We start from the raw sequence: 114749 nt of genomic DNA on the forward strand, positions 1-114749 counted from the left end.
AGAACCCGAAGGTTCTACTGGCTAAACAAACGGTGAAGAGGGTAAAGAAACGAATCAGGGAAATGACCTCGAGAAAATTACCGATACCCATGAAACTCCGAATAAATAAGTTAAAGCAATACCTTAGAGGTTGGATAGGGTATTTCGCCCTCATTGATACTCCGAACGGATTGAAGAATTTAGATTCATGGATTCGAAGAAGACTCAGGATGTGCCTATGGAAGCAATGGAAATTGCCAAGAACGAGGGTGAAGAAACTCAAAGGATTAGGCGTCCCATTTGGAAAAGCATATGAATGGGGAAATAGCGGCGCATAGCGCATAGTCCTATTCTAGACAAAACCCTTAATAATGTTTATTGGCTCCATCATGGGTTAGTCAATCTATATGAACGATATACAAAACTACGTCAGACTTAAACTGAACCGCCGTATACCGAACGGTATGTACGGTGGTGTGAGAGGTCGGAGGCTAGGCGCCTCCTCCTACTCGATTTAAACAAAAAGCCAATAAAAGAAGGAACTAGCATTCGATAAACTTTAAAACTCAAAAAAAACCCTTGTAAACAGTAATCATTGCGTTTTATAATGAAAGGCAGTCAAGACAAGAGGATTTTTTTAAACTATAAATCGTAATCATTTTGATTTGTTTGGCGAAAGGGGCTTTATATGTTGGAAATATGGGGAATTGCTTGAACAAAGGCGGATAGTGCAATAAATCGAGAGTTTCGTAGCATTTACTTAAGGTTTTGGTGCTATTGATGAGATTTAGAGCTGTTTCTCATGAGTTTGGAGGATTTACTCGTGAATTTGGCGCAAATACTCGTGAGTTTGGCACATTTACTCGTGAGTTTGGGGCATATACTCGTGAGTTCGGCGCAAATACTCGTGAATGGGTGTTTACTCGCGAGTTTGAAGCAAATACTCGTGAGTTCGGCGCAAATACTCGTGAATTTGGCACATTTACTCGTGAATGGGTGTTTTCTATCGAGGAGCATTACATAGTTTGATTTCGGATAAGCATTCGGCAATGCGTTACGTGGTTTGTCATGATAGTAAAGCAAAGCTGCAATCTAAATCGTAATCAATACGATTCTACAGCGGCCAATAAAAATAGTTGAGGTAATGGGGGAAATATATCGTGTTCAGAAAATGCAAATCGATTTTTATTGTATGTTTATCATTCTTTCTTTTGGCTGCTTGTTCCACCGAGTCTGCGAAAGATCAAGTGGGAGGGGAGAAGGAAGTGAACTTGCTTTTTAATTTTGCGACTAGCTCGCTTGATCCGAATGTTGATACTAGTTATGTGTCACTAAGGGCTGGGATCACTGAGACCTTGGTGCATCTCAATGATAAGGATTTGACCATCGAACCTTGGCTGGCGAAAAGCTGGGATAGTAAGGATGGTCAATTATGGAATTTTGAGTTAAGGGAGGGTGTGACTTTTCAGAATGGAAAGCCGATGGATGGCAAAGCGGTGAAGGCTTCCTTGGAGAGGGCGATGAAAGATAGTCTGGCGATCAAGAATGCTTTGCGCATTGAATCGATTGAAGCGGACGGGAATGCGCTGACCATTAAGACGGAGGTTCCCTTTCCGGAATTTCCTTCTGAATTGGTCCATCCAAATACATCGATTATTGACGTGAAGGAAAGTGACTATATAAACAAGCCAATAGGAACAGGGCCATTTGCCGTTTCGAAATTCATACCAGGTACGGCTGTTGATTTAATACGGTATGAGTCTTACTGGGATGGAGCCGCAAAGCTTGATAGAGCCAGGTTTTCGTTTAATGAAGATGCCAATGCACGGTCCCTTGCCCTTGAATCGGGAGACGCCGATATTGTTTTCCGTCCGGAAGTGGAAAGCCTGGAGAATTTAGAGGCGATAGATGGTGTGAAGGTTGAATCGACATCCACTTTCCGCGTACATCAAATGACGATGAATTTGGAACGTAAAGCATTGCAGGACATACACGTCCGAAAGGCGATAGATGCCTTGATCGACCGTTCATCCATTGCGGATACGATTTTACATGGTCATGCGGAAGTGGCAACAGGGCCATTTCCATCCACTTTCTCTTTTGCTCCGGACTATCCAAAAAAAGAGAATGGAATGGAAGCGGCTAAGGGGTTTCTTGATCAGGCGGGATATAAAAAAGTGGATGGTGTCATGCAAAAAGACGGTAAACCGTTAACGTTTACCCTTCTTACATACAGTTCACGTGCCGACCTGCCGTTAATTGCCCAAGTTTTTCAATCGGATGCCGGCCAGTTGGGGATTGATGTGAAAATCAAGCAAATAGAAATCCCTGAGGAGTATATGGCTGCCAATCGTGATTGGGATTTAACGACCTACAGCAATCTAACGGCTCCGCGCGGGGATGCCGGTTACTATTTAAATGCTACTTATCATCCAAAGGGAGCCTTGAACTTCAGTGGGGCCGATGATGATCACCTGACGTCCCTGATTGATAAGCTGAACGTAACGGTCGGACAGGAGAAGCGATCGGATTTAGCTGAGGAGATTGCGATGCATGTAGATGAACAAGTGTATAATTCTTTCATTTTACATCCGAATACACTTGTTGCTTATGATGCCGATAAAGTTGAAAACTGGATTACTTCGAGAAGCGAATATTACATGCTGACGAATGAACTGGATGTGAAGTAATGTTCCGCATCTTAGTCCGGCGATTCATTGAAGTCGTGATTTTTGTCCTTGTGATTACATTTATCTCTTTCCTTTTTGTTCGGCTTGCTCCAGGAGACCCGGTTCTCTCGATACTTCAAGTGGATGATGTATCGATCACAAACGAGCAGGTCAATGAGCTTCGTGAAGAATTGGGGTTCAATGATCCGCTGTTCGTGCAGTATGGCGATTGGTTTATGGACTTTATCCAATTGGATTTCGGGCATTCTTATCTGACGAATCAGCCTGTGATGGAGATGATCATGAGCGGGCTGCCTGCAACACTTGAGCTGGCGGTTGGCGCATTGCTTGTGATGCTTGGTATAGCCATTCCATTAGGTTCGCTTGCTGCCTTGTACAGGGGAAGCTGGATTGATCAGATAAGCCGTGCCGTTTCTTTGTTAGGCGCAGCCATTCCTAGCTTTTGGCTGGGGCTGCTCTTGATAGATTTATTTGCGGTACGATGGGGAGTCCTTCCAACAATGGGCAGGGACGGATTTCGTTCTTTGATTCTGCCGTCAGTCACGTTGGGGCTGGCCATCACAAGTGTGTACGTCCGTTTGCTGCGTTCGAGTTTGATAGAGTCCCTCAGTCATGATTTCATCAGGGCTGCCCGATCAAGGGGGATTTCAGAAATGCGGATATTCTTTGCCCATGCATTTCGTTATAGCTTGCCCCCGGTCATTACCGTATTCGGTGTCAGCCTTGGCAGCCTGATCGGCGGTGTAGTCGTGATCGAAGTGATTTTTGCCTATCCAGGCATAGGTAAGATGGTCGTGGACTCGATTCGGTCACGGGATTATCCAGTCATCCAAGGGTACCTGTTGGTCATGGCCATCATTGTATTCATGGTTAATAGTGCCGTGGATTTATCCTATCGTTATTTAAATCCGGAGCTAAGACTGAAGGAAAGGAAGCATGGAAAATGGAGTTAGTTATCAAAAGAAAATCCAAAAGGCGCTGGAGAATGACCGTCCTTTTTACGGTGATGACAACAGTCCTTGCCGTTGCGGCTTACACCTTTCTTATTCTGAAACATGATCCGGCACTGGTCAATTTAGGAGAAAGGCTATGGCCGGCGAGCATGGAACATCCGTTAGGGACGGATCATCTAGGGCGTGATGTATTGACACGTCTTCTGCTTGGCGCACAGCTGACGGTTGGCTACGGTTTTTTATCTCTGTTTGCCGCTGTTATCATCGGCGTCCCGTTCGGGGTGATTGCCGGTTTTAAAGGAGGTCTGATCGATCGGATCTTCATGCGCATTGCAGACGCGTTTCTCGCATTCCCTGATACGATCGTTGCCATTGTGCTTAGTGGCTTATTAGGACCAGGAATCGAAAATCTCCTGTTGGCGATCGTTCTGGTGAAATGGGTGAATTATGCCCGGCTTGTGCGAAGTACGGTGATCACCGAACGTCAGAAGGATTATGTCACAGCTGCTAAAATCAATGGATTAAGTTCATTTGGGATTATGCGGAAGCATCTATTTCCGCACCTTATCGGGAACGTGCTTGTCCTTTCTAGCCTCGATTTAGGGAAAATCATTTTGCTCATATCTTCCTTATCATATATCGGGCTCGGGGCGCAGCCGCCTGCACCAGAGTGGGGAGCCATGCTGAATGATGCCCGTCCATACTTTCAATCCAATATGCTGCTGATGATTTACCCGGGGCTCGCCATCGTATTTGTCGTCCTCCTATCCAATATACTCGGTGATTATTTGCGCGATGCATTCGATGTGAAAAAGGAGGTGGAATCATGAGCATTTTATCCGTGAGGCAGCTGCATATCATGGGAAAGCAAAGTCATATCGTCAAGGACCTTTCATTGGATGTGCATGAAGGTGAATGGTTCGCACTTGTCGGACAAAGTGGGAGCGGCAAAAGCATGACGGCCATGGCAATCGGTCAGCTGCTTGCACCCAATCTCCAAGCGAAGGGGGAAATATGGTACGGGGAAAAGAATTTATTAACGCTATCTTCCTCTGAAATCAGGAAGATTCGCGGAAAGCGCCTGGCTTATATTTTTCAAGATTACCAGGGTTCATTCACACCGTTCCTTACCATCGGTCAACATTTCGACGAATATCAGCGAACACATTTAAACCTTTCCAAAAAGGCAAGAAGGCAGCAAGCGGTCAAGGCGCTCATATCGGTGGGCCTGAATGAAGATATCTACGGCAGATACCCTTTCCAATTAAGCGGTGGGCAGCTTCAACGCGTATCCATTTCGATAGCCCTGCTGCTTGAACCGGATATATTGATAGCGGATGAACCGACCACAGCCTTGGATAGTGTATCATCCTTTAAGGTCTTACAGCTGTTATCAAGGCTCCAAAGAGAAACCGGATGTGCGGTCTTGTTCATTACCCACGATTTACGTCATGTCAAGAAGTATGCGGATCGCATTGCGGTCATGAAAGACGGGGCCATCATTGAGACCGGTGATAAAAATCAGGTATTGAATCATCCGCAGCATGCTTATACGAATAAACTGATTCAATCATCACCATCATTGAGCAGAATTCCATTTAAGCTGGAAGGGGTGTCAGGATGAGTTTATTAGACGTGCGAAATGTCCATAAAAGCTATGATAACGGGGTGGAAATACTAAGGAACGTGAATTTCAGCATCGAAAGGAAGGAATGCCTCGGGTTAGTGGGAGAGAGCGGCTGCGGAAAAAGCACACTGGCAAGACTCATCCTTCAGATTGAATCTTTTGACCAGGGCAGCATCCTATTTGAAGGAACCGTGCTGCAAAACAAAAGCGAACGCAGTTTAAAACCGTATCGCAAGAACATCCAGGCCGTTTTGCAAAATCCTGCATCGGCTTTGAATCCAAAACTAAGGATCAAAGATTCACTAATGGATCCATATCTTCAATTTGGCAGCCAGGTCAATATGAAACATTTTACGTATACAAGTGAAGCGAACTTTATCGGACAGCTGCTGGAAACCGTGGAGCTTCCAAAGAGTTTTGCTGAACGTTACCCGCATGAGCTAAGCGGCGGACAAAAGCAGCGGGTGACCATTGCACGCGCAATCAGCATTGAACCTGCCCTCATTATATTGGATGAACCGGCTTCAAGCCTGGACGTTCTGTCACAAGCGGCAGTGCTGAAATTGTTAGGCGGGCTGCGGGAGACTTTGGATATTTCTTACCTTTTTATTTCTCATGATCTATCGGCTGTACAGGAGATAAGCCAACGGATCATGGTGATGAAAGGGGGGGGGATTGTCGATTCTTTCGAAAACGAACAGCTTTTTTGCACCGATCGCCATTCATACACAAAAGAACTGATTTCGATGTTTGAATAATGAGGTTGTGTTTATTTGAGTTTTAAATGGCAATGATTTCGATTGAATTGGAGTTTGATACTTAAGGAGGAAGTAAGGTGAACCATCAATCATATTTGGCCTTGGCCGAATGATGGTGTCATTCATGACTACACAGAGTTCGATCTTGTATGGATTGCCAGCCTGGTTCCTAATAAAGAAGAAATACTGGATCGGATATTTCAGACGACCCCTTGCGCAACCGTCGCAATACGGTCGGCGGACGGCATTCATCAATTATTAGATGAGCCAGTTGATGCGACAAAATTCAGTAAAGTGGCATGTGAGGAAGTCGGGAGAACCATTGCGGATTCTTTTATCATCAATTCAACCATTTATTACACATTTAAATAGTGACACCATGGAACGAGTTGCTTTGGCAATTCGTTTTTATTTAGGGAAAAAAAGAAATTCCAATAAACTTACTTGACATTATGAACTTATGAAAATATAATTACTTACATAAAGTAACCAACAAAAAGGAGAATTCATACATGAATAAAAATGATGCAGGTCAAGTTTTTTTAAGGGTGATTTTAGGTCTTACTTTTTTCATTCACGGCGTTTCAAAGTTTCAAGGGGGAATAGGAAATACGGCGGGATTTTTCGATAGCCTTGGGATTCCTGGGTTCATGGCGTACATCGTTGCAGGAATCGAATTGATCGGAGGACTTGCGGTTATACTGGGTTTGGGAACACGAATCGTTTCCGTCCTATTTGCGGTCATTATGGCGGGGGCGATTTTCACGGCTAAATTACCTGCCGGTTTTCTAGGAAACGGGCAAGCGGCGGGCTACGAACTGGACTTGGCACTGCTGGCCATGTCTGTCTATCTAGCGTGTGCAAACCGCACGGTTCTTTCTTTGGATCATGTGATTTTCAATAAAAAAGGGAAGTGACAATATGGATAAGAATTTTCATCAAAAACCAATTACCTTTGTTGGCGAAGTCAGTGTAAATGTTTTGGATTTGAATAAGGCCATTCAGTTTTATCAAGAAATCATCGGTCTTCAAGTATTGAAGAAAGCCGACCGGCAAGCTGTTTTGACGACAGACGGAAAAACTCCGTTGCTGACACTTGAGCAGCCTGCTGATGTGATTCCGAAAGAAGGGCGGACGACGGGCTTATATCACTTTGCCCTTTTGCTGCCAAGCCGTGCCGACTTATCGATTTTTTTACGCCATTTACTTCAAACGAAATATCCATTTGGAGCGGCGGATCATGAAGTGAGTGAAGCGCTGTACATTACCGATCCGGATGGCAATGGCATTGAAGTATACTCTGACCGGCCATCCGCTGATTGGAGATGGGCCGATGGGGAAGTCGCAATGGGCACGGATCCGTTGGATGGGAATGACCTTTTGAAAGAAAGCGATGGTGAGTGGAGCAAACTGCCTGCAGGTACCTTAATGGGGCATATACATCTGCATGTAGCGGATTTACGTAAAACGGAGGAGTTTTACATGCAAGGTCTTGGGTTTAGTGTTGTGAATCGATATGGAGGAGCGCTCTTTACTTCAACCGGTGGATATCATCATCACATCGGGTTGAACACTTGGAATGGCCTTGGCGCCCCTGCTCCAAAGGAAAATAGTGTGGGGCTAAACTGGTATACTCTCGTTTTTGCAGATGAAGAAGCGAGAAACAAAGTAACGGAACAACTAAAAGGAATCGGGGCTGTCGTCACGGAAAAAGAAGGGTTTTTCGCTGTAACAGATCCATCAGGCAATGAGATTCATTTAGTCGTCTGAAATATAGAATTAATGTAGAAAGTAATGGTGGGGATAATGGGATTCTTAAGTAGATTATTTGGAAATAAAGAAACCGCGGCAGAGGAGAATGGAAAAATGACAAAAGTATTATTCGTTAAAGTGAACGATCGTCCTGCAGAACAGGCAATCAGCTCGAAAATGTATGACACCTTCTTGAAAACATATAAAGAGACACACCATGCAGATGAAGTGACCGAGCTGGATTTATTTAAAGAAGAACTTCCTTACTATGGAAATACGGCGATTACCGGGTTGTATAAACGCAACCAAGGTCTTGAACTGACAGCCGAAGAGGAAAATGCGGCCAAACTGGTTGACCAATATTTAAATCAATTCCTGGCGATGGATAAAGTGGTATTCGCTTTCCCTCTATGGAACTCAACGGTTCCTGCACCGCTTATCACATATCTTTCCTATTTGGCACAAGCAGGTAAAATGTTCAACTATACGGCGGAAGGTCCTGTCGGGTATGCTGGTGATAAAAAAGTCATGCTATTGAACGCCCGCGGTTCTGATTATGCATTAGAAGGAATGGCTTCTGCTGAAATGGCCGTGAATTTAGTGAAAAATATCATTGGCCTTTGGGGGATCAACAATCCGGAGGTCGTGGTCATTGAAGGCCATAATCAGTATCCGGATCGGACACAAAAAATCATCGCAGATGGTTTGGAAAACGTTGCAAAAGCGGCTGAAACATTCTGATTGCGAAGTGAAATGAATAGCAGGCAAAGAAGGCCCTCCATATCAATGGGGGGGCTTCTTTGTGCAGGAATGATGTTATTTGACCTGATACTTTTTCAAGCGGTATTGAAGACTTTGGCGGCTAATATTCAGGGCCTTGGCTGCTTGGGAGATATTCATGCCATGTTCTTTTAATATCTTTTCCAAATATTGCTTTTCCGTAGTGGCGATATAATCATCAAGAGATAAGGTCGACTCCTCTAAATCCCCATTTGCATGATTCTCTTTTCTTTCGGGATGGATGTCTTCCAAATGGGCTTTTTTCCTAAAAAGGGTCGGCAGGTGGGTGATGGCAATCTTTGTATCGCCAGGTTCCATTAAATTCATGGCCCCCTCAATGATATGTTCAAGTTCCCTTACGTTCCCGGGCCAGTCGTAATCATAAAAAAGCGAGTAGACCTCTTCGCTGATCCCTTCTATATTCAATTCGAACAGCGCATTGAATTTCTCGATGAAAGATTGCGCCAGCAAAGGAATATCCTCTTTCCGTTCACGAAGAGGCGGGATGAATAACGAAACGACACTTAATCGGTAGTATAAATCCTTTCGTAAATGATCATTTGAAATCGCATCTATCGGATCTTCATTTATCGTTGCAATGACCCGAACGTCAATTTTTTTATCTTTTGTATCCCCAACACGGCGAATCGTCCTTTCTTGAAGGGCCCGTAATAATTTTGCTTGCAGGTTCGGATTTAATGAGTTGATTTCATCTAGCAGGATGGTACCGCCCTGTGCCTGTTCGAATAATCCAGGCCTTTCAATCGATCCGGTGAAGGCGCCTTTCTTTGTGCCGAAGAGTATTCCTTCAATTAGACTATCTGGCAGGGCAGCACAGTTTTGGCTGATGAAAGGATGTGTCGAACGGCTGCTGCCATTATGGATGCTTTGGGCGAAGAGCTCTTTACCGGTTCCGGTTTCCCCGACGATAAGGATGGAGGATGTCGTTCTGGTCGAGCGCTTACTCTTTTCTATGACTTCCAAGAAATTTTCACTGGTTCCGATGATGCTGTCAAACGTATATTTGGTATCGCCCTTATTTAAGATATTATCTTTAATGATTCTCTCCAGATTTGTTATATCCTTTGCCACTTCAATGGCTCCGATGATATTTTGCTTCTGATCCAAAATCGGAAACGTATTATTGATTGTTGTAATTTCCTGCCCAAGATTATTGAAGTAGGTCTGCTTTGAGTTCTCGGTTGTCTTACCCGAATGAAGTGCCCTTATTAATGTACTCTCCGTTTCTTCCTTGAATTTAAAGATTTCGTGAATCTTCTTCCCTAATACCTCGTCTGAATCCATTCCTTCTATTTCTGCCATTTTCTTGTTATATACAATGGTCCGCCCTTTTATATCGATTATATGTATCCCAATATCGATAACATCCACTAGCGAATAGAGGATGGTTTGGAAACCATCTATTTTAATGATTTGATCTAAATTCATGAATGCCTCCCGTTTATATTCTTTTCTTAGAGTTATTGTAGAGGAATTAAAGAAAGGGCGCAAATAAAATTTGCACAGCAAGATTATTTTGCATCGAAGTGCAAAAATATTTTGCGGAAAAAGTGAAAAAACGCTGTTTATTATGTTTTTTTAGTTGGCATGAATCTTGCATTAATAAAAAGTGTAAGGTTTAAGCGACAAAAATAGGGATTAGAGCAAAAAATAATGGCATACTATGTCAATTTTGCCCCGAAAGTGCTGAATTTCATTGCATATTTAAAGAAAATACATTATTTTTCTAAAAAAATGAAAAGTTGGCACGGAACTTGCTTGTTAAGTAAGGGAGAAGAAAAAAACATTAATTTTTTAGGGAGATGAGACATAATGGTCCAACCATATAAACACGAACCATTTACTAATTTTAAAATCGAAGAAAACAAAAAAGCTTTTCAAGCGGCATTGAATGATGTAGCTAATGATTTAGGGAAGAAATATCCGCTGATCATTAATGGTGAAAAAGTGTTTACTGATGAAGTCATTACCTCTGTAAACCCAGCAAATAAAGAAGAAGTTATTGGAACCGTATCCAAAGCGAATAAGGATCTTGCTGAGCAAGCGATGCAAGCGGCAGATAAGACATTCCAAACTTGGAGAAAAACGAAAGCGGAAGTGCGTGCAAATATTTTATTCAGGGCTGCAGCCATCGTTCGCAGAAGAAAACACTATTTCTCGGCACTATTGGTTAAAGAAGCAGGAAAGCCTTGGAATGAGGCTGATGCAGATACAGCGGAAGCAATCGACTTCATGGAATACTACGCACGTCAAATGCTGAAGCTTAAAGACGGCATGCCAGTGGAAAGCCGTCCGATTGAACACAATGCTTTCAATTATATTCCGCTTGGTGTCGGTGTCATCATCTCACCTTGGAACTTCCCGTTTGCGATCATGGCAGGCATGACGACGGCGGCTCTTGTTTCAGGTAATACAGTCTTATTGAAACCGGCCAGTACAACACCGGTCATTGCAGCTAAATTCATCGAAGTGTTGGAAGAAGCGGGCATGCCTGCAGGAGTTGTGAACTTCATTCCAGGAAGCGGTGCCGAAGTTGGCGATTATTTGGTAGATCACCCTCGTACACGTTTCATCAGCTTTACCGGATCTCGTGATGTTGGAATCCGTATTTATGAGCGTGCGTCAAAAGTTCATGAAGGCCAAATCTGGTTAAAACGTGTCATCGCTGAAATGGGCGGTAAAGATACGATCGTTGTTGATAAAGAGGCTGATCTGGAATTGGCGGCACAATCAATCGTCGCTTCCGCATTCGGATTCTCCGGTCAAAAATGTTCTGCTTGCTCACGTACAGTCGTGGTGGAAGATGTATATGACCAAGTCTTGAATCGTGTCATTGAATTAACGAAAGAAAAAACTGTCGGGGAACCAACAGATGTAAACAACTTCATGGGTCCGGTTATCGATCAAGCAGCTTACGATAAAGTCATGAGCTACGTTGAAATCGGTAAAAATGAAGGGAAACTTGTTGCAGGGGGAGAAGGAGACAATTCAAAAGGTTTCTTCATCCAGCCAACTATCATTGCCGATGTGGATGAAAACGCACGTGTCATGAAAGAAGAGATTTTCGGACCAGTGGTTGCATTCTGTAAGGCAAAAGATTTCAATCATGCAATCGAGATTGCCAATAACACGGATTATGGATTAACGGGTGCGGTCATCTCGAACAATATTGAACATATCGAGCAAGCGCGTGAGGATTTCCACGTAGGTAACTTGTACTTCAATCGCGGCTGTACAGGTGCCATTGTAGGATACCAGCCATTTGGCGGATTCAATATGTCAGGTACAGATTCAAAAGCGGGCGGTCCTGATTATTTAGTTCTTCATCTTCAAGGAAAAACAACATCTGAAACGCTATAAATTTTAGGGGGAATCAACATGACAACATTAACGGAAAAATTAATCGAGCAAACAGAACAATATGGTGCAAACAATTATAATCCACTTCCAATCGTCATTTCGAAGGCAGAAGGGGTTTGGGTGGAAGATCCTGAAGGAAACAAATATATGGATATGCTTAGTGCCTATTCAGCAGTGAACCAAGGCCACAGGCATCCGAAAATCATCGACGAATTAAAAAAACAAGCTGATCGCGTAACATTAACGTCCCGTGCATTCCATAGTGATAAATTAGGCCCATGGTATGAAATGGTTTCACGCATTACGCAAAAAGACATGGCGCTGCCTATGAATACGGGTGCTGAAGCCGTTGAAACAGCAATCAAAGCTGTTAGGCGCTGGGGTTATGATGTTAAAGGAATCGCAGAAAACCAAGCTGAAATCATTGCTTGTATTGGGAATTTCCATGGTCGTACGATGGCAGCCGTGTCCTTGTCTTCCGATGATGAATATAGAAGGGGCTTTGGACCGATGCTGCCAGGGATCAAGCTTATCCCTTACGGCGATCTTGATGCATTGAAAGAAGCGATTACACCGCAAACCGCTGGATTTTTAATCGAACCGATTCAAGGTGAAGCGGGAATCATCATACCGCCACAAGGATTCTTAAAAGAAGCTTACGACTTATGTAAAGAAAATAATGTCCTATTCGTTTCTGATGAAATTCAGTCAGGACTTGGACGTTCAGGAAAAATGTTCGCCTCTGACTGGGATGGAGTAGTTCCGGATATGTACATTTTAGGTAAGGCGCTGGGCGGCGGGGTTTTCCCAATCTCTTGTGTAGCTGCAAACCGTGAAATCCTTGGCGTATTCAATCCTGGTTCCCATGGTTCTACATTCGGCGGCAATCCATTGGCATGTGCGGTTTCCATCGCTTCATTGGAAGTCCTTGAAGAAGAGAAGCTTGCGGAACGTTCATTGGAGCTTGGACAATACTTTATGGATAGTTTAAAAGAAATCAAGAATCCAATGATTAAAGATATCCGTGGCAGGGGCTTATTCATCGGAGTTGAATTAACAGAAGCAGCAAGACCTTATTGTGAGCAGCTTAAAGAAGAAAAACTGCTATGTAAAGAAACACATGATACAGTCATCCGTTTTGCTCCGCCATTAGTGATTACAAAAGAAGACTTGGATTGGGCAATCGAACGCATTAAAAGAGTTTTATCCTAATATACCTATGAGGTGAATTCCATTGAGTACAACGATCAAAGAAGAAAAAGAAACTGCCAGCTTGCTTGATTCAACACAGGTCGTAATCAAGGAGGCGCTGGATAAGCTTGGCTACTCTGAAGAAGTGTTCGAGCTTTTGAAGGAACCTCTTCGGATGCTGACCGTCCGGATTCCAATTAAGATGGATGACAATACGACGAAGATTTTCACTGGATACCGTGCCCAGCACAACGATGCTGTCGGTCCGACGAAAGGCGGAATCCGTTTTCATCCCGAAGTCGATGAGGAAGAAGTCAAAGCACTTTCAATGTGGATGAGTTTGAAATGCGGAATCGTGAATCTGCCATATGGCGGAGGAAAAGGCGGCATCATCTGTGATCCGCGCCAAATGTCCATTGGTGAATTGGAAAGGCTTAGCCGTGGATACGTTCGGGCAATCAGCCAAATAGTGGGACCGACTAAAGATATTCCGGCCCCGGATGTTTATACGAATTCACAAATCATGGCATGGATGATGGACGAGTACAGTAGAATAAGAGAACACGATTCTCCTGGGTTCATTACAGGTAAGCCACTGGTACTGGGCGGTTCACACGGTAGGGAAAAGGCGACTGCACAAGGTGTCACCATCTGTATCGAGGAAGCGGCAAAGCGTAAGGGCATAGAATTGAAAGGTGCACGCATCATTGTCCAAGGGTTTGGGAACGCAGGAAGCTTTTTGGCCAAATTCATGCATGATGCAGGTGCGAAAGTGATTGGTATATCGGACGCATATGGTGCCATATATAACCAGGATGGTCTGGATATCGATTACTTACTTGATAAAAGGGATAGCTTTGGAACGGTAACGACACTATTCGATCATACAATCACCAATCAGGAACTTCTGGAACAAGATTGTGATATTTTAGTGCCTGCTGCCATTTCCAATCAAATCACCAAAGAAAATGCACATCTTATCAAAGCCCAAATTGTCGTCGAGGCCGCGAATGGACCTACCACATTGGAGGCAACCAAGATCTTGACGGAACGCAATGTGCTTCTCGTACCCGATGTATTGGCAAGTTCAGGCGGTGTGACTGTTTCTTACTTTGAGTGGGTTCAAAATAATCAAGGTTATTATTGGGAAGATGAAGAGGTCCAAACCAAATTAAAAGCGTTATTGGTCAACTCATTTAATCAAATATATGAAATGTCCGAGACAAGAAAAGTGGATATGAGGCTGGCAGCTTATATGGTGGGTGTCAGAAAAATGGCAGAAGCCTCGATATTCCGCGGCTGGGTATAAGCTTTAGTCTATTAATGGGGAGTGGAGGAGTGATTCCGTGTTAAAACCGATTCATACCATCGAGTGTGCTCAGGATGGGACCGTCGAACAAGTTTACGTTCAAAAGAATTCCTATGTTTATGAATGGGAGAGGCTCTTTTTAGTGAAGACGGGAGATGGGAAATTGATTGATGTTTCAATAGGTGCCAGTGGACACATTACTGAAATTAATGTTTCGGCAGGGGATCCTATAAATAGAAAGCTTCCATTAGCTTTGCTCCAAGACGATTTTGTTATAACTGGCTCTGATTGATTATAGGAAAGAGGGTGTTCCAAAGGCGGAGGTGATTCGGCTTTGGGATGCTCTTTTTTTTGTTGGCTCATTTAATTGGTGATGACAAAGCCTGGAAAAAGTTTGAAAAGTAAAAACTCCCTGTTTCATGGTAAAATATCAGAATGATTGGACAATGAGGAAAGCAGTTCCAAACCAGGAAGCTACAAATTGAATGACCCGATTGGCGGGGATTGTCAAGTTTTGAATATGTAAAGTTGAGAGGAGGCTGGAGGGGTGAATATGAATGGGGATCTATTCAGGCGATTATCCGATTTTGATAATGTTTTGGTCGTTGATGATAAAGGGATGATCATTTTTTATGATATGGCAGATTTAAATGTCCTTAAAGAGCTTGGGATAAGGCCGGAAGAATTCATGGGGAAGAGTGTCACTTCCTTTTATAAAAACATCACGAACGAAAATAGTACGCTGATGAATGTGTTAAGGACGGGAAAACCGTTATGTAATATAAAACAAGAGATGATCACCAAAACGGGAGAGGTCATCGAAACGATCAATTCCACATTTCCGATAGCCGAAAACGGTAAAATCATTGGGGCCGTAGAATTCTCTAAGCGTTTCTTTTCCAAGGATGCCATCCAACATTTGGACAAATATTCGAGCCATAAAATCTTCAGGAGAAATAATACCGTTTATACGGTCGATGATATTATTACGGTTAATCCTAAAATGGAAAGCATCAAAGATAAACTTGGAAGAATTGCTCTAACGACCTCAAATGTTTTGATCGTTGGGGAAACGGGCACAGGGAAAGAACTTATCGCCCAGGCGATCCATAATTTAAGCGATCGATTTGGAAAGCCCTTCATTTCACTTAACTGCAGTGCGGTTCCCGCTAGTTTATGGGAAAGTACTTTGTTTGGTACGAATAAAGGGAGCTTCACCGGTTCGGAAGACATGCCGGGTCTATTCGAACAGGCGGAAGGCGGAACTTTATTTCTGGATGAAATCAATTCCCTGGATATTAACCTTCAGGTGAAGCTTCTGAAGGCGATTGAAGAGAAAACGATCAGGAGACTGGGCGGGAAGAAAAATATCCGCTTGGACATTAGGGTGATTTCAGCAACGAATGAGGTACCGGATATTTTACTGGCGGAGAAACGGTTGCGGGAAGATTTATTCTATAGAATTGGTGTCGTGCAGATTGACTTGCCAAGCTTGATGGAAAGAAAAGAGGATATAGAAGTCCTTGTCAATCATTATCTGAATTTTTACAACAATACGATGAATATATATATAGACGGTGTTCAGGATGAAGTGCTCCAATGCTTCAAAAGATATCCATGGCCAGGGAATATCAGGGAGTTGAAAAATGCGGTCGAGACGGCTTACAATCATGTCCATTCCAGTAGAATCACCCTTGATGATATTCCTGGAAGAATCAGAGATTATACGGAAGCTCCATTGGCTGATGGGAATAGTCTGAATGTGGACTCTTTAAAAGATGCGGTTCAGCAATATGAAAAAGAAATCATTGTGCGTCAATTGAAAAATACGAATGGGAAAATTGCGGAATCTGCCAGACAGCTGGGTATCTCCAAACAATTATTGAAATATAAAATGGAAAAACATAAATTGCGGTAAAAATTTTTTTACGCTAGAGGGAAAAATTTCACCACTTCTTAATGGATTTGGATAATCAAAGGGTCACATTCTATACGCTAAATAGAATCGTGGCCCTTTTTTTGTCTTGTGTGCAGCGTCATATGCCAGTAATGTTAAAAATAATTAAAATATTGTTAAGATTGGCACGGAATTTGCTTACATAAGTGATAGGCGTATTAAAAGATGGTTTCTTTGAGTGATAAAAAAAAATAGAGGTGAATGGATGAATACAAACAAGATAGTACGTGACAGCCTTATTTTTGGTTTTGCTTTATTTGCCGTATTTTTTGGGGCTGGCAACCTGATTTTCCCTCCGTCGATCGGACTTGCATCAGGGTCCGATTGGCTTCCGGCGCTAGTGGGCTTCATTCTTACGGGAATCGTACTCCCTATAATGGGAGTTGTGGCGGTCCTGAATTCAAAAGGGAAATTTGAAGAACTGACAAGGCCGATCAGCCCCTGGTTTTATAAGGTATTCAATCTGGTCGTCATGATAGGGATTGCGATGCTCGTCACTGTACCCAGGACGGCCGCTACGACCCATGAGATGGGAGTTCATACATTATTCCCGAATGTACCATCTTTCGTGACGATGCTCGTTTTCTTTGGAATGAATTTTTATTTTGCAAGCGATCGATCCAATCTCATTGATAAAGTCGGACAAGTGCTAACGCCTGCTCTGTTCGCCATTCTTCTTTTTATCGTCATCAAAGGCACATTCGATCCATTGGGGGCGCCTGTAAATACGGACATTCAAAATCCATTTGGCCACTCCTTTTTTAGTGCTTATCAGACGGGTGATGTGTTCACGGGCCTTCTTTGTGCCTCGGTTTTCATTGGCTCGATTGCAGCAAAAGGATATGCGGATCCTTCCAAAATGAAGAAAGTGGTCATGAATGGAATCATAGTGGCTGGTTTGGGATTGCTCATCATATACGGAGGGCTTCTATATATCGGTGCTACAGGAACCGGGTTATTCCCTTATGACATGGAGAGTGCGCAGCTGGTGACGGGCTTGGTTTATAATCTGCTTGGGGATTACGGCACCATTGCATTGGCTATAGCGGTTTCATTAGCTTGCCTTACCACCTCAATTGGAATAACTGCTTCGATAGCAGACTTCCTTAGCGGATTGACGAAACAAAAGGTGAGTTACCGCAATTGGGTAATCGTCGTTTGTGCCACTGGAGTGTTGATGGGGCTAATGGGTGTCGAAAAGATCATCGACTACTCCGTACCGTTATTCATGGGAATTTACCCTGTTTCGATTGTGATTGTCTTACTTGGCGTTTTCCGCAGATACATCCCAAACGCGGGAGCCTATAAGGGGTCGGTCCTGGCCACTTTCATCATCAGTTTATGCGAAACACTGGAAAGCATCGGTATCCATTTGGGTTTCATGAATGATTTCATTACCATCATTCCATTCAGTTCGTATGGGTTTGCGTGGCTTATTCCAGCAGTACTGGGATTCGTGGCGGGAACGTTCATTCACGGAAAACAGGCTCAGGAAATTCCTTCAAGCCCATGAATGGCGAAAACCATTCATCTTAAATGTTGTGAAACGGCATAAGGTTTAAATATGGAAGGATGAAGTGAAGTTTGCACTTTCATTATGTTTGATTTTACTTATTAAGGAGAGGGAAAGTATGAATGCGAATAAACGAAATATGAATTTTATTTATATAAATGGGAAAATATTTACAGCGAACCCGGAACAACCTTATGCGAGTGCCATGGTTGTTCGTAATGGGCGCATAGAGTGGGTTGGAGAACAGTCGGAGACAGATGGAATGAATGGAGAACGGATTGATCTTCTGGGGCGGCGGGTGCTTCCCGGACTAATTGATGCACATCTGCATCCGCTATTTTTAGCAAAGGCAACCAAGCAAATTCCATGTATGCCCCCTGTCGTTGATTCGATTGAGGATTTGATCAAGGCCGTTCGTGAACAGTGTAATTCCCGAAATTCACGGGATTGGATTGAAAGCTGGGGATATGATGAAGGGAAATTGACGGAAGGACGGTCCCCTTCACGCTACGATTTGGATAGGGCGACGACGGAAGTCCCAGTTGTCATAACCCGGACCTGCGGCCATATTATCGTCGTGAACAGCAAGGCATTGGAATTGGCGGGGATCACGAAGGACACGCCAAATCCAGCAGGGGGGGAGATTGACAGGGATTCAGAAGGGGAGCCGACTGGGATATTACGGGAAAATGCAAAAGAACTGGTCAATAAAGTGATGCCGCATCAAACATTCGAAGAAGAAACAGATACTCTTGCCGAACTGAGTCCCAAATTATTATCACATGGGATTACTGCAATCACTGAACTCCTGGCAAGGACCCAGCCGATCGATTACTTGGATATGTATAGGGCAGCAAGTGAAAAGGGCCTAAAGCAACGTACAGTTTTATACTATATTTGGGAAGATATGAAGAATGATATGATCCTCGATAAGGGTAAAACAAACAGAGAAAGCCAGAATCATATAGGCGGGGTTAAGTTATTCTCGGATGGCAGCGTGTCGGGTCAAACGGCTTGGGTCGATCCGCCATTTTTAGGAGAAGAAAAGAATCATGGCATACAGATGACATCAGAGGCAGAATTGTTAAGTGCAGCAGAGGCAGCCAGGAAAAACAATATTCAATTGGTGATACATGCAATGGGGGAGCAAGCGATCGATATGATCGTGAATACCTTTTATGGAAAAGCGGGATGGATCGAGGATGGGCCATCGATAAGGATCGAACATGCAGCCATGCCTACAATGCAAGCTCTTCAGCGTGCAGCTGAAACGGGTATCGCTTTTGTTCCCCAGCCAATCTTCTTATATGCCGAAATCGAAAGCTACCTTAATAATTTGGGTGCAGAACGTTTGACGCGAACCTACCCCATCCAATCCATGTTGGAAGCAGGCATTAAACTGGCATTCTCTTCCGATGCACCTGCAACGGCATGGGTCGATCCGGTCAATCCGTTCGTTGGAATCAAGGCAGCCGTCACACGAATAGCCTATGACGGTACGGACACCGGTCAGGATCAGCGTGTAGATGTGCCTACCGCGATTACACTCTACACGCGGGCCGCTCAGGAGATAACGAGAATCCCGGATGTCGGGCAGCTCACTCCGGGCTATCATGCAGACTTTATTGTGCTTGACCAAGATATTTTGGCGATCAGACCGGAGGAAATCGATAGGGTTACAGTGGAAGAAACCTATATGGGCGGTTCTTTGGTTTATCAAAAGAAACGACGATAACTAAATAGAAGAAAGAGGGACGAAAAGGGGGAAGATTTACTTTTCGTCCCTTTCACTTTCTTGGCGGATGAAAGGAACCTTCCTTCAATAGTAAAAAAAGTTTTACGCTAGATGGTAAAAGTTTTTACACTTCCATGCGAGGAAGCCTTGGAATCGATGTTACCGTTTAAATGTATAAGTCGCAAAGGGTTTGCTGAAATTTTATTTTTCAAGGAGCGGGAAGTTAGATTTGCGGAAAATTAATAATTGGCACACAACTTGCTGATTTACTGGATAGATAGATCTTATAGTTCATATTTGAGGAGGAAATGGTCATGGAAAGTCCCCCCAGAGGACTCCCTCTTCAAGCGTGGGAAGGGCGAGAGCTCAACGGTAAGGGGGAAATCGAGATATTAACGCAGGACTCAATCTAATGAATGAAGCCATAAGGCTTCTAACCGTAGGAACTACGGGGTTAGCCTAATTAAAAATTGGCCGATAGGCTAATGTTCTTAGGAATCCCACACTTCAATCAGATCGTAAGGTCGATAAGTGGTGGGTAGTTCAACCATGCTGTTCGTAAGATTTTGGGATAGAATTAAATGAGTGGCCAGGTCTATCTGGGAGAAGGAAAATGGAACTAGATTAACGAAATGACTGTTAACCAAGATAAATACAAGCGCCTTCGCTGACCGTACGCCTTAACAGGGGATGGTCTCGCGAAGTATTTTTGATTTGGGAAGGAATATTGTCATATTCCCTTTCATAAACTGTTATGAACAAACAAGCCAATAGACCAAGGCCCAGAAAGGGGTTGATCATGGCTGCTCGAAACCGGTTAAACGCCTGACTCTATCCGTGTGTGCTTTCTAGGAATTTAAGCCCACGACTAGAAATCGTATGTTAAAATACAACGGAAGATTTAGACATCAAATAAATAGTGGTTTTTCTGATGTATCTATATTTACAATAAAAAAGAAACACTCAGAATTCCGCCATTTAAAAAAGGGGAGTTAAATCAGAGTATGAGAATCTCAGAATTAAAAAGGAAAGCCCTTCAGTCGCTGGGAGGTAAATGGGGAGTTACTGTTTCGCTTATGTTGCTGTTGTTCTTGATCAACCTCATTTTCCCTTTAATTGTCGAAGTGATCGGGAGCGGCGGGTTTTCACAATGGCTCATGCAGGAAGAAACACCGTTATGGTCTGATATCTTCAGCCTGGTCTTTACCCTTGCCTTAATCCCGCTTACCATTTCAACCACTTGGTTCTACTTGAATTTGGTTAGGGAAGGAAACCCTGATATTCCAGAAGTATTCGCTATCTATAAAGATGGAAAAACCTCTTTCAAGCTTATTGGCGCATCCATCTTACAAGCAATTTTCATTTTTTTATGGTCATTATTATTAATCATTCCGGGTATCATAAAAGGCATCGCCTATTCGCAGCTGTTTTTCTTATTGAAGGATCATCCTGAATATACGGTGCTTGAAGCCATTACAGAAAGCAGAAAAAGAATGATGGGCTTGAAATGGAAGTATTTCCTTATGCACCTAAGCTTCATCGGGTGGGGCATCCTTTGCATGTTCACGCTGGGAATTGGTTTATTATGGTTGATTCCTTATTGTGGAACAACAATGGCTGCATTTTATAACGAATTAATTGTGCCTCAAGAAGATATTGACGATCAACAAATATAGGGATAAAAGATCAACCGATAGCAAATGGCTATCGGTTTTTTATTCCCGTTTCCCCTTAAAAAGGTTAAATTGTTCATTTTGCCTGGTGTATAATAGAATACTGAGAATGCCATTTAGGGGGATTACATAGTGAGTGGTTTTAATATTGCGGATCTGATATACCAATTGTTTTGCCTTGTATTTCTAATCCTGATCATCGTTGGGGCCATATCCCTTTTCCGTTCCATCAAGCACCGTAAAACCAGATTGGATATCATGGAAAAGAAAATGGATGATTTGCATGAACTGATTAAAAGGGGCAAAAATTGACGGCTACAGTGCAGCCGTTCAGACTGCAGGCAAACTCGAGTTTGCCTGCAGTTTTTTTTTTGGACAACGTTCCAGCTTGATTTCAGAAATGATGGAGAATGTGAACATCCGATCCTTTTGTTAGGTAACTTTTGAGAAGTGGGAGGAGTCGGTATCATGAAAGAAGTTATTGCAGTAAAAGAAATTACTAGGTTTAAAACTCGGACGGAGGAATTTAGTCCGTACGCTTGGTGTAAACGGATGTTAGAAAATGACCCCGTGAGTTATCATGAAGGAACAGATACGTGGAATGTTTTTAAATATGAAGATGTGAAGCGGGTTCTCAGTGATTATAAACATTTTTCGAGTGTTCGGAAACGGACTACCATATCGGTTGGAACGGATAGTGATGAAGGTTCTGTGCCTGATAAGATCAAAATCACTGAAGCCGATCCACCTGAGCATAGAAAACGCCGTTCACTGCTGGCCGCAGCATTCACACCCAGAAGTCTTCAAAACTGGGAACCTCGCATTCAGGAAATTGCAGATGAATTGATTGGACAAATGGATGAGGAAACGGAAATCGATATTGTGCAATCATTGGCGAGCCCGCTTCCGATCATTGTCATGTCGGATTTGATGGGCGTTCCCTCGAAAGATCGTTTATTGTTTAAGAAATGGGTGGATATCTTATTCCTTCCTTTTGATAAAGAAAAACAAGAAGAAGTAAATGAATTGAAGCAAGTGGCAGCAAAAGAATACTATCAGTATTTGTATCCGATTGTTGTGCAAAAACGGTTAAACCCGGCAGATGATATCATATCAGATCTATTGAAGTCAGAAGTGGATGGGGAAATGTTTACGGATGATGAGCTTGTCAGGACTACCATGCTTTTTTAGGAGCGGGGGTCGAGACAACAAGTCATTTACTGGCCAACAGCTTTTATTCCCTGCTATATGATGACAATGAAGTTTATAAAGAGTTACATGAAAACCTGGATTTGGTTCCGCAGGCTGTCGAAGAAATGCTCCGTTTCCGATTCAATCTTATTAAATTGGATCGCACCGTAAAGGAAGATAACAATCTATTGGGAGTGGAATTGAAAGAAGGGGATAACGTGGTTGTTTGGATGAGTGCAGCCAATTTGGATGAAGAGATGTTTGAAGACGCCTTCACCCTTAATATCCACCGCCCTAATAATAAGAAACATCTAACATTCGGTAATGGCCCCCATTTCTGCCTGGGAGCGCCGCTAGCCAGACTGGAAGCAAAGATTGCTCTTACTGCCTTCCTGAAGAAATTTAAGCATATTGAAGCGGTGCCATCGTTCCAGTTAGAAGAGAATCTTACCGATGCTGCGACCGGGCAAACTTTGACATCACTGCCGCTTAAGGCATTCCGTACAGTTTGAAAAATGAAAAAACCTTGTGCATTAACCTGCATAAGGTTTTTTTCGTTTTAGCAGGGACGCATGGATACATGTTGAATGGTATACGTTAAATATGTTCCTGCCACTCTCTGAACCCGTTCGACAGGAAATCTATAGTAACCCGAAGTTGAGGTGACAATGACGAATAGAGTAGTATGATAAAGTAGCAAATTTTGTGCCCAGGCATGTTCCCCGAATTAGGTTGGCGGGCGATGAAGCAATTACATTAACCATGCAATGAAGAAGATATGATAAAATAGAAATTTCCATATGAAACGGTTTTAAAAAGTGAAAGGATGTTATTATGAAATTAAAGCAGCAATTAACCATTGCCTTTATAGTAAGTGTACTTTCTTTAATCGGGTTCAGTTTCATGGCATTTACCATAAGTGCAAATGAATACCTGAAATTTGATGAAGATGTGATTTCCTTGGTGCAGGGGTGGGAGTCGCCTCTTCTGACTGACATCATGAAGTTCTTTACCTACATAGGTTCAACCGCTTCCCTGATCATCCTTTCCTTGGTCATTTTGTTTTTCTTATATAGGGTTTTGAAGCATCGTTTGGAATTAGTCCTATTCACTGCAGTCATGGTTGGTTCACCTCTTCTCAATTTGATGGTTAAGCTATTGTTTCAACGCGCCCGGCCCGATTTACATCGACTCATCGAAATAGGTGGGTACAGTTTCCCTAGTGGACATGCCATGAATGCATTTTCTTTATACGGTATCCTCACGTTTCTGCTATGGCGTCACATTAGTGCTAGGTGGGCAAGGATTCTATTGATTCTGTTCAGCATGATGATGATTCTCTCGATAGGAATAAGCCGAATATATTTAGGGGTCCATTATCCTAGTGATATCATTGCCGGATATTTGGCGAGTGGTTGTTGGATTGCGATTTCCATTTGGTTTTTCCAAAGGTATCAGGACCGGCGGAAGAACAAAGATCTTTAATAAAGGGAGCAAGATTATTGCAAGATAAGCAGCCGGCGGGTAACAAGTCAGCTGTTGATTCAAGAAAGTTAGGAGCGTATTAAATGGAAAACTGGATTACGGAATTCATGAATGATTTTGGGTATATAGGAATCTTTCTATTAATAGCATTGGAAAATATTTTCCCGCCAATCCCGTCAGAGGTCATTCTTACTTTTGGCGGCTACATGACAACAAAAGCGGATATGACAATTATCGGCGTCGTGATTGCTGCGACTATAGGGTCAGTGGCAGGGGCAGTCGTCCTTTATGGAATTGGTTTACTTCTTGATGTGAAGGTCATTGAAAAGTTCGTGGAAAGATGGGGCCATATTCTTCGGTTAACGGTATCGGACGTCCATAAGGCGAATTCATGGTTTGACAAGTACGGGGCATGGACCGTGTTTTTCTGCAGGTTGGTTCCGCTGATCAGAAGCTTGATCTCAATTCCTGCAGGCATGTCCCATATGAGCTTTTGGCTCTTTCTGCTTTACACAACATCCGGAACTTTAATTTGGAATATCATCTTAGTGAATATCGGGGCAGCTGTTGGATCTTCGTGGGAAGATATTGTAGGGTATATGGACATTTATTCAAACATCGTTTATGCGATATTGGCTTTGTTATTGATTATTTTCGTGGTTTTGATTTTTAGAAGGAATAAAGGCAAAGTATAATTTAGAGTTTAGTTGATTGGGCCGTTATAATCGGCACTTCATTACATAACGGAAAATAACCGCCAAAGGCTGTCATTGTGACAGCCTTTTTTGTATGGAAGGAAGTAGGCTGAACTCAGAATAAAGGGGGAATGCTTTGGACAAAATGAGTGAAACGAAAAAGGAATGAGGTTCGGTGCTATGGCTTCTTTTTTCAAACAAAAGAAACAAGTGAAGCAACGTGAAAAGAAAAAGGAAGATGAGAGTCAATCCAAAAGCAAAACTCCTGATTATATTGAAAGTTCCCTTTCGGCCAATCTGGAAATCGTGAAGAAAAAGACGGGAAAAAGTCCCGACATCATTATCCGAACGTTGAAAATCGGTCAAAATCCGGAGATAAAAACAACTATTTTGTATGTGCAGGGTTTGATTGATAATCCAAGCGTTACGGACTTTTTAATTGAATCAATCATGAAAAATCCTCATCTATCGGAAAAAATACTTCCACAAGAAGCGTTGGATGTAATCTCTGAGGACGTGGTTTCCCTCGGTGGTGTAGAAACAGTCAAGGACTGGGAAAAACTATTTTTGTCATTATTATCAGGAGACAGCATCATTTTTGTTGATGGTATAAACACAGCCCTTGTTGCCAGTACAAAAGGGGGGGAACGGCGCTCGATTCAGGAACCAAGCACGCATTTGACTGTCCGTGGATCAAGGGAAGGGTTTACGGAATCGAATGGAACGAACATCGCCATGTTACGCCGGATCATCAATACCCCGGATTTATGGATAGAGTCGATGAAAATAGGCACGGTGACAAAAACGGACGTATCCATCATGTATATAAATGGAATTGTCAAAGAGGGGATCGTCGAAGAGGTCAAGAAGCGCTTAAAACGAATAAACATCGATAGCATTCTTGAATCAGGATATATCGAACAATTGATAGAAGACCAGGTCATGACCCCTTTCCCAACCCTTAATCATACAGAAAGACCGGATATGGTCGCGGGGAACCTATTGGAAGGAAGAGTGGCGATATTCGTTAATGGAACGCCTTTTGTCTTGGTGGCCCCGGCCTTATTCGTACAGTTTTTCCAATCTGTCGAAGACTACTATAATCGCTTTGACATTGCTTCTGCCACACGTTTTTTACGGATCATCGTTTTCATCATCTCGATAGTCGGGCCGGCTGTCTATGTTGCAGCCACGACTTTTCATCAGGAAATGATTCCAACGAAGTTGCTGGTCATTGTAGCGGCCCAAAGGGAAACGGTTCCTTTGCCTGCCGTCGTTGAAGCGCTTCTAATGGAAATGACCTTTGAAATATTAAGGGAAGCAAGTCTTCGGATGCCAAAGGCTGTTGGTTCGACCATGTCCATTGTCGGGGCTTTGGTCATTGGGCAGGCGGCTGTCCAGGCTGGTATCGTTTCGCCGGCTATGGTCATCATCGTCTCGATTACGGCGATTGCCAGTTTTGCAACCCCTTCTTATTCCATAGCGATTTCTGCCCGCATTGTGCGATTTGGATTCATCATTTGTGCCGGAATTTTAGGTTTTTATGGAATGATTTTAGCCTTTATCGTCCTTATTGTCCATTTATGCAGCCTGCGTTCACTTGGAGTTCCTTATATGACACCGCTCGCCCCTCTGAATCCGGAAGGGTTAGGCGACACATTCTTCAGAAGACCAATGTGGGCCTTTAAGGAAAGGCCAAAATTAGTAACCAACGAAAGTAATCTGATAAGGGAAGGCGAAAATCAAAGACCATTGCCTCCTGAATCGCGCGGAATGAAAACTTCTGACGAGAAAAAAGGTGAAGGCAATGAATCGTAAAAGATTAATTCCGCTCTTGATGATGTTGATCGCCACCACATTCACCTCAGGCTGTTGGGATAAAACAGAGTTAAACGAAATGGCCATCGTTTCGGCGGTTGGACTCGATAGAAATAAAGAAGGAAAGTTAGTGGGAACGTTCCAAATCATTAATCCAAGCAATGTAGCGGGAGCTCTTCAGGGCGGCGGCGGAACAAATCCACCGATATCCATTTATAGGGCCACCGGAAATAATGTGCTTGAACTGGATAGCATCGCTTCAACTAAAATCTCGAGAGATATGTATTTTGCCCATGCCAATCTGATTGTCATAGGTGAGGAACTAGCAAAAGAAGAGGGACTCAACGATATTTTCGATGCATTTGAGCGCTCACCGGAATTCAGGGCAACTACGAGAATCGTGATTGCCCGGGGTGTGAAAGCACGGGATATAGTTGAAGCGTTAACGGCAATCGATAAGGTATCTGCTGAGAAAGTCATTAGGACGATTGAAACCACTGAAAAAACCCAGGGGAAAAGTATTAGCATCAATCTCCAAGAAGTGATCAAGAATCTGCTTAGTACCGGAAAAGAACCGATCATAAGCGGTTTTACCGTGAAAGGAAAAACAGGTAAAGAGGATAAAATGGAGAATACCCAGTCTTCGGACATTGAGGCAATCCCTAGTGCAGCAGGGATAGGCGTTTTTAAAGATGGCAAATTGATTGACTGGCTGGATGGTGATAAGGTAATAGGATCAATGTGGGTATTGGATAGGATCGAAAATACCCATTTAAACCTTGATTGGGAGGGGAAAAAAGACGCAATCACCTATTCAGTTATTCGTCAAAAAACCAACGTCGGGGCAAAATTGGTAAACGGCAAACCGAAAATATCGATAAAGGTCCGTGCAGAGGGAGATATCCGGGAGGTGAATGTTCCTTTGAATCTAACCGATATGCATGTTCTGATAGAAATTGAAAAGAAGTTAGCGAAAGACTTGAAGAAGGAGATGGAAGATGCGATCGTTCGGGCACAAAAAAATAAATCCGATATTTTTGGCTTTGGTGAAATCATACATGAATCCCATCCTAAAGAATGGAAGAAGTTGGAGGAAAATTGGGACGATGATTCTTTTCCTAAATTGGAAGTAGATGTGCAGGTAGAAACTTTCATTCGCCGTACCGGATTACGTAATAAGCCATTTCTTTCAAATTTAAAAAAGAAAGATCAATAATGGAAAGGAAGTGGCATCCTCATGGAAAAGGCAAAAATCAGCGGTTACCAGCTGTTCGTCCTTATTTTCCTGTTTGAAATGGGCAGTGCACTTTTGGTTCCGCTTGCAGGTGAAGCCAAGCAGGCTGCTTGGCTAGTCATCCTTATTGCAATGATAGGCGGGTTTTTATTATTTTTCATTTATTATGGCCTTTTTCAATACTATCCTGAGCAGCTGTTAACGGAGTTTGTAAAACTTATATTGGGGAATTTTCTAGGCAGGATCGTAGCTTTTCTATACATCCTTTATTTCATCTATCTTTCTGCAAGGGTGCTGAGGGATTTCGGAGATACGCTGCTTACTTTTGCCTATCCTCATATTCCGTTATTTGTTGCGAACGCTGCATTCATTTTAGTCGTGGTGTATACGGTCCGTAAAGGGATAGAAGTATTGACGAGGACGGGGGAACTATTCTTTGTCTTGGAGAATTTACTTTTAATGACCTTCTTTCTTCTAATTATTGCTTCAGGCATGATCCATTTAAACAACTTAAAACCCGTTATTGAAATGAGCGGGACAGAGATGGTGAAAATGGCTTTCACTAAAACCGTATTCTTTCCATTTGGCGAGATCATAGTGTTTTTAATGATTTTTCCTTATTTAAATGAACCTCAGCGACTAAAAAAAATTGGGATATGGAGCTTGGCGACAAGCGGTATTTTTCTCGCGATAATAATGGCTGTGAATGTTGCTGTACTTGGTGTGGACCTTACGACACGTTCGCAATACCCTCTTCTTACCCTCATTCAGTCAATAGAGGTCGCTGGTTTTCTTGAACGTCTCGATGTGTACTTCTTGCTTTTGTTGATGATTGGCGGGTTCATCAAGATAAGTGTATTTACTTATGTAGCGGTAACGGGTACGGCGAATGTTTTCAATGTTAAACAGCCCTCCAGACTTGCATACCCTGTTGGCATGATCATTTTATTGATTTCGATTATTATATCAAGCAGCTATACGGAACATATCCATGAAGGGCTAGATGCCGTACCAAATTACATCCATCTGCCATTTCAGGTGATCATTCCATTGCTTCTCTTGATCATTGCCTTTTTTAAGAATCGAAAAAAAAGGAAGACAAGCACCCAAAAAAGTTCCTAAAAGGTGGAATTGATGAGAAATGAAAATCTTTGGTATTACAGTTTTGATCCTAGCCCCTTTAGTGGTCATATCTTTAGGTATGGATATTCTAATGGGATTTGATTTGGATAATTCAATCAAGCATGCCTTTAACCCATTTTTGGTGAAGGACCCCGCTGAACTTATCCTTTTTCTCATTCTTCTTGCATTCCTTGTGTTCAGCTCCTTTTATCGAAAAAAAAAGAAAGGCAACACCAAAGGACAACAATGATGGTGCAAATTCCCCTTGCTGAAATAGAGATGAACTCCGAATATGGGAGTTTGTCTTTTTGCTTTTTCCCACCCTGTAAACGCATTTCATAGTATGATGATAAAATGAGATATTTTCAGCGGAATGTAAAATCACTCAACAAAAAACCCCCCGGGAGGAGGACGGCAATTTGGATATCAAATTGAATCAAAAAATGATAAAAGACAAGTGCGGGGCCGTCTCCTTCAAAAGAGGGGAAGCTTTTCATCGTGCCAATAAAGTGACATTTGAAAGTTACCGTCCTGATGGTTGTGAGGCAACGGTTAAAGGCAAGGAAGACTTCCATGTCACGATCGAAGTGGATGCTGTCGGCGGATTTCAGACGAAATGCAGCTGTCCTACGCTAGCTTCCTTCCAAAGGGATTGCCAGCATATTGCAGCCGTTCTGCTGTCGGTTTACGACCATCAGCGGGATGGAAAGATAAATGTACCTCGTTCTGATACTTCAGCCAATAATAAGTTGTCAGAGGGCTTGCTGACCCTTTTCGATAATCAGCCTGTCCGCAAAAGCGGTCATCAGCGCCATTTTGAAAAAAGAAAGATGCTTGAAGCAGAGTTTACGTGCAAACCAGTATGGATGGGCACGGAACAATATATGTTAGGACTGGAAATGAAAATCGGTTCTTACAATGTGTCGAATATTCGGGATTTCCTGAAGCGCGTTAAAGACGGAAAGCCTGCCCAAGTGTCCCTTTCATTTATATATGACCCGGTATTGCATTGTTTTCAGAATGAAAATGATTCCGTGCTTCAGGAGCTCATTACAGTGATATCGGATGAAAAAGTCTATGTTGAAGCCCTGACGGATAAATCTGAATATACATTGGACAATCAATTATTACTTTTGCCGCCATCTTCTTTTCGAAGGCTTGTCCCCATCCTTGAAGTAGCGCCAGTGGTAAAGCTTGCCTATGGTGACCATACATTCAATGGTTTTCGTTTATCAAACGGACCGCTTCCTTTACAGTTTGACTTTACCGAAAGCGAGGGCAAAGGGTATCAACTGAATATTAAAAGGCTGCATGAGATGATCGTCATGAATGCATACACATTGGTTCTATTTGAAGGGAAATTGGTTCAGCTCGAAAATGAGGATTTCCAACGCCTTTCAGAGTTAAAGCAAATGATGGAGGATTCGGGGATGAACCAAATTCCAATCCACCATGACCAGCTGGAATTATTCCTGGACAAAGTGGTACCAGGTTTGAAAAGACTCGGTGAAGTCCATATAGCAAGGTCCATCACCGAATTGTTTTTGAAGACACCGCTGGTTGCAAAACTATACTTGGATCGAGTGAAAAACAGGCTGCTTGCGGGGCTGGAATTCCATTATGAAAATATCGTGATCAACCCTTTGGAAAAGCAGGAATCCAAGGTTATAAGGGATGTTGAGAAGGAGGCGGAGATACTAAAGCTGATGGAGGATAGCCAGTTTGCCAAGACGGACGGCGGCTATTTCTTGCATAATGAAGAGTTGGAGTATGAGTTTTTGTACCACATCGTTCCGAAACTTCAGAAGCTGGTACAAATCTATGCCACGACGGCAGTAAGAAACCGGATTTCCCGTGGAAATGCTGCACCGAGGATTAGGGTGAATATCAAAAAAGAACGTACTAATTGGCTCGAATTCAAATTTGAAATGGATGATATCCCAGATAAACAAATTCGTGAGGTCTTAGCAGCGCTTGAAGAAAAGAGGAAGTACTATCGTTTAAGGAATGGGTCGCTGCTTTCCCTTGAAACAAGGGAGTACGAGGAAATCAATCGTTTTCTGAATGCACTGCCTGTACAGGATGAAGACCTGGAGAGCACGCTGAACATGCCAATCGTAAAAGGGCTTCAGCTCCTTGATTCCGTGAATGACAGCCAGACATTCACAATGGAGGAGTCATTCCGTCAGTTTTTGGATAACATCGGGAATCCGGGCTCCTTGGAGTTCGTGGTGCCAAATAGTCTGGAACCGATTTTGCGGGAGTATCAAAAAAACGGCTACAAATGGATGAAAATACTTGCCCAATACGGTTTTGGCGGAATTCTTGCTGATGATATGGGACTGGGAAAAACACTGCAAAGCATCGCGTTCATTTTATCCGAGCTGCCTGACATCCGTGAGAAAAGGGTTCCGGCGCTTATTGTCTGCCCATCATCATTGACCTACAATTGGCTGAGCGAATTCACTAAATTCGCTCCTGATATACAAGCCGTCGTCGTTGATGGCGACAAGACGGAAAGGACGAAGCTGCTTAAGGAAGCGAAGAATGTGGATGTAGTGATCACCTCTTATCCATTGCTCCGGAAAGACATCGCGTCGTTTGAAAAGCAGGACTTCCATACGGTATTTTTCGATGAGGCACAGGCCTTTAAGAACCCAGTGACACAAACGGCACGAGCGGCCAAGAAGATAAAAGCGGCACATCGCTTCGCGTTGACTGGTACGCCCATCGAGAATTCACTAGAAGAGCTCTGGTCCCTTTTCCATGTCGTATTCCCTGAACTATTCATGGGGTTAAAGGAGTATAGCCACCTCTCAAGGAAGCAGATTTCCCGCAGGATCCGCCCATTTTTGCTGCGGAGAATGAAAGAGGACGTGCTTGGTGAACTTCCGGAAAAAATCGAGTCGCTGGAATCGATGGAACTGCTTCCTGATCAGAAAAAACTGTACGGAGCCTATCTGGCGAAGCTGCGGCATGATACGCTGAAACACCTGGACAAGGACACCCTCCGGAAAAATCGGATCAGGATCCTCGCTGGCTTGACCCGGCTTCGGCAAATATGCTGTCATCCCGCCTTGTTTGTGGACGGATATAAAGGCAGTTCAGCAAAATATGAGCAACTGATGCAAATTGTCGAGGAATCGAAGCATTCTGGAAGACGGGTGCTGATTTTCTCGCAATTTACAAAAATGCTTCAAATTATCGGCAGGGATTTGGCCATGAAAGGACAACCCTTTTTCTACCTGGATGGACATACCCCATCAAAGGAACGTGTGGAAATCTGCAATCGGTTTAATGCAGGTGAACGGGATATTTTCCTCATTTCATTGAAAGCGGGCGGTACGGGTCTCAACCTGACGGGTGCCGATACAGTCATTCTATATGACCTTTGGTGGAATCCGGCTGTTGAAGAACAAGCTGCGGACCGTGCCCATCGAATGGGACAGAAGAATGCCGTCCAGGTCATCAAACTTATTGCCCGTGGCACAATCGAAGAAAAAATGAATGAACTTCAAGAGAAAAAGAGACACCTTATTGAAGAAATCATCGACCCTGGGGACAAGTCGTCGTCTGCACTTACAGAAGAGGATATCAGGGAAATCCTGATGATATAAGGGTTCAGCTGAAGGTAATCTTAGTAATGAATTGAATAGTTCAGTTATGGAGCATTCCTGTGTAATGAGGAATGCTTCTTTTATTTTTAAAAAAGAAAAGGATATTTCGGTAACAATAATAATATAATAAAAAACAACAATGTTTTATTGTAAAACGATAAAAAATGTGTTAAATTCAAATTGATAAAAAATAAATGAGGTGCTTTTTATGAAACAAGTGTCAACGATCTTTTTGAAGATAGCCGTTATTCTTATTGGAATGCCGGTTCTTGCTTTGTGCATCTTTGTGGTGCCTGAGATTGCGAATTTTGCAGCAGAATTATATCCGGATATGACTTATTTGAAATATCTCGTTTTAATCGATTTGTATGCATCGGCGATACCTTTTTACTTTGCTCTATATCAAGCCTTTAAACTTTTAAGCTATATTGACAAGAACAAAGCTTTCTCGGAATTATCTGTAAGAGCCTTAAGGACTATAAAAAATTGTGCAATCACAATCAGCAGCTTGTATGTGGTAGGCATGCCGCTCTTTTATCTCATGGCGGAGATGGACGACGCCCCAGGCATCATAGTAATCGGATTGGTCGTCATTTTTGCTTCAATGGTGATTGCAGTCTTTGCTGCTGTCCTTCAAAGGCTTTTACAAGAAGCCATCGATATAAAATCAGAAAATGACTTAATAGTCTGAGGTGAATAACATGGCAATTATAATCAATATTGATGTAATGCTGGCTAAAAGGAAAATGAGTGTTACTGAACTTTCTGAGAGGGTTGGAATAACGATGGCTAACCTTTCCATATTGAAAAACGGCAAGGCAAAAGCGATTCGATTATCAACTTTAGAGGCGATTTGCAAGGCGTTAGAATGTCAGCCCGGAGATATTTTAGAATACCGGAATGAAGGAACCCAAGATTAAAAAAGTGGAAGAAAAAGAAAGATTTCATAAAAGGGGAGTTACTCATGAATTTAACCATTAAAAAAATGGAGGCACCAATCATGAGAGCACTAAAACAACTCGTTCGGTTTGGTTGGGAGCAGGCCCTATCATGTTTGTTTCCTGCCGTTATTTTTGCCTCTTTGGCTATTACAAAATTCATTCCGCTTCCCTTCCTGCCGCGGTATGACTGGCTGCTCATCATCTGCCTTCTGATGCAGTGGTGGATGGTGCGTTCCGGGCTTGAAACACGGGATGAACTAAAGGTAATCACATTGTTCCACCTTATTGGACTTGCTCTTGAACTTTTCAAGGTGCATATGGGCTCCTGGACTTATCCAGAGGAAGGAATTTTTAAAATCTTTGGAGTGCCTCTGTATAGCGGATTCATGTACGCAAGTGTAGCGAGTTATCTTTGCCAGGCGTGGAGGAGGTTAAAGGTTGAACTGGTCAAGTGGCCGCCGTTTTTGGTCGTTGTATCTCTTGCAGCTGCGATTTATCTGAATTTTTTCACTCACCATTATTGGATTGATGTTCGTTGGTGGTTATCTGGACTTGTCATCATCGTCTTTTGGCGGTCATGGGTCACATACGAGGTTGGTGGAACTCGATATCGTATGCAAATCGCGCTTTCTTTTGTGCTCATCGGATTTTTTATTTGGATAGCCGAAAATATCGCAACGTTCTTTGGAGCATGGGAATATCCAAACCAAACCGATGCATGGAGTCTCGTTCATCTAGGAAAGGTAAGCTCATGGCTCTTATTAGTGATTGTTAGCTTTCTTATAGTAGCGACACTAAAACAGGTTAAGGGGAAAGATTCCACTAAGATGGATGCCAGTCAATTTTTATAAAATGACTTCACGCGCGAAAAATCCTGCCTGGGCAGAAAAAATCTACTTCATTCAAGTTAGGTGAAAAGACGGCACATAATGGACATAAATATGTGTCGTCTTTGATTTTCTATGCTTTTATATACTTGATAACGTAATATCAGGATGGTGTTTGGTAATAGGGTGTCATATTCCGAGTTTCTACAGTCAAAGGTAAAATCACCTTCACTCATTCCTATGAAACAAGTTTTAATCCTACTGCTGCGCCCAGGACCATGGCTATAAAAACGACCCTTCGCCAATCTTTGGATTCCCCGTATAAGAGCATCCCGATAATCGTTCCTCCTGATGCGCCGATCCCTGTCCAGATAGCATAAGCCGTCCCCATCGGCAAGGTTTGCATGGCATAAGCAAGAAATAGGAAACTTGCTCCAAATCCGATCAATAACAGCAGCAAGGATTGCCAATTACGGTCTTTGTGCAATTTATTTATCATCGCAACCCCAAACATTTCAAATAGCCCCGCTAGGATTAAAGAGACCCAAGCCATTAAGATACATCCCCTTTCTCAGCCTTATCATCAGTCACTAGCTTCAAGCCGATCACCCCTGATAATAAGAGGAGGATCAATAGCGTTTTGCTCAACTTGAAGGATTCCCCAAAGAAAATGATTTCGGAAAAAACGGTCCCGGCCGTACCCATACCGACAAACACGGCATATACCGTTCCGACAGGGAGCTTCCTGCCAGCCATTATCATCATATAAAAACTGATGATGATCGAAATGACGGTTCCAGACCAAGTCCAAAAGTCATCTGCATGTTTTAAGCCAATCACCCAAAATACTTCAAAAAAAGCTGCAATGAATACTTTAATCCAGTTTGTGCTCATGAAATAGCGCACCTCCGATTTTATTCTTATAAAAAACAAAAAAAGCCCAAGAGATAACCGTCGTTAAACAGTTTCTCCCAGGCTTTTATCCTTCCGTGACACAGCATGCTGTGAGTTTTCTCTCGGACCAGACCAGCATCAGACGCACTGCGGAACCCTAGAAAACCTTTGACATATGCAATTACCTTTCATTATACATACTTTTTGAACTTACTCAAGGTAAAAGTTTTGTCAAAGGCATGCCCATATTAGCCTAATATCCGCATATGTCCCGTAACGTTTGCAGCTGGTTGACCCAAGGGTTATCTATTGCGCAAAGTTTAATGAAAAAAATGAATGGTGAGCTTTTTGCCACACTAAAAAATCATCAATTTACCATGACCTGTCAATGGAAAAAACGAACGTAGTCAGTTTCTGTTTTCAGGTCAAAAAAGCCCCGAAATCTTATCCGAGGCTTTTTTGACTTGCTATTTAGGCACTCACTGTCCGCTTCCGGGATGGGCCTTCTTTTTTATGTGATACATAGCTATGCAGGATCATTCCTATGATGACGATAAAGATGCCGAACCAAGATAACGGAGAAGGAATCGGTAAAGATAGGAATAGTAATTCGCCAGCCAGGGCAAAAAGGACCTCCATCGATTGGGTAGCTTCAACTGAAGCTAATTTCTGCATATTTCCGCGTACCAAATCGGTCGCTTTGAAAAAAAGGACCGTGGCAATGACACCTGAAAATAGTGCGACCAAAAGGGATTGGAAACTCTGCATCTTCGTCGGCGCCCCTACTGTAAAGAAACCGTACAATGAAAGCAGGAACCAGAATGGCAAACTAGCCAAAGTCATTCCCAATACACGCTGGTAAGCATCCAAACGTCCTTCGGATACTTCCATCATTTTGCGATTTCCCAAAGGATATGCAAACGAGGCGATGACGATTGGAATCACTCCCAACCAAAGATTGGCCATAGAAATATGCTTGGTGTGTTCCAGTTGCATCAGGATGATTCCAAGCAGGATGATCATGGACATGAGGAGACCTTTCACAGAAACCTTTCCTCTTTGCCTTTCGAGCCCATCTTTCGTTTGGACATTTTCAAAAAACAGCGGCGCAAGTAATGCACCCGAAATGATCGTGATTTGCCAAGTGCCGGCGATCAGCCAGCCAGGTGAGTAGGCGGATGCAAAACATAAAGGAGCATAAAATAACCCAAAACCGACAAAACTCCAAAGCAGCCAAGGACCCGGCTTTTCTCTCATCACTCGTAAAAGGGGACGCAGATTTTTTCTGCTTAATACGATACAAAACAGAAAAGGCACCATAAAGAAATAACGCAGCGAAGCACTCCATATCCAACTGCCGCCAGACAACTCCATGGCCTGATTCAAAACAAACGTAAATGCAAAAAAGAAAGCAGAACAAATACCTAATATAATCGGACGCAATTGACTCACCTCAATCTGTTTTATGAGTCAGTAAGACTCTGGAAGGATGGCAATCATTTCGGCTTTCTGGAAGATTTATCAGAAATATCCACTATGTCAAAAGCGGAATGAATTTTCGGAATATTATAAGCGATCAATTTAAATTGTCCTTCAAAAGCAAAAGAAAATCAACAAGATTCTTTTAGGCTAGTGAAATTCATTCTTCATGATTCGACATGGAATGCGAAAGAATGGCTGTTTAAATTATATGAAGGCGTTTCCATTTCGATATTTTAATTAACAAAATATACCAACAAAACGAGCGAGAAACGTTGGTACGACGCAGGTTATGAAGGAATTACTAATATTTTATATAAAAATCATATAGAGGCAGATAATATACGAAGATACGAGAATTGACGAATATGGTAGGTAGTGGTATCTTTATAGAAGTGCAAATAATGTCGAATGGTGACGAAATGTATAGATGCAACATTCGCAAGAAAGTTAGTGGGGTAAATTAAATGAAATCTACAGGTATTGTACGTAAAGTTGACGAATTAGGGCGGGTAGTCATTCCAATTGAACTGCGCCGAACATTAGGAATTAATGAGAAAGACGCTCTGGAGATTTATGTAGAACAAGAGCGCATCATCCTTCAAAAATATAAACCAAACATGACTTGTCAGGTTACAGGTGAAGTTTCCGATGACAATATGAAACTTGCTGACGGTAAATTAATACTTAGCCCTGAAGGTGCCGAACTTCTAATTAAAGAAATTCAAGCCAGCATGGAAACTGCTAAATAATTAATATACTAGATAAATAGCATTCAAGTGTAGGGAAGGTTTTCCCTACACTTTTTTTTATTAAATAGTGAAATAATAAAAGTGATTCGATTCACGTACGAAACCAATTTTTTCATAAAGATTCTGTGCTTTTACATTATCCTTGCCTGTCTCCAGTGAAACCCCTTTGGTCCCTGTTTCGCGTGCAAAAGTGATGGCCGCGTTCAATAACTCCTCGCCAAATCCCTTTTTGCGGGCGGACTCCTTCACGAATAAATCATTCAATACCCATGACCGCATCATACTCACAGATGAAAAAGAAGGATATAATTGTACAAAACCAATTGGATTTCCTTCATCAAAGGCCATAAAAACCACAGACTCCCCATTTGTCAGCCTTTCTCTTAAAAACTCCCTTGCACGACCAGGATCAGATGCTTGCTCATAAAACACTCTGTATAAATCAAAAAGTTCCGCCAGTGATTCTAGCTCATGTAATGTAGCCTTCTGTATGCTCATGAATGGTCCCCCCAAATGTTAGAATACTCCCAATTTACCATTAATTATGCTATTCGACAAATTCCGGACAGTATTTTCCAGCACCAAAAATAGGATGGAGCTCAAAAAGCCACCATCCTGATTTTTTCATCATGTAGAGGGCTATTAAAACCAAGTTGAACAGTAAACTCATGGATTATAAGCGTTTATTCGTCGAATGTAGCAGCAAACTCATGAGATATCAGCGTTTACTCGTGAATTTGAAGCAAATACTCGTGAATTTAGTCGATTTACTCGTGAATTTGGAGCAAATACTCGTGAGATTGGCCGATTTACTCGTGAAAGGAGCAATACATATTGGATGTAGCAGCAACCTCATGATATATAGGCGTTTACTCGTGAGTTTGGAGCAAATACTCGTGAGATTGGCCGATTTACTCGTGAAAGGAGCAAATACTCATAAGAATGCAGCAGCGAACTCATGAGATATCAGCGTTTACTCGTGAATTTGGAGCAAATACTCGTGAGATTGGCCGATTTACTCGTGAAAGGAGCAAATACTCATAAGAATGCAGCAGCGAACTCATGAGATATCAGCGTTTACTCGTGAATTTGAAGCAAATACTCGTGAGTTTAATCGATTTACTCGTGAAAATGAAGCAAATACTCGTGAGTTTGGTCGATTTACTCGTGAATGGTGCAATACTAATAGAATGTAGCACCAAACTCATGAGATATCAGCGTTTACTCGTGAATTTAAAGCAAATACTCGTGAATTTAGTCGATTTACTCGTGAAAGGTGCATACTCATAGAATGTAGCAGCAACCTCATGATATATCAACGTTTACTCGTGAATTTGAAGCAAATACTCGTGATTTTGACCGATTTACTCGTGAGTTTGAAGCAAATACTCGTGAGTTTAGCCGATTTACTCGTGAATGGTGCAATACTCATAAGAATGTAGCAGCAACCTCACGAGATATAAGCGTTTACTCGTGAGTTTGAAGCAAATACTCGTGAGTTTGGCCGATTTACCCGTGAAAGGAGCATTATCAAATATAATTGGGCACTAAAATCACAAACCAAAACTTCTTTACTCCAGTGGTTTAGCTTCTAATCCGCCTGTGTTAAGGATGTGTACCTTTACGTTTATATCATGTATTGAATCCTTATCTAAGTAATCATTCGGATCTTTTATATGATTCTTTTGCCAGTATTTTGTCTCTTTAATATAAAGGATTTTACCTAAGCTTAAAGGGTCTGCGTTCTTTTGAATCCCACTCTTGAAGGTTGTTTGGATTTCTTTTTTTATTTCATTTTCGAATTTTCGTTTAATCTTATCGATATTCATTTGTGTATCAAGTCCAAGTATATTACCTGATACGTCAATTTCAATATCGAATTTGTACTTTCCATCCTTGAGAACAGGTTTTACTTTATGGTGTGGATGGGAGAAAGATGCATAGATGTCTTGCTTATTCATGTTAATGTTAACTGGAGTTTTGTTGGTCCTTTTAGTGAGCCAGCGTATACCGCTCAGTTCCTTTTCAGAGAACCAAGGCTGGGACACTTTATAGTAAATGACAAATGCACCATCCATATAGAGGCTTTTTCGATTTTTATCTTTTTCTTTCCAAACTTTATCGTTCCAAGAAATCGAGGGTAAGATGGTTGTAGATGCTTTTTCCCGCTGATTGGAATAATACCTTTGGACTGTAATGGGTTCAATGTATGATCTGTTCCGATAGACATCTTCTGGTAAATATAATGTCGTGTATAAAGGCGATAAATTAAAATAACCATTGATGGAGAAAAGCTCATCCATGGAACTTTTTGTGGCAAAGATATTGGCTGAATACCTAAGTAATTGGTTTCTGTAAATATAATCCACTATTTCTGTACTTTGCTGCTTCAAAACATTTTCACTGATTACGAATGTGGAAATATGCCCTATATAGAGAGACTGTTGAGTATTGCGCATTAGTTTATTAATGGCGATCGAGATGGAACGGCCTTTTTGTTTCCCTACATATACGGGAGGTGTTTGAGTGGGCTTTGCCTCCGTTTTTGCTACCGCAGAGAAGTCTACAAGTTGCGTATAAACAATGTATTCCCCATCTTTGAAGTCTATCCCGATGGCGGTAATATAATGAAAGTCCTGGATCGTTTTTTCATCCCAGCAGCCTGAAAGTAAAAGGAATAGAGGGATGGTTAATAAAATTTTGCAGATGCGGAACATGGCCTTACTGCCCCTTTCTGGTCTTATCATCAGCCGCCAAGGATCGTTTGCTAATGGAATTCCAGGGTCTCTTTATGAATGAATCCAAGATTTTTGTGATTCTTGGCGGGTTTATTCCGCCAATATATGAAACCCCGAATGAATCTAGCCTGGATAGTAAAGTGACGATGGAAAGGAAACCGATTATCAAGCCGTAGATTCCATAAATGCAGCTAAGTAACAACACAAACATGCGCAAAATCGTTACGGCACCTGTTAAAGACTGGTTTACAAGTGTATAAGATGCGACAGAGGTTACGGCAGTAACCACAAGCATGGTTTGTGAAGTCAGCCCTGCCCTTATTGCGGCATCACCGACAATGAGACCGCCTACAACTGCAACTGTCTGTCCAACCGCTTTAGGTAACCTGACTCCGGATTCACGGAATAATTCAAATAAAAGGAGCATGAGAATGAATTCCATGGTGGCGGATAAGGGAAGTCCCAACCTCGAAAGGGTTATGGTAGCCAGCAAAGGAAACGGCACCTGTTCAATGTTGAAAGCGGAAATGGATATCCAAAACCCCGGCAATAAAACGGTAATGCCAAGCCCCATAAAGCGAAGAAGTCGCTCAAGGCTTACAAATAGATAAGGGAGATTCGAATCCTCTGCAGTTTTTATTTGCAATAGTAATGTAGAAGGAGCCACGATTACCGTTGGCATACCATCAACAATTAGAATGAATCTTCCTTGATTGAGTGCTTCCACTACAAAATCAGGGCGACTCGTATAATGAGTGAGTGGAAATATACTATATTTACTGTTGGTGATCAATTCCTCCAATTGTTGGCTGCTCACCAATATATCAATATCAATGGAGTTGATTTTTGACCTTGCATTTTTAACAAGTTCTTTATTGATGATGTCATCCATGTACATCAGTGCGACTTTCGTTTGACTGCGCCTGCCAACGATAAAGTCTTCATGGGAAAGCGATTTGGTTTTTAGCCGCTTTCTGATTAAAGCTGTATTGATGGATATGTCTTCGACAAATCCATCTCTTGGCCCCCTTACAGAGACCTCGAAGGAAGACTCCTCAGGCTGCCTGTTCGGAACATTGGACAAATTTATGGAAAATAACTCTTGGGTTGATGGTATGAATAATAAGGCATTCCCGGAGAAAATCAGCTGTTGGACGCTATTGAATTCACTATCAATGGTTACTTTCGTCAAATCTATCAATGGTTTTAGCTTGTTGATTGCTTCTTCTTCATCGATTCTCTCATCCAATTCCATCATCTTGTTTAACCTTTCCAAAATTCCCTCGTTCAATAAACTGATATCGGCCATACCCGAGCAATAAAAAATAAGGACAGGAATGGGTCTTTCGGTCTCTCCGATATAAATCGTATCAAACTTGATATCTGAGCTTGAACTGAATAACTCCCGAAATGTCTCCTCCCTTAATTCAGGCAGGGTTGGTTCATTTTTTGATCGTTTCATTCTCACTTCGTTTACCCTCCTTAGAACTAATGAAAGTGCCGATAAACAAAAAGGCGGACAAAAGTAACAGGAAATAAAAAGCGCCAGGATAGTAGAATGTCTGACTTACATGCAAGAACTTGAAATTACTGTAGGGTACGATGGAGATGACTACCATGAGAAAGCCTACAGCGAAAAGTATTCCGACCTTCATTTGGTTCGTTTTTCTATTAAAGACTTCCGTTATTAAGAATAATGCCAGTGAAACACGGATATAGGCACCAGCAAGCCATTGATAAATGGAAAAGAAATCTGTATGTTCGATATATTTTCCAATTGTCAGCAACCGCCATTGTTCATAGGCGGGGTACCTCATGGCTTCTGCTAAGGTCGGCCCGAACTCAGCGAGTGCAGCTGTTAATGGGCCCAAAAGTAGAAACACTAAACCGAGACATAAGAAAACCAATGTTTTCCGACTAATCGTATCCGAAAGTTTTTCCTGAAAAAAGGCGATTAAAATCAGTTCGGTAAGGCCATAACCAGAATATTGAAAGGTTTTAACGCCATGAAAATAGCCATTCTCGAAAAGGGGAAGGAGGTGGCTGTAGTCTTTTGTCGGTATATTTCCGGTAGCAACGAAAATGCCAAGAATGACGACAATTGGCAATAATACAGAAGAGCAAATGGCGATGGAGCGCATACCAGAATGGGCAAGGAAGATGCATAGCAGTGTAAACGGAATGATAATCGCTAAACTTGGGGTTTCGAAAAGAAAGCTTGTAGTGATCCAATCAACTGTTTCCTTTGTGGTGGCCAATACAAGGCTGATCAGATAAATCACTATAAAGAATAAAACGATATTTTTAATATGTTTCCCAAATCTATTTTCAAGCCAATCCGTCAGGGATTGATTATTCATATTCTTGATTATTCTCGATAATATATAGACCCAAATCGGTATCAATCCAATAGTGAGGATAGAAAAAAACCAAGAATCCCTTCCGCCGGTTGATAAAAGGAAAGGGATCAAAATAACGTGATTAAGAAGGCCGATTGATAAAAAGAAGATACTAAGGGTTTGTATCGAACTAATTTTTTTCAAGATGATCCTATCCCCCATTTCCATTGTTTAAAATTGGATTGATGCATATGCCATTCTTTTGTTATGGTTGCTAAATGTGGAAATAGTATACGTGCTAATGATATGGATTAATATAATTCATTCTTACGGAGGGATTTTCATTAGTGAAATATTAAAATAAATTAACCGGGCTATAAGCGGTAGGTGAATGAATAGGAAAAGCATCATGATCCCAGTTAAATTGCAAAACAAAGAATTGCCGGTAAAAAGGATTTGTCTCAATCGATAAAGAATATAGAATATTTATGGTGCTATTTTTATAGAACATCAAGGGGGAATGAAGATGGATTTAAGATACCCGGTTGGAAAGTTTCAGTTTGACGCGGAAATTACTAGTGGTGTAGCCGAAGGGTGGATCAACGAGATTGAAGCTTTGCCTCGGATGCTGCGGGAAGCGGTAGGTAACATGGATGATGAACAGCTTGATACAGCTTATCGTCCTGGAGGATGGACGGTCCGCCAAGTGGTGCATCATGTTGCCGATAGTCATATGAATGCGTATATTCGTTTTAAATTGGCCCTTACGGAAGAAAGTCCGGTCATTAAACCGTACGAGGAGGCGCAATGGGCGGAGCTGCCTGATTATGATTTGCCGATTGAAGTTTCTCTATCACTAATCGAAAGTGTACATATCCGAATGTGCAAACTTTTATCGGACCTTCATGCAGACGACATGAGCCGAACATTCATCCATCCTGAATCAGGAGAGGTGACTGTCGGTGAAAATATAGGCATTTATGCATGGCACGGACGCCATCATCTGGCTCATATTACTTCTTTATCAAAGCGCCAGGGATGGTGAATATAAATAAATAGCTCCTGAAAGGTTGTGATTACTGTGAATGCTGAGGTGAAAATCGAACAATTAACATCAATCGAATACCATCTTAATGAACTTTCGGAACTTTTGCTGCAAGTGGTGGATGATGGCGCGTCCATTGGTTTTTTACCTCCCATGAAACAGTCTGAGGCGATTGATTATTGGGATAGTGCCATAAATCCTGATGTGATTCTATTTGTCGCTAAATTAAAGGGTGAGATAGTCGGGAGTGTACAGTTACATTTATCTTCAAAGCGAAACGGCGGCCATCGTGCGGAAATCGCAAAATTAATGACGCATACTGGTTATAGACGAAATGGAATAGGACGTTCACTCATGCTAGAGGCTGAGAAGAGGGCCAAGCAGGAGGGACGGACATTATTGGTCCTGGATACAAGGGAAGGGGATCCTTCTAACTCCCTGTATACTTCATTGGGATATATTCAGGCAGGCAGGATTCCTGATTATGCTAAATCTGCAAATGGTGAATTCCATCCGACCATTTTTTATTATAAAAATAAGATCGGGTAACGAATTGAAATGGGGGAATCTAAGTGCAAGCTGTAATCGAAAAGGAAGGTAATGGGATTATCGCAAGATTCGATCGCCTGCTCAATCATTCTGCGGAAAAGGTATGGGGTGCTTTAACGGAGAATGATAAGGTGGAAAAGTGGATGTCCAACCTGGAAATGAAGGACCTTCGAAAAGGCGGGACCATAAAATTCAATTTCAATGATGGGTCAGGGGAATCTTTTGATATGAAGATAAGGGATTTCCGGAAATCTGCCGTTTTAGATTTTGAATGGGGGGACGGCTGGGTTCGTTTCGAGGTATCCCCTGAAAAGGATGGATGCTCATTAGTATTGAAAGAATCCATCACGCCAGTTAATGAGCATACATCAAAAGATTTGGCAGGCTGGCATGTTTGCCTCGATATGTTGAGTGATTTACTTGATGGTCATCATCAGGACTTCCCAATGGATGAATGGGAAAAATGGCATAAGGAATATATAGCCGCCGTCAAACGAATTGATGGATGAATGGAATGCAGGTGTATACATAAGACGGCCTTAAACCGAAGTGATGCTTCTGCTATGAAGGAAGTACTTTATTGATATTCCAGTTGGTGCCATGTAAGATGGCTTTAACTTTTAAGAAATGGAGGTTTTCCTTGTGACATTTATCAGACTTCGTTTCCAATCTTTGAACCGTTAATTGAATACGTTCAAGGGCTCTGCATGTCCGCAGGGTAAATGGGAATGGTCTGTCTATTTTTAAGGAAACCTTCATTTTACGCTTTTGAGAAAAAAGAGGAGACGATTTCTACCTCTTTTTTTGCTGTCCAGCTGAATCCGCGGCAACCTTTGTGGATCAAAGGTTTTCGCTAAGCCAGTTAATCTTATAAATACGCATCCAAGGAGGTCATTTTGGATACGTGTAAATGGGTGGATTCTCCGTATTGACCAAACTGAAGTCTAGGGGGAGATTACTTTTTATCGTGAAAATAATCATGCTCTCAGGTTTCTTTAGATAGGTTCTGAGCCATTTACTCTAAACACAGGCAGATAGCCTGTGTTTTTTTTAGGGCATTAAGAAAAAAATATTGAAAATAGAAGGAGGTGTTTGAGAAATGAAATCATTAAATGAACAAATAAAGGACAATTGGAAAAGAATATCACTCTTTTTCTAGGCAGTCAGACCATATCCCTCTTTGGTTCGTCCTTGGTTCAGTATGCCATCATGTGGTATATCACGTTGAATACACAGTCGGGTGTCATGATGACGATATCCATCGTGCCTACCTTTATACTCTCCCCAATCGCGGGGGTATGGGCAGACCGCTATAATCGGAAGATGCTGATCATTCTTTCGGATCATTGATTGCCATTTCAACGCTGATATTGGCCATCTTGTTTTTAATCGGTTACGATGAGCTTTGGCTGCTTTTCGTCATGTCCGCTGTCCGGGCGATCGGAACTGGAATCCAGACTCCTGCAGTCGGGGCCATTCTTCCGCAACTTGTGCCAGAGGATAAGCTTACGAAGGTGAACGGGACAAATGGAAAAGCCGCTCGTGCTGGTGAACATGGAAGGGCTTTGCCGTCGTCGCCGATGAAGTGCGGAAACTCGCTGAAGAAGTCACACGTTCCGTTGGGGATATCACCAATATTGTCTCCGCGATTCGAACAGGTTCAAAAACAGTCGTCCACACCTTGGAAGATGGTTATACACAAGTGGATGAAGGTACGAAACAGATCACGTTCACAGACCGAACCTTTGAAACATTCATTCACTCTGTCGGGAATATAGAAATGAAAATACAGCATATTACAGATGAATTGAACTATATCTCCACAAATAGCAAAAAAATCAATCAGGCTATCGAAGATATTGCAGCCGTTTCTGAAGAGTCCGCGGCAGGAATCGAACAAGTCTCCGCCTCCGCTCAGCAATCCAGCTCTTCAATGGATGAAATCACGAATCATGCCAGTGAACTTGCATCTTCGGCAGAACTGCTGACTGAACAAGTTAAGAAATTCCAATTATGACTCTAGCGATTTCCCGTCACATGAATGCGGGAAATTGTTTTTTTCCCTCCCATCATAAGGGAAGTTTCATTTTCGTATATTTGGGGAATAAATAATTATATACAATAATAAACCATTAAAAAGCAAATCTATCAAAAGCGGCTGGAATTGAATATTTTCCTTTATTTTCAGAATATTTAGTGTATAATGAATATAAGGAATATTTTAACTTAAATAATCATTGCTTCCAATACCCGCTTTCTGCTAATCCCGACATTCCCTTTCAACACCATGCACGGTCACTTATACTCAGCAAGGATCCATTACATGCTATCTCTCGAATCAAACCGTTCACAACTTTATTCACACAAAAACACAATTCTCACTCCAAATTTATAAAAAAAGGGTAAACTTCACAAATGATATGTTACTATTAAACTAAGACCTTTTAACCCCATAAGGAGGAATTCATATGAAACGTTTTTTCAAATTCATCGCAGATTTTAACGAAAGAAAAGCATTGGAACGGGAAACCAAAGAATTCTTTCGCAAAGAATACGATAATTATATGAAGATGAATCCTGACAATCAACGAAAAAAAAGGAGATTAGCTCCTAGATTTTATGTGATTGATGGCGGTAAAAAGGACTCCACCCTTGAGATTTCTGACAGAAAGAAATCCAGTTAACCTGATTCCTTCATAATCAGCTACCAATGCTGTAGCTCAAGAAAACGATAAATCCCCAAGATAAATGGAAATTCTTGACCATTCCATTCATTTACAATATATAAGCCGAAAGCTCAGATATACTTCTGAGCTTTTTTTATTTTCATTCTTCCATTAACACTATATCTATAGAAGAAACTAGGTATTTTTTAAAAAAATGGATTAACTTTAGTTTATTTCATGTTTCAGGTAAAAGATCAATTATAGACCCATGGGTATTCCCGAGGGAAAAACCGGAAAATATAAAAAAAAAAGGGATGTGTTCTTTTACTCATCTTTGTCCATATTCCAAAGAGTTCAACTAATTGAGTCGATAGATGCAATATCTCACATTAAATGACAAATGCATAAAAATTGTTGCGTTTATGTCAAATAATAGGTATAAACAATCAATAAACTGTAATAAACCTCACTTTTAAAAACAATTATTATTCAAACATAGACAGTATGAATTAGGTTCAAATACTCATAAAACCACTTTGATTCTGACTAAAAGGGTGCTTTATTAAACTTTCCATAATTTAGTGTAAATAAACCGGGGATTCCCTCGATTCCCATCCATATCTTTGTACTCATAAAACAATTTACCCCATTAGATACTATTACACTCAAATATACATTTATTTGAAAAAGCTGATAATAACTATATTACGATAGAATAATTGGCTCTTGCCTATTAAGTTTAAAATCATGTAGTGTGTATTCAGTAATTCAAATATTTGAAAAAAAGAGAGGTTAAAAAAATGGCACCAATATTTATTTGTGCGATCTTTTTGCTTGGCTATGGCATTTTTGAACAAAAACGCCATCAGAAGCGTCTCGACTCCATCCCGGTACGTGTGAATGTGAATGGGATTCGAGGGAAATCGACTGTAACGCGTCTAATTACAGGTGTGATCCAGGAAGCAAAATACAAAACAGTAGGTAAAACAACCGGAACGTCAGCAAGAATGATCTATTGGTTTACCGACAAGGAAAAACCGATTGTACGCCGCCCGGAAGGACCCAACATAGGAGAACAACGGCGTGTAGTTAAAGAAGTTGCCGATTTAGGCACGGAAGCACTCGTTTGTGAATGCATGGCCGTTCAGCCTGACTATCAACTAATCTTCCAAAACAAAATGATCCAAGCAAACATTGGGGTCATCGTGAATGTATTGGAAGACCATATGGATGTCATGGGACCGACTATGGATGAGGTTGCTGAAGCTTTCACTGCTACCATTCCCTATAATGGTCACTTAATAACCATCGAAAGTGAATATTTGGACTTTTTCAAACAAATCGCCAAAGAACGCAACACAAAAGTGATCGTTTCAGATAATTCAAGAATTTCCGAAGATTTCTTACGCGAATTCGACTATATGGTATTTCCGGATAACGCATCACTGGCCTTGGCTGTTGCGGAAGCTTTGGGAATTGATGAAAAAACAGCTTTCCGCGGCATGTTGAATGCACATCCCGATCCAGGGGCCATGCGGATCACCAAATTCGGAGATCGCATCCAGCCAACTTTCTTTGTCAATGGCTTTGCTGCAAACGACGCGGCATCGACGCTGAACATCTGGGATCGTGTCAAAACGTTCGGATACAGTACAGAACCTCCTATCGTCATCATGAACTGCCGTGCAGACCGTGTGGACCGTACCGAGCAGTTTGCTAGAGATGTATTACCGTACATAAAATCCGAAATCGTCATTGCCATTGGTGAAACTACATCACCAATCACGAAGGTATTCGAGCAAGGTAAATTGGATACTAAAGAATATTGGGATTTAGAAAACTGGTCAACTGAAGAAATCGTGGCCCGTCTCCGCCCATTGATGAAAAATCGCATCGTCTACGGTGTCGGGAATATTCACGGTGCAGCGGAACCATTAATTGAAGCATTCATGAAATCTAAAACAAAGCAAAAAGCAAGTTAAGTAGGAGGAACCTTAATGTTTGGATCGGATTTATATGTAGCCCTAGTACTGGGAGTAACGCTTAGCCTTATATTTTCAGAAAAGACGGGTGTCGTACCCGCAGGACTTATCGTGCCAGGTTATTTGGCATTAGTATTTGACCAATGGGAAATCATGCTTACCATCTTGATCATTAGTGTCGTAACTTATTTAATCGTCACTCACGGCCTTTCAAGATGGGTGATTTTATATGGAAGAAGAAAATTCGCAGCCATGATGGTGACCGGGATTTGCTTGAAACTCCTATTGGACTTAGTCTACCCCGTCATGCCATTTGAAATATTCGAGTTTCGGGGAATCGGTATAATCGTACCTGGATTGATAGCGAATACCATACAAAGACAAGGAATGCCATTGACACTTGGCAGCACGCTTTTATTATCCGGCATAACATTCGGTTTAATGAACGTGTACTACCTATTCTGAGGTGCAAAAAATGAAACGGACTTTAAATGCAAAAGAAAAAACACTTATCTTTATTAAACGCACGAAGAAAAAGAATCTTAAATACACTGGAATCATACTACCTATATTACTAATCGCTTTAGTCATTACCACTTGGATGGGACGGGCTGAGGAAGTGAAAACAGTCGCATCAAAATCCGATCAACCATTGACGATGACAATGGTCGGTGATGTGATGATGGGACGTTATGTTGAAGAAGTGACGGAAAAGCACGGGTATGAATACCTCTTCCGTTATATGAAGCCCTATTTTGACAATTCGGATTATGTCAGTGGGAATTATGAACATACTGCTTTAAAAGCAGAGGTATCTAACTACAAGGAAGCAGATACGCCCATCCGGTTAAACTCCAATACTAGTGGTGTTCAAGCCGTTAAAGATGCTGGCTTCTCTGTGATGTCTTTGGCCAATAACCATATGATGGACTATGAAGAACAAGGACTTCTTGACACGATTGATGAATTCAAAAGTACGGATATGCACTATGTCGGTGTCGGATCGAACAATACGGAAGCTAAAAATAGCATCGACTATGCGGATGTTAATGGCGTACGTGTCGCAACACTTGGCTTCACAGATGTTTACGGGAAGGATGCCGTGTCAAAAAGTGATAAAGCCGGCTTATTGAACTCCAACCCTGATTTATTATTTGAAATGATCGGCAAAGCAAGGAATGCCAAGCAAGGCAACGCAGACTTGGTTGTGGTGAATATGCACTGGGGACAAGAGTATTCAACATCTACAACCGCACGTCAAAAAGACTTGGCAAAAGCTATCATCGATGCGGGGGCTGACATCATCATCGGCCATCACCCCCATGTGCTTCAATCGTTTGATGTTTATAAAGATGGAATCATATTCTATAGCTTAGGAAACTTCATTTTTGATCAAGGCTGGACACGCACAAAAGATTCAGCTATGGTACAATACCATTTAGCGGAAGACGGAAAAGCTAAAATCGATGTCGTTCCACTGCAAATTGAAGAAGCAACACCAAGGCCAGCTACCTCTTCAATCGACAAATCACGTGTTTACCGTCAGTTGACGAAGGAAACGAGTGAAAAAGCTCAATGGTTGAAAAAAGAGGATCGCATTGAGATTACCTTGGATCACAAGAAGGTAATCGACCATAAGGCTCAACGTGAGCTAGAAGAAAAAGCAGCACAAGCTGCGAAAGCTGCGAAGGCTGCGAAGGCTGCGAAAGCTGCGAAAGCTGCACAAGAGAAAAAAGAAGTACAAGCTACACAACAGAACATACAGCCCATTCAGTAAGGAACGATTGGATACTACTATGTGAAAAGAGAAACAACTTAGGAGCACAACGAAAAGGGGGATCAACCGATGATTAACCGTATGACGAGAAAAGTGATTATATCCCTTAGCATGTTCATATATATTGCTGGATGTTCGAAGACACCCCCTATTTCTGACACGAATGAACCGATAGATAGTAAAAACGCTCAATCATATGGGGTTAGTTCTTCAAACCCAATCGCAATAGATGTCGGGATGGATATATTGGAAAACGGCGGAACGGCGGCGGATGCCGCCATTGCCGTATCTTATGTATTAGGTGTAGTTGAACCTTATGGATCTGGAGTGGGTGGCGGCGGCGGTATGCTGATTGCCCCGGAATCCGGCGATCCCAATTTTATCGATTATCGTGAATCCTCTCCGGAAGACCCGAGTTCAAGACACGATACAGGGATTCCAGGCTTAGTGGCTGGCATGCAGGTTATAAGTGATAAGTATGGGAGCGTACCAATGGCAGATCTTCTTCAGCCGGCGATAGAGTTGGCTGAAGGCGGATTTGAAGTCAACAAATCGTTATCATCACGCTTAGAAGCAGCTCAGCCAAGGATATCTTCCGATGCGACTTCACTTTTTTATCCTGATGGTGATGCCATTGTACCTGGCAAAACCCTCGTCCAAGAAAGACTTGCTGAAACTTTGAAGCAGATTCAAAAAGAAGGTCCTGATGGTTTTTATAAAGGGGAAATTGCGCGAGATATTAAAAGAGAATCAGATATCGACTTGAAGGATTTAAAGCGCTATGAGGTGAAAGAACATAAGCCGGTCCAAGGAACATTTGCCGGTTATGATGTTTTTACCGCCCCTCCACCCTTTTCAGGAATTACAGTTCTTGAAATGTTAAAGCTAGCCGAGGAAATGAACCTAGGCGATTCTTCAAGCAAATCAGCTTATATGAAAGTCTTGGGGGGCATCACAGATACTGCTTATCAAGATCGGTCCGACCACATTGGAGATGGAATAAGTCACTCTAAGGCGGAAAAATTGCTCTCCCCCATTCACTTGGACAATCTTAAAAGTAAGATCAAAAGTGAAAAATGGGAAGATAAAGAATCGAATGGCTCCGAAGAACATGAAAGTACGACACACTTTGTGATAATGGACAAGTATGGCACTGTCGTTTCCGCAACAAATACGCTCAGTAACTTTTTCGGATCTGGTGATTATACGAATGGATTTTTCCTTAACGATCAATTGAAAAATTTCCGGTCCGGCTTGAACTCTCAAGAGGCATATAAACGGTCAAGAACTTTCACCGCTCCTACCATTCTCAAGAAACCAGGGCAGGAATCGATCGGGATCGGTTCACCAGGCGGTGATAGGATTCCGCAAGTATTGATGCAGGTCCTTTATTCTTATACAGAGAATGAAGGCTCATTTCAGGATATCGTCGACCGTAATCGGTTCGTCTTTGATGGAAAGAAGATTTATACGGAATCCAGGCTTTCGGATGAAGTGATATCCAACTTGGAAGATTCAGGATATGAAGTCATCCAGAAGGTTTCCCCCATGTATTATGGCGGTGTTCAAGTTCTCGTTAAAAACGAGAAAAATGGACGATTATCCGGAGCTGGGGATAAAAGGAGAAATGGAAGCTGGAAAGCTCAGCAATAAAAGTGCAATCCAGCCCCTCCTTTTCTAAATATCATATGAATTTTATCGATGTATAAGGGGATTTGGAATATGAATATCATAAAAAAAATAACAAGCTGGGTTATACCTGTTCTTCTTGTAGCAGGCCTGCTTGTGACCATGAATACGTTTAAACGGACAGAAACTTTAACACCCGACGAGCAAAAGAAAATTGAACAATATACGACTGTCGAAAAGTAAAAAAAGCTGGGGCATCCCCGCTTTTTTTATTTTTGCCTTCAACGGTATGGAAGATTAAAATACACCACAGATACGGAGGATAACCATGATTAAAAATAACTATACTGATTTTTTTGAACTGCAGCAAAATGAACAAGAATACCTTGATTACCGCATCATCGTACATCACAGGGATCCTGATATTGCAGTTCTAGCCATACATGGCGGGAATATCGAACCGGGTACTAGCGAGATTGCAGCCGCACTTGGAGAGAGACTTTGTGCAAGCACCTATCTATTCGAAGGACTTAAACCAAGGGGCAACAAGGTCCTCCATATAACATCCCGCTTGTTCAATGAACCGATCGGCGTTTCAATGGCAGCAAACGCACAGACCACCCTTTCCATCCATGGCCACTACGACGTACATAATGCGCTGGTTTACATTGGCGGAAGGAACGAACCCTATAAGAACCTGATTCAGCAATACCTCAACAAAGCTGGATTTCAAACTGATCATGCACCGCAGCACCTTTCAGGCATGAAAGGAAACAACATCACTAACACATCCAAAGCGGGTGCAGGCGTGCAATTGGAACTTTCCACAAAACTTAGAAAAAGCTTTTTCAAAGGTGATGACTTTACTAGTAAGAATAGGGTCAATCCATGTGATCTTTTTAAACGGTTCGTTACTGCCATTGAAAAAGCGACTCTAGCATATAAAAAGATTGAATGATCTTCTTAGTCGATGAGGCTTTCAACTTGACCAAAGCTTTCGAATTTCTCGGCAAAATAACCTGACGAAAGATTGGAGATATGAACGCCTGTGTTTTCCGTTGTATGGAGAAAACGGCCATCACCTAGATAAATACCTACATGGGTCACACCTAGCCTTGTTCCTGTGTCGCTAAAAAACACTAAATCCCCTGCCTTTGGATTTTCGATTTTGGGCACCAATGAGAAGTAATCCGCTGAGGAACCTCGTTTTACTGAAAGGCCCTGCTCCTTCATGACCCAATAAATGAAGCCGCTGCAATCCATTCCGATCATCGGGTCTTCTCCCCCGAAAACATAGGTGAATCCGCGTAAAGTATATCCATACTTGATGACATCATATGCTTTATCATATGCAGCCTCCTGGTTTACATAAAACGGATATAACGGGTTGCTGTATAGTTGAAGATACTGCCCTTGCATCAACTCATCCGTACTTAAGGCGTTACGACTTTTGATCGTACTCATGGAAATGCTGTATTTCTCCGATATACTATTAAGCGTTTCTCCCCTTTGGACGATATGCTCTCCTTTAGGCGTGTATGTTTTGTACGCCACTTGGTATTTTGCAAAGTAATCTTCTGTAGTGGATCTCACCTGAACCGTTTCTGCACCATATCCAGAATTGACAAATTGGTTTTCGCCGACATAAATACCCGCAGTCACGACTTTTAAGCTGTCTTTTTCCAGAAAGAATATAATATCCCCCGTTTTCGGAGTGGATGTATCCATCCCTTGCTTATAAAAACCATCCACTGTCAAACGGTCGACCGGCACCTTTTGCTGGGAAAGCACCCAATGAATCAATCCACTCGAATCAAACCCTTTTTCAGGGGTCTCCTCTCCAGCTGTCTTTTTAAACCCTATAAAAGATTTCGCATAGTTTGCAATTTTTTTCCCTCTCTCCGACCATTGGTAGATGGAAGGAGTATACGGCGTTTGAATGATTGTCAACTTTTGGCCCGCAAATAACTTATTATCCGGTAAACCATTCGTTTCCATTAATTGCTCAGCCGATATATCATATGTCTTGGCAATCGATTCTACCGTTTCGCCAGTGATTACAGTATGCACAGGATCTGCAGCCTCGGCCTTTAAGCTAGGTAAAAAGGTGGAACTAACCATGAATACCAATATAAGTATCATGTATCTTATTTTTCCATTAAACATTCTAACCCTTCCTTTATATGCTTAAATATTTTTAATTTACTAAATTCCATCATATGAATCTTCTATCCTATTACCCACCCAAACGAATGCGCCTTAGTGCTCACCAAAACAATATTATCGACGAACCAAACGAAACCTTTAGCCTGCTTTTACAAAAAAACCATCAGTCTGAGTCAATAAAACACCTTGAAAATAAACCATTATTCCCACATTATTAAATTTTACCTAATCGAGATAAGTTGAAATCGAAGAGTTCTAAAGGATTTTATTTTTTTGTGCAGAATGGGTAAAGGTAGATTAGAGGAATCCCAGTCATGATGAAGTCGTGCATATACGGCTTGCCCTATTTATGAAGAGGATAACGATATAGGAGTGAACATTTTGATAAAAATGACAGAGAAAGCCCAGCAGGCAATTAAAGATATGCAGCATAGTTTGGGAGGGGAAACGTATTTGAGGTTTGGCATAAACAGACCTTGCTGTAACCAGATGAACTATACATTAACCTTGGCAATCTCTAAAAAGGAGCACGAGGAAATACTGATTTTACATGATATAAAAATATTGATCGACCCATCGGACTCCCATTTTACAGATCAAACGGAAATTGATTTCGAAGGCGATGGATTTTTGATCAGGAACCCGAATCCATTGGTATCAACCATCATCTAGCTGAAGAAAATAAAGGAAAAGCTAAATGGCATTCCCCTCGATTCTATGAATCTATGGCAAGCTTCAAAAAAACATTATCCATTGGCTGTCGTAACTCAACCAAGTTGTTTTCCGCTTTTTAAGGACGCCATGTTTACATCAACTTGAGAGATTTTTAATCTAGTAATCTATCTCTGTACTCAGATTGAATCTATGGACATGCAGCAATGGAAAATACAAAAACTGCTGTCCATTGAACAACATTAGAATATCCGTGCTACTTGTCCGATTCCTATATATTATTCCCCTTTGTAAAAAAAGCATGGATACTTGACCCGTTCCTCTAAATTGTACTTTTGTACTTCTAGTGATTTTGTCCACTAAAGAGAGCTGCCCCGTTCAACGAGTCAGGGTTTGGTGCCTTCAGAATGATATGGCAATAGAAAGAGAAACCACTCACTTAGTGGCTTCCCCTTTTGCAACGCTTATGTTTTCCGTCCCTCTAATTCTTTATCTGGAATTCCCCCAGCGTATGCTCCAAATCATTTATTAACTGTGTGTAAGCTGCTGTGTATATTTAGCAAGTTCATTGGATGAAGCGTCTTATTCCTCCATCGATGATGTAACTTCTTCTGATGAAGCTGCCGTTTGCTGAGATCCGAAAGTGATTTCTTCTATCACTTTAATAACCATTTCTTTTTGTTGATTGATGCTTTCAATGGATCGTGTTTCTTCCTGAATCGAATTGGATATCCTCCCGACGGAATCCTCCACAATTGCCAACATAGGATAAAATTATAGACCTAAAGACATCATTTCATTAAAATAATCCCATCGTTTCAAATGATGCTAAAAATGCTCTATAATCAAGCCATTTTCGCTTAATTTGCATCCTTCATTCTGTTCCAAAAAAACCACTATTTCCGTCACTGGATATGTACGAAAAATCAAAAAACCCTTGGATTGTATGGAATCCAAGGGTTTCATGTGGGGAATAATAGGGTTAGCAGAAAACGAGATTTAGCGTAATGCTGCGGCTAAGCTTTCTCCGAATTCTTTTGCACCATCCGGACCATCAGCTGTGATGATATCATCATGAGCAACGACATGCTGTTTTGCATATTCAACGGAATTGGCTTTCAATTCGTCAATTTGAACATCAACTGGGTAACAAGCAGCTTTGCGGCCAGAAAGTAAGCCCGTTTTCGCTACAGTAACAGAACCTGCACAAATTCCCGTTACAAGAACTTTTTGCTCATGCGCTTGTTTCAAAAAGCTTTGCAATTCTTGGTTGCCCCATAGATGATCATTCGTACCAGATCCCCCAATAACAGCAACTGCATCATAATCACTTGCCGAAACATCAGAATAGATTGCCTCAGCCAGCGCCTTGCCTTGATAGTCCCCAGTTATTTCACCTGTTTTCGTACTGGCTATCGTTACTGCCACTCCTGCATTTTCCAAAACTTCTTTCGGCTGAAATAATTCATCTTCATTAAAACGTTCTGGTGGTATAATTAGTAATGCTTTTTTACTCATATATATTGCCTCCTGATAAATGAATTGTATTGTCTGATGACTACTTAAATTGTAACGCTGGTAATCGGCGCTGTGAAGAATGCACTTTTATGTGCGGAGGTTACCTTAAGGTTACTGGTAAAATAAAAAAGGAGCTAATGTCCATGTCAGAAACATTAAGAGATGAAATCAAAGAAAAGATCATAAACGGCTATTATAATTGCGAAAAAGAACTTACTTTATCCATATTCAGCGGCAAATGGAAAATCGTCATTCTATGGCATTTAGGTGTAGAAGGCCCACACCGATTCAGTGATCTCCAAAGGCTTTTACCAAAAATCTCCCATAAAATCTTAACGAATCAATTACGTGAACTTATGGAAGACGGCGTCGTCCACCGGGAGGTATATCCCGAGATCCCTCCAAAAGTCGAATATTCCATGACTGACCTTGGAATGACCTTACTGCCGATCGTTGAAATGATGTATGAGTGGGGAAAAAACAGAATGAATGAAATTAAACAAGAAATGCATGTCAGTGAAAATGATGCGAAAAACTAATGCATTCGTGGTCCCGAAAAACAAAGTCAGTTTAAAACGTTGATTGGAACCTAGGGCACTCGCTTTCCGGGGGCGGAGGGCGCCCTCGGCGCCTTTGCGCCTGCGGGGTCTCCCTTGGACACGCTTTTCCCGCAGGAGTCTCGCACCCCGTTCCAATCAACTTTGTTTTAAAATTCAGATAGAACACGAAAAACTGTAGACCGACAATAGAATATGTCGGTCACAGTTTGTTACAACATGGGGCGGAATGGTCTCATCCCAAATCCCTTTCTCGGTTTCCCCACGGGAATGATCACCAATTACTTGTAACAAGACTTGGTTATATTCCATGATTTTTTTATTCTTTATATGGGATAAAACCCTCATTGGATTAAAGAAATTGGCGAAACTCCTGCCGAATAACTGGCTAGCCAAGACCCCACAGACGAGGCTTGGCAGACAGTCGGCGGAAAGGGAGCGGATTTCTGAAATCAACTGGAACGTTTTTTAAATAAAAAACTGCAGGCAAACTCGCTTTTCTTCAAGTTTGTCTACAGTCTGGGTCCGACAATAGAATATGTCGGTCTTTTGGTTTCGAAACTGATCATTTCCATGAAAAGGAAAGATGTTAACTCATTTTACTTTTTATCCGGCTTGGTGAATTGCTGACCAATTGCACCTATTATTAAAATGATGATCGAAATGAGATTGTAGTCCTTAAAAAAGGTCGTAAATGGAATATCCAGAAATAAAAATGCCATCGTAAGCAGTCGTCCTAACAGTAGAATCATTCCGATAACTACCATCCAATTAAATACTTTCCCCAAAAATCCCATCTTTTCCTCTTTATCAATCTATGATGACCTTCATGGTATTACCATTCTACAAAAATAAATAACTGGAGGGCTGCCAAATATCCAATTCCCTTTGATATTCATAATATCCATATCAGCCGGAACACCGCCCAGGCCCCAGTCCTTCATCTTGACATGGGCGTTCTGTGTACCCGCGGGCATCTTTCGAGATCGGTTTTCCGGCTTCGATCAACACTTTGCTGCCCAGTAGGAAAAAACCTTGAATGAACAGCAATAACCCAGTTCCTATAAGCAGCCATTCTATTTTAATGATGTCGGATATCGGTCCGAATACAAGCATTCCCAGCGGCATCATCGAAGTCGAGATCATTCCTAAAACACCAAAAACCCTCCCAAGAAGATCACCCTCGACCTTTTCCTGTAACAAGACCGTGGACGGCGTATTAAAGATCGGCATCGCCAATCCGACTACCCCCATGATGATCAAGTAAATCCAGAAAACGGAGATGATTCCAAGAGCGAAAGTACAGGCACCAATTATAAGGCTCGCAAGTGTCATCGTATGGATCTTGTTATTAAAGCCTCCCCAGGAAGCCATGAAAATCCCGCCTAGCATCATACCGATGGCAAAAGTGATTTCTATCGCAGTCAACCGCCAAACATCATTCCCGAAAGAGCGTGTGACCTGAAGCGGTGTAAGAAATGCAACAGGTGCGGCAAGCACGAAGAAAAATGCGAAAAATATAAAGAACTTTTTTAGAAAGTCGTGATTCCTGATATAGCTGAATCCTTCTTTCAAATCGGTGAAATAGCTGGTTGTTTGCTCTTTTAATGCCTTCGCATGTGCTGGTATTTTCAAAAATGTCAGCAATGTGAAGATGGCAATTGCAGCTGTAATCACATCAATGAAGAAAATGGTTTCGATTGAAGCCATCGTAAGCAGCGCGCCGCTCACCATGGGGGAAACGAGCATCACTAGCGCTTGAATGCTTCATATGGCTGCATTCAGCGCCAATAGATTGGTTTGATTGGATATATCCTTGATGACCTGCACAAGCTGCGAAATTTGCTGTGATTGAGAATCGAGACCTTTCACTTGCTCTACGTCATTTTTGACAATCCCATCAATACTTTGCATCTGTTGGACCGAATTGCGCATTAAAGTGGTGCCCTCCTTGGTCAAGGAAAGGATTTCGGATGAACTTTTAGCTACATCCACTCCTTCTATGTGGGCCAGCTCGATCCTGCCGGTGAAATCATCCATCATACGAACCATTTCAGCTGCTCGGTTGGCTTGTGACTCCGAACCTTCCGAAAGTTCATACATCGTAGTCGCTATTTGTTTGCTGCCCTGCTGCACTTCATTTGCTGATTGAGTCAGATCCTCGCTTTGACTGGAAACGGATTGCGATACAACGAGCATTTTTTCGATCGTATCACGAAGATTTTTCTGCATTTGGTTGGCGGATACCGTTAATTCGCCCCATTCATCATTTGACTTTTGCTCCAGGGGCTCATGATTCAGCTCTCCGTCAGCCACCATTCTCATCCTGTCCCTAATTTTAAGGAGGGGGGGTGGTAATGAGGTTGGCAGTAACAAACGCCAGCACAAGGCCGATAAGGACTGCCACAATGGATATGATGATACTTGTCGTCTTAACCGATTTCCCGCTTGCGATGACGGTTTCACCTGAAGCGACAATCAATTCCTCACGTTCCGAAGCAAGCTCCTTGAAACCCTCCATTACTTCATTGCTGATTGGTGCCACTTCATTTTTGAGTATCTCTTTAGCGCGTTCTTCATTTCCATTTTCATATTGTGTAAATACCCGGTCTACAATCATCATCCTCCAATCCACGCTTTTCTCGATCAATTCCTTTGCTTTATCAGAATCGCTTATGGCCAGGAGATTACCTGGATGACCTGGCTTTCTTCGGTATATTGTAAGAACCTTTCTTTATAGCTCTCGTCACCATATAGAATATAGGTTCTGGCGAATGCGGTCCTTTGTGCTAGGTTATATAGCAGCTTTTCATCTTGGATAAGAAGCGGAAGTTCCCTTTCGATGATATCTTGGGAATGTACAAGTGATTTGTTGCTGCTATAAATATTGAATGCTCCTAAGTTGACACATAAAGATATAATGAGTGAAAATGCCACCATTACCTTTCCTTTAATGCTTTTCAAATTAATGGACCCCTTTATCGATATTTTATTCACTCTTTTTTATCGGATAGATTTTCCATCAGGTCTAATATTCACTAAATATAAACATCTTGATTTCTTATCGTTTTCAAGTTACTATTGACTTGGAAAAATATAATATTCCGCGTTATGGCGGAAGAGGTTCTAGCTACCCTCTCAAAAAAACTAAGGAGAAACAGTGCTCTATTCTTAGGGTGCTGTTTTTTTCCGTAAAAAGGAGTTTTATAGAAATGAAGAAGAAAGAAAAGGCAGTGGTTGTGTTTAGCGGAGGTCAGGACAGTACGACGTGCCTGTTCTGGGCATTGGAGAGATTTGAGGAAGTGGAAGCGGTGACGTTCGATTATAATCAGCGGCATAGCTTGGAAATCGAATGCGCTCAAAACATTGCCAAGGAATTGGGCGTGAACCATCATATCCTTGACATGTCGCTGCTGAACCAACTGGCACCGAATGCATTGACGAGAAGTGATATTGCGGTGGCGGACGGAGAAGACGGGGAATTGCCGTCGACGTTCGTCCCAGGGAGGAATTTGCTGTTCCTTTCGTTTGCCGGAGTGCTGGCGAGTCAGATTGGCGCTAAACATATTGTCACCGGTGTCTGTGAAACGGATTTCAGCGGATATCCTGACTGCCGCGATGTTTTCATTAAATCGTTGAATGTGACCTTGAACTTGTCGATGGACCAGTCATTCTTGATTGATACGCCGCTAATGTGGCTTAATAAAGAGGAAACATGGGAGCTTGCGGATCAGCTTGGCGCATTCGACTTTGTCCGCGAAAAGACCCTGACTTGCTATAACGGAATCATCTCCGACGGCTGTGGAGATTGTCCGGCATGTAATCTGCGGAAAAAAGGACTGGATGACTATGTAAGCAGACGGAAGGTGCTTTCATGATGTACGGTTTTACTATAGTGGATAAACTCCAAAAAATAGATGAAGATATTCAGCGCAGCCAATTGAAGTATACAAACAAGAGGGTTCTCGTCAGTAAGGAATTCACCTTTGATGCGGCGCACCATCTGCATGACTATGAAGGAAAATGCAAGAACCTGCATGGCCATACGTATAAGGTCATTTTCGGATTGAGCGGGTATACAGATTCACGCGGGTTGATGATAGATTTTGGGGACATCAAGGATATATGGAAAAATGAAATTGAAATCCACCTGGATCACCGTTATTTGAATGAAACCCTGCCGCTCATGAATACAACAGCTGAAAATATGGTTGTCTGGATTTATGAAAAAATGGCCGAAGCCCTTTCTTTAAAAGAATATGAGGGTGCTAGAGTCGAATTTGTTCGACTATACGAAACGCCGACAAGCTATGCCGAAGCCAGACGGGAGTGGATGGAAAGTGAGTAAACTCCCGGTTATGGAAATCTTCGGACCGACCATTCAAGGAGAGGGAATGGTCATTGGTCAAAAAACCATGTTCGTTCGGACGGCCGGCTGCGATTATTCCTGTGCCTGGTGTGATTCCGCTTTTACTTGGGATGGCACCGGTAAGGAAGATACCGTCCAGATGACTGCCGAAGAAATATGGGATGAGCTGAAGCGAATTGGGGGTTCCGGTTTTTCCTTCGTGACGATATCAGGCGGAAACCCGGCACTGCTGAAAAACCTAAACGGCTTGATAGAAATCTTACATGAAAATAAAATGAAAATAGGTGTCGAAACCCAAGGGAGCCGATGGCAGGATTGGTTTCTCGATATTGATGAACTGACTATTTCACCTAAACCGCCGAGCTCTAGAATGAACACGGACTTTACGGTGCTCGACCAAATCATCTCGAACCTTGCCAATCGAAATCCTGAAAACCATGTCTCATTGAAGATCGTCGTCTTTAACGAGGAAGATTATCAATATGCCAAACATGTACATGGACGCTACCCGGATATTCCTTTTTATCTGCAGGTCGGCAATGACGACAGCAGGACGGCGGATGATCGTCAATTGATCAGCGGTCTTTTGAAGAAGTACGAAGAGTTAATTGATAAAGTGATAGAAGATGATGAATTGAATGATGTGAAAGTGCTGCCCCAGCTGCATACCTATATATGGGGCAACAAGCGGGGCGTGTAAAGAAAAGAGAGCAGGAGGCAGTGTGTACGTAATCACACTGCCTTTTAAGCTTATTACAACCTTTGAATGTGTGTAGCTTTGAAGGAGGTTGTGTATTTAAGTCCATACCCAAATAAGCGATCCATTCCAATATGCGCTGTCCAAATTAAACCAATCATCATCAATGCATCCGACTTTAGAAAAATGGCAAGCAAAATCATGAAGATGGACAGGGTATAAGTATGAAATAAGTTATAAACCTTTGCTCCAATCTTATCATTGATCAGATAGGCCATCATGGAGAAATCAGGAGACATGATCAATAAAAGGAAAATCCACCAGCTGAATTCATATAACGAATAGATGTAAATCATCGCTAAAAGGACCATGAGTCCTTCAATATGAAGGAATTTCTTTACCATGTTAAAACCTCCTGAAGTTTAATTGACCACTGGTCAATAATGTTCAAAAAAATTATATGATGTTTCTGATGATATTTTTTACATGAAAATAAGCTAAACCTTCTACATCTTGATAAGATAGTTCAGAATTAATATAAAAAGTTATGAATCCGTGAAGAGAAAGAAAAATCGACCACATGGATGCAGGGTTCAGTTTGTTGTCCGTTAGATCCGTAAGGGACTGGATTAGCTTTTCGTATGTTTTATTAGAATCGAATTGAAGTAACTGCTGAATTTCTTTTTCCTTCGATAAAAACATGATGGAATAGTGATTCTGTCGGGTTAAACCAAACTCTAAGAAGCACAATAAAATCTTTTCCATTTTTAGAGAAGGGTCATTTTCCGACATGATGATATCATCGATTAAAGTATTTAAAACGGAAAAATCCGTTTTTACCAAACTATAAAATATTTCTGCCTTATTTTTAAAATGATAATAAATGGCTCCATGGCTGCAATCCAATGATTTAGCCAATTGCCTCATTGAGACATTCGAATACCCTACCGTTGCAAAAAGGTTTCTGGCTTCATTCAAGACCATGTCCCTGGACAATTCTTTACCTGCCGATTTCCTTGGCGACATCTTGTTGCCTCCTTATTTATTGACCACTGGTTAATTAGGATGATAACTCACTGATTTTCAAATGTCAATTATTAGATCAACTTATAAAGTTCTGTTTTTTAAGTGGAAATTTGCCATTTGTTGAAGCGTAATTTCACCTATGTTGAAAAGGGGGGATTCAGGACATGGCAGCGTTTGATTTATTTTGTACCGTTAATACCCTTATATGGTATTATAAGGGTGTTATTAGAGCGTTGAGGGGATGAATAAATGAAGAAGATATTCGGTATTTTGGCTTCAATCACCATAGTCCTGACCGGCTATTTTTTATTCACTAAACCGGATAAAGATAAAACAAAACCTGTAGAAGACTTTATTAAAGTGTATCCACGAGATCAGGTAATAATAAATGAAATGATGATCATAGAGGGAGTTGATGAGGACAATCCAGATGATATCGATTTGAATGATGAAGAGGAATTGGAAAAATTGGTAAAAAAGCAATATGAGCAAAATCAAAAGGGGGAAATAATTTTTACAGAAAAAAATCAGTGAAACCACCTACCTGTAATGAGTAAACTAATGGGGGAGGCGGCAGTTATTGATAGTTTTGGATAGTATCTATGGGGAACACATTGTAGAGGGAGTTCTGAAAGAGCTGATAGTAAGCAAACCGGTCCAAAGATTGAAGGGGATACATCAAGGCGGGGCAAGTTATTTAGTTAATGAGAAGTGGGATGTCACACGATTTGACCATTCAATTGGTGTGATGCTTTTAATAAAAGCGCTTGGAGGCTCATTAGAGGAACAAATCGCGGGCTTACTGCATGACGTATCCCACACTGCATTTTCACATGTTATTGATTTTGTTCTGGTTTTAAGGAAGAAGATTATCATGAAAAGATATATGATCAAGTCATTATGGAATCCGAAATCCCATTTATACGGAAGGAATATGGATATGATTGTAAAGTCATTTTTCAATCAAAATGGGAATTGCTTGAACAGCCAGCACCTGAGTTATGTGCCGATCGGGTAGATTATACTCTCCGGGATATGTATCAATATGGACATATCACAATCGAAGCCATTAAAGATTTTCTAGAACATGTAATCATAATAAATGGAAGGATGTATCTGGATAATATTGAATCGGCGGAATGGTTTGTGAAAGCGTATTACAGCGAAGTTATTGATTTTTTCATGAAACCACTTAATATATATGGCTATGATACCTTGGCAAAGACCTTAAAATTGGCTTTAGCTAAAAAACTGATCAGCCTTGATGACTTACTCGGTACAGATGAAGAAGTCATGTCCTTGTTAAGCTTGACTGAAGACCATGAAGTGCAAAGCCTGTTAAAACGGATCCATGGTAACGTAAAGGTGAAAGAAGATCAAGTGGAATACGATATACATCGAAAAAATAAAATGCGCCTGATAGATCCTTCCGTAATTCAAGGAACCCAATTAGTAAGAGCATCCAGTTTAAGAAAAAGTCAAGAAAATGGGAATTGAAGCCTATAAAAAAGCTTCAAAGGGCATGTATCTAAAAGTGATTTCCAATTGAATTTCGTGTTAAACCATACGAAAGTCAAAAACTCAAGGGTGTTATTCATCCTTGAGTTTTTTCTCTAAGTCTCCTCCTGTATAAAAATTAGTTGAATTAAACAATCGAGGAAGGAGCTTGATTAACGGATGCCTTATACATTTGAACCAGCACCCTTTAATAATTAAAAAACTAATGATGCTCTCAAAGTATTAATGCCATTTTCTAAATAACCTTTTAAACAGGTTAATGTATATACCCAACCTTCCTTTTGTCCGATCATTTTGTTTATTATTTCAGGGTCGTCCTCACTCAAACCTGATTCGTTTACTTCAATAATTGTACTCGTATTATCCAACTCTTTTAGTGTAATGGTAACAACTGTTTCTTGATCATTTCCGCCCCACGCAAACACGATTTTCCTATTTTCCTCGACTTCCAATACATTAATAACCACTTCAGCATCGTATTCGTTGTATCTCAATGTAGGCGTCCGGCCTTGTTCCCATCTTTCCGAACTCGATGAGAACCAGAAATTCCCGATTTTTTCAGGATTCACTATGGCTTCAAACACTTCATTAGCTGGCTTGATTATCTTAAATTTCGTAGTTATTTGAGTATCCATTACTAAATCAACTCTCTTTCGATTTGTTTTTATTGTTTTCCATTATCCCAATCTACTGATATTGGCGGCAGGGTCCTTCCAGTTTCAAGCAAGCTCTTCAGGTTACACAGAATGGCTGGCCAACCATTATTCAAGCCTTCAAAGGTATTGTCATCATATACGAAATCTGTCTCCAAAAGCTCCTCATGCCTAAGCGTTAGCTTCACTGCGTAATCATCCATTTTCTGTAATTTAAAAGTGACCCGTGTAGGCTGCTCGCGAGGTGTTTCGACTCCTGCCATGTTCCAAGTGAATGAGAGCAGGTGCAACGGCTCACACTTAAGTACATTCCCATGATCAGTAATCTGCCCATCTTCCAGCAAATATTTAACGCTTGAACCTTCTTGCCAGTCAGACTGTACTTGGCATCCGAAGTGATATTTCTTCGTGACTTCACCACTCGTCAGGGCTTCCCAAAGCTTCTCTGGTGTGGTTGCGATATAAATAGGATAGACAAACGTAGCTTTTTTCATCATTCTTTTTCCTCCTCGCCAAATAAGATATCAAGATCGTAACCTAACTCTATCATTGATTGTCGGCTTTCATATACAGCCGGTCAAGCAGTTTTTTGCGACAGAAATCGGCAAAGTCATTGCATTGGAGAAGATTTGAAGTGCATGGCTAAGACCGGATTCTCCATGACATAAAAGGGCCGTATGGAAACTTCTTGATTTCCAATCGCTTTCAAGCTACGATAATAAGGAAAATGATAATCCGCTCGGGCGGAAGAGGTTCTAGCTACCCTCTCAAAAAAACTAAGGAGAACAGTGCTCTTTCTTAGGGTGCTGTTTTTTCTGTACAAGGAGAATTAAGAAATGTTAAGAATTTTATTGTATTTAGTATCCATCATCACGGCGAATGTGGTTACAGCAGCTTTTGCGCCATTACATTTTGGCATGTTCATCATTCCGATGGGTACATTGCTCATCGGGGGAACCTTCATCTTTCGAGATCTGGTCCAGAATAAATTCGGCCGCGCGAAGACCTATATATGTATCGTCACTGCACTTATTTTATCTGCGTGTGTATCATTCTTATTAGGGGATACGTTATTGATCGTTTTTGCTTCCGCATTATCGTTCGTGGTTGCAGAAACGGCGGATACGGAAATTTATACCCGTTTAAAGCTTCCGATGAGTTGGAGGGTGTTTTACAGCGGGATCGTTGGAGGATTTTTCGATTCGGTGATATTTGTCGTGATTGGCCTAAGTCCATTAGGTGCCAATATATTGCCATGGGAAGCAGTACCCGCTGCGATTATCGGCCAAATCATCGTTAAAACTATCATTCAGTCAATCGGTGCCGTACTGTTGGGACGAATCAACGTAGAACTGGAGAAGCGTGTAGTCTCCAGTTAAATGCTAGGAGGGATGCTTCCGATGGATGGAACCAAAAAAGAAGAAGATAAATGCTATTGCCTCGAGGCCTTTCGTGAAAAATATGGCCCGCATGTTCAAGGGGAATGTATGAAGCTCTCCTGCGCCAATTATCGCAAGCATAAAGGAATAGACAAAAAAGGACCATATTAGGTCCTTTTTTTGCGTGATTGTGGTAAGGCACCAGTAACCGTGCTGAATCATGAGTGCAGCATGAATTCACGAGTAAATAGCGCCAAATCATGAGTGCGGAGCAAATTCACGAGTAAGTATGCTTATTTCACGAGTAAACAGTTCAAACTCACGAGTAAACGGTTCAAACTCACGAGTAAACCAGCAAAACTCACGAGTAAACGGTGCGATATTCTGAGTGCAGCATGAATTCACGAGTAAACAGCGCCAAATCATGAGTGCGGAGCAAATTCACGAGTAAGTATGCTTATTTCACGAGTAAACGGTTCAAACTCACGAGTAAACAGCGCCAAATCATGAGTGCGGAGCAAATTCACGAGTAAGTATGCTTATTTCACGAGTAAACGGTTCAAACTCACGAGTAAACAGCCCAAACTCACGAGTAAACCAGCAAAACTCACGAGTAAACGGTGCGATATTCTGAGTGCAGCATGAATTCACGAGTAAACAGCGCCAAATCATGAGTGTTGAGCAAATTCACGAGTAAGTATGCTTATTTCACGAGTAAACAGTTCAAACTCACGAGTAAAGAGCCCAAACTCACGAGTAAACAGCAAAAAAGCTTCCTGCGCCGTTCCATTAATGGGTGCAGGAAGCTTTTTATTTTGTTTAGAATTGCTCTGCGCTTTTCCGAACTAATTTTTCCAGGACGAAAAAGCATTCTCGTTTCCGTTCAAGTTCGGTTTGTCCATTTTCAGTGACATGATAATATTTCCTGCGGCCTGACTCTGATTCTTTCCAATGGCCTTTTATGAATTCTTTTTTTTCTAACCGTTTAAGGGCGGAGTAGAGGGTGCCTTCACTTATTTGATATTTGCCCATGCTCATTTCCTTCAAGATCTTCGTGATTTCATATCCGTATAGCTTTTTTTGAGAAAGAAGTGAAAGCAAAAGGAGGTCAATGCTTCCCTTCATTAATTCTTTATCCAAATAAAATCTCCTCCTTTTCATTTCTAAAGTGTAATACGTTGTACATCGTATCACAAGGTGCATTTTACTTTTCTTAAAAAAAATGGTTAAATGACGATTGCTAAATAAATTTAATCATAGTAAAATGTGCTTCGGAACGGATGAGTTGTGAAGAGCGTGGTAAGGATACTATATACATGATTTAATTGTTTTAATGAAAATTCGGAATAGGATAGAAGAATCCCTACTCAAGGGGTATTAATTGATTTTTTTTCGAAAATCATTTAGATTCTATTTATCAACAAGAGCAAAGAAAGAAGGTCCTAGATAGATGAAAGTGAAAGCACCTGAGCCATTCACATATATTGGTGGAAAGAGAGCTGTTCTTTTACTTCACGGGTTTACCGGAAGTACAGGAGATATGAAGAAATTAGGGAAATACTTGAATGATCTCGACTATACTTGCCACGGACCTCTTTATAGAGGGCATGGAGTGTCTGGTGAGGAACTCGTTCAGACTGGTCCAAAGGAATGGTGGGAAGATGTAGTTAATGGCTATAAATTCCTTAAAGAAGAAGGCTATGAAGAAATTGCTGTTGTAGGAATTTCTTTAGGAGGAGTTTTCTCATTAAAAGTGGGAATTGAATTGCCTGTTAAAGGGGTAGTTTCAATGTGCGCTCCGACTCAAGGAAAAAGTATCGATCGACAAAAGAACCGCTTGCTCAATTATGCACAGGCTTATAAGAAGTTTGAGGGCAAAGATGCCGACCAAATTGCTGCAGAAGTGAAGCTGCTGGAAGAAGAGCCTATGCCTCAACTAAAAGATGTGTTGAATATGATAAATGAAACTGGTGAAAATTTAGATTTAATCACATCACCAACTCTTGTTTTACAAGGGCGTTTGGATGATCCCGACTATACGGAGAGTGCTACAGCGATTTTCAATGAAGTCGATACGCAGCATAAACACTTGATATGGTATGAAAAATCAGGTCATATTATCACATTGGGTAAGGAACGTGATCAGGTGTATGAAGATGTGTATAAGTTCTTAAATACACTGAATTGGTCGGAGTAATAAGCGAGTTTATAAATCCCCTTTAAGTTGAACGTGTAAAAAGCCTACATTCATTTGTAGGCTTTACACTTTACTTGAGGGGATTTTATTTTGGCTGCAATGTAAAGTGTTCTTAATTATCTATTTGTAGAAAAAGACCTTTAAGTTATCGTTATTATCAAGAGTTGCTAATAAAATATCGTTCACATCGGCATTATATGTAATCTTGATTTCGTTTTTCAGCCATTCTTCGTCTTTACCGCCCCGATTCAATTCTTTAGAATCAATCTTTCCCTCTTTAATAATCGTGTTAGGAAAAGTGAAGGCAGTTGTTTCAATGTGCATATCTGCTGGGGTTACTGCTTCATATTGAGGATATAGAAACAATGAAATGGTACCACCCGGTTCCCATAGTGCGAGGGACACTTTTTGAATATCTTCGACTTTTTCTTTTCTTAATTCCGATAATAAAAAATCGATGGAGATTCGGGCCCTTGCTAAGCTTTTGTAAATGATTTGTCCATTTTCGATAAGTGGAAAGGGGGCGGAGTCAAAAAACCTTCGGATTTTGCCCCACTTAAGACCCGTAAACACACTAATTATATATAAAATCACTAAAACAAAGGTCGTAATCATTGAGCCCTTCAAACCTAACTGTTCATCAGATAAAGGGTGGGCAAGAATGTTTCCAATAATTAATGCCATTATGAAGTCAAGTAATCTTAACTGCGAAATGGACCGTTGCCCCATCAATTTAACCGAAAAAAGTAAGAAGAAGAAGGAAATAATGGCTCTTAAAGTCCACTGAATTGCAGTAAGAGTCTCCTGGCTATTAAAAAAATCCAAAAAAAATTCACGTCCTTATTTCCTATAAAGGAGATGTAATGGTTGAAATGAAACAACTGGGAACCACTTTAGATGGGGCCGTTTATAGTTTAAGCCAGCTCCTTCATAAGTATTACCAATATTGGCCCTTCGGAGTCTTTCTTGACTGTTTTCGAAAAATTTATATTAATATAACAACTTTAAAACATATTGTAATTAAAAATAAACTGTTTTAAAATGATATCTTTCCTGAGAAATTTATTTAAAAAATATCCTTGTATAATATCAGTGATGATGGTCTGATAGTTTCTACCTGGCAGCCGTAATGCCGGACTACAAGGAAGTATGAAAATAGAAGAGATGTACAGGTTAATGTTGGTTCGCTTGAAAGAAGCTTGATCCACATAACATGTTTCAATGAAGGCTCTTACTTTTTCACACTTTCTTCCTGCGGCTGAAAGTGTAAAAAGGTGAGGGCTTTTTATATAAAAAATATGAATGGGAAATGATATATCCAAAGGGGATGAAATCATGTATTTCTTATTGAATATACTAGGTGTTTTAGTTGTAATGGGCATCGTTTACCTATGTTCACCTAATAAAAGGAACGTTAAGTGGAAAGCCATTCTTACCTTGCTGGTTCTTGAATTTCTTATCACATGGTTCATGTTATCGACTAAAATCGGGGCATGGGTCATCAATCTGATCGCTTCATTCTTCACCTGGTTGATTGAATGTGCGAATGAAGGGATTTCTTTTGTCTTTCCTTCACTTATGGCAAATGAACAAGTGGATTTCTTTTTTAGCGCATTGATGCCAATTATCTTCATTATCACGTTTTTTGATGTTTTATCATATTTCGGTATACTTACCTGGATCATTGATAAAGTGGGATGGCTCATCTCAAAAGTATCCGGTTTGCCAAAACTTGAGAGTTTCTTTTCGATTCAGATGATGTTCCTAGGAAATACCGAGGCACTTGCCGTTCTCCGCCTTCAACTAAGTGCGATTAAGGATCAGCGTCTTTTGACATTTGGAATCATGAGCATGAGCAGCATCAGCGGTTCAATCATTGGAGCCTACCTGTCCATGGTACCGGCAACCTATGTTTTTGTAGCGATACCTCTGAACTGCTTAAATGCCTTGCTGATAGCTAACATGCTGAATCCCGTCGACGTCAGTAAAGAGGAAGATGTCGTTTATGTACCTTCTAAAGAGGAACGTAAAGATTTCTTTTCCACCATTTCCAACAGTATGTTGGTTGGGGCCAAAATGGTCTTCGTCATCATGGCAATGGTTATCGGCTATGTGGCGTTAACGGCAAGCGTAAACGGCATTTTCGGTTTCTTTGTGGATGGCTTGACCATTCAAAAGATTTTCTCTGTCATTTTTAGTCCCTTTGCATTCCTGCTTGGACTATCCGGGCATGATGCCATGTACGTCGCTCAATTGATGGGAATCAAGCTTGCCACAAATGAGTTCGTTGCCTTGCTCGATTTAAAAGATAAAGTCAGTACACTGTCTCCGCATACAGTCGCTGTGGCTGTCACTTATCTGACGTCATTTGCCAACTTCAGTACAGTGGGCATGATTTATGGAACATTCAATTCCATCCTCAATGATGAGAAATCGAACATTATCGGAAGGAATGTTTGGAAGCTGCTGCTTAGCGGGATGGCTGTTTCCTTGTTAAGTGCCATGGTCGTTGGATTATTCGTTTGGTGATTTAAAACAGGGGCATCCATTTTTATAAATGGATGCCCTCTTTTGTATGAAAAAAGCTGTCCTGGATTTTCCCATGCACAGCTTTTTGCTTTATTTCGTCAAATAGTTCTCCGTATAATATGGTTTATTTTCCTCATCGAAGGCAACTCCGACACCGAGCGATTCAAAATCCTTCTGTAATTTGTTTTCCCTGTGTCCAATGGAATTCATTAGGCCTTCATGGGCAAAGATACTGCTATTCTGACCGGCAGCCAGATTTTCCCCCGCCATTCGAAAATTGATTTTGTCATCTTCCATCCGGTCGAACGGGGATTCTCCTTCAAGGTTTGTATGGTTGAAGTATTGATTCACGGCCATATCTGCACTATGATCCTGTGCAGTGACCTTCACTTGTTTATCCCATGAAAGCACTGAGAGATCATGATTGACCCGTGATGCATTGGTCAAATCGAATAATTGATATTCAAAGCCCTTCTTTAATCCGGAGCCAGCTTCTGCAAAATAGCCGCTCTTTTGCTTTTCGAGTTTTGCGTCGATGATTTGGATGGCTGTGACTGTATTTTTCTCATGTTTGTCATAAAAAATGGTCACATAACTATTATCCATTTCAAACATATCGTATTCTCCGCTGTCACTTCGAATCTGGTAATAGACGTTACCTTTAAGCAGTTTTGTTACAGGATCCTCCAATTTCCCAGTCACGGTTTCTTTGGGAGTGCCGCGTTTAATGCCTTCCTTTGAGGAAATCAAATCTTGGTTCGTATATAAACCAACAACTTTATTGTTGGTATCGTAGGCAACCATGAAGAAGTTTTGATAATTTTCGTGATAGGCGAACCAGTCTACACCATATTCATTCCGCGTATTCCGCTTAGCTTCACCAGCCAATTTTTCTACATCATCTTTCGTGTCGCCCATTTCGATATTACGCACTGAAAAGGATGCATCAGCAGGTGCTTCCAGTGCTGGTTTTTTCACTTTTTCCGTTTCCTGTGATTCTTTTTCAGAAGCGGTATCCAATGTTTCCGTCAGCGAGCCAATCAGGCTGCTGACTCCAGTACTCAGTTTTTCCAAGGCAGTCGAAACCTCGGGCCCGTTAATAAAGGAACGAACATCGGCTGCAAAGGCATCAACCCCAGCTTTGAATCCAGACTCCTGAATATCTTTACCATATCCATACCATAATCCAGAGAGTAGGAGTATGAGGACCACAATATTAAACAATTTCCGCAAATCGTTCACTCCAGCTCTTTCTAGGATATAGAATCCCGATTATTGAAAAATCATCTGCATCACACTTAAAACAGGCGGGGCACATAACAAAAGTAGTGAAAACAGAATGAGTATTTGTGAGGCCGCTTTTGGAAGCTTTTCCTTCCCTTTTCCCGAATACCAGCCACTGAACTGAAGTTTATTTCTATACCAGACGAATAATAAAAGCAGTATCGCAATCGGGCCTAGCCAGCCATACTGATTCACTCCTATGTTTATATATATGCCGTTTACAATAGTCGAAATGATTGTTCCGGCTATCCCAAATATTAAAAAGATGCGTATCAATTCTAATAAGACCCTCATATGTCACTCCTTGGTTTTACCATTATACTTCTTGGATTACAAAATAAAAAACTTTAATGGTGTTGTATTACATATTATACCAAAAAGAAAGGGGGGAATAAAACAGGTGCTTAGGAGGGTGAAATTTTTTTAGGAGAATTCTTTATAAACAAAAAAAGATTAGCCACTTAGAGCTAATCTTTTTTTGTTTGGGCTTATTTCAATTGATCATTCAATACACTTTCCTCGAGAACGGAAAACTTATCTCCATACACTCTTGTTATGTGATTTTCCCCCCACGTACATAGTGCGGATAGGATACTTTCCAGGCTTTGTCCATACTCACTAAGTTCATATTCCACTTTTGGGGGGACTTGGTTGTAAACGATCCGATTGATGACACCGTCCTGTTCCAGCTCCCGCAATTGTTGGGTCAACATTTTTTGGGTGATGTTCGGCATAAGGCGCTTCAATTCACTAGTCCGCTTTTTTCCGTGGGTCAGATGGCAGAGGATTACGCATTTCCACTTTCCGCCCATTACTTCAAGTGTCGCTTCAACTGATATATTGTACTTCTTTTTTTGCATGGTTTGCATACTCTCCTTATTTTATAGGTACTAAAAGGTGCCTATATCACTTTAAAGTACGTACTGTTTTTTATTTGTATTATATCTCATAATAACATTTGCACACCGAATTACACTGTACCATTTATAAAAAAAGTTGCTTAGGCAATTTCAATGATAGTACAAAACGACAAGAAGGAGAAGAGGATATGATTTCAAATAAAAATAGAAGTACATGGGCATTGCTGGCTTTAGCGATCAGTGCCTTTGCGATTGGAACAACTGAGTTCATCAGTGTGGGATTATTACCACTCATTTCTAAAGATTTACACATTACAGTTACGACGGCAGGATTGACGGTATCCTTATACGCCTTGGGGGTCATGTTCGGGGCACCTATCCTGACATCCCTGACATCGAATATGTCGCGAAAGACTTTATTGCTTTGGATAATGGTGGTGTTCATTGCCGGAAATGCATTAGCGGCTTCTGCGACCACGGTTGGTGTATTATTGATCGCACGTGTCATTTCAGCGCTTGCACATGGTATCTTCATGTCAATCGGCGCTACGATTGCCGCTGATTTGGTCCCTGAAAACCGCAGGGCAAGTGCCATCGCCATCATGTTTACAGGTCTGACGGTGGCCACGGTGACCGGAGTTCCTTTTGGAACCTTCATCGGTCAGCAATTCGGCTGGAGATTCGCTTTCATCATCATTGTGGCAATCGGCTTGATTGCTTTCATCGGAAACGGCATCCTGGTCCCGTCCGATTTAAGAAAAGCTGCCCGGACCACGTTCCGTGACCAAATCAAATTGGTGACGAATGGCCGATTGCTGCTAGTATTCATCATTACAGCGTTAGGGTATGGAGGTACATTCGTTGTCTTCACGTACTTGTCGCCACTACTTCAGGAAGTGACAGGGTTTAAAGAAGGAACTGTGGCCTTGATTTTGCTAATATATGGAGTAGCCATAGCAATAGGAAATACCCTTGGCGGGAAATTCGCCAATCGCAATCCTATTAATGCCCTATTCTATATGTTTCTTATTCAGGCCATTGTACTTGTGGTCTTGACTTTCACCGCACCGTTTAAGATAGCTGGTTTAATTACGATCATTTTAATGGGATTGTTTGCTTTCATGAATGTTCCGGGGCTTCAAGTGTATGTCGTCATGTTAGCGGAGCGATTCGTGCCGAGTGCAGTGGACGTGGCGTCAGCCATCAATATTGCCGCCTTCAATGCAGGAATCGCCATTGGTGCCTACTTAGGCGGAGAGATTACGGATTCGATCGGACTGATCCATACAGCGTGGATAGGTGGAGTCATGGTGTTTGCAGCAGTGATTTTAACAGGTTGGAGCCGGGCCTTGGAAAGTAAAGACCGTACCAAGCGAATGGACAAACTAGCATAGGATTAAAAAGTGATGCATGTTAGATAAAGCATGCCATGCGTATAGAGTATCAATAAAATAAGTATCATTGCATCCCTTCAGCGAATGATGGAAGGTTCCTTGAAGGGATGTAATGATACTGATACTTAAGCGCATTACAATCGATAAACAATCAAGAAAAAATTTGGAGGTAGAGTATAATGGTGAAAAATTTACAAGATACAACAACGTTGCATAACGGGGTAAAAATGCCTTGGTTCGGATTGGGCGTATTTAAGGTTGAAGAAGGGCCTGAGTTGGTAAATGCAGTTAAAGTGGCCATTAAACATGGTTATCGCAGTATCGATACGGCAGCCATCTATGAAAATGAGGAAGGGGTTGGACAAGGGATCCGTGAGGGCTTAAAAGAAGCTGGTATCTCCAGGGAAGACTTATTCGTAACATCAAAAGTCTGGAATGCCGATTTAGGCTATGAATCGACAATTGCAGCTTACGAAAAAAGCTTAAAGAAACTTGGCTTGGAGTACCTGGATTTATATCTTATCCATTGGCCAGTGGAAGGAAAATATAAAGAAGCCTGGAGAGCGTTGGAAACTCTTTATAAAGAAGGAAAAGTAAAAGCGATCGGTGTGAGCAACTTCCAGATTCACCACCTAAAAGATCTTATGGAAGATGCAGGAGTGAAGCCGATGGTCAATCAAGTGGAATGCCATCCGCGTTTAACTCAAAAAGAAGTTCAGGCATTTTGTAAGGAACAAGGAATACAACTTGAAGCGTGGTCACCATTGATGCAAGGTGAACTTCTGGATAATGACGTTTTACAAGCTATTGCGACCAAGCATGGTAAATCAGTTGCACAAGTCATTTTACGCTGGGATTTACAAAATGGGATTGTAACGATTCCAAAATCCACTAAAGAACATCGTATTGTAGAAAACTCATCTGTATTCGATTTCGAATTGACGGGAGAGGAAATGAACCAAATTGATGCATTGAATCAGAATCACCGTGTGGGTCCAGATCCTGATAATTTCGACTTTTAATCACGTATGAAAGAGAGGGACGGTATACCCGTCTTTCTCTTTTTTTGGATCTCCGCATTGGTGGGGATGGAAATGCTATACCAACATTCGATGGCGTTTACAATGACAGCCTTCTAAAATCTGATTAGTTGACACAGTAATTACTCAGGTGATATAAATGCATGTGCATGCATTATATGAAAAAGGAGATAAAAAATTATGAATGATTTATTTTCACCTTATCGCATAAAAGAACTTGAACTTAAAAATAGGATCGTCATGCCGCCGATGTGCCAATACTCCGTCGAAGCGGAAGATGGTATACCAACAAACTGGCATCAGCAGCATTATGTAAGCAGGGCAGTTGGCGGCACGGGGTTAATTATAGTTGAAATGACCGATGTGGAGCCTGATGGGCGTATTTCGAATCGCGATCTTGGATTATGGTCCGACGATCAAATTGGGGCTTTCTCCAACATCGTTAAGGAAGTTCATCAATACGGTGCAAAAGTCGGAATACAACTTGCCCATGCAGGCCGTAAAGCGGAGGATGCCGAAACTCCGGTGGCACCATCAGCCATCGCCTTTGATGAAACGTTCAAAACACCAAGAGCTTTAGAGACGGAAGAAGTGAAGGAAATGGTCGATAAATTCCGGGCATCGGCCAGAAGGGCTGTTCAAGCAGGATTTGACGTAATTGAACTACATGGTGCACACGGGTACTTAATCCACCAATTTACATCACCGCTTACGAATAAACGTGATGACGAATATGGAAGAGACCTGACTAAATTCGGGGTGGAAGTCATTAAAGCCGTGAAAAGCGAAATGCCTGCCGACATGCCTTTAATCATGCGCATTTCTGCAAAAGAATACGTTGAAGGCGGATATGGTATTGAAGAAAGCATTGCCTTTTCACAAGTCTTTAAAGAAGCAGGCGTCGATATGTTCCATGTAAGCTCTGGAGGAGAAGGCCCGATTGGAGGAGACGGAAGACCTGGTACACATGCTAGCTATCAAACTCCGTTGGCCAGGGAAATCAAAAAAGCTTTGGATATCCCGGTGATTGCTGTAGGTCGATTAGATGATCCGATTCTTGCAAATTCAATCATTGGTAATGATGAAGCGGATTTGGTTGCCGTCGGCAGAGGAATGCTGCGAAACCCTTATTGGGCACTGGAAGCATCTAAAGCTTTGAATAAAAAAACGGAGATCCCTAAACAATATCAACTGGGCTTCAAACATTGAAACAAGTTCATGCCTTAAAAAGCCGGCGAATATTATATACGCCGGCTTTTTACAGTCAGGCTTTAGGGAATTTTCATAGGGAATCCATTATGTGATGTTTAACTGGAAATTTTGCTATAATGAAAAAGATAAATCAAACGATAATTCGAGGTGCTAATTATGGAAGAAATCAAAATCATTACAACGGAAGAAGTGGAAGCTAAGCTTGAGGCAGGCGAAGCATTGGAACTTGTCGATGTTCGTGAAGACGAAGAAGTACAAGAGGGAATGATCGAAGGCGCGAAACATATTCGCATGAATGACATCCCGGCGAACCTTGACTATTTTGATAAAGAAAAAGAATATATTTTTATCTGCCGTTCAGGACGCCGCAGTGAAAATGTATGCCATTATCTTCAGGAACAAGGATATAAAGTGGCAAACATGGTTGGCGGAATGCTTGAATGGGACGGCGAAGTCATCGTTAAGTGAAGTTCTTCAAAAAGACCTGTTACTTTTGTAAGCGTAAATCCAAGAATGTGACGGCCTATTTGAATGAAGAAAGAAAAAAGATCATGGTTTGTTCACAATGCCGTGAATATGCGGAAAGACGCGCATATTTGAAGGTGTGAAAAAAAGAGTCCTTTCATTATGAAAGGGCTCTTTTTCCTGTATGGACCTCTCTTAACGGGGATGCAAAAGTCATATGTTAAAATTAGGGTGCTGAAATCAGAAAATATAGAAAAAGGAGAGTTGAAGAATGAATGTTCATAAAATAGCTGTCATTGCGGGTGACGGGATTGGCCCTGAGGTGATTAATGAGGGTGTAAAGGTGCTTAAAGAAGTGGCTGCAATTGCCGGGGATTTTTCTTTTCAGTTCACATATTTTCCATGGGGTTGTGAATATTACCTTGAGCACGGCAAAATGCTGCCCGACGACGGACTGGAACAACTGATGAAGTTTGACGCCGTATATCTTGGGGCTGTCGGTTATCCTGGTGTCCCGGACCATATTTCCTTACGTGAACTTCTGCTGAAAATCAGAAAGGGATTTGACCAATATGTGAATGTTCGACCCGTTAAATTGCTTCAAGGTGCACCCTGTCCATTAAAAGACGTGACTCGTGACCAAATCAATATGGTAGTCATCCGTGAAAACAGTGAAGGGGAATATTCCGGTGCCGGTGATTGGCTTTTTAAAGGCAAGCCGGAAGAAGTGGTACTGCAGACGGGCGTTTTTTCACGAAAAGGAACGGAGAGGATCATCCGTTATGCGTATGAACTCGCGCGTAAGACGGGCAGGACGCTAACGAGCATAAGCAAGGCGAACGCATTGAATTATTCAATGGTTTTTTGGGATCAGGTTTTTGAAGAAATTGGACAGGAGTATCCGGAAGTAGAAACGAATTCCTATCTGGTCGATGCGGCGAGCATGTACTTTGTCAAACAGCCCGAACGGTTCCAAATCGTTGTCACCTCCAATTTGTTTGGTGACATCATCACGGATTTAGGTGCTGCCATTGCAGGCGGGATGGGACTGGCGGCCGGTGCCAATTTAAACCCGGAACGGATTTATCCATCGATGTTTGAACCGATTCATGGTTCAGCTCCGGATATAGCACATCAAGGCATCGCCAATCCACTGGCGGCCATATGGTCCGCCAGTCAGATTCTCGATTTCTTTGGGCATGAGGTTTGGGGTGCAAAAGTGTTGGACGTGATCGAACAGGTGATGGTCGATAAAAAGGCGCTGACTCCTGATATGGGCGGGGCAGCCTCTACAGAAGATGTCGGGGATGAAGTGGTTGCAATATTATCCGCTTTACAAACAAATCAAGTATAATCATCATGAAAAATGGGCATCCTGCACAATAACTATCATTATAGTAAAAGGGCGGGGAGATACGATGATACAAGTCAAATTATTTGATTATGAGCATGAAAAGGATCTAGAGGACGAAATGAACTTTTTCCTTGAAGACATACGCGATAATCAAATCGTCGATATCAAATACAATGTCGCCACTACAGGTGAAGAGGAAGAGGAACAGATCTACTGTTTTAGTGCGATGATCATCTATAAAAAAAAATAAAGGCCGGCTGGCCCTATAATAAATAGTAGACTACCTATTGCTGCATGGCGGGCAATCCAAGGTAGTCTTTTTTTCATCCCGACTTCCTAGGAAGGGGGCATATTCGATGTGGAAATTAGGACGATGTCGCTTCCCCGCCGTTGACATGAAGTGTTTGTCCTGTTACAAAACGGGAATCATCAGAAGCGAGATAGACAAAGGTGGGAGCCAGTTCAAATGGCTGGCCTTGACGCTCCATCGGGTTATCGACTTGTGTCACTTCGTCTGCCGAGAAACTTGCCGGGATGAGGGGTGTCCAAAACCGTCCAGGCGCAACGGCGTTCACCCGGATGCCTTGGTCGACAAGACTGTTTGCCAAGGCACGGGTAAAACCAATGTTGGCCCCTTTAGTCGCCGTGTAATCAATTAATTGCTTATTCCCATTAAACGTCACGACAGAAGATGTATTAATGATGGAGGACCCAGCTTTTAAATGGGGAAGGGCGGCTCGGGTCGTGTAGAAGTGGGAATAGATATTCACTTTAAAGGTATCATCGAATTGCTCATCCGTAATATCAAGCAAGCTTAATTGCTGAAATTGAATACCCACGTGGTTACAAAGAATATCGAGCTTTCCAAATGTTTCGATGGTATCTTCCACGATATTGATACATTGCTGCTTATCCCTTAAGTCACCAGGCAGCAGTAAGCAACGTTGTCCAAGCTCTTCAATTCTCGTTTTAGTCCGATTGGCATCCTCATGTTCATCCAGATAAGCGATGGAAACATCTGCGCCTTCTTTAGCAAAAGCGATGGCAGCCGCAGCGCCAATCCCACTGTCTCCGCCAGTTATCAACGCGACACTACCTGTTAATTTCCCGCTGCCCCTATAATTGGGATTATCGATGATGGGCCGGGGAACCATCAATTTTTCTACACCAGGTTGGCGAAATTGGCGTTGCTCCGGAACCGTGATGGGAACGTCTTGATAACGAGTGATCTTTCCATAGTTCGGATGCATGGGATAGGTTTTACCGGATGATTTCTTTTTCTTATCTTCTGCCATGAGGGGTCCTCCTAAAAAAGAATTTAGTCGGATTACTTTATGATGACCAGGTGTATGCCGTGCATGAAGAACATGTATGGGGACGGGCTCGTTGCCGTGCGGCTCGAATATGCTGATGGGTAGAAAAAAGTTTTTGGAGGCCTCTATATGCCATATTATTATAGCGAAGAAGTGAAGTGGTTATTGGTCGAACAATCGGATGAAAAAGTGGAGTTGTTATATGATTCCAACCCAAATACCTTTGAATTGCCGCTCATAGGACCAAGACCGCCATATTATTATAACCCGCGTTATGTACCGTATTATCCTGTGATTTAGGGACGGACATCAGAAGGGAAAATGCATGAAGAACGGAATCTGCTGAATTGGGCTGCCTTGGTCTTTTAATGAGTGGACTAAAAGCAGCCTCAATTCGATTCAACAAAATTCCCGATCATAACAGATGACATTAGGAAAAACTGATTATATTCTTCTATGAATTTTACAAACACGGAGATAATGGGTAAAGTTATACACATAATACATAGTGCGGACTGGTGTATTTAAAGGAGAGATCCATTTTGGATAATAAAATGAAACAACTAATGGAAAATATACAGCAATCGGATGGTGGCCATATTTTATACTGTTTTAATGAATTGGAAGCCTACATTGAAAATGAGGCGACTTTCATCATTGCCGGTGTTGAACAGGGAGACCATATCCTGGTCGTCGAAAATGACCGTATCTTTCCTTTCGTGTACAAGAAATTGCAGCTTCATTTAAATGAGGAGCAATTGGAGCAAGTGCACCTTATCAATAATTTTGATTTTTATTGTTTTCATGGAGACTTCCATCCTTCGACGATGGTTAATTATTTCTTGGAAAATATCGATACATACACTAAACGCAATCAGCACGTGCGGACTTGGGGCCATGTTGAATGGGGCCATGACGATCAAGTCAGCTTAGCGATAGGCGAATATGAAAAAGGAATTGACAAACTGATCAAGGAACGAGGATTGATTTCTGTTTGTGCATACGATGACTGCAGAGTGCCTGCCGAGCTTAAAACAAACTTGATCAAGCATCATGGGGTCCTGATAACCGATGAAAAAATCACGATTTTAGCAAACGGATAGAATAAAAGGGGCGAGTTATTTGGAAAGTTTTACTGAACGGGTAATCAATATCATTCAACATATCCCTTCCGGTAAAGTGATGACATATGGTCAAATTGGACAGCTCGCCGGAAGTCCGCGCGGTGCAAGGCAGGTCGTAAGGATCCTTCATTCAAGCAGCAAAAAACATGACCTTCCTTGGCACCGGGTAATCAATGCCAAAGGCGAAATCGGCATAAAAGCGGAGGGCGCCGCAGAACACCAGAAGGCGATGCTCGAGAGTGAAGGCGTCACATTCACGGACCGGAATACCATTGACCTCGAAGCATATCGCTATCATCCAGAAATATTTTAAACGGAAAGCCGGAAAAAAGAGGCGGCGTGAGTGCGGACGAAAAAAGTTCGGTGAAGGTCGAATAAACAGCGTGAACGGCCGAAAAAAGTATGGTGAAGGTCGAAAAACTGCGTGTACGGTCGAAAAAAGCGTGATGATGGACGAAAATGACAGCACCTACGCCAAGAATCAAAGCCTAACAGACACCGAATGGACGTATAGGCTTAAGAAACCGCATCTAAAAGAGGCTAATCCAAGCGGATCAGCCTCTTTTTAGGAATTATGAACGGGCATACATGGCAGCATTCATTCCGGCGAGTCTTCCGGTTACTAATGCCGATGTGATATTATAGCCGCCTGTGTATCCGTGGATATCCAGAATTTCACCGCAGAAATACAGTCCGTCCATTAGTTTGGAAGCCATTTCTTTTGGATGTATTTCTTTGACGGATACGCCGCCGCCCGTGACGAATGCTTTTTCTAGCGGCTGGGTGCCGTGTACCCCGAATTGGAAGTCCTTGCATAATTCTGCAAAGCGGCGGATTTTTTCATTTGATATCGTCGCTCCTTGTTCTTGAAGGTCGATACCGCTTCGCTCAAGCAGAAAGTGAAGGTATCGTTCAGGAACTAAACCTTTTAAGGTATTTTTAATGGCTTTTTTCGGTTCGGCTTTGATTTCTTTCATGATGTCTTGAAAAACCTCTTCCTTGTTTCGGTCCGGCAGGGCATCGAGTTTCATTGTCACTTCCGATAGGTTCCATTTTTTCATCGCTTTCACGACGAATTGGCTGCACCGTAGAACAGCTGGACCGGAGACGCCAAAATGGGTGAAGAGCATATCCATTTGGTGTGTGATCAGGGTCTTGCCTTTTGGGTTAAGGACGCTCAATGATACATCGCGAAGTGCGAGGCCTTGAAGTGTTCGATCTTTAATGAACGTTTCATGGCTAAGTACGGGAACTTCAGTTGGGAACAGTTCGGTAATCGTATGCCCCGCCTTTTTAGCCCATGCGTAGCCGTCGCCGGTTGAACCGGTGTGAGGAACTGATTTCCCGCCGACTGCTATCACGACTGCATCCGTGTCAATGGTCTGTCCATCTTTTAACCGGACACCGCTTGTTTTTCCATGTTCATAGAGAACTTCCGCAACTGGAGAGTTCTTATAGATCGTTACATTTAAATTCGACAGGCGTGTCAGAAGGGCATCCACGACACTTTGCGCTTTATCGTTGACAGGGAACATCCGGCCATGGTCCTCTTCTTTTAGAGCCACGCCCAATTTTTCAAAGAATTGAATAATGTCCTCATTATTGAACTCTGAGAAAGCACTGTATAGAAATCGCCCGTTTCCAGGGATATGCTGAATGATTTCATCGATTGAGAGCCTGTTCGTCACGTTGCAGCGTCCGCCGCCCGAGATTGCAAGTTTCCTTCCAAGCTTCTCGCCTTTATCCACTAATAATACAAGGGCACCTTTTTCCCCGGCCGCTATTGCTGCCATCAATCCGGAAGGACCGCCGCCAATTACCACTACATCATATTTCAAATTGATCACCACTTTATCATTTTCAGTCCCTTCATTATATAGCAAGAGCCCGTCAGATTGCGAATGTAGAAGAAAAGGAATTATTTGTTTGTGTATTATCTTCGAAAACGATAAACTTGAGTGTAGTTTTCTATAGAAAAAATACTTTAATATGATAAGATAAAGAGCGTGTGAAACGTAACTGACAGAGGCAGGAAGGGATTAGATGTCATCTAAGTTTTTAAAAGGGGCTTTTATATTAACGCTGGGAGCGATCATTTCCAAGATACTTGGTTTATTTTACGTCATCCCATTTGAACATATGGTTGGGAATAAAGGGGCTACCCTCTATCAATATGGGTACGTTCCATATACCATTTTCATTAGCTTTGCAACGGCAGGCATGCCGCTTGCAGTTTCTAAATTCATCTCGAAGTATAATGCGCTCGAGGAGTACGCCGTCGGTGAGAAGTTATTTAAATCGAGCCTGAAATTAATGGTTGTCACCGGTTTTCTCGCTTTTTTGATTCTCTATACGATGGCACCGATGTTTACTGAAGTCTTCGGGGTCAAGAAGGAAGATGTCAGCGATGTCACGGAGATCATACGTGCAGTCAGCTTCGCCTTGATTTTTGTACCGTTCATGAGCATCATCCGCGGCTTCTTTCAAGGTCATGAAGCGATGGAACCAACGGCCATCTCTCAGGTTGTCGAACAAATTGTCCGCATCGTGTTCCTTCTGGCTGGTGTGTATGTTGTTTTGAATGTCCTTGATGGAGAGTTAGTGAGAGCCATCCAAATAGCTACCTTCGCGGCGACGGTTGGGGCTGTCGGCGGTTTAGTGGTGTTATTTTGGTATTGGAAAAAACAAAAACCCCATTTGGACAGCTTGATGAAGAAAGACCGGGGGACGATGGAAATTTCCCTGAAGGAAATCTATAAAGAAATATTTCTTTCGTCGATTCCTTTCATATTTGTCGGAATCGCGATGCCAATGTTTCAGTTTGCGGACTTGCTGTCTTTCAATAAGGCGATGTCGTCCATCGGGCTGCAGCATGTCGCAGAAGATGCCCTTGGGGTATTGAATGTATATGCCCAGAAGCTTGTCTTGATTCCGATGACGCTTGCAACCGGGTTTTCAATGGCGCTTCTTCCCTCGGTGACGAAGGCATATGTAAGCGATGATTCGGAAGAGTTAAACCGCCAGCTGAACCAAGCCTTCCAAATTTTGTTGTTCATTACGATTCCAGCGGTCATTGGCATGTCGGTGCTGGCCGATCCAATCTATAGTGCCTTTTACAGCCATGATCCACTTGGAATCAGTGTCCTGAAGGCATATGCGCCCGTTTCCATCTTGTTTGCGCTTTTTTCCGTTTCGGCGGCCGTTTTACAAGGAATCAATCAGCAAAAATATACGGTGCTCAGCCTGCTTGTTGGCTTTTTAATCAAATTGAGCTTGAATATCCCGATGATCAAGTTGTTTGAAACGGAAGGATCCGTTTATGCCACGGCATTCGGCTACTTGGCTGCTGTGCTGCTGAATTTGTATGTCATTACTTACTTTACTGGATATCGTTACAGCCTTACCATCAGAAGATCCGTTTTGATCACTGTTTTTTCAATGATAATGGGACTGGCTGCATGGGGCATGAACAGTTTATTATCGCTGTGGCTTACAACGGAAGGGCGGTTCCAGGCGATTTTGATCGTAGCCGTTTCTGCAATTTTTGGAGCTCTCATTTATGCGGCGCTTGCCTTGAAAAGCAAACTAGCCCATCGTTTGTTCGGTGCCCGGATTGATCGGTTAAAAGCTAAATTAGGATTATAAGCTGGAAGTTTGGTGTGTAAAATAAAGGGTATTGAATGGTGATCCCCAGATTAAATATATTGGCCTTGCCTGTCATTAAAGTGGGCAAGGCTTTTTACTGAAAAAGGCTTTAGGAGGAAACGATGAGAATAGATAAGATTTTATCCAATATTGGTTATGGCAGCAGGAAAGAAGTGAAAAAGCTCCTGAAATCCGGCGCCGTCAAGGTCAATGAAAGGCTGCTGAAGGACCCGAAAGAACAAGTGGACCCTGATACGGAAATCGTGACGGTTCATGGTGAACGGGTTGAATATAGGGAATTCATATATTTAATGATGAATAAACCGCCAGGCGTATTGTCGGCAACGGAAGACAAACACCAAGAAACGGTCATTGACATCTTGGAGCCAGAAGATTCGGTTTTCGAGCCATTTCCTGTAGGACGTCTTGATAAGGACACAGAAGGTTTATTGCTGATCACGAATGACGGAAAGCTTGCCCACCAACTGCTTTCCCCGAAGAAACATGTCCCTAAAACATATTTTGCGGTCATTGATGGCGAAGTAACGGAACGGGATATCGAGGCATTCCGCAACGGGGTGACCTTGGATGATGGATACGAAACAAAACCAGGTGAATTGAACATTTTAAAATCAGGTCTGACATCGGATATCGAGCTGACGATCATGGAAGGAAAGTTCCATCAGGTGAAGCGGATGTTTGAGGCCGTTGGCAAACGTGTCGTCTACCTAAAGCGTCTTTCCATGGGGAGTTTACAGCTTGATGAGGAACTTGAGCTTGGTGAATACCGTGAGTTAACGGCGGAGGAGCTTGAACAGTTAAAGGCGGGCCAACCCACTGAATGATAGCTGGACACAAAAAATGAGGCGGAAAACATTGTCCGCCTCAAAGTAATTTACATATCGATCTTATTCGGGTGGTCGTTCTTTTTACGATGACATCTTCACCTTTTTACTTGTTGTCGTCCAAAGGCCTCGGCTTGGGCTTTGAACAAGGTCATTGTATGCTAAGACATTTAAATCGCGCTGCACAGTTCGAGGAGTGATGCCAAATTCTTCTACAAGCTCTTGAGTAGAAACCGTACCGTTATTACTAATGAACATATAAACGGATTTAATACGGGTTAACATGCGATTTGTTGAAGGTTTCAAAAAATCACTCCTTATTCTTTTCATTGTTATTCTGAACAAATGAAAACAACCGATATGTCGGACAGCATTTCAGCTGTCACTATGTACTTGCTATACCCACCCTATAACTCCTCGGAAACATTTAGAAAAAATAAGATGTCATTAGATTCATTCTACCCCTTTGCAAAAGCAAATTCTAGGAAAAGATACTAATTGACTAAATATTACATTTATTATATCAAATTTTAACAAAATTATTCTCTTTACATATACAAAAATTAATAAAGAGTTGTTCCATTTGTTCATGATCATATTTTGCCAATACAGGACGCTTAATATGCATTTCGAGATTAGAGATGTCACACAACACGAATGTTGACTTTTAAGGCATATACATGTTATTTTTTACTTAAAAGGATCATAAATCGTAATTATTACGCTTTATGTATTGATAGGTGCTTGATGGCTTGCGGTTACGATGTCATAATGAGGTATCGGGCAGTATAGACTTTTCATACATATCTAAAAGGATTTAAATATAAACCAATTCGAGGTAGAGCCATATGAACGAAAGATTAATGGAGTTTTTATTGCGCGACGAAGTAACCAGACTTTCTGGCGTGAAAAAACAAGTGTATGAATTCATCGTGAACGAAGAAGATTATCTTGCATCGAAGGCGGACACGGTCGATCAATTCATGAGATTGCTAGTAAAGCATTCTCCGCCCAGGCTCGCAGCCCGTCATTTCAATATGCCTTATGGGGAAATCATTCGTTTCATGAATGAAATAGAAGATGAACTGAATGATAGATTAGAGGAAAGATGCAAGAAAGTAAAGTGGATGGACTACACGGAAAAGGACCAGCAGGCATTTGTGGAATATCATAGAAAGTTATATCTTTTCGTAAATTAATCAATTGGATCATGAAAATGCCCTGGTATGAAAGGGCATTTTTTTATTTATCCGGAATCGTTAAACGGGAATCCAGCACAACCATACCTTTAAATCCAGAGATCCAATAGAAAAATTCATTTTGATATAAATGTAAGCATGTGTGTGGACTTTCTGCAGCAGTATAGGCGGGCGGGTGGCTTATGGAGAAAGGAATGGCTCCTTCAGCATGAAAGGAATTTTAATTAGGAGCTCAACTTTATGGGAATCACCGGGACCCAGACAGAGTCAAAGCCATGAAAATAGCCTGAGTGTCACTCTCCATTTATGGAGACACAGTTTTATTATTTCAAGTTGCAGTTGATTTCAGAAATCCTCTCCCTATCCGCTGACTGTCGCCAAGCAAGCAAGCGTCTGTGGGGTCTCGGCTAGCCCGTTATTCGGCAGGAGTGTCGCAAATTTCTTCCATCCATTAATTAGTACAGGAAAAAAACATGAAGGATAATCTAGTATTAAACATGGTTCGGCAGGGGCCTGATTTCCTTTAAAATCATCGTCGGGGTTAGAGTATTCCGATTCTCCTTTATTATTAGTTTATAGACAAAAGGTGTTCTATCTTTTAAAACAAAGTTGATTGGAACGGAAGGCGCGAGACTCCTGCGGGAAAAGCGAGTCCAGGGAGACCCCACAGGCGCAAAAGCGCCGAGGAGGCTCCCGGACCGCCCGCGGAAAGCGAGTGCCTGGAGTGGAGATCTAATTGTCCCTGGATTTATATGATCAGTGGAAAGAGATGGACAAGGATGGGAAATGGCGTTTCACTTCTCCAACACATGTAGTGGCCGCGTTTGCTAAAGCGTTGGAAGAATTAACGGAAGAAGGCGGCATTCCAGCCAGATTCGCCCGCTATAAAAATAATAATGATAGGCTGAGGGAGCTGATGGGTAAATTGGGCATTCGTACATATATCTCACCTGATAAACAATCGCCCATCATTACAACATTCCTATTTCCAACTGAAACCTTTGATTTTGGGGACTTCTACAATTTTATCAAAGAGAGAGGTTACGTAATATACCCCGGAAAGCTGACTGACATAGATACATTCCGAATCGGCAATATTGGCGAAATCCATGAAGAAGATATCGAGGAACTTGGCAGGATCGTAGAAAAATATATGAAAGAGGTGACAGTATGAATAAGGTAGAGGGAATCATTTTGGATTGGGCTGGAACGGCTGTGGATTTTGGATGTTTTGCACCAGTGAATGTTTTTGTGGATATTTTTAAGAATGCTGGACTGGACGTGACGATGGAGGAAGCCAGAGCTCCGATGGGCATGCTGAAAATCGATCATATTCGTGCGATGCTGACCATGCCAAGGATATCTTCGTTATGGGAAAAACAATACGGAAGGCCATTCAATGAGGAAGACGTTGAAAAACTATATGCTGAATTCGAACCGGCACTGATGATGTCATTGGCGGATTATACAGATCCCATACCAGGGGTTATCGAGACGGTGGAAGCATTAAGGAATCGCGGCCTGAAGATTGGGTCGACAACGGGATATACGGATACAATGATGGAGGTCGTAGTGGCAAATGCTTTGAAAAAAGGGTATCGGCCTGATTTCCATGTAACACCGGATGCAACCCATTCGAATGGCAGGCCTTATCCTTACATGATATATCGGAATATGGAAGAATTGAAGTTAGCGGCATCATGGAAGGTAGTGAAGGTAGGGGATACCATTTCCGATATGCAAGAGGGAGTGAATGCTGGAGTATGGTCGGTCGGAGTCATTGTCGGAAGCTCTGAGATGGGATTGAGTTTGAATGAGTATACAAGTTTACCAGAACGGGATAAACAAAATCTCACCTCTAAAATGGCAGACACCTTTATGCAAAACGGGGCCGACTTCACCATCAAAACGATGGAGGAACTACCTGAACTCATAGATCGCATCAACCTTCTTATAGCAGAAGGGAAAAGACCTCGTTCAAGCTAACATTCAGTGCCAAAAAAAGTGCAGCTTCTTTCATCCTTGAGTGGGAATGAAGGATTGCTGCACTTTTTTTTCGTTTGCCTGAACATCATTACATTGCTTTTTTCCTATCTTATACAAACGTACAGAATGAATCGTTTTTTTGAAATTTAACTCGACTGCTTATTGTAAAAAGTGAGAGAAGAGTGTACGATTAAATGAGAATGATAATCAATCACATTTGATTGCCGGGGAGTGGACGTTATGGAACAGCAAGATTTATTTGATGTAACGGTTATTGGGGGAGGGCCAGCAGGCCTTTACTCCACTTTTTATAGCGGACTTAGAGAAATGAAAGTTAAACTGATTGAATACCAGCCTCGGCTAGGCGGGAAAATTCATGTCTATCCGGAGAAAATGATTTGGGATGTAGGAGGGCTGACACCCACTACTGGGGAAAAATTAATTGAGCAGCTAGTGGAGCAAGGTTTAACCTTCAATCCAACAGTCGTCTTGAATGAAAAAGTGGAATCAATCACACGTAATGAAGAAGGGCTCTTCGTTTTACATACGGCTTCTGGTCAAATTCACTTTTCCAAAACGATCATTGTCGCGGTTGGCGGCGGAATCCTGAATCCGCAAAAGTTGGAAATAGACGGGGCAGAAAGGTTTGAAGTCTCCAATTTAAACTATACTGTTAAGTCTTTCAATCGATTCAAGGATAAGACGGTGATCATTTCGGGCGGCGGGAATTCTGCAATTGACTGGGCAAATGAATTGGAGCCCATCGCCAAAAAGGTGTATCTGACATACAGGAAAGATAGTTTAGCAGGCCATGAATCACAAGCAAGGCAATTGATGGAAAGCTCAGCTGTTTGTTTCTTGAATACGACGATAACAAAACTGATCGCCTGCGCTGATCATGAATCAATTGAACATGTTGAACTGACGAATCATGAAACGGGAGAGGTTTCTTACTTGCCGATCGATGAAGTGATCATCAATCATGGTTATGAGCGTGATACATCGCTGCTTCGAAATAGTAAAGTGGATATTGCCATAGCCGACAATTATTATATTGAAGGAACTTCTTCAAGTGAATCCTCGATGGATGGAATATACGCTGCCGGTGATATCTTAAAGCATGAAGGTAAATTGAACCTGATAGCAGGTACTTTTCAAGATGCCGCAAATGCCGTAAACAAAGCAAAGCAATATATCCAGCCTGACGCTAACGGAGTGGGAATGGTCTCTTCCCATAATGAAATCTTTAAAAAGCGCAACAGGGAATTGATCAAGGAAATGATGAAACCGGCTGGGGTACTTTAAAGGGAGCGGATTTCTGAAAGCAGGCAGACAGTCGGCGGAAAAGGAGCGGATTTCCGAAAACAGCCGGAACTTCTTCGGATTTTTCTACAGTTTGAAAGCTCCAGGGCCTATGGGCCCTGGAGTTTTTAGCATCTTATAGAGATTCTTTGATGACCTTCTTGTAATGAAATACGGATAGGATTCCGAAGATCGAATACAATGCCGTGTATAATGCCATGACGATGATCATCGGTGCCCAAACTTCGGTCCCGAAAAAGAACCATCCTGATTGGACTGCGAAATAACTGTGAAGCAGCCCGACGATTAAAGGAATGCCGAAATTGAAAACTTGTTTTGCTTGGATTCCTCTTAGTAAATCACCACGTGTGAATCCCAGTTTTCTTAAGATGGTATAATTGGATTTTTCCCCTTCACTTTCATCCATTTGTTTGAAATAGAGGATACAACCGGATGTGATGAGGAAGGTTAACCCCAGGAATCCGACGATGAACATGATAAGACCCATATTCTTCTTCTGAGTGTTGAACATTTCAAATTGGGAATCATTCACCTGTTTTTCTTTGAAACTCATTTTATTGAATAGATCATTCGCTTTTTCAAGTTCAGCTTCATCCTTCACATCAATGCCGATATTTACAGATGAAACTTTTTGGATTTTCGGGTCGATATCCTTTTTCAAACGGTCGAATATCGTTTGGTCTACAATGGCAACGGGCATTCCGCCGTTGGTGAAGTAATGGGACACGAAGGTATCATCATTCAATCCCATATATGTTTGCGGAATCACTTCATGCTTGCTTTTCAGCTCAATGTTTCCAGAATCCTTCAAGGATATGACCTTTTCCATCATATTACTGTATCCGCTGAAAAGGGTCTCATCTTCAGCGAGGTTGATTCCTTTAACGAATTCATCACTGATGACGGCAACGGTCATGATGTCCGGATCGAAGTTCACTTCATCCAGGCTGGTCTCCATTATTTCCTTTACATTGACATCCACTTGAATGACATCGATCACCTTTTCGTCATAATCGATTTTACTGTCGGATAAAGCTTCTTTGAATGCATCCGCATCTCCCTTATCCGTCATCGAAAAATCGGTGGGGATACTGCTTTGTGCACTCTTCTCCGCAGAGTAGTAGGAGATATAGCTTAATGATAATAACCCGATCGCCAAAGCGGAAACGGTCGTGATGATCGTCAATAATATAGCATTCGATTTCATCCGGAACATGATGGATGAAAGGGACAATACTTCATTGATATTCAAATAGCCATTTTTCTTTTTACGGACGATATTAAAGATGAAGCTTACGGATCCTTTATAGAATAGGTAGGTCCCGATGATGACGGTTGCCAGGATGAAGACCATGGCCATAAAAAGCTCGGTCATATCTGAAAAAGCTCCATCGAATAATTTGGATGAAACGACATATCCGGCGATGATCAGGATGATCCCGAATAAACCGATGATCATTTCGAACAGCGAAACCTTTTTCACTTTTCCTTCCGTCATTGAAGTCACTCTAAATAATGATAGAATGGTTTGCCTTTTAATGAAGGCATAATTCATCAACATGATGAAAAGATAGATGGCGCTAAAAACGAGAATGGTTTGCACAAGCGGCTGAAAAGAAAATGTAAGAGTCGCGATTGCCTCGACACCCATTATTTTAAATAGGATCATGATGATCAATTTTGAAGCGGCAAATCCTACAAAGATTCCCAGGAATACGGAACAGAAATACAGGATCAGGTTTTCCATACTCAGGATCCGGAATATCCTGTTCTTGGTCATGCCTATCAATTGGAATAAGCCAATTTCTTTACTGCGTCTTTTTATGAAAATGCTATTGGCATATAAAAGGAATATGGAAACAATCGCAACAAGCAGGATCGATGCAGCCTTGATGGAGGCAGCTCCTTTCACCGTGCCCTCCGCTTTATCCATCGATGGGTCATATTGCAAGGTGACAAAGGCAAAATAAAGGGAAGCGCTGAAAATCAGGGCAAACACATACAGATAATAGTTCTTCAGATTCTTTTTCAGATTTCGAAAGATGAGTTGATTAATGCTCATTTTGAACCCCTCCCAATACACCTTGCGTTTTCATGATGTCCTTGAAGAAGGTTTGTCTGGATTCTTCACCTTTATTCAATTGGGTATAGATTTGTCCATCTTTAATGAAAATGACTCGGCTGCAATAACTGGCCGCCACGGGGTCATGGGTTACCATGATGATGGTCGCCTTGCGCTTTTGATTCATTTCGCTCAGTTTGTTCAGTAAATCGGAAGCTGATTTGGAGTCAAGCGCCCCAGTCGGTTCATCCGCAAAAATGATGCTTGGGTCATGGATGAAAGCCCGTGCTGCAGACGTACGCTGTTTTTGGCCACCGGAAATTTCATTTGGGTATTTATCCTTCACTTCATATATGCCCAGTTCTTTCGCCACGTTATCAAACCTTTGTGCCGCTTCATTATTGGGCGTTTTGGTAATGGATAAGGGCAGAAGGATATTTTCTTTGACAGTCAGTGTGTCCAATAGGTTATATTCCTGGAAGATGAAGCCCAGATGGTTCTTCCGAAATTCGGCCAACTTCTTTTCCTTCATCCCCGAAATCTCTTTTCCATCAATCGTAATGGTGCCGTTGCTGATTTTATCGATCGAGGAAAGGACATTAAGCAAAGTCGTTTTTCCTGAACCGGATGCACCCATGATACTTACGAATTCACCTTCTTGTATGCTTATATCGAGACCCTTTAATACTTCTTGTTTATTGAATTTATTACCATAGCTTTTATGGATTTTTTTCGCTTCTAATATATTCATTTCGATACACTCCTTTTTTTCTATATCCTCATTATAAAAGGCCATGTATTTCTTTTCCTTCGTTTGGACGAACAAAGAATAAAAGCATGTGACACTTTTGTCACATGCTTGTGATATTCACGAAATCATTTCTTTTTGGGAAGGTCAAGGTAACGGTCGTTCCGGTTCCAAGCTCTGATTTCACGTCAATGGAGATGAATAGGGACTCGGCTGCATTCTTGGTTAAATATAAACCCATGCCAGTTGCCGCATTGTCCCGATGATTTGTCGTGGAAGTAAAGCCTTTATCAAATATGCGGGATAAATCCTTTGGGTCGATGCCCCGTCCAGAATCCTTCACTTCAAGAACCGTTTGTTCAGCTTGTTCATGGCTATATATCGTGATATCTGAGTTTTCACTGTATTTAATGGAGTTGGTCAAGAGCTGCCTCATGATGAAGGCCAGCCATTTGGCATCAGTAAGCACTTCGGTTACATCCAATTGTATGTCGAAGCCGATCCCTTTTTGAATGCACCATGATTGCAGCGTTTTAATCTCATCAAAGATTATTGTTTCCAAATCGGTTTTCTCTATATACAAATCATTTTCGATGAAAGGCATGCGCCTTTGATGGAGCTGCTGATCAAGAAGTAGGTGAATGCGCAGCCACTCATACGTCAAATGGGATTTCAGCAATTCATCATCCAAGCGGTCAATCATTAAATGCATTGCCGTCAATGGCGTCTTGACTTCATGAATCCAAGATAATAATTCATCCTTCTCCTGTTCTAAAGTCATTCGGCCAATTGATGCGGATTGCTTCAATAATTCGGTTTGGTTAATGATGCTGTTTTCTATGATTTTTTCGAAAGGGCTTTCCGGTTCGGCTATATTCGTAATATCCAGGTTGTCTTCCCGCGCTTCTAAACTTTTATAGAAATACGTTTCTTTTTTATAGCGGAAAATCAAAAACATACTGAATATGAGTAATGATAAAAAAACAATATACAGTATGGGCTTTAACGGAATGGCCGAATCAAGATAAGCGACAAAGATGATGAATAGATGAAGCAGGATGTAGAATGCGATCCAGCTGAACCTTTCCACGAAATATTTTCTGATCATGCATTTGCCTCTTCTATGGCGATATAGCCCTGTCCGACCTTCGTTTCGATAAAATGCCCTAAACCCAGTTCATCCAACCTTTTTCGTAAACGGTTCACATTCACTGTAAGGGTGTTATCGCTTATGAAACGTTTGTCATCCCATAAGCTGTTGATCAATTCTTCGCGGCTTACGATCTTGTTTTTCTGTTCAATGAGCTTTTTCAAGATGAAAATTTCATTTTTCGTCAATTCAATTGTACCAGTCTCGGCCGATACCGTGTTCTTCTCGTAATCCACAGTTGCGCCGCACCAGGTTTTCAATTCGATCTTTTCGGTATTGTAATTATAGACACGGCGAAGGGTGGCCTGTATCTTTGCGATGAGTACATCGAAATGAAAAGGCTTCTGGATAAAATCATCAGCTCCAAGCTGCATGGACATCACCATGTCGGTAGGATGATCACGCGAAGATAAAAAGATGATGGGAACATTGGAATGGGCCCGGATCATCCTGCACCAATGAAACCCATCAAACTTCGGTAACTGTATATCAATGATGACCAAATCAGGTTTTATCTCCGTGAATTCCTGAACCACTTTACTAAAATCGCCGATTCCATAAATATCATAAGACCATTGCGCCAATCTATCTTTAATTTCATTGAATAACGTCGTATCATCTTCTATCAATAGTAGTTTAAACAATGGGTTCACCGCACTTTCCAGCTTTTTCTTAAAAGTATATAGTAAAATCTTTAAAGGTTCTAGAGGAGGGAGGAACAGGAGCTGTTATCGCCTGTCCATCGTTACCGGTTGTATGTAAACCATTATTATATTAGAATTGACAATAACGAATGGAGGAAGTGAATTTATGTCTGATTTTCCAAATTGCCCTGCATGTGATTCAGAATATACATACGAAGACGGAAGTCTTTTTGTTTGCCCAGAATGCGCCCATGAGTGGACGGTGGAAGCGGAAACGGAAAATGGTGATCAAAAGAAGACGATCAAAGATGCTAATGGAAATGCCTTGAACGATGGTGATACCGTTACGGTAATCAAGGATCTTAAAGTGAAAGGGAGCTCATCCGTCTTAAAAATGGGCACTAAAGTCAAAAGCATCCGTCTAGTTGATGGTGATCATGATATTGATTGCAAGATTGATGGTTTTGGTGCAATGAAATTAAAATCCCAATTTGTTAAAAAGGTATAATAAAAAAGAACGGGCTAATCCATTGATTAGGCCGTTCTTTTTTATGTTACTTCTTAATAAACTTTGTCACCGTTAAAGATCGAATTCTTAACGACTACATAATCCACATTACGGATGGCTTCCAACTTGGTTCCACCGGCATATGAAATGGAAGACTGAAGATCTTGTTCCATTTCCTTCAACGTATCTTCCAAAGATCCTTTGTGCTCGACAAACATCTTTTTGCCTTCAACGTTTTTCTTTTCACCTTTTTGGAATTCAGAAGCTGAACCAAAGTATTCTTTAAAGGCCTTTCCATCTTTCTCGATCGTTTGACCTGGAGATTCCTCATGTCCGGCAAATAGTGAACCGATCATGACCATCGAAGCCCCAAATCTAACTGATTTAGCAATATCACCGTTCGTGCGAATGCCGCCGTCTGCTATGATTGGCTTGCTTGCCGCTTTTGCACACCAGCGAAGTGCAGCTAGTTGCCAGCCGCCCGTTCCAAATCCAGTCTTGATTTTAGTGATGCATACTTTCCCTGGCCCGATGCCCACCTTTGTAGCATCGGCACCGGCATGTTCCAATTCCCGTACCGCTTCAGGAGTTCCCACATTTCCTGCAATGACAAAACTTTCAGGTAAATGTTTTTTAATATGCTGTATCATCTTTATCACGGCATTGGAATGGCCGTGTGCAATATCTATCGTAATGTATTCAGGCACAATGTTGTCTTCCGATAATTGTTCGATGAATCCGTATTCTTCTTCTTTAACGCCGACACTGATGGAAGCGATCAATTCTCTTGTATGCATGTCTTTAATGAAAGTCAGTCGCTTTTCTGGCTCAAAACGATGCATTACATAAAAGTAACCGTTTTCAGCCAAGTAAATGGCAATCTTTTCATCAATGATCGTTTGCATATTGGCAGGTACTACAGGTAACTTGAATGTATGTTTACCCAAAGTAACGGATGTATCACACTCAGAACGGCTATTTACAACACATTTTGCAGGAATTAATTGAATATCTTCATAATCAAACACGTTTTCCATGTTATACACCTCTATATACGAATATTTTTGTCTTTATATATAAAAATTGTTCGCCTAATAGGTAATGTACATCATTTTTGACAGTAAGTCAAAAATTTTAATGGTTATATTTTGATTTTATTTCAGCCAGGTGGAAAATCCGTAACAGGCAGGAAGCTGAAAAGACGAACGAACATGATTTCCTCTCCAGGCACTCGCTTTCCGCGGGCTGGATGCACTTTCCCAGCAGGAATCTCGTACAGCCGTTCCAATCAACTTTGTTTTAAAAATCTGTCGATAAAAGTGGGTTCGGATTGGTCTTATCCCGAAGCATGATTTTAAAACAAGACTAGGTTATCCTTCATGATTTTTTACTGTAATCCTTATTGGATTAAAGAAATTTGCGAAACTCCTGCCGAATAACTGGCTAAACGAGACCCTGCTAGCTGCTTGCGGCAGGAGGCTTGGCAGACAGTCGGCGGAAAGGGAGCGGATTTCTGAAATCAACTGGAATGTTTTTTAAAAGAAAAAACTGCAGGCTGGTCTCATCCACCTGGGATAAGGTTAGGTTACACTTTGGCTGATATCCGTTTTCAAAAACCCTCACTGTATTTCTGAAATCAACTCGAACGTTTTTATTTATCTAAAGCCTGAAATACTTAAGTATTTTCACCAATCTGTAAGACTTTTACACCTTTACGTTTTTTTACATCATCTTAACGGGACCGAAATGGCACTAAGTTAAAATGATAATGGGTAACGAATAAGAATGGGGGGATTGGCATGAAGGTTGAATTACATTGTCATACGAACATTTCAGATGGTTCCAGTTCTTTTGAAGAACTATTGGAGGTTGCAAAAAGGGAGAGAATCGGCCATTTAGCGATTACGAATCATGATACAACGATGAGATTGCAAGAGATGGTGAAAAGGGGAAAGGAAATAGGGATTGAAATCATCCCTGGTATAGAAGTTTCTGGTTATGACTTTGCCAGAGGCAGGCGTGTACATATTTTGGGCTATTTTGTTGAGCCTGGTCATAAGGCGCTTGAGGAGCTATGTAATCCACTGATTCATAAGAGGAATGCAGCTTCCGAAAAAATGGTGGAACGGCTGATTCATGCGGGATATCGAATAACTTGGGATCAGGTTTCTAAATTCAGGGGAGGAACCGGTGTTTATAAACAGCATATTATGCTGGCGCTGCGGGAATCGGGGTATACGGATTCTATCTATGGAGATTTGTATAAGAAGATCTTCAGTCGCGGCCAAAATGGAGAAGAGCGGGGCATTGCCTTTATTCCTATGGAGTATGTGGATGCCATTCTGGCTGTGAAGGCGATTCGTGCTGCCGGAGGCGTTCCGGTCCTTGCTCATCCTGGACAATACGGGAGCTTCGAAATTATTCCTGATCTTGTAGAAGCAGGGCTTGAAGGGATTGAAGTTCTTCATCCGCATCATGGTCATGCAGAAGAGGAAAGAGCGATTTCATATGCAGATCAATATAATCTCATTAAGACAGGAGGTTCAGATTTTCATGGGGATTATGGGGAGAAGCCGATTCGGCTTGGCAGTATGAGCCCTGGAAAGGAATGTGTGGATGCTTTGAAATTAAGGAAAAAAAGCATGGCCATTAATGATGTGGTATTGAAAAATATCGATCTATGAAACTAGGGATTTTGCTGTGAAAGCGGCCTGTTCATATGCTGGATGAGCAATTTGAAAGACTAAGCGATGAAGGATGTTGTATTGAAAAGATCCATAAAATAAGTATTCCCTTTCGTTCTGGTGATTGACCAGGACTTTTTTTTTACAAGAAACTCATGGTAGCTTCATATTTTCTCATTACACTGACATTAACAGGGAAAAATAGGTATTGGGTAGATCTAATATTTAAAGGGGGATTTCTGTTGGCGGAAAAAAACTTTTTAGTGGATCATTTAATATCCGAAATTAAGAGCGGGACCTTTCAATTGGATAAAAAGCTACCTTCAGAGCATATACTCGCTGATCAATTTAATGTTCCAAGAATGGTAGTCAGGAAGGCATATGAGCAGCTTCAAGATTTAGGCTTTATCTATTCAAAGCAAGGTAAGGGAAGTTATGTCCAGGAAAGCAAGAAGCAAATTCCGTTAATTCTGTCCGGAGATGTTAGTTTCACCGAGAAAATGAAAGAATTCCAGTTTTCCTTTCAAACGAGTACTATTTTTTGCGAAGAAATTTCTTATGATCAAAAGATTTTTCAAAGCCTCGAGGTGGAAAGCGATGACAAGGTCTTTAAAATTGGCAGGCTTAGGTTAATGGATGTTTTCCCGATTGCTCTTCATACATCTTTTGTAGCAAAATCAACATTTCCTGAAATAGATAATGACGGTCCTGATATTACCTCTATGTTTCAATATTATAGGCAGCGAGGTTATGTAGAATTCGGATCCAGCAGCAGCACGCTGAACGTGATTTTTCCTACTCTTTTCGAACGGGATATTTTGCAGTGTTCAAGTTTAATTCCACTTTTGCAAGTGGAATCGTTATGCAGGGATAAGCGGAGCAATCAAGTCCTTGAGCACACGGTCATAATCTATCGAAGCGATTGTTTCACATATGTTATATAAAAACTTCCATTCCAGATATCGCTCGAATTCACGAGTAAATGCTCTGAATTCACGAGTAAAAGTACGAAACTCACTCGTAAATGCTCCGAATTCACGAGTAAAAGTACGAAACTCACGAGTAAAGCTCGAATTAATGAGTAATAGAAACGAAATTTGAATAGTGTAGGACCGGCTTTAACAAATTTCATACAAAGATTTACTCTTTCTTAACGGACGTTCACTTGGCAACAAGATACATTGAAGATGTAGCGGGAAACTAAAACATTTGGAGGCCGATGGAATGAGAAGAAGGGAAAGAACCGAGATTTTGATTCAAGGCTCTGAGGACATTGCGAAGGAATTTGCCAAGGAAATAGCAATGAAATATAAAGTTACCGTCTTTCAAAAGCCAGAGAGTGTCCTTGTGTTGCTAAAGACAAGGGAAACGGCAAAAAAGAGCTTGTTTTATCTAGGGGAAATGCTGGTGACTGAATGCACGGTCCAAATCCAGGATTCAATCGGGATTGGTATCGTTAAGGGACATCGGGAAGAGCTGGCACGTAGTTTAGCCATCATTGATGCTGCTTATCAGGCTGATCTTGGCGAAACGAGATTATGGTCACACGTTTTAGAAAATGAGAAGAAGAATATACAGAAAAATCTTCAAGAGCTGAATCGATCAATCTTAAGAACCAAGGTAAACTTTGAAACAATGGATGTTCAATAAGGGGGGAAAGCAATGAATTTGGATGTAGTACATGATATACAAACTGTTTATAGAAAGCTTGTAACGGCGACTTCAAGACCTGGAACTTTAGTGGTTTTGGAGAGGGAAGCCAAGACGTTGGATGTTCGAATGGAATGCTTATCTTCTACTATCCTGCTTGCACGCACGGTACTCGACCATGAAGTGACTTTTAAGGTCATTTCAAAGGAGGAGGCGGCGGTGTCAAGAATGATTAATCAGCTTACTTATTCAAAGCCTGTCGATTTGCCGGAAGCGGATTTTATCTTTATTTTACATGATGCCTCCGACGAGCAAATGAAGGAAGCTTTGAATAAAGCAAAGGTAGGAAATCTGTTTAACCCGCATGAATCGGCGATGATCATTCTAGAAGTACCGGATGTAACGAAAGGGGACTCAATGATCCTTTCTGGACCAGGAATTCAAGAGGAATCATTTATAAGCCTCCCGAATGTCTCCGCCTGGCTGGGTGTAAGGAACGAAAAAAACATAGAATTCCCTTTAGGAATCGATATGTATTTTGTGGATCAAGAAGATCGTTTAATAGCTTTACCGAGAACGACTCAAATCAAGGGGAATGGGGGTGAGATTAAATGGGATATGTTGCAGTAAAGGGCGGAGCAAAGGCGATTGAGGAATCCATCAAACGCTTAAAGTATGAACGGGTCAAAAATGGGACGGCTATAGAGCTGCATAAGATCGAAGCTGGGATGAGAGGGTTAATTGATCAGGTTATGTCAGAAAGCAGTTTGTATGATCAATCACTGGCTGCACTTGCCATTAAACAGGCTGAAGGCAATCCGGAAGAAGCAGTTTTCCTCTTGAGAGCCTATCGGTCCACTTTGCCGCGAAAACATGTTTCACGAGTGATCAGTTCTGAAAATATGAAAGTGGAACGGCGGATTTCAGCAAGTTTTAAGGATGTACCTGGCGGACAGATTTTAGGTGCTACGACCGATTATACACATCGGTTACTAGATTCGGAGCTGGGAAATGAATCGGATATAAGCATTCAAGATTGGTTACGGGCTTTTCAAGAAGAAAATCGTTCAACGGAATATCAGAACCATTTGGATGATTTAAACCATTTACCTAAAGTTTTGGACTACTTAAGAAGTGAAGGCTTATATGCAAGCTGTGAAAACAATGATTTGCAGCCTGGGGATGTTACAAGGAAAAGTCTGGAGTTTCCTTCAATGCGGAGTGAACGCCTGCAAATTTTAACAAGAGGCCAAACCGGTGCAGTGACATCACTTGCTTATGCAGTCATTCGTGGTTATGGTGCACTGCACCCGACAGTAGGAGAGCTACGTGTAGGTCAGCTGCCCGTCCATCTCGATCACCCGCTGCTGGAAGAAGGGCAAGAGGAAGATAGCTATTATATTGGGGACTTCACAGCGACGGAGGTAGAGATGCTCATTCCGCTTACGGTAGAGAAGGAACAAGGCAAAAAGGAAATAGAGTTTGAAGTTGGCTATGGCATGTGCATGGGACAAAATGAAACAAAAGCAATCGCAATGGGCATCTTGGATAATTGCCTGGAAAAACCCAACAAGGAGTTTCCAAGTCACAACGAGGAATTCGTTCTTTATCATATAGATTCAGTGGAATCAACGGGTTTCATCTCCCATTTGAAGATGCCTCATTATGTTACGTTCCAATCCAAGCTTGATAGCATTCGGAAGTCAAAAGATAAGACCACAGGGCAGGAGGTTGGATTGCATGAATAAAACCTATAATTTTGCATTCTTTGATGAAGGGTCGAAACGGGAAATTAGAAGGGCAACACTGAAGGCGATTGCCATTCCCGGTTATCAAGTCCCATTCGCTTCCAGGGAAATGCCGATTGGGCGTGGTTGGGGCACAGGCGGCCTGCAGTTGACATTGTCATTGATCGGAAAGGATGACGTCCTTAAGGTGATCGACCAAGGCTCGGATGAATCCGTTAATGCCGTTAATATAAAAAAACTCGTATCTGACACCACTGGGGTAAGGACAACGGATAGCACAGCCGATGCCTCTTTAATCCAGTCAAGACACAGGGTACCGGAAGTGCCGTTACAACGAGACCAGATTTTAATTCTTCAAGTTCCATTACCGGAACCTTTAAGGAATTTTGAGCCGAGCGAACATGAAACGAAAAAGCTTCATGCTGAGAGAGAGTATAGCGGTGCATGGCTTATGTTATTTGAACAAATTATGAAGTACGGAATAATGGCGACGGATGCAGACCATCCGGTGATGGTTCACGACAGGTATGTCATGGCACCAAGTCCAATACCAAGATTCGATAATGCCAAGCTGGACGATAATGAAGCGCTCATTTTGTTCGGTGCTGGTAGGGAGAAAAAGGTATATGCAGTACCTCCTTATACAAATGTATCATCTTTGGCATTTGATGATTATGAATTTGAAATCGAGTCCTTTACAAATCATGCTTGCATTCTCTGCGGTTCCAATGATGTGTTTTTGGATGAACTTGTTGATGAGGAATCAGGGGAAACGTATTTCCAATGCAATGATTCAAGCAATTGCCTTGAAATGGTCAATCAAAAACAATCATTGGGGGTGAACTGAAATGCTTGAAGTACCCGTATTATCAGTTAAACAAATGAACAAACAGTATGGTGACGGATGTTCGACATGCAAACATATGAAATTAGGAAAAGTGACGAAAAACTATTGTCACGAATGCGGGACGGTATATGCCTGCAGAGATGTGACATTCGATTTGTATCACGGTGAAGTTCTCGGAATCGTAGGGGAAAGCGGCAGCGGCAAATCCACTTTAATGAAAAGTTTGTATTTTGACGAAGAAGTAACCGATGGTGAACTGTATGTGGCTGGCTTTGAGGATGGAAAAAAGAATGTATTCATGGAGTCTGCCCAGAAAAAAAGATTCGTTCGAAATCACCTGATGGGGAAGGTTTATCAAAACCCGATGCTAGGGTTGAAAATGGATTTCTCCTCGATAGGCAATATTGCTGAGAAGTTAATTTCAGCTGGGAACAGACATGTTGGCAGCATGGAATCAAGAGGCGCCGAGCTCCTTGGAGCAGTCAATATTCCCATTCATCGAATAAAAGAGGAACCAAGGAATTTTTCAGGCGGCATGCAGCAACGGGTCCAGATAGCCAAAGCATTGTCCAACCATCCACCCATACTACTTTTGGATGAGGTCACCACGGGTTTAGATCTATCAGTTCAAGCAAGTGTATTGGATTTAATTAAAGGTCTCCAAAGAGATTTGAATATTAGCATTGTATTGGTATCCCATGATTTGGGCGTAATCCGAATGCTTGCGGACCGTACGCTCGTTATGCTGGAGGGTAAAGTAATCGAGCAAGGTTTAACAGATCAAATACTCGAAGATCCACAGCATCCTTATACCCAGCAATTAGTACACTCGCTGCTGTAAAGGAAACTAAACGAATATGGGGGAAGAGACATTGCTGATTAAAAATGGAAAAATAATAACGGAAGACTCGATCCTGATGGACCATGATCTCTTAATTAAGGATGATAGAATTTGCCGGATTGCACCTGCGGGAGAAATCAAAACGAGTCCTGAGATGGAAGTGCTGGACGCTTTGGGTGGATATGTTTCACCCGGATTCATTGATCTCCATTCAGATTATATTGAACATATGACTGCGCCGCGCCCGACTTCTTTAATGAATTTTCATTTGAGCTTAAGAGAAACGGAAAAGGAACTGATTACGCACGGCATTACGACCATGTTCCACTCTCTATCGCTCTATAAATCCACTGAATACGCATATAAGCCAATTCGGGAGCCTAAGAATGTAAGGAAGCTTATTGACTTAATTGATCAAACACATAAGATGAAGCACTTAGTCCGTCATCGGTTTCATGCCCGTTATGAAATCGATAATTTGGAGGATATTGATAGTTTAAAAGAATATGTTTTGGAAAAGAAAGTGCATCTGGTCTCATTCATGGACCACACTCCAGGGCAAGGGCAGTATCGGCATCTAGAGATTTATCGAAACACTTTAAGAGGGTATAACGATTATAGTGATGAAGCCATTGATGTGATGATCCGGACTCATCAAGTGAAAGAAAAGCTGACGATTGAAAGAATGAAGGAAATTGCACGGCTAGCAAGAGAAAACAATATTGCCGTTGCCTCTCATGATGATGATTCAATAGAGAAGCTTGAATTGGTTCACAGCTTTGGAACGAGTATAAGTGAATTTCCAATCACACTTGAGATTGCCCGTAAGGCCCAGGATATGGGGATGTATACCATAGCCGGTGCACCAAATGTGCTTTTGGGAGGTTCTCACAGCGGGAATTTAAGTGCCTCTGAAGCCATTCAAGATGGAAGCATAGACATATTATGCAGTGATTATTACCCTGCAGCCCTTCTGCATTCAATGTTTGAATTAGTCGAAAACCATGGGATGGATCTTGTCGATATGTTTAAGCTAGTTACGATTAATCCCGCAAAGGCAGTCAAGATGGAGGACGAAATTGGATCGATTCACGAAGGGAAAAAGGCTGACATACTTATTATTGAAAAAATTTCCGGTGATTTCCCTGTCATAACAACTGTGATTGTAGATGGAAAATTGATTCAAAAAACGAATTACAGGATATGAATTTTTAGAGAGCGGGTGGCAAAGTGGAGAACATATTGGAGATCAATGATTTATCCAAGTCTTTTATTTTACATAATCAAAAGAAGAATATCCATGCGGTCAGCAACATTACGATCCGAGTGAAAAAAGGCGAATTTATTGGCATTACAGGCAAGAGCGGCAGCGGAAAATCAACGATCCTAAAATCGATTTATGGTACCTATCGGGTTCAAGAAGGGGACATCTGGTATGAATCTTCCCACTATGGTGCGATTAATCTAGCAAAAGCTACGGAAAGGGAAATGATTTACCTGCGTAAGCATGAGATAGGCTATGTATCCCAATTTTTAAATGTCATGCCAAGAACTACAGCGAGGCAGCTCGTTACCGGTGCCATCCTTGAAATGGGAAAAACCAGGGAAATGGCCAATATCGAAACAGAAAAAATCCTCGACCACTTTGAAATAGGAAAAGAGCTATGGGACAGCTACCCTGCCACTTTTTCAGGAGGAGAGAAGCTAAGGTTAAATATAGCAAGAGCAATGGTAAAAAAGCCGCGGCTCCTCCTGCTGGATGAACCGACAGCAAGTTTGGATCACGATTCTAAAGTGAAGGTGAAAACCCTGCTGGAACAGCTAATGAACGAAGGAACGACAATGTTGGGGATTTTTCATGACTTGGAGTTCATGAATCGGTTGGTGAATAAAGAATATAGCATACAGAATGGATGTTTTACTCAAGCTATTCAAAAAATTTAACGATTGAATCACATAAACTTTACTGAATATTCAGCCTCCTTAACGGCAGGTTAGTATTGTACCGGTATTGTTATATGGGAAGTGACTGAAATGAGAAATGATCTTTAAAATAGGGGGGAGATTTAACGTGAAAAAATCGATGATATCCATATTGATGTTAGTTATTTTGATGTTGTTTACAGGCTGTTCTTCCAGTAGTTCAACAGGTGCAAATGAAGATGATACATTAACCGTAGCATGGCTGCCGAATGAATCCGGGGAAGATTTAGGGGAAGCCCGCGATGAAATCGGGAAGATCTTAGAAGATGCCACAGGAAAGAAAGTCGAACATAAGACCACTACGGATTATAACATTGCAATCGAGGCAATTGCTAATGGAAACGCAGATTTAGCATTCCTGGGAGCACAAGGATATATTGAAGCAAACAACAAAAACGATAAGGTTCAACCTCTAGTTGTTCCAAGCGGTGAATCAGGTACGTTGGATGATGCAGTCTATAATAGCTGGCTGGCTGTTCAAAATGCAGATGACTATAAAATTAACGGCGAATACAAGATAGACGATATCCAAGGGAAAAAGTTCTCTTTCGTATCAAATAGCTCTACATCTGGCTTCAAAGTTCCTTCCACAGGAATCGTTGATTATTTTTCGCAGCAAGATAAGTTTAAGGAATTAAAGGCCGAGGATTTATTGGAAGGCGGGAAAGATAAATTCTTCAGTGAAGTGCTTTATGGCGGTTCACACCAAGGATCGGCTGTAAATCTTTTGACCGGGAAAGCCGAAGTGGCAGCTTTTTGTGACACATGTGTCAATAATTATGTGGAGCTGGCTGATGGGGAAGAGAATAAAGCGGGTGCCGTGTATAAGGTAAAGAAGGATGCAGCTGAACCCTTCAACACAGTTGTAGATAAGACATTCTCTCTCATTTCAGTGACTCCAGTCTTGAATGCACCTTTCGTTGTTAACACCGAATTAGTCAGTGAGGAAACACGTGAAAAAATTCTTGAAACCTTGATGTCTGATGAAATAGCAAATAATGAGAAAGTTTTTGTACCAGAAGACTCTAAGTTATCAGGTCTATTTAAACGGGTGAGCGGAAAAGAAAGATTGGTAGAAGTTGAGGATGACTGGTTCAATCCAATTCGGGAATTATCTAAATAAACGCTCTTTAATGTAGGAGGATCATACATGAAAACATTATTGGAAGTGAAAAATGTCTCAAAACATTTTGGAAATGGTACAAAGGCGTTATCCAATATTGACTTCACTGTGAAAGAAGGAGAGTTCGTTTCTATCATAGGGCCATCTGGTGCAGGGAAGTCAACTCTTCTTCGATGCATCAATAGGATGATCGATGCTTCTAGCGGAGAAATCATTTTTGATAATGATCATGTTTACAAGGTGAATAAAAGGGAGTTAAAGAAAGTACGCAGGAAAATAGGGATGGTTTTTCAACATTACAATCTTGTAAATAGATTAAGTGTGATTGAAAATACCCTGCATGGACGATTAGGCTATAAATCTACACTGGCTGGAATCCTTGGACTTTATAGTGAAGAGGAGAAACTTCAGGCTGCTAAAGTTCTCCAAATTCTCGGTCTGGAAGATCAAATCTATAAAAGGTCCGATCAGTTGAGCGGAGGCCAGAAACAGCGGGTTGGTATTGCGCGGGCGCTTATCCAAAATCCTAAATTGCTATTGTGCGATGAACCGATTGCCTCTCTTGACCCGAATTCTTCCAAAGTGATCATGGATCATTTAAGGAATATCTGCACTTCCATGGGAATCACAGTAGTAGTCAACCTGCATCAAGTCGATGTTGCCCTGAAATATTCGGATCGAATCATCGGTGTGAATAGTGGCAAGGTTGTTTTCAATGGCACAACTCAAAATATAACCTCAAATGATATCCATCAGATTTATGGATCGGATGAAGGAAAGTTGATTTTTGATTTGGGAGGTTCCCATGTCGGCTGATGTTTTTGCAAAAAAGAGAAGAAACTCACTTGTATTGTTTTTGCTTATTGGGGCTGCGACGGCTGTTTCCATTATCATTACAGAATTCAGCATCGCAAAAGGGGTTACTTCGGTTCCTAAGGCCATACAATGGTCGTTATCGAATTTTTATCCAACAAAGGATTCCCTTACCAAACTGCCAGACATTTTGATAAAGCTGAAAGAAACACTTTTAATATCCGTTGCTGCAACCACATTAGCGGGAATATTGGCCTTTGTATTTGCCATATTGGGTTCCAATACGACAAGAGTGAATGCTTTTTTCGGAGGTTTTAGCCGTGGAATAGCAGTTTTATTTAGAAATATTGATGTCTCAATATGGGCGTTAGTTCTGTTATTTTCATTTGGACAAAGTTCCTTGACCGGTTATTTTGCCTTGTTTTTTGGATCTTTCGGTTTTTTAACCAGAGCTTTTATTGAAACGATCGATGAAGTGAGCTGCAGTTCCGTAGAAGCTTTGCAGACAACCGGCGCAAGTTATCTAACCGTCATTTCGCAGTCTGTTATCCCTTCAACCATTCCGCAAATGATCAGCTGGGTACTTTTTATGATTGAGACGAATATCAGGAATGCAACATTGGTCGGACTGCTTACAGGATCGGGTATTGGTTTTACGTTCAATCTTTATTATAAAAACTTGAGTTATGACATTGCCAGTCTTGTCGTCATTACGATCATCATTTCGATATTATCTATTGAATTGATCTCAAATTATGTGAGGAGGGTGATTTTATAATGCAGGCAGAGGGTCCAATCAAACCATTTCCTTCTCATACTGGCCGGGATTTAGATAATATGCTACTTGAACGGCTATCCAAAAAGCCCTTCTCGAAATCTTCAATCGCCATTAGGTTGAGTGTGCTGGTGCTAGCAGTTTTGACCATATACGCTTTTGCCAGTTTTGATTATAAGGATGTTAAACTGTGGGACGCGCTATTATTGACCGTCGACAATTTGAAGACCATGTTTTTTGAGCCGCATTTGAAGCACTTTACCTTTACTGAAGCGTTTTATCAGGTTTCGATTACATTAGGTTTAGCTTTCTTAACGACAATATTTGGTGCAATCATTGCCCTGATGTTGGGACTTTTAGCGGCTGGAAATATCTCGTCCAGGCCATTATCGATTATCATAAAGGGATCGGTTGCCCTGATTAGAGCCGTTCCTACCGTGTTATGGGTCCTCATTTTTGCAGTCGCAGCAGGGTTGGGCAGTGTAGCGGCAGTTATAGGAATGACGTTTCACTCCATAAGTTATCTTGTAAAGGCCTACTCGGAATCTTTTGAGGAAATTGATAAAGGTGCTATAGAAGCCCTGCAAGCAAGCGGTGCGAATTGGTGGCAGATCGTGTTCCAAGTCATCATTCCATCTTCGATCACTTATATCATTTCATGGACTTTCATGCGCTTTGAAATCAATTTTGCAGTGGCGGTCGCAATGGGCGCAGCGGCAGGCGCAGGAGGAATCGGCTTCGATATGTTCATGGCAAGTGGATTTTACTTTGACTTGAGTGAAATTGGAGCAATCACTTATTTTATCCTGGTAATTGCAATCTGTCTTGAAATCTTCGCAACACAGATCAAAAGAAAACTGAAAGTATCATCTTGATTCTAGAATAGGGAAATATGGGTTCTTCCCATCTATCAATTTGGTGCAGCCCCTGACAGTCACGTTCGTTTCATAGCATGCATGAAAGAAGACCACAAAATGAAGTGGTCTCTTTATTCGTTGAAAATCTTTAAATGTTGCCGTCGGCTGATTACTAATGGTGTCATTGTCATGAAAGGCTTATATAAGGGCGGACTTTATTTCTTGTATCTGTTTGATATGCCTTTGTTCATGTAAGGATAATAATTCAATCCATTGATCCAATGAGAGGTCCCCGAACAGGGGATGCTTGGCTTTCTTTCTATTTAACAAGATATCTGAATCCATATCATAAAGAACCTGTAATAATCGATCCCTTGATTCTGCCAGCAAATCCATAAGGCTCGATAATTGAAATGGGGTTGAAGAGGGTGAAATGACCTTAGGGGATGAGAATTTCCTTGTTCTATCAGTAACGAAGTAAATGTTTTTTTGAATGATATTATTAAAATCCCTTTCCTGAATGCCATTTGCTATAACTTCTGTAAAAACCTGTTCCGTAAGATATAAATGATGGCAAATTTGGGCGATGCTCCATACTTCAGGCACAGGCCTATGGTGGAGCATTTTTTCATCCAACTCCGTAATTTCCTCTATTAACTGTTTTCTTGATTCAAATAGCAAATCATACTCGATAAAATTCATAAGAACTCCCCTTTTGTGACACCCCATATGAAAGCATCACGGAATTTTTTAGATAGGAAAGAAAGGGATATCGACTGCATGACAAATGCAAAAAAACTAAGGTGATACGATGTGGTACTTATTAAAACACACATTGATTTCAAAAGGATTATGATTTTTATTCATTGATGGAGTTTGAATGTCTAATGATTGCAGGGGTGTGACACTATGCATTTAAGGAAGGTTTCTATTTGGGAAAGATCGCCAAAGATATCTCGCATTGTATAAAAAAAGCATGTTTCATGTGTAAGACCTTGGTTCAAAGATTGGCTTTTATATTGTCTTGAGGAAGAAATGCAGAGCTGGAGTCAGTCTGTACTCCAGGGACTACATTTTTTCTGGAGCTTTAATACCCTATCATGCCTATGCAAAAAAGTTAAGTTTATGCCTACTTAGAATGTTGCGCTTCAATACAAGAATGGGACGTCCAGGGCTTCCTTTGATGTACCGGAAAATGTAAGGTGGCATTCAATAGGGAAAAAGAAACTAAAAGAAGCCGGACATTGGAATTGATTATATCTGAATTATAGCACAGTTAATATTTTCCTAGAAATGATTATATCAAAAAAAGACGGAAGGTTTACACATCGTCTTTTTGTTTTTTTATTGGATAGACTATCAAGAGAAAAGTTGCTAACGCAATGGGGAGCTTTTAAACTGAAGTAAGACAAAATGAACTAGGATGGTGAATGCAATGGCTAAAACGATAGTCGGAAAACTGAATTTACATAAATATGAACGGGTTGCAGTCTTGAACCTGCCAGCCGGGGCGGATTATTTAGCAGAACTGCCGGATTACGATACAGAGCTTACAGAAAATGCCTATGATCTTATATTTGCTTTTGTATTGGATATGGATTCTTTAAAAGGAATTGTGGATAAGGTGATCGAGAAAAATCATTTGAGTAAAAACGGCTATATTTACTTGGCGTACCCCAAGAAGGGCAATAAAGAATATTCTACATATATTCATCGTGATGATTTGATGAAAGGCCTTGGTGCGGATGCAGAAGGTTATGTTGGCCCGAGTGACCTGAAGTTTGCACGTATGGTTGGGTTGGATGATGTCTTTACGGTAGTCGGACTGAAAGAAGATTCGAAAAATAGAAACCGTCCATCTACTAAAGCAAGCCAATCAGTAGATGATTATATCGAAATGATATCTGAAATTGAGAAAGATTTGCAGGATTCTCCTGATTTGCTTGCTTTCTATCAATCACTTACCCCAGGGTATCGCAAGGATTGGGCTCGTTACGTGTATAGTGCAAAACAAGAGACGACCCAAGTGAAACGGCGCCAGGAAATGAAAACGATTTTAGGAGAGGGTTACAAGAGCAGGGATCTATACCGAAGAAATAAATGAGGGCGGGGAATGTCTGCCATTCTCTTTTTTTCTTGTTCTGTTCAGCCTATCAAAAGCATATACTAGACCGAATCCAAACTTAAATCGTAATAATTATGATTTGCGAGGTGGTTGAATATGCTTTTGAAACGATACACGGGAAATTTGTTTTTAGGGATTCTGCTATTTTTGTTGCTGGCATTCTTTTTTCTAGGCGATGTATTCATTCCCAAAGCGATTGATTTCTCGGGCTACCCGATGCTCCACTCTGTGTTTGTCGTGTTTTTGGGATTGTTTTTAGAATCGATTCCTTTCCTGTTCCTGGGTGCCATTGCCTCTTCGTTCATCCAGTTGTTCATCAGTGAAGAAATCATTCAGCGGATGATACCAAAAAGACCCCTGACGGCCATTTTTACTGCGATAGGGGCGGCGCTGATCATTCCGGTTTGCGAATGTGCAATCATCCCGGTCGTCCGGAGATTGATTCAAAAGGGTGTTCCCGTCCATGCAGGTGTGGTCTTGCTCGTAACTGCCCCAATATTGAATGTCATCGTGTTCGGCTCAACTTATTATGCGTTCCAGAATAATCCGGCCATTCTATATGGAAGAATCATTCTTTGTGTCCTGACGGCCATAATCGCAGGATTATTCATTCATATATTCAGCACGAAAGATGTGGTGAAAGAGGAGAAGGTGGAACTGGTACACGGGCATGAACATGATATTCAGTCCAGTAAATGGACAAGCTTCATTGATCATGCTTCACAGGAATTTTTTATGGTCGGCAGATACTTTATCATCGGGGCCTTGTTTGCCAGTGTATTTCAAGTGTTTATGGATCGGACCGTAATGGCCGATATTGGTCAGGCGCCAATAAAAGGCACGGCGTTGATGATGGGAATTGCGTTTGTGCTTTCACTCTGTTCATCAGCTGATGCATTCGTTGCCGCCTCCTTTTCCCATAGTTTTCTGCCAGGCTCCATACTGGGTTTCCTTGTATTTGGTCCCATGCTGGATTTTAAAAATGTTTTGATCATGATGTCCTGTTTTAAACGGAGCTTCGTCGTCACGTATGTCCTGCTTGTTTTCGCAGTCGTCTTCAGCCTATGCCTGATTGCAGGCGGATTGTTCAGTAAGGGGGGCTTCTGATGAAACGTTTATTTATCCAAAGACTTGAAGGATTGCTTTTGCTTGGACTGGGCCTCATGATCTTTAAATTGTATGTTTCAGGATATTTAACGAAATTGATTGCACCCAAAATGGTCCCATATGCATTGGCAGCGCTTTTTGCTTTTTTAGTGATCAGCCTTCTCCGAATGAAAAAACAAAAACAGGGTGGACAACATTGTGATTGCGGAACGAATGGAGAGTCTTCCTCGTCCACGCTGGTCCTGAAATATAGTTTGTTCTTCATTCCGATTCTTCTGGGGTTCAGCTTGACCGATTTTACGTTAAGCGGGGAAGTGCTGGCGAAAAGAGGGATGGCGAAGCAGCAGGCACAAATGGTAAGTTCATATGATTCAGGGAAACATGCGAATGGGGAGGAAATCTCAGTAACCGATGATAATTATTTTGAAGTACTGGATGATTTACTGAACAACCTCGATACCATCGAGGGGAAGGAAATAGAACTTTCGGGGTTCATATACCGTGAGGATACATTTACGAAAAACCAAATGGCCATCTCCCGCCTCTCCATGTCCTGCTGTGTGGTCGATGCGACGTTATACGGATATATGGTCAACGGGAACGTGGAAGGAATGAAGACGAATGATTGGTATACGATTACAGGGACATTAAAAAAAGGAAGCTATAAAGGGGAACCCGTACCGGTGATCGATTTAAAAGAGTCGAAGAAAATAAAGGCACCCGAAGAAGCTTATTTATATGAAAATGTACAAATCATTCAGTAGAATTGGAAAACCCGGCAAAAGGATGATTTTGCCGGGTTTTGGTGCCGAAAGGGGATTGACGGATGCGTTACCGGATGTCGTATGATTCAAGATCATCATGAACTCATGATTTGTGCGCTACGGTCGAAAAAAACCAGAAACGGCGCCATTTGTTCGGGAGCACGTAACATAGTATAATTGGCCTTACAATGGATAGGATGTAGGGAGGGATAATCATGTCTTCAGGTAATCGAAACAATCAAATTGGACCGCCGCGGTTCGCTATTGCCATTCATTCTCTGGTTTGGCTCGCACAAAGCGAAAAGCTCCTGACAAGTTCGGCAATCGCCTTAAAGGTGAAGTCACACGCCACTTTTTTAAGAAGAGTGATGGCTCAGCTTGCAGCTGCGGGGATCGTCGAAACAAAGGAAGGACGGGAAGGCGGATATAGCTTGAAGGTGCCTGCTTCTCAGCTTACTTTGGCCGATGTGTATCAAGCAGTACGGCCGGAATGTCTTGTTTGTATGGAAACGAGCGAATGCGGTGAAGTCGGGAAGCAGCTGGATACGGCTTTGGAGGAGATCATGAACGAAGCCGAAAAGGAAACATTGCGCCTGCTAAAGGGCTATACATTGGAAGAATTCATGAAAAAAGTCGATTTCACCAATTTTGAAAATGAGTGTCTGGGTTAATATCCTTGCAAGAGGATACCCAGGATTATATAATGTGCTTAATACGATTGCATTTTAAATGAGGAGGTATTTACATGAAGGTGGAAATTTGGTCGGATTATCAATGTCCGTTCTGTTATATAGGAAAGCGTCGATTCGAAGAGGCGTTAAAGCAGTTTGAAAATAAAGATCAGGTAGAGGTTTCATTTCGCAGTTTTGAGTTGAACCCAGAGGCTGAGCGGGATATCAATATGACTCAAAATGAAATGCTGGCCAAGAAATACGGCATGTCTCAAGCGCAGGTGGAAGCGAACAGCCAAAACCTGACTCAACAGGCTAAAGAATTGGGACTCGATTATCATTTGGACAAAGTGGTCTTAACGAATTCGTTCGATGCTCACCGCTTGATGCACTTTGCTGAATCAAAAGGTAAAGAGAAAGAAATGAATGAACGCCTATTTAAAGCATACTTTACGGAAGGCAAACATATTGGCGATCACGCTACATTGGCTAGTTTGGCTGTAGAGGTTGGCCTTGAAAAGTCCGAGACGGAGGCCATGCTGGCAGGAACTGCATTCACGGCAGAAGTTAGAGGAAATGAGCAAGAAGGAAGCCTGCTAGGTATTACAGGTGTGCCATTCTTCGTCATTAACCGCAAGTATGGAATCTCCGGCGCCCAGCCAACAGAAGCGTTCCTGGATACGCTTAAAAAAGTATGGGCTGAGGAAAATCCGCTTACAATCGTGAATGATCCAGCAACAGGCGACGCTTGTACGGACGGTTCTTGTAACGTGCCGGAAAAATAATGAAGATATGTAGAAGGAGACCCGAAACTGGGGTCTCCTTTTTTATTTAAAAAGGAAATGTTATGTATGGCAAAGAATATAGTGTACAGGATGGCTTTTCGAAAAAGTCCGAAATGAAAGGGAGCTAAAGGGTGTATATAATAATAGGAATACTAGTCTTCTTGTTAGCATGTGCAGTAACTGCCAAACTAATTTCCTATAAATATTGGACATGTATTTATACGGCATTCGGAACTGATAATTATTTTAAGGTGGTTGCGAAATTGGAAAGTGAAGGGATACAATTCAAAACGAAAACCCCTATGAATTTAGGTTCCGAAAGCTTTCAAAATCGCCATGAAACCACTCAGTATGATGTTTTTGTAAAAAAAGAACAGGAGCATATTGGCCAAAGGGCACTAAACAAGAATTGACAAAAGTTCCGTTGGAAATTACTGTCTTGATGGCAGCTTTTTTACTGG

123 protein-coding genes, 6 pseudogenes and 4 riboswitches (1 of these 133 running past the window's edge) are annotated in these 114749 nt (G+C 41.6%); of the genes and pseudogenes, 91 read left to right on the plus strand and 38 right to left on the minus strand.

All coding sequences use genetic code 11. The features are described 5' to 3' along the window. From Q8G36_RS14865 to Q8G36_RS14910, 10 genes and pseudogenes are all read left to right on the plus strand, one after another. Positions 1–418 (plus strand): annotated as a pseudogene (locus tag Q8G36_RS14865) (group II intron maturase-specific domain-containing protein); the annotation flags it as partial. A 341-nt stretch (positions 419–759) separates the two neighbouring features. Then, positions 760–1008: a hypothetical protein gene (locus Q8G36_RS14870; protein WP_305161840.1), complete on the plus strand. Its 249-nt coding sequence runs from the start codon at positions 760–762 to the stop codon at positions 1006–1008. A gap of 131 nt (positions 1009–1139) precedes the next feature. Continuing rightward, positions 1140–2669, plus strand: a complete 1530-nt coding sequence (gene nikA / locus Q8G36_RS14875) for a nickel ABC transporter substrate-binding protein (RefSeq protein WP_305161841.1) — start codon at positions 1140–1142, stop codon at positions 2667–2669. After that, positions 2669–3622: a nickel ABC transporter permease gene (gene nikB, locus Q8G36_RS14880; RefSeq protein ID WP_305161842.1), complete on the plus strand. Its 954-nt coding sequence runs from the start codon at positions 2669–2671 to the stop codon at positions 3620–3622. The genes nikA and nikB overlap by 1 nt, the downstream gene beginning before the upstream one ends. Beyond that, positions 3613–4452, plus strand: coding sequence for a nickel transporter permease (gene nikC, locus Q8G36_RS14885; protein ID WP_370694098.1), 840 nt, complete (start codon positions 3613–3615; stop codon positions 4450–4452). The genes nikB and nikC overlap by 10 nt, the downstream gene beginning before the upstream one ends. Next, positions 4449–5246, plus strand: a complete 798-nt coding sequence (locus Q8G36_RS14890) for an ABC transporter ATP-binding protein (RefSeq protein WP_305161843.1) — start codon at positions 4449–4451, stop codon at positions 5244–5246. Before nikC ends, Q8G36_RS14890 begins: the two co-directional genes overlap by 4 nt. Further along, positions 5243–6007, plus strand: a complete 765-nt coding sequence (locus tag Q8G36_RS14895) for an ABC transporter ATP-binding protein (RefSeq protein ID WP_305161844.1) — start codon at positions 5243–5245, stop codon at positions 6005–6007. The genes Q8G36_RS14890 and Q8G36_RS14895 overlap by 4 nt, the downstream gene beginning before the upstream one ends. A 512-nt stretch (positions 6008–6519) precedes the next feature. Further along, positions 6520–6924 carry a DoxX family protein gene (locus Q8G36_RS14900; protein WP_260358432.1) on the plus strand — a complete coding sequence of 135 codons (405 nt, stop codon included), beginning with the start codon at positions 6520–6522 and terminating at the stop codon, positions 6922–6924. A 4-nt stretch (positions 6925–6928) separates the two neighbouring features. Then, the gene (locus Q8G36_RS14905; protein ID WP_305161847.1) at positions 6929–7777 is read left to right on the plus strand and encodes a VOC family protein; all 849 of its coding nucleotides are present in this window, start codon (positions 6929–6931) and stop codon (positions 7775–7777) included. 36 nt (positions 7778–7813) lie between these two features. After that, entirely contained in the window at positions 7814–8500 is a 687-nt protein-coding gene (locus Q8G36_RS14910; protein ID WP_305161848.1) for an FMN-dependent NADH-azoreductase, read from the plus strand. A 75-nt stretch (positions 8501–8575) separates the two neighbouring features. Here Q8G36_RS14910 and Q8G36_RS14915 read toward each other — a convergent pair whose 3' ends face one another. Further along, complete coding sequence (locus Q8G36_RS14915) at positions 8576–9988, minus strand: sigma-54 interaction domain-containing protein (protein WP_305161850.1); 1413 nt, start codon at positions 9986–9988, stop codon at positions 8576–8578. Positions 9989–10372: 384 nt separating this feature from the next. On the opposite strand from Q8G36_RS14915, the gene pruA reads away from it, so the two are divergent. From pruA to Q8G36_RS15015, 20 genes and pseudogenes are all read left to right on the plus strand, one after another. Continuing rightward, positions 10373–11920: an L-glutamate gamma-semialdehyde dehydrogenase gene (pruA, locus tag Q8G36_RS14920; RefSeq protein WP_305161852.1), complete on the plus strand. Its 1548-nt coding sequence runs from the start codon at positions 10373–10375 to the stop codon at positions 11918–11920. Between the two features lie 18 nt (positions 11921–11938). Next, the gene (locus tag Q8G36_RS14925) at positions 11939–13132 is read left to right on the plus strand and encodes an ornithine--oxo-acid transaminase (protein WP_305161853.1); all 1194 of its coding nucleotides are present in this window, start codon (positions 11939–11941) and stop codon (positions 13130–13132) included. A 22-nt stretch (positions 13133–13154) separates the two neighbouring features. Beyond that, the gene (locus Q8G36_RS14930; RefSeq protein WP_305161854.1) at positions 13155–14420 is read left to right on the plus strand and encodes a Glu/Leu/Phe/Val family dehydrogenase; all 1266 of its coding nucleotides are present in this window, start codon (positions 13155–13157) and stop codon (positions 14418–14420) included. Between the two features lie 37 nt (positions 14421–14457). Continuing rightward, complete coding sequence (locus Q8G36_RS14935; protein ID WP_305161855.1) at positions 14458–14712, plus strand: hypothetical protein; 255 nt, start codon at positions 14458–14460, stop codon at positions 14710–14712. Positions 14713–14973: 261 nt separating this feature from the next. Further along, on the plus strand, positions 14974–16338 hold the full coding sequence (locus Q8G36_RS14940; RefSeq protein ID WP_305161912.1) for a sigma-54 interaction domain-containing protein: 1365 nt from the start codon (positions 14974–14976) through the stop codon (positions 16336–16338). Between the two features lie 244 nt (positions 16339–16582). Continuing rightward, on the plus strand, positions 16583–17890 hold the full coding sequence (brnQ, locus tag Q8G36_RS14945; RefSeq protein ID WP_305161856.1) for a branched-chain amino acid transport system II carrier protein: 1308 nt from the start codon (positions 16583–16585) through the stop codon (positions 17888–17890). A gap of 118 nt (positions 17891–18008) precedes the next feature. Further along, positions 18009–19625 carry an amidohydrolase gene (locus Q8G36_RS14950; protein WP_305161857.1) on the plus strand — a complete coding sequence of 539 codons (1617 nt, stop codon included), beginning with the start codon at positions 18009–18011 and terminating at the stop codon, positions 19623–19625. 1004 nt (positions 19626–20629) lie between these two features. After that, positions 20630–21301, plus strand: a complete 672-nt coding sequence (locus tag Q8G36_RS14955) for a DUF975 family protein (protein WP_305161859.1) — start codon at positions 20630–20632, stop codon at positions 21299–21301. 129 nt (positions 21302–21430) lie between these two features. Further along, positions 21431–21610 carry a DUF4083 domain-containing protein gene (locus Q8G36_RS14960; RefSeq protein ID WP_305161860.1) on the plus strand — a complete coding sequence of 60 codons (180 nt, stop codon included), beginning with the start codon at positions 21431–21433 and terminating at the stop codon, positions 21608–21610. A gap of 153 nt (positions 21611–21763) precedes the next feature. After that, positions 21764–23001, plus strand: a pseudogene (locus Q8G36_RS14965) (cytochrome P450). Between the two features lie 322 nt (positions 23002–23323). Further along, positions 23324–23974 (plus strand): phosphatase PAP2 family protein, encoded by a 651-nt coding sequence (locus tag Q8G36_RS14970; RefSeq protein ID WP_305161861.1) that lies wholly within the window; start codon positions 23324–23326, stop codon positions 23972–23974. A gap of 83 nt (positions 23975–24057) precedes the next feature. Next, positions 24058–24669 (plus strand): DedA family protein, encoded by a 612-nt coding sequence (locus tag Q8G36_RS14975; RefSeq protein WP_137023866.1) that lies wholly within the window; start codon positions 24058–24060, stop codon positions 24667–24669. Positions 24670–24849: 180 nt separating this feature from the next. Next, on the plus strand, positions 24850–26487 hold the full coding sequence (locus Q8G36_RS14980) for a spore germination protein (protein ID WP_305161863.1): 1638 nt from the start codon (positions 24850–24852) through the stop codon (positions 26485–26487). Next, the gene (locus tag Q8G36_RS14985; protein WP_305161864.1) at positions 26477–27703 is read left to right on the plus strand and encodes a Ger(x)C family spore germination protein; all 1227 of its coding nucleotides are present in this window, start codon (positions 26477–26479) and stop codon (positions 27701–27703) included. The genes Q8G36_RS14980 and Q8G36_RS14985 overlap by 11 nt, the downstream gene beginning before the upstream one ends. Before the next feature lie 21 nt (positions 27704–27724). Then, positions 27725–28843: a GerAB/ArcD/ProY family transporter gene (locus Q8G36_RS14990; protein WP_305161865.1), complete on the plus strand. Its 1119-nt coding sequence runs from the start codon at positions 27725–27727 to the stop codon at positions 28841–28843. 19 nt (positions 28844–28862) lie between these two features. Then, the gene (locus tag Q8G36_RS14995) at positions 28863–29093 is read left to right on the plus strand and encodes a hypothetical protein (RefSeq protein WP_305161867.1); all 231 of its coding nucleotides are present in this window, start codon (positions 28863–28865) and stop codon (positions 29091–29093) included. Positions 29094–29262: 169 nt separating this feature from the next. Beyond that, positions 29263–32460 carry a DEAD/DEAH box helicase gene (locus tag Q8G36_RS15000; protein ID WP_305161868.1) on the plus strand — a complete coding sequence of 1066 codons (3198 nt, stop codon included), beginning with the start codon at positions 29263–29265 and terminating at the stop codon, positions 32458–32460. A gap of 208 nt (positions 32461–32668) precedes the next feature. Continuing rightward, a complete protein-coding gene (locus tag Q8G36_RS15005) occupies positions 32669–33151 on the plus strand; it encodes a DUF2975 domain-containing protein (RefSeq protein WP_305161869.1) in 483 nt (160 codons plus the stop codon). Between the two features lie 10 nt (positions 33152–33161). Beyond that, positions 33162–33380, plus strand: a complete 219-nt coding sequence (locus Q8G36_RS15010; RefSeq protein WP_305161870.1) for a helix-turn-helix domain-containing protein — start codon at positions 33162–33164, stop codon at positions 33378–33380. An 80-nt stretch (positions 33381–33460) separates the two neighbouring features. After that, entirely contained in the window at positions 33461–34252 is a 792-nt protein-coding gene (locus tag Q8G36_RS15015) for a DUF817 domain-containing protein (protein ID WP_305161913.1), read from the plus strand. Positions 34253–34466: 214 nt separating this feature from the next. Here the strand turns inward: Q8G36_RS15015 and Q8G36_RS15020 are convergent, their stop codons facing one another. From Q8G36_RS15020 to Q8G36_RS15030, 3 genes are all read right to left on the minus strand, one after another. Beyond that, a complete protein-coding gene (locus Q8G36_RS15020) occupies positions 34467–34781 on the minus strand; it encodes a DMT family transporter (protein WP_305161871.1) in 315 nt (104 codons plus the stop codon). Then, positions 34781–35122, minus strand: coding sequence for a DMT family transporter (locus Q8G36_RS15025; protein ID WP_305161873.1), 342 nt, complete (start codon positions 35120–35122; stop codon positions 34781–34783). Before Q8G36_RS15025 ends, Q8G36_RS15020 begins: the two co-directional genes overlap by 1 nt. A gap of 72 nt (positions 35123–35194) precedes the next feature. Next, a riboswitch (guanidine-I (ykkC/yxkD leader) is annotated at positions 35195–35294 on the minus strand. A 299-nt stretch (positions 35295–35593) separates the two neighbouring features. Further along, positions 35594–36565 carry a DMT family transporter gene (locus Q8G36_RS15030; RefSeq protein ID WP_305161874.1) on the minus strand — a complete coding sequence of 324 codons (972 nt, stop codon included), beginning with the start codon at positions 36563–36565 and terminating at the stop codon, positions 35594–35596. A 503-nt stretch (positions 36566–37068) separates the two neighbouring features. On the opposite strand from Q8G36_RS15030, the gene Q8G36_RS15035 reads away from it, so the two are divergent. Continuing rightward, entirely contained in the window at positions 37069–37353 is a 285-nt protein-coding gene (locus Q8G36_RS15035; protein WP_053536026.1) for an AbrB/MazE/SpoVT family DNA-binding domain-containing protein, read from the plus strand. Positions 37354–37413: 60 nt separating this feature from the next. Here the strand turns inward: Q8G36_RS15035 and Q8G36_RS15040 are convergent, their stop codons facing one another. Continuing rightward, entirely contained in the window at positions 37414–37851 is a 438-nt protein-coding gene (locus Q8G36_RS15040; protein ID WP_305161875.1) for a GNAT family N-acetyltransferase, read from the minus strand. A 212-nt stretch (positions 37852–38063) separates the two neighbouring features. Between Q8G36_RS15040 and Q8G36_RS15045 the strand changes: the two genes are divergently transcribed. From Q8G36_RS15045 to Q8G36_RS15055, 3 genes are all read left to right on the plus strand, one after another. Continuing rightward, positions 38064–38315, plus strand: coding sequence for a hypothetical protein (locus Q8G36_RS15045; RefSeq protein WP_305161876.1), 252 nt, complete (start codon positions 38064–38066; stop codon positions 38313–38315). Between the two features lie 100 nt (positions 38316–38415). Next, positions 38416–38643 carry a hypothetical protein gene (locus tag Q8G36_RS15050; protein ID WP_305161877.1) on the plus strand — a complete coding sequence of 76 codons (228 nt, stop codon included), beginning with the start codon at positions 38416–38418 and terminating at the stop codon, positions 38641–38643. A 17-nt stretch (positions 38644–38660) separates the two neighbouring features. Then, a complete protein-coding gene (locus tag Q8G36_RS15055) occupies positions 38661–38795 on the plus strand; it encodes a hypothetical protein (protein WP_305161878.1) in 135 nt (44 codons plus the stop codon). Between the two features lie 129 nt (positions 38796–38924). On the opposite strand, the gene Q8G36_RS15060 is transcribed toward Q8G36_RS15055, so the two are convergent. From Q8G36_RS15060 to Q8G36_RS15070, 3 genes are read right to left on the minus strand one after another with little or no spacing between them, the layout of a single operon-like run. Beyond that, positions 38925–40070 carry a Ger(x)C family spore germination protein gene (locus Q8G36_RS15060; RefSeq protein WP_305161879.1) on the minus strand — a complete coding sequence of 382 codons (1146 nt, stop codon included), beginning with the start codon at positions 40068–40070 and terminating at the stop codon, positions 38925–38927. Positions 40071–40074: 4 nt separating this feature from the next. Further along, complete coding sequence (locus Q8G36_RS15065; protein WP_305161915.1) at positions 40075–41553, minus strand: spore germination protein; 1479 nt, start codon at positions 41551–41553, stop codon at positions 40075–40077. Next, positions 41534–42634, minus strand: coding sequence for an endospore germination permease (locus Q8G36_RS15070; protein WP_305161880.1), 1101 nt, complete (start codon positions 42632–42634; stop codon positions 41534–41536). Before Q8G36_RS15070 ends, Q8G36_RS15065 begins: the two co-directional genes overlap by 20 nt. A gap of 322 nt (positions 42635–42956) precedes the next feature. Between Q8G36_RS15070 and Q8G36_RS15075 the strand changes: the two genes are divergently transcribed. From Q8G36_RS15075 to Q8G36_RS15130, 12 genes and pseudogenes are all read left to right on the plus strand, one after another. After that, positions 42957–43475, plus strand: a complete 519-nt coding sequence (locus Q8G36_RS15075; RefSeq protein WP_305161881.1) for a YfiT family bacillithiol transferase — start codon at positions 42957–42959, stop codon at positions 43473–43475. Positions 43476–43511: 36 nt separating this feature from the next. Continuing rightward, positions 43512–44024 carry a GNAT family N-acetyltransferase gene (locus Q8G36_RS15080; protein ID WP_305161882.1) on the plus strand — a complete coding sequence of 171 codons (513 nt, stop codon included), beginning with the start codon at positions 43512–43514 and terminating at the stop codon, positions 44022–44024. 23 nt (positions 44025–44047) lie between these two features. Further along, positions 44048–44533: an SRPBCC family protein gene (locus Q8G36_RS15085; protein WP_305161884.1), complete on the plus strand. Its 486-nt coding sequence runs from the start codon at positions 44048–44050 to the stop codon at positions 44531–44533. A gap of 622 nt (positions 44534–45155) precedes the next feature. After that, positions 45156–45556, plus strand: a pseudogene (locus Q8G36_RS15090) (MFS transporter); the annotation flags it as partial. A gap of 53 nt (positions 45557–45609) precedes the next feature. After that, positions 45610–46041 carry a methyl-accepting chemotaxis protein gene (locus tag Q8G36_RS15095; RefSeq protein WP_305161886.1) on the plus strand — a complete coding sequence of 144 codons (432 nt, stop codon included), beginning with the start codon at positions 45610–45612 and terminating at the stop codon, positions 46039–46041. A gap of 451 nt (positions 46042–46492) precedes the next feature. Then, a complete protein-coding gene (locus tag Q8G36_RS15100; protein WP_305161887.1) occupies positions 46493–46708 on the plus strand; it encodes a hypothetical protein in 216 nt (71 codons plus the stop codon). A gap of 782 nt (positions 46709–47490) precedes the next feature. Then, the gene (pgsB, locus tag Q8G36_RS15105) at positions 47491–48672 is read left to right on the plus strand and encodes a poly-gamma-glutamate synthase PgsB (protein WP_305161888.1); all 1182 of its coding nucleotides are present in this window, start codon (positions 47491–47493) and stop codon (positions 48670–48672) included. A gap of 15 nt (positions 48673–48687) precedes the next feature. Beyond that, positions 48688–49137 (plus strand): poly-gamma-glutamate biosynthesis protein PgsC, encoded by a 450-nt coding sequence (gene pgsC / locus Q8G36_RS15110; protein WP_034309410.1) that lies wholly within the window; start codon positions 48688–48690, stop codon positions 49135–49137. 10 nt (positions 49138–49147) lie between these two features. Further along, positions 49148–50449: a CapA family protein gene (locus Q8G36_RS15115; protein WP_305161889.1), complete on the plus strand. Its 1302-nt coding sequence runs from the start codon at positions 49148–49150 to the stop codon at positions 50447–50449. A gap of 69 nt (positions 50450–50518) precedes the next feature. Then, positions 50519–52102, plus strand: a complete 1584-nt coding sequence (locus tag Q8G36_RS15120; RefSeq protein ID WP_305161890.1) for a gamma-glutamyltransferase family protein — start codon at positions 50519–50521, stop codon at positions 52100–52102. Between the two features lie 69 nt (positions 52103–52171). Continuing rightward, a complete protein-coding gene (locus Q8G36_RS15125) occupies positions 52172–52321 on the plus strand; it encodes a CapE family protein (protein WP_285847037.1) in 150 nt (49 codons plus the stop codon). 85 nt (positions 52322–52406) lie between these two features. Then, the gene (locus tag Q8G36_RS15130; RefSeq protein ID WP_305161891.1) at positions 52407–53036 is read left to right on the plus strand and encodes a poly-gamma-glutamate hydrolase family protein; all 630 of its coding nucleotides are present in this window, start codon (positions 52407–52409) and stop codon (positions 53034–53036) included. A 5-nt stretch (positions 53037–53041) separates the two neighbouring features. Here the strand turns inward: Q8G36_RS15130 and Q8G36_RS15135 are convergent, their stop codons facing one another. Beyond that, entirely contained in the window at positions 53042–54244 is a 1203-nt protein-coding gene (locus Q8G36_RS15135; protein ID WP_305161892.1) for a C40 family peptidase, read from the minus strand. 390 nt (positions 54245–54634) lie between these two features. Here Q8G36_RS15135 and Q8G36_RS15140 point away from each other — a divergent pair, with 390 nt between their 5' ends. Next, positions 54635–54916: a HesB/IscA family protein gene (locus Q8G36_RS15140; protein WP_305161916.1), complete on the plus strand. Its 282-nt coding sequence runs from the start codon at positions 54635–54637 to the stop codon at positions 54914–54916. A 582-nt stretch (positions 54917–55498) separates the two neighbouring features. Here the strand turns inward: Q8G36_RS15140 and Q8G36_RS15145 are convergent. Both Q8G36_RS15145 and Q8G36_RS15150 read right to left on the minus strand, forming a co-directional pair. Further along, entirely contained in the window at positions 55499–55681 is a 183-nt protein-coding gene (locus tag Q8G36_RS15145; RefSeq protein WP_305161893.1) for a hypothetical protein, read from the minus strand. A 234-nt stretch (positions 55682–55915) separates the two neighbouring features. Beyond that, positions 55916–56434: a DJ-1/PfpI family protein gene (locus tag Q8G36_RS15150; RefSeq protein ID WP_305161894.1), complete on the minus strand. Its 519-nt coding sequence runs from the start codon at positions 56432–56434 to the stop codon at positions 55916–55918. Positions 56435–56577: 143 nt separating this feature from the next. Here Q8G36_RS15150 and Q8G36_RS15155 point away from each other — a divergent pair, with 143 nt between their 5' ends. After that, positions 56578–56973 (plus strand): winged helix-turn-helix transcriptional regulator, encoded by a 396-nt coding sequence (locus Q8G36_RS15155; RefSeq protein ID WP_305161895.1) that lies wholly within the window; start codon positions 56578–56580, stop codon positions 56971–56973. Positions 56974–57590: 617 nt separating this feature from the next. Here the strand turns inward: Q8G36_RS15155 and Q8G36_RS15160 are convergent. From Q8G36_RS15160 to Q8G36_RS15180, 5 genes and pseudogenes are all read right to left on the minus strand, one after another. Next, positions 57591–57788, minus strand: coding sequence for a hypothetical protein (locus tag Q8G36_RS15160; RefSeq protein WP_305161897.1), 198 nt, complete (start codon positions 57786–57788; stop codon positions 57591–57593). A gap of 112 nt (positions 57789–57900) precedes the next feature. Beyond that, a pseudogene (locus Q8G36_RS29295) lies at positions 57901–58758 on the minus strand (MFS transporter); the annotation flags it as partial. Beyond that, positions 58759–59307, minus strand: coding sequence for a methyl-accepting chemotaxis protein (locus Q8G36_RS29300; RefSeq protein ID WP_370694099.1), 549 nt, complete (start codon positions 59305–59307; stop codon positions 58759–58761). Between the two features lie 22 nt (positions 59308–59329). Further along, positions 59330–59614 carry a hypothetical protein gene (locus tag Q8G36_RS15175; RefSeq protein WP_305161898.1) on the minus strand — a complete coding sequence of 95 codons (285 nt, stop codon included), beginning with the start codon at positions 59612–59614 and terminating at the stop codon, positions 59330–59332. A 50-nt stretch (positions 59615–59664) separates the two neighbouring features. Next, positions 59665–59955, minus strand: a complete 291-nt coding sequence (locus Q8G36_RS15180) for a CHASE3 domain-containing protein (RefSeq protein ID WP_305161899.1) — start codon at positions 59953–59955, stop codon at positions 59665–59667. A 150-nt stretch (positions 59956–60105) separates the two neighbouring features. After that, positions 60106–60148, plus strand: a riboswitch (PreQ1 riboswitch). 55 nt (positions 60149–60203) lie between these two features. Between Q8G36_RS15180 and queC the strand changes: the two genes are divergently transcribed. The 3 genes from queC to queE are packed head-to-tail and all read left to right on the plus strand — an operon-like array spanning position 60204 to position 62060. Then, entirely contained in the window at positions 60204–60869 is a 666-nt protein-coding gene (queC, locus tag Q8G36_RS15185) for a 7-cyano-7-deazaguanine synthase QueC (RefSeq protein WP_305161900.1), read from the plus strand. Beyond that, on the plus strand, positions 60869–61339 hold the full coding sequence (gene queD / locus Q8G36_RS15190) for a 6-carboxytetrahydropterin synthase QueD (RefSeq protein WP_076366231.1): 471 nt from the start codon (positions 60869–60871) through the stop codon (positions 61337–61339). Before queC ends, queD begins: the two co-directional genes overlap by 1 nt. After that, positions 61332–62060 (plus strand): 7-carboxy-7-deazaguanine synthase QueE, encoded by a 729-nt coding sequence (gene queE, locus Q8G36_RS15195; RefSeq protein WP_305161901.1) that lies wholly within the window; start codon positions 61332–61334, stop codon positions 62058–62060. The genes queD and queE overlap by 8 nt, the downstream gene beginning before the upstream one ends. 53 nt (positions 62061–62113) lie before the next feature. On the opposite strand, the gene Q8G36_RS15200 is transcribed toward queE, so the two are convergent. Together Q8G36_RS15200 and Q8G36_RS15205 are read right to left on the minus strand one after the other, a co-directional pair. Beyond that, the gene (locus Q8G36_RS15200) at positions 62114–62461 is read right to left on the minus strand and encodes a DUF4260 domain-containing protein (protein WP_305161902.1); all 348 of its coding nucleotides are present in this window, start codon (positions 62459–62461) and stop codon (positions 62114–62116) included. A gap of 52 nt (positions 62462–62513) precedes the next feature. Beyond that, complete coding sequence (locus tag Q8G36_RS15205) at positions 62514–63083, minus strand: TetR/AcrR family transcriptional regulator (RefSeq protein ID WP_305161903.1); 570 nt, start codon at positions 63081–63083, stop codon at positions 62514–62516. A gap of 249 nt (positions 63084–63332) precedes the next feature. Between Q8G36_RS15205 and Q8G36_RS15210 the strand changes: the two genes are divergently transcribed. Next, on the plus strand, positions 63333–63617 hold the full coding sequence (locus Q8G36_RS15210; protein WP_305161904.1) for a hypothetical protein: 285 nt from the start codon (positions 63333–63335) through the stop codon (positions 63615–63617). A gap of 46 nt (positions 63618–63663) precedes the next feature. Next, positions 63664–64632 (plus strand): annotated as a pseudogene (locus Q8G36_RS15215) (HD domain-containing protein). Between the two features lie 163 nt (positions 64633–64795). Here the strand turns inward: Q8G36_RS15215 and Q8G36_RS15220 are convergent. Together Q8G36_RS15220 and Q8G36_RS15225 are read right to left on the minus strand one after the other, a co-directional pair. Continuing rightward, positions 64796–65236, minus strand: coding sequence for an SRPBCC family protein (locus tag Q8G36_RS15220; protein ID WP_305161905.1), 441 nt, complete (start codon positions 65234–65236; stop codon positions 64796–64798). Positions 65237–65265: 29 nt separating this feature from the next. Next, the gene (locus Q8G36_RS15225) at positions 65266–65748 is read right to left on the minus strand and encodes an SRPBCC family protein (protein WP_305161906.1); all 483 of its coding nucleotides are present in this window, start codon (positions 65746–65748) and stop codon (positions 65266–65268) included. Between the two features lie 249 nt (positions 65749–65997). Beyond that, positions 65998–66040, plus strand: a riboswitch (PreQ1 riboswitch). A 50-nt stretch (positions 66041–66090) separates the two neighbouring features. On the opposite strand from Q8G36_RS15225, the gene Q8G36_RS15230 reads away from it, so the two are divergent. Both Q8G36_RS15230 and Q8G36_RS15235 read left to right on the plus strand, forming a co-directional pair. Continuing rightward, positions 66091–66633, plus strand: coding sequence for a VUT family protein (locus tag Q8G36_RS15230; RefSeq protein ID WP_305161907.1), 543 nt, complete (start codon positions 66091–66093; stop codon positions 66631–66633). A 21-nt stretch (positions 66634–66654) separates the two neighbouring features. After that, entirely contained in the window at positions 66655–66804 is a 150-nt protein-coding gene (locus Q8G36_RS15235; protein WP_305161908.1) for a hypothetical protein, read from the plus strand. Between the two features lie 87 nt (positions 66805–66891). Here the strand turns inward: Q8G36_RS15235 and Q8G36_RS15240 are convergent, their stop codons facing one another. The 3 genes from Q8G36_RS15240 to Q8G36_RS15250 all read right to left on the minus strand — a co-directional run bounded on the left by Q8G36_RS15240 (position 66892) and on the right by Q8G36_RS15250 (position 67773). Next, positions 66892–67038, minus strand: coding sequence for a hypothetical protein (locus tag Q8G36_RS15240; protein WP_305161909.1), 147 nt, complete (start codon positions 67036–67038; stop codon positions 66892–66894). Positions 67039–67137: 99 nt separating this feature from the next. Continuing rightward, positions 67138–67284 (minus strand): hypothetical protein, encoded by a 147-nt coding sequence (locus Q8G36_RS15245; protein ID WP_305275105.1) that lies wholly within the window; start codon positions 67282–67284, stop codon positions 67138–67140. A gap of 168 nt (positions 67285–67452) precedes the next feature. Continuing rightward, positions 67453–67773, minus strand: a complete 321-nt coding sequence (locus Q8G36_RS15250; protein ID WP_305162047.1) for a PadR family transcriptional regulator — start codon at positions 67771–67773, stop codon at positions 67453–67455. A 310-nt stretch (positions 67774–68083) separates the two neighbouring features. Between Q8G36_RS15250 and Q8G36_RS15255 the strand changes: the two genes are divergently transcribed. Further along, positions 68084–68830, plus strand: a complete 747-nt coding sequence (locus Q8G36_RS15255) for an alpha/beta hydrolase (protein WP_305162048.1) — start codon at positions 68084–68086, stop codon at positions 68828–68830. A 120-nt stretch (positions 68831–68950) separates the two neighbouring features. Here Q8G36_RS15255 and Q8G36_RS15260 read toward each other — a convergent pair whose 3' ends face one another. Continuing rightward, positions 68951–69655 (minus strand): DUF421 domain-containing protein, encoded by a 705-nt coding sequence (locus Q8G36_RS15260; RefSeq protein WP_305162049.1) that lies wholly within the window; start codon positions 69653–69655, stop codon positions 68951–68953. A 234-nt stretch (positions 69656–69889) separates the two neighbouring features. After that, positions 69890–69990: riboswitch (purine riboswitch) on the plus strand. 175 nt (positions 69991–70165) lie between these two features. On the opposite strand from Q8G36_RS15260, the gene Q8G36_RS15265 reads away from it, so the two are divergent. Beyond that, positions 70166–71359: a NupC/NupG family nucleoside CNT transporter gene (locus Q8G36_RS15265; protein WP_305162050.1), complete on the plus strand. Its 1194-nt coding sequence runs from the start codon at positions 70166–70168 to the stop codon at positions 71357–71359. Between the two features lie 90 nt (positions 71360–71449). Here the strand turns inward: Q8G36_RS15265 and Q8G36_RS15270 are convergent, their stop codons facing one another. From Q8G36_RS15270 to Q8G36_RS15280, 3 genes are all read right to left on the minus strand, one after another. Further along, a complete protein-coding gene (locus Q8G36_RS15270) occupies positions 71450–72592 on the minus strand; it encodes a CAP domain-containing protein (RefSeq protein ID WP_305162051.1) in 1143 nt (380 codons plus the stop codon). A gap of 39 nt (positions 72593–72631) precedes the next feature. Next, entirely contained in the window at positions 72632–72937 is a 306-nt protein-coding gene (locus Q8G36_RS15275) for a hypothetical protein (RefSeq protein ID WP_305162052.1), read from the minus strand. A 194-nt stretch (positions 72938–73131) separates the two neighbouring features. After that, positions 73132–73503, minus strand: a complete 372-nt coding sequence (locus tag Q8G36_RS15280; protein WP_305162053.1) for a winged helix-turn-helix transcriptional regulator — start codon at positions 73501–73503, stop codon at positions 73132–73134. A gap of 188 nt (positions 73504–73691) precedes the next feature. Between Q8G36_RS15280 and Q8G36_RS15285 the strand changes: the two genes are divergently transcribed. From Q8G36_RS15285 to Q8G36_RS15310, 6 genes are all read left to right on the plus strand, one after another. Then, positions 73692–74897: an MFS transporter gene (locus tag Q8G36_RS15285; RefSeq protein WP_305162054.1), complete on the plus strand. Its 1206-nt coding sequence runs from the start codon at positions 73692–73694 to the stop codon at positions 74895–74897. 179 nt (positions 74898–75076) lie between these two features. After that, positions 75077–75919 (plus strand): aldo/keto reductase, encoded by an 843-nt coding sequence (locus Q8G36_RS15290; RefSeq protein ID WP_305162055.1) that lies wholly within the window; start codon positions 75077–75079, stop codon positions 75917–75919. 198 nt (positions 75920–76117) lie between these two features. Beyond that, positions 76118–77146, plus strand: coding sequence for an NADH:flavin oxidoreductase/NADH oxidase (locus Q8G36_RS15295; RefSeq protein WP_305162056.1), 1029 nt, complete (start codon positions 76118–76120; stop codon positions 77144–77146). A gap of 159 nt (positions 77147–77305) precedes the next feature. After that, positions 77306–77617 (plus strand): rhodanese-like domain-containing protein, encoded by a 312-nt coding sequence (locus Q8G36_RS15300; RefSeq protein ID WP_214748869.1) that lies wholly within the window; start codon positions 77306–77308, stop codon positions 77615–77617. 268 nt (positions 77618–77885) lie between these two features. Further along, positions 77886–78968: a tartrate dehydrogenase gene (locus tag Q8G36_RS15305; RefSeq protein ID WP_305162057.1), complete on the plus strand. Its 1083-nt coding sequence runs from the start codon at positions 77886–77888 to the stop codon at positions 78966–78968. Positions 78969–79032: 64 nt separating this feature from the next. After that, a complete protein-coding gene (locus Q8G36_RS15310; protein WP_048682016.1) occupies positions 79033–79218 on the plus strand; it encodes a sporulation protein Cse60 in 186 nt (61 codons plus the stop codon). 115 nt (positions 79219–79333) lie between these two features. Here Q8G36_RS15310 and Q8G36_RS15315 read toward each other — a convergent pair whose 3' ends face one another. After that, positions 79334–80263, minus strand: a complete 930-nt coding sequence (locus Q8G36_RS15315) for an SDR family oxidoreductase (RefSeq protein WP_305162058.1) — start codon at positions 80261–80263, stop codon at positions 79334–79336. 147 nt (positions 80264–80410) lie between these two features. On the opposite strand from Q8G36_RS15315, the gene Q8G36_RS15320 reads away from it, so the two are divergent. The 3 genes from Q8G36_RS15320 (at position 80411) to Q8G36_RS15330 (ending at position 81718) form a co-directional block, all read left to right on the plus strand. Continuing rightward, on the plus strand, positions 80411–80581 hold the full coding sequence (locus tag Q8G36_RS15320; RefSeq protein ID WP_164855101.1) for a hypothetical protein: 171 nt from the start codon (positions 80411–80413) through the stop codon (positions 80579–80581). Positions 80582–80823: 242 nt separating this feature from the next. After that, the gene (locus Q8G36_RS15325; RefSeq protein WP_305162059.1) at positions 80824–81384 is read left to right on the plus strand and encodes an MEDS domain-containing protein; all 561 of its coding nucleotides are present in this window, start codon (positions 80824–80826) and stop codon (positions 81382–81384) included. Between the two features lie 19 nt (positions 81385–81403). Beyond that, the gene (locus tag Q8G36_RS15330) at positions 81404–81718 is read left to right on the plus strand and encodes an MGMT family protein (RefSeq protein ID WP_305162060.1); all 315 of its coding nucleotides are present in this window, start codon (positions 81404–81406) and stop codon (positions 81716–81718) included. 259 nt (positions 81719–81977) lie between these two features. Here Q8G36_RS15330 and Q8G36_RS15335 read toward each other — a convergent pair whose 3' ends face one another. Continuing rightward, the gene (locus Q8G36_RS15335) at positions 81978–83243 is read right to left on the minus strand and encodes an NAD(P)/FAD-dependent oxidoreductase (protein WP_305162061.1); all 1266 of its coding nucleotides are present in this window, start codon (positions 83241–83243) and stop codon (positions 81978–81980) included. Positions 83244–83448: 205 nt separating this feature from the next. Between Q8G36_RS15335 and Q8G36_RS15340 the strand changes: the two genes are divergently transcribed. Both Q8G36_RS15340 and Q8G36_RS15345 read left to right on the plus strand, forming a co-directional pair. Further along, positions 83449–85050, plus strand: coding sequence for a putative polysaccharide biosynthesis protein (locus tag Q8G36_RS15340; RefSeq protein WP_305162062.1), 1602 nt, complete (start codon positions 83449–83451; stop codon positions 85048–85050). Positions 85051–85172: 122 nt separating this feature from the next. Beyond that, positions 85173–85895: a pseudouridine synthase gene (locus Q8G36_RS15345; protein ID WP_305162063.1), complete on the plus strand. Its 723-nt coding sequence runs from the start codon at positions 85173–85175 to the stop codon at positions 85893–85895. A gap of 84 nt (positions 85896–85979) precedes the next feature. Here Q8G36_RS15345 and Q8G36_RS15350 read toward each other — a convergent pair whose 3' ends face one another. Next, entirely contained in the window at positions 85980–86201 is a 222-nt protein-coding gene (locus tag Q8G36_RS15350; protein WP_034309346.1) for a DeoR family transcriptional regulator, read from the minus strand. A gap of 542 nt (positions 86202–86743) precedes the next feature. On the opposite strand from Q8G36_RS15350, the gene Q8G36_RS15355 reads away from it, so the two are divergent. The 4 genes and pseudogenes from Q8G36_RS15355 (at position 86744) to Q8G36_RS15370 (ending at position 90385) form a co-directional block, all read left to right on the plus strand. Further along, positions 86744–87094: a hypothetical protein gene (locus Q8G36_RS15355; RefSeq protein ID WP_305162064.1), complete on the plus strand. Its 351-nt coding sequence runs from the start codon at positions 86744–86746 to the stop codon at positions 87092–87094. Between the two features lie 736 nt (positions 87095–87830). Further along, a pseudogene (locus tag Q8G36_RS15360) lies at positions 87831–88268 on the plus strand (2-aminoethylphosphonate--pyruvate transaminase); the annotation flags it as partial. Beyond that, on the plus strand, positions 88265–89080 hold the full coding sequence (gene phnX / locus Q8G36_RS15365) for a phosphonoacetaldehyde hydrolase (RefSeq protein ID WP_305162065.1): 816 nt from the start codon (positions 88265–88267) through the stop codon (positions 89078–89080). The pseudogene Q8G36_RS15360 and the gene phnX, both read left to right, overlap by 4 nt. 240 nt (positions 89081–89320) lie before the next feature. Further along, positions 89321–90385 (plus strand): NAD(P)/FAD-dependent oxidoreductase, encoded by a 1065-nt coding sequence (locus Q8G36_RS15370; RefSeq protein WP_305162066.1) that lies wholly within the window; start codon positions 89321–89323, stop codon positions 90383–90385. A gap of 133 nt (positions 90386–90518) precedes the next feature. On the opposite strand, the gene Q8G36_RS15375 is transcribed toward Q8G36_RS15370, so the two are convergent. From Q8G36_RS15375 to Q8G36_RS15390, 4 genes are all read right to left on the minus strand, one after another. Beyond that, positions 90519–92465 carry an ABC transporter permease gene (locus Q8G36_RS15375; RefSeq protein ID WP_305162067.1) on the minus strand — a complete coding sequence of 649 codons (1947 nt, stop codon included), beginning with the start codon at positions 92463–92465 and terminating at the stop codon, positions 90519–90521. Further along, entirely contained in the window at positions 92455–93216 is a 762-nt protein-coding gene (locus Q8G36_RS15380; RefSeq protein ID WP_305162068.1) for an ABC transporter ATP-binding protein, read from the minus strand. Before Q8G36_RS15380 ends, Q8G36_RS15375 begins: the two co-directional genes overlap by 11 nt. A gap of 100 nt (positions 93217–93316) precedes the next feature. Then, entirely contained in the window at positions 93317–94321 is a 1005-nt protein-coding gene (locus Q8G36_RS15385; RefSeq protein WP_305162069.1) for a sensor histidine kinase, read from the minus strand. Next, positions 94318–95007 carry a response regulator transcription factor gene (locus tag Q8G36_RS15390; RefSeq protein WP_305162100.1) on the minus strand — a complete coding sequence of 230 codons (690 nt, stop codon included), beginning with the start codon at positions 95005–95007 and terminating at the stop codon, positions 94318–94320. Before Q8G36_RS15390 ends, Q8G36_RS15385 begins: the two co-directional genes overlap by 4 nt. 166 nt (positions 95008–95173) lie before the next feature. On the opposite strand from Q8G36_RS15390, the gene Q8G36_RS15395 reads away from it, so the two are divergent. Beyond that, positions 95174–95515 (plus strand): zinc ribbon domain-containing protein YjdM, encoded by a 342-nt coding sequence (locus Q8G36_RS15395; RefSeq protein ID WP_144477162.1) that lies wholly within the window; start codon positions 95174–95176, stop codon positions 95513–95515. A 53-nt stretch (positions 95516–95568) separates the two neighbouring features. Here the strand turns inward: Q8G36_RS15395 and guaC are convergent, their stop codons facing one another. After that, the gene (guaC, locus tag Q8G36_RS15400; protein WP_305162070.1) at positions 95569–96552 is read right to left on the minus strand and encodes a GMP reductase; all 984 of its coding nucleotides are present in this window, start codon (positions 96550–96552) and stop codon (positions 95569–95571) included. Positions 96553–97314: 762 nt separating this feature from the next. Here guaC and Q8G36_RS15405 point away from each other — a divergent pair. Both Q8G36_RS15405 and Q8G36_RS15410 read left to right on the plus strand, forming a co-directional pair. Further along, positions 97315–98199: a PHP domain-containing protein gene (locus Q8G36_RS15405; protein ID WP_305162071.1), complete on the plus strand. Its 885-nt coding sequence runs from the start codon at positions 97315–97317 to the stop codon at positions 98197–98199. A gap of 242 nt (positions 98200–98441) precedes the next feature. Further along, complete coding sequence (locus Q8G36_RS15410; RefSeq protein WP_305162072.1) at positions 98442–99143, plus strand: GntR family transcriptional regulator; 702 nt, start codon at positions 98442–98444, stop codon at positions 99141–99143. On the opposite strand, the gene Q8G36_RS15415 is transcribed toward Q8G36_RS15410, so the two are convergent. Further along, complete coding sequence (locus tag Q8G36_RS15415) at positions 99110–99331, minus strand: hypothetical protein (RefSeq protein WP_305162073.1); 222 nt, start codon at positions 99329–99331, stop codon at positions 99110–99112. The genes Q8G36_RS15410 and Q8G36_RS15415 overlap by 34 nt on opposite strands. 92 nt (positions 99332–99423) lie before the next feature. Here Q8G36_RS15415 and phnG point away from each other — a divergent pair, with 92 nt between their 5' ends. The 11 genes from phnG to Q8G36_RS15470 all read left to right on the plus strand — a co-directional run bounded on the left by phnG (position 99424) and on the right by Q8G36_RS15470 (position 108854). Beyond that, positions 99424–99849, plus strand: a complete 426-nt coding sequence (gene phnG, locus Q8G36_RS15420) for a phosphonate C-P lyase system protein PhnG (RefSeq protein WP_305162074.1) — start codon at positions 99424–99426, stop codon at positions 99847–99849. A 12-nt stretch (positions 99850–99861) separates the two neighbouring features. After that, the gene (gene phnH / locus Q8G36_RS15425; protein ID WP_305162075.1) at positions 99862–100479 is read left to right on the plus strand and encodes a phosphonate C-P lyase system protein PhnH; all 618 of its coding nucleotides are present in this window, start codon (positions 99862–99864) and stop codon (positions 100477–100479) included. Beyond that, positions 100461–101597, plus strand: coding sequence for a carbon-phosphorus lyase complex subunit PhnI (locus Q8G36_RS15430; protein ID WP_305162076.1), 1137 nt, complete (start codon positions 100461–100463; stop codon positions 101595–101597). The genes phnH and Q8G36_RS15430 overlap by 19 nt, the downstream gene beginning before the upstream one ends. Continuing rightward, a complete protein-coding gene (locus Q8G36_RS15435) occupies positions 101590–102444 on the plus strand; it encodes an alpha-D-ribose 1-methylphosphonate 5-phosphate C-P-lyase PhnJ (RefSeq protein ID WP_305162077.1) in 855 nt (284 codons plus the stop codon). The genes Q8G36_RS15430 and Q8G36_RS15435 overlap by 8 nt, the downstream gene beginning before the upstream one ends. A gap of 1 nt (position 102445) precedes the next feature. Further along, on the plus strand, positions 102446–103285 hold the full coding sequence (locus tag Q8G36_RS15440; protein WP_305162078.1) for an ATP-binding cassette domain-containing protein: 840 nt from the start codon (positions 102446–102448) through the stop codon (positions 103283–103285). A gap of 31 nt (positions 103286–103316) precedes the next feature. Further along, complete coding sequence (gene phnM / locus Q8G36_RS15445) at positions 103317–104492, plus strand: phosphonate metabolism protein PhnM (protein WP_305162079.1); 1176 nt, start codon at positions 103317–103319, stop codon at positions 104490–104492. A gap of 23 nt (positions 104493–104515) precedes the next feature. Then, positions 104516–105229 (plus strand): phosphonate C-P lyase system protein PhnL, encoded by a 714-nt coding sequence (locus Q8G36_RS15450; RefSeq protein ID WP_305162080.1) that lies wholly within the window; start codon positions 104516–104518, stop codon positions 105227–105229. A 127-nt stretch (positions 105230–105356) separates the two neighbouring features. Beyond that, positions 105357–106391 (plus strand): phosphate/phosphite/phosphonate ABC transporter substrate-binding protein, encoded by a 1035-nt coding sequence (gene phnD / locus Q8G36_RS15455; protein ID WP_305162081.1) that lies wholly within the window; start codon positions 105357–105359, stop codon positions 106389–106391. 27 nt (positions 106392–106418) lie between these two features. Continuing rightward, positions 106419–107207 (plus strand): phosphonate ABC transporter ATP-binding protein, encoded by a 789-nt coding sequence (gene phnC, locus Q8G36_RS15460; protein ID WP_141993957.1) that lies wholly within the window; start codon positions 106419–106421, stop codon positions 107205–107207. After that, positions 107197–107982 carry a PhnE/PtxC family ABC transporter permease gene (locus Q8G36_RS15465; RefSeq protein WP_305162082.1) on the plus strand — a complete coding sequence of 262 codons (786 nt, stop codon included), beginning with the start codon at positions 107197–107199 and terminating at the stop codon, positions 107980–107982. The genes phnC and Q8G36_RS15465 overlap by 11 nt, the downstream gene beginning before the upstream one ends. A 59-nt stretch (positions 107983–108041) precedes the next feature. Continuing rightward, on the plus strand, positions 108042–108854 hold the full coding sequence (locus Q8G36_RS15470; protein ID WP_305162101.1) for a PhnE/PtxC family ABC transporter permease: 813 nt from the start codon (positions 108042–108044) through the stop codon (positions 108852–108854). Between the two features lie 180 nt (positions 108855–109034). Here the strand turns inward: Q8G36_RS15470 and Q8G36_RS15475 are convergent, their stop codons facing one another. Next, positions 109035–109538, minus strand: a complete 504-nt coding sequence (locus tag Q8G36_RS15475; RefSeq protein ID WP_305162083.1) for a DinB family protein — start codon at positions 109536–109538, stop codon at positions 109035–109037. A gap of 733 nt (positions 109539–110271) precedes the next feature. On the opposite strand from Q8G36_RS15475, the gene Q8G36_RS15480 reads away from it, so the two are divergent. The 5 genes from Q8G36_RS15480 (at position 110272) to Q8G36_RS15500 (ending at position 114288) form a co-directional block, all read left to right on the plus strand. Beyond that, a complete protein-coding gene (locus tag Q8G36_RS15480) occupies positions 110272–110940 on the plus strand; it encodes a YdeI/OmpD-associated family protein (protein WP_305162084.1) in 669 nt (222 codons plus the stop codon). Positions 110941–111057: 117 nt separating this feature from the next. Beyond that, positions 111058–112068, plus strand: a complete 1011-nt coding sequence (locus Q8G36_RS15485) for a permease (protein WP_305162085.1) — start codon at positions 111058–111060, stop codon at positions 112066–112068. Further along, entirely contained in the window at positions 112068–112832 is a 765-nt protein-coding gene (locus Q8G36_RS15490) for a TIGR03943 family putative permease subunit (protein ID WP_305162086.1), read from the plus strand. Before Q8G36_RS15485 ends, Q8G36_RS15490 begins: the two co-directional genes overlap by 1 nt. 215 nt (positions 112833–113047) lie before the next feature. Continuing rightward, a complete protein-coding gene (locus Q8G36_RS15495; protein WP_063232644.1) occupies positions 113048–113503 on the plus strand; it encodes an RrF2 family transcriptional regulator in 456 nt (151 codons plus the stop codon). A 74-nt stretch (positions 113504–113577) separates the two neighbouring features. Further along, the gene (locus tag Q8G36_RS15500; protein ID WP_305162087.1) at positions 113578–114288 is read left to right on the plus strand and encodes a DsbA family oxidoreductase; all 711 of its coding nucleotides are present in this window, start codon (positions 113578–113580) and stop codon (positions 114286–114288) included. Between the two features lie 300 nt (positions 114289–114588). On the opposite strand, the gene Q8G36_RS15505 is transcribed toward Q8G36_RS15500, so the two are convergent. Then, positions 114589–114749: the final stretch of a hypothetical protein gene (locus Q8G36_RS15505; RefSeq protein WP_305162088.1), read on the minus strand. Its footprint extends 184 nt past the window's final position; the window shows 161 of its 345 coding nt (coding positions 185–345); its start codon lies beyond the right edge, outside the window — the gene reads right to left on this strand; its stop codon occupies positions 114589–114591.

It is taken from the genome of Peribacillus frigoritolerans, from assembly GCF_030676415.1.
Classification (GTDB): domain Bacteria; phylum Bacillota; class Bacilli; order Bacillales; family DSM-1321; genus Peribacillus; species Peribacillus frigoritolerans_A.

Excerpts from the sequence above, each read along its gene's own strand:
- Q8G36_RS14870 (WP_305161840.1), top strand. The coding sequence starts at position 760 with ATGAGATTTAGAGCTGTTTCTCATGAGTTTGGAGGATTTACTCGTGAA.
- nikB (WP_305161842.1), top strand. The coding sequence starts at position 2,669 with ATGTTCCGCATCTTAGTCCGGCGATTCATTGAAGTCGTGATTTTTGTC.
- nikC (WP_370694098.1), top strand. The coding sequence starts at position 3,613 with ATGGAGTTAGTTATCAAAAGAAAATCCAAAAGGCGCTGGAGAATGACC.
- Q8G36_RS14890 (WP_305161843.1), top strand. The coding sequence starts at position 4,449 with ATGAGCATTTTATCCGTGAGGCAGCTGCATATCATGGGAAAGCAAAGT.
- Q8G36_RS14895 (WP_305161844.1), top strand. The coding sequence starts at position 5,243 with ATGAGTTTATTAGACGTGCGAAATGTCCATAAAAGCTATGATAACGGG.
- Q8G36_RS14900 (WP_260358432.1), top strand. The coding sequence starts at position 6,520 with ATGAATAAAAATGATGCAGGTCAAGTTTTTTTAAGGGTGATTTTAGGT.
- Q8G36_RS14905 (WP_305161847.1), top strand. The coding sequence starts at position 6,929 with ATGGATAAGAATTTTCATCAAAAACCAATTACCTTTGTTGGCGAAGTC.
- Q8G36_RS14910 (WP_305161848.1), top strand. The coding sequence starts at position 7,814 with ATGGGATTCTTAAGTAGATTATTTGGAAATAAAGAAACCGCGGCAGAG.
- Q8G36_RS14915 (WP_305161850.1), bottom strand. The coding sequence starts at position 9,988 with ATGAATTTAGATCAAATCATTAAAATAGATGGTTTCCAAACCATCCTC.
- pruA (WP_305161852.1), top strand. The coding sequence starts at position 10,373 with ATGGTCCAACCATATAAACACGAACCATTTACTAATTTTAAAATCGAA.
- Q8G36_RS14925 (WP_305161853.1), top strand. The coding sequence starts at position 11,939 with ATGACAACATTAACGGAAAAATTAATCGAGCAAACAGAACAATATGGT.
- Q8G36_RS14940 (WP_305161912.1), top strand. The coding sequence starts at position 14,974 with ATGAATGGGGATCTATTCAGGCGATTATCCGATTTTGATAATGTTTTG.
- brnQ (WP_305161856.1), top strand. The coding sequence starts at position 16,583 with ATGAATACAAACAAGATAGTACGTGACAGCCTTATTTTTGGTTTTGCT.
- Q8G36_RS14950 (WP_305161857.1), top strand. The coding sequence starts at position 18,009 with ATGAATGCGAATAAACGAAATATGAATTTTATTTATATAAATGGGAAA.
- Q8G36_RS14955 (WP_305161859.1), top strand. The coding sequence starts at position 20,630 with ATGAGAATCTCAGAATTAAAAAGGAAAGCCCTTCAGTCGCTGGGAGGT.
- Q8G36_RS14970 (WP_305161861.1), top strand. The coding sequence starts at position 23,324 with ATGAAATTAAAGCAGCAATTAACCATTGCCTTTATAGTAAGTGTACTT.
- Q8G36_RS14975 (WP_137023866.1), top strand. The coding sequence starts at position 24,058 with ATGGAAAACTGGATTACGGAATTCATGAATGATTTTGGGTATATAGGA.
- Q8G36_RS14980 (WP_305161863.1), top strand. The coding sequence starts at position 24,850 with ATGGCTTCTTTTTTCAAACAAAAGAAACAAGTGAAGCAACGTGAAAAG.
- Q8G36_RS14985 (WP_305161864.1), top strand. The coding sequence starts at position 26,477 with ATGAATCGTAAAAGATTAATTCCGCTCTTGATGATGTTGATCGCCACC.
- Q8G36_RS14990 (WP_305161865.1), top strand. The coding sequence starts at position 27,725 with ATGGAAAAGGCAAAAATCAGCGGTTACCAGCTGTTCGTCCTTATTTTC.
- Q8G36_RS14995 (WP_305161867.1), top strand. The coding sequence starts at position 28,863 with ATGAAAATCTTTGGTATTACAGTTTTGATCCTAGCCCCTTTAGTGGTC.
- Q8G36_RS15005 (WP_305161869.1), top strand. The coding sequence starts at position 32,669 with ATGAAACAAGTGTCAACGATCTTTTTGAAGATAGCCGTTATTCTTATT.
- Q8G36_RS15010 (WP_305161870.1), top strand. The coding sequence starts at position 33,162 with ATGGCAATTATAATCAATATTGATGTAATGCTGGCTAAAAGGAAAATG.
- Q8G36_RS15015 (WP_305161913.1), top strand. The coding sequence starts at position 33,461 with ATGAGAGCACTAAAACAACTCGTTCGGTTTGGTTGGGAGCAGGCCCTA.
- Q8G36_RS15020 (WP_305161871.1), bottom strand. The coding sequence starts at position 34,781 with ATGGCTTGGGTCTCTTTAATCCTAGCGGGGCTATTTGAAATGTTTGGG.
- Q8G36_RS15025 (WP_305161873.1), bottom strand. The coding sequence starts at position 35,122 with ATGAGCACAAACTGGATTAAAGTATTCATTGCAGCTTTTTTTGAAGTA.
- Q8G36_RS15035 (WP_053536026.1), top strand. The coding sequence starts at position 37,069 with ATGAAATCTACAGGTATTGTACGTAAAGTTGACGAATTAGGGCGGGTA.
- Q8G36_RS15040 (WP_305161875.1), bottom strand. The coding sequence starts at position 37,851 with ATGAGCATACAGAAGGCTACATTACATGAGCTAGAATCACTGGCGGAA.
- Q8G36_RS15045 (WP_305161876.1), top strand. The coding sequence starts at position 38,064 with ATGAGATATCAGCGTTTACTCGTGAATTTGAAGCAAATACTCGTGAAT.
- Q8G36_RS15050 (WP_305161877.1), top strand. The coding sequence starts at position 38,416 with ATGAGATATCAGCGTTTACTCGTGAATTTGAAGCAAATACTCGTGAGT.
- Q8G36_RS15055 (WP_305161878.1), top strand. The coding sequence starts at position 38,661 with ATGATATATCAACGTTTACTCGTGAATTTGAAGCAAATACTCGTGATT.
- Q8G36_RS15060 (WP_305161879.1), bottom strand. The coding sequence starts at position 40,070 with ATGTTCCGCATCTGCAAAATTTTATTAACCATCCCTCTATTCCTTTTA.
- Q8G36_RS15065 (WP_305161915.1), bottom strand. The coding sequence starts at position 41,553 with ATGAAACGATCAAAAAATGAACCAACCCTGCCTGAATTAAGGGAGGAG.
- Q8G36_RS15075 (WP_305161881.1), top strand. The coding sequence starts at position 42,957 with ATGGATTTAAGATACCCGGTTGGAAAGTTTCAGTTTGACGCGGAAATT.
- Q8G36_RS15100 (WP_305161887.1), top strand. The coding sequence starts at position 46,493 with ATGAAACGTTTTTTCAAATTCATCGCAGATTTTAACGAAAGAAAAGCA.
- pgsB (WP_305161888.1), top strand. The coding sequence starts at position 47,491 with ATGGCACCAATATTTATTTGTGCGATCTTTTTGCTTGGCTATGGCATT.
- pgsC (WP_034309410.1), top strand. The coding sequence starts at position 48,688 with ATGTTTGGATCGGATTTATATGTAGCCCTAGTACTGGGAGTAACGCTT.
- Q8G36_RS15115 (WP_305161889.1), top strand. The coding sequence starts at position 49,148 with ATGAAACGGACTTTAAATGCAAAAGAAAAAACACTTATCTTTATTAAA.
- Q8G36_RS15120 (WP_305161890.1), top strand. The coding sequence starts at position 50,519 with ATGATTAACCGTATGACGAGAAAAGTGATTATATCCCTTAGCATGTTC.
- Q8G36_RS15125 (WP_285847037.1), top strand. The coding sequence starts at position 52,172 with ATGAATATCATAAAAAAAATAACAAGCTGGGTTATACCTGTTCTTCTT.
- Q8G36_RS15130 (WP_305161891.1), top strand. The coding sequence starts at position 52,407 with ATGATTAAAAATAACTATACTGATTTTTTTGAACTGCAGCAAAATGAA.
- Q8G36_RS15135 (WP_305161892.1), bottom strand. The coding sequence starts at position 54,244 with ATGTTTAATGGAAAAATAAGATACATGATACTTATATTGGTATTCATG.
- Q8G36_RS15140 (WP_305161916.1), top strand. The coding sequence starts at position 54,635 with ATGACAGAGAAAGCCCAGCAGGCAATTAAAGATATGCAGCATAGTTTG.
- Q8G36_RS15145 (WP_305161893.1), bottom strand. The coding sequence starts at position 55,681 with ATGTTGGCAATTGTGGAGGATTCCGTCGGGAGGATATCCAATTCGATT.
- Q8G36_RS15150 (WP_305161894.1), bottom strand. The coding sequence starts at position 56,434 with ATGAGTAAAAAAGCATTACTAATTATACCACCAGAACGTTTTAATGAA.
- Q8G36_RS15155 (WP_305161895.1), top strand. The coding sequence starts at position 56,578 with ATGTCAGAAACATTAAGAGATGAAATCAAAGAAAAGATCATAAACGGC.
- Q8G36_RS15160 (WP_305161897.1), bottom strand. The coding sequence starts at position 57,788 with ATGGGATTTTTGGGGAAAGTATTTAATTGGATGGTAGTTATCGGAATG.
- Q8G36_RS15175 (WP_305161898.1), bottom strand. The coding sequence starts at position 59,614 with ATGATGATTGTAGACCGGGTATTTACACAATATGAAAATGGAAATGAA.
- queC (WP_305161900.1), top strand. The coding sequence starts at position 60,204 with ATGAAGAAGAAAGAAAAGGCAGTGGTTGTGTTTAGCGGAGGTCAGGAC.
- queD (WP_076366231.1), top strand. The coding sequence starts at position 60,869 with ATGTACGGTTTTACTATAGTGGATAAACTCCAAAAAATAGATGAAGAT.
- Q8G36_RS15200 (WP_305161902.1), bottom strand. The coding sequence starts at position 62,461 with ATGGTAAAGAAATTCCTTCATATTGAAGGACTCATGGTCCTTTTAGCG.
- Q8G36_RS15205 (WP_305161903.1), bottom strand. The coding sequence starts at position 63,083 with ATGTCGCCAAGGAAATCGGCAGGTAAAGAATTGTCCAGGGACATGGTC.
- Q8G36_RS15210 (WP_305161904.1), top strand. The coding sequence starts at position 63,333 with ATGAAGAAGATATTCGGTATTTTGGCTTCAATCACCATAGTCCTGACC.
- Q8G36_RS15220 (WP_305161905.1), bottom strand. The coding sequence starts at position 65,236 with ATGGATACTCAAATAACTACGAAATTTAAGATAATCAAGCCAGCTAAT.
- Q8G36_RS15225 (WP_305161906.1), bottom strand. The coding sequence starts at position 65,748 with ATGAAAAAAGCTACGTTTGTCTATCCTATTTATATCGCAACCACACCA.
- Q8G36_RS15230 (WP_305161907.1), top strand. The coding sequence starts at position 66,091 with ATGTTAAGAATTTTATTGTATTTAGTATCCATCATCACGGCGAATGTG.
- Q8G36_RS15235 (WP_305161908.1), top strand. The coding sequence starts at position 66,655 with ATGGATGGAACCAAAAAAGAAGAAGATAAATGCTATTGCCTCGAGGCC.
- Q8G36_RS15255 (WP_305162048.1), top strand. The coding sequence starts at position 68,084 with ATGAAAGTGAAAGCACCTGAGCCATTCACATATATTGGTGGAAAGAGA.
- Q8G36_RS15265 (WP_305162050.1), top strand. The coding sequence starts at position 70,166 with ATGTATTTCTTATTGAATATACTAGGTGTTTTAGTTGTAATGGGCATC.
- Q8G36_RS15275 (WP_305162052.1), bottom strand. The coding sequence starts at position 72,937 with ATGAGGGTCTTATTAGAATTGATACGCATCTTTTTAATATTTGGGATA.
- Q8G36_RS15280 (WP_305162053.1), bottom strand. The coding sequence starts at position 73,503 with ATGCAAAAAAAGAAGTACAATATATCAGTTGAAGCGACACTTGAAGTA.
- Q8G36_RS15285 (WP_305162054.1), top strand. The coding sequence starts at position 73,692 with ATGATTTCAAATAAAAATAGAAGTACATGGGCATTGCTGGCTTTAGCG.
- Q8G36_RS15290 (WP_305162055.1), top strand. The coding sequence starts at position 75,077 with ATGGTGAAAAATTTACAAGATACAACAACGTTGCATAACGGGGTAAAA.
- Q8G36_RS15295 (WP_305162056.1), top strand. The coding sequence starts at position 76,118 with ATGAATGATTTATTTTCACCTTATCGCATAAAAGAACTTGAACTTAAA.
- Q8G36_RS15300 (WP_214748869.1), top strand. The coding sequence starts at position 77,306 with ATGGAAGAAATCAAAATCATTACAACGGAAGAAGTGGAAGCTAAGCTT.
- Q8G36_RS15305 (WP_305162057.1), top strand. The coding sequence starts at position 77,886 with ATGAATGTTCATAAAATAGCTGTCATTGCGGGTGACGGGATTGGCCCT.
- Q8G36_RS15310 (WP_048682016.1), top strand. The coding sequence starts at position 79,033 with ATGATACAAGTCAAATTATTTGATTATGAGCATGAAAAGGATCTAGAG.
- Q8G36_RS15315 (WP_305162058.1), bottom strand. The coding sequence starts at position 80,263 with ATGGCAGAAGATAAGAAAAAGAAATCATCCGGTAAAACCTATCCCATG.
- Q8G36_RS15320 (WP_164855101.1), top strand. The coding sequence starts at position 80,411 with ATGCCATATTATTATAGCGAAGAAGTGAAGTGGTTATTGGTCGAACAA.
- Q8G36_RS15340 (WP_305162062.1), top strand. The coding sequence starts at position 83,449 with ATGTCATCTAAGTTTTTAAAAGGGGCTTTTATATTAACGCTGGGAGCG.
- Q8G36_RS15345 (WP_305162063.1), top strand. The coding sequence starts at position 85,173 with ATGAGAATAGATAAGATTTTATCCAATATTGGTTATGGCAGCAGGAAA.
- Q8G36_RS15355 (WP_305162064.1), top strand. The coding sequence starts at position 86,744 with ATGAACGAAAGATTAATGGAGTTTTTATTGCGCGACGAAGTAACCAGA.
- phnX (WP_305162065.1), top strand. The coding sequence starts at position 88,265 with ATGAATAAGGTAGAGGGAATCATTTTGGATTGGGCTGGAACGGCTGTG.
- Q8G36_RS15370 (WP_305162066.1), top strand. The coding sequence starts at position 89,321 with ATGGAACAGCAAGATTTATTTGATGTAACGGTTATTGGGGGAGGGCCA.
- Q8G36_RS15375 (WP_305162067.1), bottom strand. The coding sequence starts at position 92,465 with ATGAGCATTAATCAACTCATCTTTCGAAATCTGAAAAAGAATCTGAAG.
- Q8G36_RS15380 (WP_305162068.1), bottom strand. The coding sequence starts at position 93,216 with ATGAATATATTAGAAGCGAAAAAAATCCATAAAAGCTATGGTAATAAA.
- Q8G36_RS15385 (WP_305162069.1), bottom strand. The coding sequence starts at position 94,321 with ATGATCAGAAAATATTTCGTGGAAAGGTTCAGCTGGATCGCATTCTAC.
- Q8G36_RS15395 (WP_144477162.1), top strand. The coding sequence starts at position 95,174 with ATGTCTGATTTTCCAAATTGCCCTGCATGTGATTCAGAATATACATAC.
- guaC (WP_305162070.1), bottom strand. The coding sequence starts at position 96,552 with ATGGAAAACGTGTTTGATTATGAAGATATTCAATTAATTCCTGCAAAA.
- Q8G36_RS15405 (WP_305162071.1), top strand. The coding sequence starts at position 97,315 with ATGAAGGTTGAATTACATTGTCATACGAACATTTCAGATGGTTCCAGT.
- Q8G36_RS15415 (WP_305162073.1), bottom strand. The coding sequence starts at position 99,331 with ATGAAATTTGTTAAAGCCGGTCCTACACTATTCAAATTTCGTTTCTAT.
- phnG (WP_305162074.1), top strand. The coding sequence starts at position 99,424 with ATGAGAAGAAGGGAAAGAACCGAGATTTTGATTCAAGGCTCTGAGGAC.
- phnH (WP_305162075.1), top strand. The coding sequence starts at position 99,862 with ATGAATTTGGATGTAGTACATGATATACAAACTGTTTATAGAAAGCTT.
- Q8G36_RS15430 (WP_305162076.1), top strand. The coding sequence starts at position 100,461 with ATGGGATATGTTGCAGTAAAGGGCGGAGCAAAGGCGATTGAGGAATCC.
- Q8G36_RS15435 (WP_305162077.1), top strand. The coding sequence starts at position 101,590 with ATGAATAAAACCTATAATTTTGCATTCTTTGATGAAGGGTCGAAACGG.
- Q8G36_RS15440 (WP_305162078.1), top strand. The coding sequence starts at position 102,446 with ATGCTTGAAGTACCCGTATTATCAGTTAAACAAATGAACAAACAGTAT.
- phnC (WP_141993957.1), top strand. The coding sequence starts at position 106,419 with ATGAAAACATTATTGGAAGTGAAAAATGTCTCAAAACATTTTGGAAAT.
- Q8G36_RS15465 (WP_305162082.1), top strand. The coding sequence starts at position 107,197 with ATGTCGGCTGATGTTTTTGCAAAAAAGAGAAGAAACTCACTTGTATTG.
- Q8G36_RS15470 (WP_305162101.1), top strand. The coding sequence starts at position 108,042 with ATGCTACTTGAACGGCTATCCAAAAAGCCCTTCTCGAAATCTTCAATC.
- Q8G36_RS15475 (WP_305162083.1), bottom strand. The coding sequence starts at position 109,538 with ATGAATTTTATCGAGTATGATTTGCTATTTGAATCAAGAAAACAGTTA.
- Q8G36_RS15480 (WP_305162084.1), top strand. The coding sequence starts at position 110,272 with ATGGCTAAAACGATAGTCGGAAAACTGAATTTACATAAATATGAACGG.
- Q8G36_RS15485 (WP_305162085.1), top strand. The coding sequence starts at position 111,058 with ATGCTTTTGAAACGATACACGGGAAATTTGTTTTTAGGGATTCTGCTA.
- Q8G36_RS15490 (WP_305162086.1), top strand. The coding sequence starts at position 112,068 with ATGAAACGTTTATTTATCCAAAGACTTGAAGGATTGCTTTTGCTTGGA.
- Q8G36_RS15495 (WP_063232644.1), top strand. The coding sequence starts at position 113,048 with ATGTCTTCAGGTAATCGAAACAATCAAATTGGACCGCCGCGGTTCGCT.
- Q8G36_RS15500 (WP_305162087.1), top strand. The coding sequence starts at position 113,578 with ATGAAGGTGGAAATTTGGTCGGATTATCAATGTCCGTTCTGTTATATA.